The organism is Chitinophaga rhizosphaerae (assembly GCF_003958645.1).
GTDB lineage: Bacteria > Bacteroidota > Bacteroidia > Chitinophagales > Chitinophagaceae > Chitinophaga > Chitinophaga rhizosphaerae.
Map to the genome: position 1 here is coordinate 1 of NZ_RXLO01000004.1, position 115,343 is coordinate 115,343.

98 protein-coding genes, 1 tRNA gene and 1 pseudogene (1 of these 100 running past the window's edge) are annotated in these 115,343 nt (G+C 54.5%); 50 read left to right on the forward strand and 50 right to left on the reverse strand.

The window, feature by feature from the left end; translation table 11 throughout:
- Nucleotides 1-151: 151 nt before the first annotated feature.
- Together EJ361_RS10530 and EJ361_RS10535 are read right to left on the reverse strand one after the other, a co-directional pair.
- Nucleotides 152-550 carry a hypothetical protein gene (locus tag EJ361_RS10530; protein ID WP_126245586.1) on the reverse strand — a complete coding sequence of 133 codons (399 nt, stop codon included), beginning with the start codon at nt 548-550 and terminating at the stop codon, nt 152-154.
- A gap of 7 nt (nt 551-557) precedes the next feature.
- Complete coding sequence (locus EJ361_RS10535; protein WP_126245587.1) at nt 558-1,928, reverse strand: M20/M25/M40 family metallo-hydrolase; 1,371 nt, start codon at nt 1,926-1,928, stop codon at nt 558-560.
- Nucleotides 1,929-2,010: 82 nt separating this feature from the next.
- On the opposite strand from EJ361_RS10535, the gene bshA reads away from it, so the two are divergent.
- A complete protein-coding gene (bshA, locus tag EJ361_RS10540; protein WP_126245588.1) occupies nt 2,011-3,150 on the forward strand; it encodes an N-acetyl-alpha-D-glucosaminyl L-malate synthase BshA in 1,140 nt (379 codons plus the stop codon).
- Nucleotides 3,151-3,220: 70 nt separating this feature from the next.
- Here the strand turns inward: bshA and EJ361_RS10545 are convergent, their stop codons facing one another.
- From EJ361_RS10545 to porU, 7 genes are all read right to left on the reverse strand, one after another.
- Complete coding sequence (locus EJ361_RS10545; protein WP_126245589.1) at nt 3,221-4,651, reverse strand: murein hydrolase activator EnvC family protein; 1,431 nt, start codon at nt 4,649-4,651, stop codon at nt 3,221-3,223.
- Nucleotides 4,652-4,714: 63 nt separating this feature from the next.
- Nucleotides 4,715-5,548, reverse strand: a complete 834-nt coding sequence (locus EJ361_RS10550) for a DUF4292 domain-containing protein (RefSeq protein WP_164714170.1) — start codon at nt 5,546-5,548, stop codon at nt 4,715-4,717.
- 33 nt (nt 5,549-5,581) lie between these two features.
- On the reverse strand, nt 5,582-7,324 hold the full coding sequence (locus tag EJ361_RS10555; protein ID WP_126245591.1) for a tetratricopeptide repeat protein: 1,743 nt from the start codon (nt 7,322-7,324) through the stop codon (nt 5,582-5,584).
- Between the two features lie 2 nt (nt 7,325-7,326).
- Nucleotides 7,327-7,770, reverse strand: coding sequence for a dUTP diphosphatase (gene dut / locus EJ361_RS10560; RefSeq protein ID WP_126245592.1), 444 nt, complete (start codon nt 7,768-7,770; stop codon nt 7,327-7,329).
- Between the two features lie 31 nt (nt 7,771-7,801).
- On the reverse strand, nt 7,802-8,284 hold the full coding sequence (gene ispF, locus EJ361_RS10565; RefSeq protein WP_126245593.1) for a 2-C-methyl-D-erythritol 2,4-cyclodiphosphate synthase: 483 nt from the start codon (nt 8,282-8,284) through the stop codon (nt 7,802-7,804).
- 93 nt (nt 8,285-8,377) lie between these two features.
- Nucleotides 8,378-9,541, reverse strand: a complete 1,164-nt coding sequence (gene porV, locus EJ361_RS10570) for a type IX secretion system outer membrane channel protein PorV (protein ID WP_126245594.1) — start codon at nt 9,539-9,541, stop codon at nt 8,378-8,380.
- Nucleotides 9,542-9,658: 117 nt separating this feature from the next.
- The gene (gene porU / locus EJ361_RS10575; RefSeq protein ID WP_126245595.1) at nt 9,659-13,033 is read right to left on the reverse strand and encodes a type IX secretion system sortase PorU; all 3,375 of its coding nucleotides are present in this window, start codon (nt 13,031-13,033) and stop codon (nt 9,659-9,661) included.
- A 170-nt stretch (nt 13,034-13,203) separates the two neighbouring features.
- On the opposite strand from porU, the gene EJ361_RS10580 reads away from it, so the two are divergent.
- Nucleotides 13,204-14,757 (forward strand): SUMF1/EgtB/PvdO family nonheme iron enzyme, encoded by a 1,554-nt coding sequence (locus EJ361_RS10580; protein ID WP_126245596.1) that lies wholly within the window; start codon nt 13,204-13,206, stop codon nt 14,755-14,757.
- A 246-nt stretch (nt 14,758-15,003) separates the two neighbouring features.
- Here EJ361_RS10580 and bcp read toward each other — a convergent pair whose 3' ends face one another.
- Both bcp and EJ361_RS10590 read right to left on the reverse strand, forming a co-directional pair.
- On the reverse strand, nt 15,004-16,314 hold the full coding sequence (gene bcp / locus EJ361_RS10585; protein WP_126245597.1) for a thioredoxin-dependent thiol peroxidase: 1,311 nt from the start codon (nt 16,312-16,314) through the stop codon (nt 15,004-15,006).
- Nucleotides 16,315-16,321: 7 nt separating this feature from the next.
- Complete coding sequence (locus tag EJ361_RS10590) at nt 16,322-18,019, reverse strand: peptidoglycan DD-metalloendopeptidase family protein (RefSeq protein ID WP_164714171.1); 1,698 nt, start codon at nt 18,017-18,019, stop codon at nt 16,322-16,324.
- 127 nt (nt 18,020-18,146) lie between these two features.
- Here EJ361_RS10590 and EJ361_RS10595 point away from each other — a divergent pair, with 127 nt between their 5' ends.
- Complete coding sequence (locus tag EJ361_RS10595) at nt 18,147-18,554, forward strand: DUF4332 domain-containing protein (protein WP_126245599.1); 408 nt, start codon at nt 18,147-18,149, stop codon at nt 18,552-18,554.
- 51 nt (nt 18,555-18,605) lie between these two features.
- Here EJ361_RS10595 and EJ361_RS10600 read toward each other — a convergent pair whose 3' ends face one another.
- Both EJ361_RS10600 and EJ361_RS25590 read right to left on the reverse strand, forming a co-directional pair.
- Nucleotides 18,606-19,973: a hypothetical protein gene (locus EJ361_RS10600; protein ID WP_126245600.1), complete on the reverse strand. Its 1,368-nt coding sequence runs from the start codon at nt 19,971-19,973 to the stop codon at nt 18,606-18,608.
- A gap of 83 nt (nt 19,974-20,056) precedes the next feature.
- Nucleotides 20,057-20,206: a hypothetical protein gene (locus EJ361_RS25590; protein ID WP_164714172.1), complete on the reverse strand. Its 150-nt coding sequence runs from the start codon at nt 20,204-20,206 to the stop codon at nt 20,057-20,059.
- Between the two features lie 245 nt (nt 20,207-20,451).
- Between EJ361_RS25590 and gldA the strand changes: the two genes are divergently transcribed.
- The 7 genes from gldA to EJ361_RS10630 all read left to right on the forward strand — a co-directional run bounded on the left by gldA (nt 20,452) and on the right by EJ361_RS10630 (nt 26,640).
- Complete coding sequence (gene gldA, locus EJ361_RS10605; RefSeq protein WP_126245601.1) at nt 20,452-21,354, forward strand: gliding motility-associated ABC transporter ATP-binding subunit GldA; 903 nt, start codon at nt 20,452-20,454, stop codon at nt 21,352-21,354.
- A 52-nt stretch (nt 21,355-21,406) separates the two neighbouring features.
- Entirely contained in the window at nt 21,407-22,699 is a 1,293-nt protein-coding gene (gene eno, locus EJ361_RS10610; protein WP_126245602.1) for a phosphopyruvate hydratase, read from the forward strand.
- Nucleotides 22,700-22,790: 91 nt separating this feature from the next.
- Nucleotides 22,791-23,117: an FtsB family cell division protein gene (locus EJ361_RS10615; RefSeq protein WP_126245603.1), complete on the forward strand. Its 327-nt coding sequence runs from the start codon at nt 22,791-22,793 to the stop codon at nt 23,115-23,117.
- A 239-nt stretch (nt 23,118-23,356) separates the two neighbouring features.
- Complete coding sequence (locus EJ361_RS25595) at nt 23,357-23,500, forward strand: hypothetical protein (protein ID WP_164714173.1); 144 nt, start codon at nt 23,357-23,359, stop codon at nt 23,498-23,500.
- Between the two features lie 19 nt (nt 23,501-23,519).
- A complete protein-coding gene (gene nth, locus EJ361_RS10620; protein WP_126245604.1) occupies nt 23,520-24,164 on the forward strand; it encodes an endonuclease III in 645 nt (214 codons plus the stop codon).
- Nucleotides 24,165-24,235: 71 nt separating this feature from the next.
- On the forward strand, nt 24,236-25,423 hold the full coding sequence (locus tag EJ361_RS10625) for a nucleoside permease (protein WP_126245605.1): 1,188 nt from the start codon (nt 24,236-24,238) through the stop codon (nt 25,421-25,423).
- 26 nt (nt 25,424-25,449) lie between these two features.
- Nucleotides 25,450-26,640: a Gfo/Idh/MocA family protein gene (locus EJ361_RS10630; RefSeq protein ID WP_126245606.1), complete on the forward strand. Its 1,191-nt coding sequence runs from the start codon at nt 25,450-25,452 to the stop codon at nt 26,638-26,640.
- Nucleotides 26,641-26,756: 116 nt separating this feature from the next.
- On the opposite strand, the gene EJ361_RS10635 is transcribed toward EJ361_RS10630, so the two are convergent.
- Together EJ361_RS10635 and EJ361_RS10640 are read right to left on the reverse strand one after the other, a co-directional pair.
- Nucleotides 26,757-27,356, reverse strand: a complete 600-nt coding sequence (locus EJ361_RS10635) for a DUF6134 family protein (protein ID WP_126245607.1) — start codon at nt 27,354-27,356, stop codon at nt 26,757-26,759.
- 89 nt (nt 27,357-27,445) lie between these two features.
- Nucleotides 27,446-29,293, reverse strand: coding sequence for a 2-oxoacid:acceptor oxidoreductase subunit alpha (locus EJ361_RS10640; protein WP_126245608.1), 1,848 nt, complete (start codon nt 29,291-29,293; stop codon nt 27,446-27,448).
- Between the two features lie 538 nt (nt 29,294-29,831).
- Between EJ361_RS10640 and EJ361_RS10645 the strand changes: the two genes are divergently transcribed.
- From EJ361_RS10645 to EJ361_RS10685, 10 genes are all read left to right on the forward strand, one after another.
- Nucleotides 29,832-30,149 (forward strand): carboxypeptidase-like regulatory domain-containing protein, encoded by a 318-nt coding sequence (locus EJ361_RS10645; protein WP_126245609.1) that lies wholly within the window; start codon nt 29,832-29,834, stop codon nt 30,147-30,149.
- A gap of 155 nt (nt 30,150-30,304) precedes the next feature.
- On the forward strand, nt 30,305-31,063 hold the full coding sequence (locus tag EJ361_RS10650; protein ID WP_126245610.1) for a head GIN domain-containing protein: 759 nt from the start codon (nt 30,305-30,307) through the stop codon (nt 31,061-31,063).
- A 99-nt stretch (nt 31,064-31,162) separates the two neighbouring features.
- Complete coding sequence (locus EJ361_RS10655; protein ID WP_164714174.1) at nt 31,163-31,699, forward strand: RNA polymerase sigma factor; 537 nt, start codon at nt 31,163-31,165, stop codon at nt 31,697-31,699.
- A 63-nt stretch (nt 31,700-31,762) separates the two neighbouring features.
- The gene (locus tag EJ361_RS10660) at nt 31,763-32,743 is read left to right on the forward strand and encodes a FecR family protein (RefSeq protein ID WP_126245612.1); all 981 of its coding nucleotides are present in this window, start codon (nt 31,763-31,765) and stop codon (nt 32,741-32,743) included.
- Between the two features lie 238 nt (nt 32,744-32,981).
- Complete coding sequence (locus tag EJ361_RS10665) at nt 32,982-33,257, forward strand: PqqD family protein (RefSeq protein WP_126245613.1); 276 nt, start codon at nt 32,982-32,984, stop codon at nt 33,255-33,257.
- A 38-nt stretch (nt 33,258-33,295) separates the two neighbouring features.
- Nucleotides 33,296-33,727, forward strand: coding sequence for a lasso peptide biosynthesis B2 protein (locus EJ361_RS10670; protein ID WP_164714175.1), 432 nt, complete (start codon nt 33,296-33,298; stop codon nt 33,725-33,727).
- Nucleotides 33,724-35,583 carry an asparagine synthetase B family protein gene (locus EJ361_RS10675; RefSeq protein WP_126245615.1) on the forward strand — a complete coding sequence of 620 codons (1,860 nt, stop codon included), beginning with the start codon at nt 33,724-33,726 and terminating at the stop codon, nt 35,581-35,583. The genes EJ361_RS10670 and EJ361_RS10675 overlap by 4 nt, the downstream gene beginning before the upstream one ends.
- Nucleotides 35,570-35,719, forward strand: a complete 150-nt coding sequence (locus EJ361_RS25600) for a hypothetical protein (RefSeq protein WP_164714176.1) — start codon at nt 35,570-35,572, stop codon at nt 35,717-35,719. The genes EJ361_RS10675 and EJ361_RS25600 overlap by 14 nt, the downstream gene beginning before the upstream one ends.
- Before the next feature lie 14 nt (nt 35,720-35,733).
- Nucleotides 35,734-36,675 carry a hypothetical protein gene (locus EJ361_RS10680; protein ID WP_126245616.1) on the forward strand — a complete coding sequence of 314 codons (942 nt, stop codon included), beginning with the start codon at nt 35,734-35,736 and terminating at the stop codon, nt 36,673-36,675.
- Nucleotides 36,672-38,750 (forward strand): prenyltransferase/squalene oxidase repeat-containing protein, encoded by a 2,079-nt coding sequence (locus EJ361_RS10685; RefSeq protein WP_126245617.1) that lies wholly within the window; start codon nt 36,672-36,674, stop codon nt 38,748-38,750. Before EJ361_RS10680 ends, EJ361_RS10685 begins: the two co-directional genes overlap by 4 nt.
- On the opposite strand, the gene EJ361_RS10690 is transcribed toward EJ361_RS10685, so the two are convergent.
- The 9 genes from EJ361_RS10690 to EJ361_RS10740 all read right to left on the reverse strand — a co-directional run bounded on the left by EJ361_RS10690 (nt 38,670) and on the right by EJ361_RS10740 (nt 51,197).
- A complete protein-coding gene (locus EJ361_RS10690; RefSeq protein ID WP_126245618.1) occupies nt 38,670-39,947 on the reverse strand; it encodes a nucleotidyltransferase family protein in 1,278 nt (425 codons plus the stop codon). The genes EJ361_RS10685 and EJ361_RS10690 overlap by 81 nt on opposite strands.
- Complete coding sequence (locus EJ361_RS10695) at nt 39,905-40,117, reverse strand: hypothetical protein (protein WP_126245619.1); 213 nt, start codon at nt 40,115-40,117, stop codon at nt 39,905-39,907. The genes EJ361_RS10690 and EJ361_RS10695 overlap by 43 nt, the downstream gene beginning before the upstream one ends.
- Nucleotides 40,118-40,439: 322 nt before the next feature.
- Nucleotides 40,440-41,711: a 2'-5' RNA ligase family protein gene (locus EJ361_RS25875; protein WP_240646601.1), complete on the reverse strand. Its 1,272-nt coding sequence runs from the start codon at nt 41,709-41,711 to the stop codon at nt 40,440-40,442.
- A 722-nt stretch (nt 41,712-42,433) separates the two neighbouring features.
- Nucleotides 42,434-43,219 carry a TIGR00266 family protein gene (locus EJ361_RS10715; protein ID WP_164714177.1) on the reverse strand — a complete coding sequence of 262 codons (786 nt, stop codon included), beginning with the start codon at nt 43,217-43,219 and terminating at the stop codon, nt 42,434-42,436.
- Nucleotides 43,220-43,261: 42 nt separating this feature from the next.
- Nucleotides 43,262-44,359, reverse strand: a complete 1,098-nt coding sequence (locus EJ361_RS10720) for an SGNH/GDSL hydrolase family protein (RefSeq protein ID WP_126245620.1) — start codon at nt 44,357-44,359, stop codon at nt 43,262-43,264.
- A gap of 127 nt (nt 44,360-44,486) precedes the next feature.
- Entirely contained in the window at nt 44,487-48,035 is a 3,549-nt protein-coding gene (locus tag EJ361_RS10725) for an efflux RND transporter permease subunit (RefSeq protein WP_126245621.1), read from the reverse strand.
- 25 nt (nt 48,036-48,060) lie between these two features.
- Nucleotides 48,061-49,170 carry an efflux RND transporter periplasmic adaptor subunit gene (locus EJ361_RS10730; RefSeq protein ID WP_126245622.1) on the reverse strand — a complete coding sequence of 370 codons (1,110 nt, stop codon included), beginning with the start codon at nt 49,168-49,170 and terminating at the stop codon, nt 48,061-48,063.
- Between the two features lie 33 nt (nt 49,171-49,203).
- Nucleotides 49,204-50,568, reverse strand: a complete 1,365-nt coding sequence (locus tag EJ361_RS10735) for a TolC family protein (protein WP_126245623.1) — start codon at nt 50,566-50,568, stop codon at nt 49,204-49,206.
- A 14-nt stretch (nt 50,569-50,582) separates the two neighbouring features.
- Complete coding sequence (locus EJ361_RS10740) at nt 50,583-51,197, reverse strand: TetR/AcrR family transcriptional regulator (RefSeq protein WP_164714178.1); 615 nt, start codon at nt 51,195-51,197, stop codon at nt 50,583-50,585.
- A 188-nt stretch (nt 51,198-51,385) separates the two neighbouring features.
- Between EJ361_RS10740 and EJ361_RS10745 the strand changes: the two genes are divergently transcribed.
- The 11 genes from EJ361_RS10745 to EJ361_RS10795 all read left to right on the forward strand — a co-directional run bounded on the left by EJ361_RS10745 (nt 51,386) and on the right by EJ361_RS10795 (nt 62,595).
- Nucleotides 51,386-52,045 carry a DUF502 domain-containing protein gene (locus EJ361_RS10745; RefSeq protein WP_126245625.1) on the forward strand — a complete coding sequence of 220 codons (660 nt, stop codon included), beginning with the start codon at nt 51,386-51,388 and terminating at the stop codon, nt 52,043-52,045.
- 91 nt (nt 52,046-52,136) lie between these two features.
- Nucleotides 52,137-53,117: a zinc dependent phospholipase C family protein gene (locus EJ361_RS10750; protein WP_126245626.1), complete on the forward strand. Its 981-nt coding sequence runs from the start codon at nt 52,137-52,139 to the stop codon at nt 53,115-53,117.
- Nucleotides 53,118-53,342: 225 nt separating this feature from the next.
- Nucleotides 53,343-54,449, forward strand: coding sequence for a 3-phosphoserine/phosphohydroxythreonine transaminase (gene serC / locus EJ361_RS10755; RefSeq protein ID WP_240646602.1), 1,107 nt, complete (start codon nt 53,343-53,345; stop codon nt 54,447-54,449).
- A 126-nt stretch (nt 54,450-54,575) separates the two neighbouring features.
- Nucleotides 54,576-55,811: a DUF1015 domain-containing protein gene (locus EJ361_RS10760; protein ID WP_126245627.1), complete on the forward strand. Its 1,236-nt coding sequence runs from the start codon at nt 54,576-54,578 to the stop codon at nt 55,809-55,811.
- 84 nt (nt 55,812-55,895) lie between these two features.
- Nucleotides 55,896-56,969, forward strand: coding sequence for a tetratricopeptide repeat protein (locus EJ361_RS10765; RefSeq protein WP_126245628.1), 1,074 nt, complete (start codon nt 55,896-55,898; stop codon nt 56,967-56,969).
- 57 nt (nt 56,970-57,026) lie between these two features.
- Complete coding sequence (gene paaN / locus EJ361_RS10770; RefSeq protein WP_126245629.1) at nt 57,027-58,688, forward strand: phenylacetic acid degradation protein PaaN; 1,662 nt, start codon at nt 57,027-57,029, stop codon at nt 58,686-58,688.
- 18 nt (nt 58,689-58,706) lie between these two features.
- Nucleotides 58,707-59,369, forward strand: a complete 663-nt coding sequence (locus EJ361_RS10775) for a YceI family protein (protein WP_164714179.1) — start codon at nt 58,707-58,709, stop codon at nt 59,367-59,369.
- Nucleotides 59,370-59,447: 78 nt separating this feature from the next.
- Entirely contained in the window at nt 59,448-59,735 is a 288-nt protein-coding gene (locus tag EJ361_RS10780; protein WP_126245631.1) for a 2TM domain-containing protein, read from the forward strand.
- Nucleotides 59,736-59,749: 14 nt separating this feature from the next.
- Nucleotides 59,750-61,531 (forward strand): AMP-dependent synthetase/ligase, encoded by a 1,782-nt coding sequence (locus tag EJ361_RS10785; RefSeq protein ID WP_126245632.1) that lies wholly within the window; start codon nt 59,750-59,752, stop codon nt 61,529-61,531.
- A gap of 63 nt (nt 61,532-61,594) precedes the next feature.
- Nucleotides 61,595-61,666, forward strand: a tRNA-Arg gene (locus EJ361_RS10790).
- Nucleotides 61,667-61,989: 323 nt separating this feature from the next.
- Nucleotides 61,990-62,595, forward strand: a complete 606-nt coding sequence (locus EJ361_RS10795) for a hypothetical protein (protein WP_240646603.1) — start codon at nt 61,990-61,992, stop codon at nt 62,593-62,595.
- Nucleotides 62,596-62,673: 78 nt separating this feature from the next.
- Here EJ361_RS10795 and EJ361_RS10800 read toward each other — a convergent pair whose 3' ends face one another.
- Complete coding sequence (locus EJ361_RS10800; RefSeq protein WP_126245634.1) at nt 62,674-63,876, reverse strand: TlpA family protein disulfide reductase; 1,203 nt, start codon at nt 63,874-63,876, stop codon at nt 62,674-62,676.
- A gap of 443 nt (nt 63,877-64,319) precedes the next feature.
- On the opposite strand from EJ361_RS10800, the pseudogene EJ361_RS26145 reads away from it, so the two are divergent.
- Together EJ361_RS26145 and EJ361_RS10805 are read left to right on the forward strand one after the other, a co-directional pair.
- Nucleotides 64,320-64,541, forward strand: a pseudogene (locus tag EJ361_RS26145) (leucine-rich repeat domain-containing protein); the annotation flags it as partial.
- 219 nt (nt 64,542-64,760) lie between these two features.
- Nucleotides 64,761-67,607: a COR domain-containing protein gene (locus EJ361_RS10805; protein WP_240646604.1), complete on the forward strand. Its 2,847-nt coding sequence runs from the start codon at nt 64,761-64,763 to the stop codon at nt 67,605-67,607.
- Nucleotides 67,608-67,622: 15 nt separating this feature from the next.
- Here the strand turns inward: EJ361_RS10805 and EJ361_RS10810 are convergent, their stop codons facing one another.
- The gene (locus EJ361_RS10810) at nt 67,623-68,045 is read right to left on the reverse strand and encodes a VOC family protein (RefSeq protein ID WP_205686991.1); all 423 of its coding nucleotides are present in this window, start codon (nt 68,043-68,045) and stop codon (nt 67,623-67,625) included.
- Nucleotides 68,046-68,063: 18 nt separating this feature from the next.
- Entirely contained in the window at nt 68,064-69,269 is a 1,206-nt protein-coding gene (locus EJ361_RS10815) for a multiheme c-type cytochrome (protein ID WP_164714181.1), read from the reverse strand.
- Between the two features lie 375 nt (nt 69,270-69,644).
- Here EJ361_RS10815 and EJ361_RS10820 point away from each other — a divergent pair, with 375 nt between their 5' ends.
- The 3 genes from EJ361_RS10820 to EJ361_RS10830 are packed head-to-tail and all read left to right on the forward strand — an operon-like array spanning nt 69,645 to nt 71,048.
- The gene (locus tag EJ361_RS10820) at nt 69,645-69,923 is read left to right on the forward strand and encodes a hypothetical protein (RefSeq protein ID WP_126245638.1); all 279 of its coding nucleotides are present in this window, start codon (nt 69,645-69,647) and stop codon (nt 69,921-69,923) included.
- Between the two features lie 6 nt (nt 69,924-69,929).
- Nucleotides 69,930-70,508 (forward strand): Crp/Fnr family transcriptional regulator, encoded by a 579-nt coding sequence (locus EJ361_RS10825; protein WP_126245639.1) that lies wholly within the window; start codon nt 69,930-69,932, stop codon nt 70,506-70,508.
- Between the two features lie 54 nt (nt 70,509-70,562).
- Nucleotides 70,563-71,048 carry a DoxX family protein gene (locus EJ361_RS10830; protein ID WP_126245640.1) on the forward strand — a complete coding sequence of 162 codons (486 nt, stop codon included), beginning with the start codon at nt 70,563-70,565 and terminating at the stop codon, nt 71,046-71,048.
- On the opposite strand, the gene EJ361_RS10835 is transcribed toward EJ361_RS10830, so the two are convergent.
- The 5 genes from EJ361_RS10835 to EJ361_RS10855 all read right to left on the reverse strand — a co-directional run bounded on the left by EJ361_RS10835 (nt 71,036) and on the right by EJ361_RS10855 (nt 78,976).
- Nucleotides 71,036-71,530: a thioredoxin family protein gene (locus EJ361_RS10835; RefSeq protein WP_126245641.1), complete on the reverse strand. Its 495-nt coding sequence runs from the start codon at nt 71,528-71,530 to the stop codon at nt 71,036-71,038. The two genes, EJ361_RS10830 and EJ361_RS10835, sit on opposite strands and share 13 nt — an antisense overlap.
- Before the next feature lie 66 nt (nt 71,531-71,596).
- Nucleotides 71,597-72,442, reverse strand: coding sequence for an SRPBCC domain-containing protein (locus EJ361_RS25605; RefSeq protein ID WP_164714182.1), 846 nt, complete (start codon nt 72,440-72,442; stop codon nt 71,597-71,599).
- A 284-nt stretch (nt 72,443-72,726) separates the two neighbouring features.
- On the reverse strand, nt 72,727-74,295 hold the full coding sequence (locus EJ361_RS10845) for a calcineurin-like phosphoesterase C-terminal domain-containing protein (RefSeq protein ID WP_126245642.1): 1,569 nt from the start codon (nt 74,293-74,295) through the stop codon (nt 72,727-72,729).
- A gap of 10 nt (nt 74,296-74,305) precedes the next feature.
- A complete protein-coding gene (locus EJ361_RS10850; protein WP_126245643.1) occupies nt 74,306-75,766 on the reverse strand; it encodes a SusD/RagB family nutrient-binding outer membrane lipoprotein in 1,461 nt (486 codons plus the stop codon).
- Between the two features lie 21 nt (nt 75,767-75,787).
- Nucleotides 75,788-78,976: a SusC/RagA family TonB-linked outer membrane protein gene (locus tag EJ361_RS10855; protein WP_126245644.1), complete on the reverse strand. Its 3,189-nt coding sequence runs from the start codon at nt 78,974-78,976 to the stop codon at nt 75,788-75,790.
- 316 nt (nt 78,977-79,292) lie between these two features.
- Between EJ361_RS10855 and EJ361_RS10860 the strand changes: the two genes are divergently transcribed.
- Together EJ361_RS10860 and EJ361_RS10865 are read left to right on the forward strand one after the other, a co-directional pair.
- Entirely contained in the window at nt 79,293-79,877 is a 585-nt protein-coding gene (locus tag EJ361_RS10860) for a hypothetical protein (RefSeq protein WP_126245645.1), read from the forward strand.
- 94 nt (nt 79,878-79,971) lie between these two features.
- The gene (locus tag EJ361_RS10865; RefSeq protein WP_126245646.1) at nt 79,972-81,693 is read left to right on the forward strand and encodes an ATP-binding protein; all 1,722 of its coding nucleotides are present in this window, start codon (nt 79,972-79,974) and stop codon (nt 81,691-81,693) included.
- Nucleotides 81,694-81,710: 17 nt separating this feature from the next.
- On the opposite strand, the gene EJ361_RS10870 is transcribed toward EJ361_RS10865, so the two are convergent.
- The 8 genes from EJ361_RS10870 to EJ361_RS10900 all read right to left on the reverse strand — a co-directional run bounded on the left by EJ361_RS10870 (nt 81,711) and on the right by EJ361_RS10900 (nt 87,594).
- Nucleotides 81,711-82,682: a terpene synthase family protein gene (locus EJ361_RS10870; RefSeq protein WP_126245647.1), complete on the reverse strand. Its 972-nt coding sequence runs from the start codon at nt 82,680-82,682 to the stop codon at nt 81,711-81,713.
- Nucleotides 82,683-83,259: 577 nt separating this feature from the next.
- Nucleotides 83,260-83,808, reverse strand: a complete 549-nt coding sequence (locus EJ361_RS10875; protein WP_126245648.1) for a dihydrofolate reductase family protein — start codon at nt 83,806-83,808, stop codon at nt 83,260-83,262.
- A gap of 9 nt (nt 83,809-83,817) precedes the next feature.
- The gene (locus EJ361_RS10880; RefSeq protein WP_126245649.1) at nt 83,818-84,327 is read right to left on the reverse strand and encodes a DinB family protein; all 510 of its coding nucleotides are present in this window, start codon (nt 84,325-84,327) and stop codon (nt 83,818-83,820) included.
- On the reverse strand, nt 84,324-85,622 hold the full coding sequence (locus EJ361_RS10885) for an MFS transporter (RefSeq protein WP_126245650.1): 1,299 nt from the start codon (nt 85,620-85,622) through the stop codon (nt 84,324-84,326). The genes EJ361_RS10880 and EJ361_RS10885 overlap by 4 nt, the downstream gene beginning before the upstream one ends.
- 100 nt (nt 85,623-85,722) lie before the next feature.
- Nucleotides 85,723-85,923, reverse strand: coding sequence for a KTSC domain-containing protein (locus tag EJ361_RS10890; protein WP_126245651.1), 201 nt, complete (start codon nt 85,921-85,923; stop codon nt 85,723-85,725).
- A 12-nt stretch (nt 85,924-85,935) separates the two neighbouring features.
- Nucleotides 85,936-86,106, reverse strand: coding sequence for a hypothetical protein (locus tag EJ361_RS25610; protein ID WP_164714183.1), 171 nt, complete (start codon nt 86,104-86,106; stop codon nt 85,936-85,938).
- Between the two features lie 400 nt (nt 86,107-86,506).
- Nucleotides 86,507-87,322, reverse strand: coding sequence for an ion transporter (locus EJ361_RS10895; RefSeq protein WP_126245652.1), 816 nt, complete (start codon nt 87,320-87,322; stop codon nt 86,507-86,509).
- A gap of 2 nt (nt 87,323-87,324) precedes the next feature.
- Entirely contained in the window at nt 87,325-87,594 is a 270-nt protein-coding gene (locus EJ361_RS10900) for a hypothetical protein (protein ID WP_126245653.1), read from the reverse strand.
- Nucleotides 87,595-88,016: 422 nt separating this feature from the next.
- Here EJ361_RS10900 and EJ361_RS10905 point away from each other — a divergent pair, with 422 nt between their 5' ends.
- Complete coding sequence (locus EJ361_RS10905; protein WP_240646605.1) at nt 88,017-88,688, forward strand: FadR/GntR family transcriptional regulator; 672 nt, start codon at nt 88,017-88,019, stop codon at nt 88,686-88,688.
- 42 nt (nt 88,689-88,730) lie between these two features.
- Complete coding sequence (locus tag EJ361_RS10910) at nt 88,731-89,960, forward strand: MFS transporter (RefSeq protein ID WP_126245654.1); 1,230 nt, start codon at nt 88,731-88,733, stop codon at nt 89,958-89,960.
- Between the two features lie 149 nt (nt 89,961-90,109).
- Here the strand turns inward: EJ361_RS10910 and EJ361_RS10915 are convergent, their stop codons facing one another.
- Nucleotides 90,110-90,832, reverse strand: coding sequence for a DUF2490 domain-containing protein (locus EJ361_RS10915; RefSeq protein ID WP_126245655.1), 723 nt, complete (start codon nt 90,830-90,832; stop codon nt 90,110-90,112).
- Nucleotides 90,833-90,927: 95 nt separating this feature from the next.
- On the opposite strand from EJ361_RS10915, the gene EJ361_RS10920 reads away from it, so the two are divergent.
- Both EJ361_RS10920 and EJ361_RS10925 read left to right on the forward strand, forming a co-directional pair.
- Nucleotides 90,928-91,887, forward strand: coding sequence for a YheT family hydrolase (locus EJ361_RS10920; RefSeq protein ID WP_126245656.1), 960 nt, complete (start codon nt 90,928-90,930; stop codon nt 91,885-91,887).
- 36 nt (nt 91,888-91,923) lie between these two features.
- Nucleotides 91,924-92,823: a helix-turn-helix domain-containing protein gene (locus EJ361_RS10925; protein ID WP_126245657.1), complete on the forward strand. Its 900-nt coding sequence runs from the start codon at nt 91,924-91,926 to the stop codon at nt 92,821-92,823.
- On the opposite strand, the gene EJ361_RS10930 is transcribed toward EJ361_RS10925, so the two are convergent.
- The 4 genes from EJ361_RS10930 to EJ361_RS10945 are packed head-to-tail and all read right to left on the reverse strand — an operon-like array spanning nt 92,824 to nt 99,357.
- On the reverse strand, nt 92,824-94,233 hold the full coding sequence (locus EJ361_RS10930) for a c-type cytochrome domain-containing protein (protein ID WP_164714184.1): 1,410 nt from the start codon (nt 94,231-94,233) through the stop codon (nt 92,824-92,826).
- The gene (locus EJ361_RS10935) at nt 94,230-95,159 is read right to left on the reverse strand and encodes a sugar phosphate isomerase/epimerase family protein (RefSeq protein ID WP_126245659.1); all 930 of its coding nucleotides are present in this window, start codon (nt 95,157-95,159) and stop codon (nt 94,230-94,232) included. Before EJ361_RS10935 ends, EJ361_RS10930 begins: the two co-directional genes overlap by 4 nt.
- Nucleotides 95,160-95,164: 5 nt before the next feature.
- Entirely contained in the window at nt 95,165-96,652 is a 1,488-nt protein-coding gene (locus EJ361_RS10940) for a DUF1501 domain-containing protein (RefSeq protein ID WP_240646606.1), read from the reverse strand.
- Between the two features lie 5 nt (nt 96,653-96,657).
- The gene (locus EJ361_RS10945) at nt 96,658-99,357 is read right to left on the reverse strand and encodes a DUF1553 domain-containing protein (protein ID WP_126245661.1); all 2,700 of its coding nucleotides are present in this window, start codon (nt 99,355-99,357) and stop codon (nt 96,658-96,660) included.
- Between the two features lie 587 nt (nt 99,358-99,944).
- Between EJ361_RS10945 and EJ361_RS10950 the strand changes: the two genes are divergently transcribed.
- Complete coding sequence (locus EJ361_RS10950) at nt 99,945-100,301, forward strand: hypothetical protein (RefSeq protein ID WP_126245662.1); 357 nt, start codon at nt 99,945-99,947, stop codon at nt 100,299-100,301.
- 312 nt (nt 100,302-100,613) lie between these two features.
- Here EJ361_RS10950 and EJ361_RS10955 read toward each other — a convergent pair whose 3' ends face one another.
- The 4 genes from EJ361_RS10955 to EJ361_RS10970 all read right to left on the reverse strand — a co-directional run bounded on the left by EJ361_RS10955 (nt 100,614) and on the right by EJ361_RS10970 (nt 107,334).
- Entirely contained in the window at nt 100,614-102,146 is a 1,533-nt protein-coding gene (locus EJ361_RS10955; protein ID WP_126245663.1) for a RagB/SusD family nutrient uptake outer membrane protein, read from the reverse strand.
- An 18-nt stretch (nt 102,147-102,164) separates the two neighbouring features.
- Nucleotides 102,165-105,677, reverse strand: a complete 3,513-nt coding sequence (locus tag EJ361_RS10960) for a SusC/RagA family TonB-linked outer membrane protein (RefSeq protein WP_205686992.1) — start codon at nt 105,675-105,677, stop codon at nt 102,165-102,167.
- 120 nt (nt 105,678-105,797) lie between these two features.
- The gene (locus EJ361_RS10965; protein WP_126245664.1) at nt 105,798-106,685 is read right to left on the reverse strand and encodes a FecR family protein; all 888 of its coding nucleotides are present in this window, start codon (nt 106,683-106,685) and stop codon (nt 105,798-105,800) included.
- Nucleotides 106,686-106,746: 61 nt separating this feature from the next.
- The gene (locus EJ361_RS10970) at nt 106,747-107,334 is read right to left on the reverse strand and encodes an RNA polymerase sigma factor (protein ID WP_126245665.1); all 588 of its coding nucleotides are present in this window, start codon (nt 107,332-107,334) and stop codon (nt 106,747-106,749) included.
- Nucleotides 107,335-107,422: 88 nt separating this feature from the next.
- On the opposite strand from EJ361_RS10970, the gene EJ361_RS10975 reads away from it, so the two are divergent.
- On the forward strand, nt 107,423-107,731 hold the full coding sequence (locus EJ361_RS10975; protein ID WP_126245666.1) for a hypothetical protein: 309 nt from the start codon (nt 107,423-107,425) through the stop codon (nt 107,729-107,731).
- A gap of 60 nt (nt 107,732-107,791) precedes the next feature.
- Here the strand turns inward: EJ361_RS10975 and EJ361_RS10980 are convergent, their stop codons facing one another.
- Nucleotides 107,792-108,997 carry a PepSY-associated TM helix domain-containing protein gene (locus EJ361_RS10980; RefSeq protein WP_126245667.1) on the reverse strand — a complete coding sequence of 402 codons (1,206 nt, stop codon included), beginning with the start codon at nt 108,995-108,997 and terminating at the stop codon, nt 107,792-107,794.
- Nucleotides 108,998-109,413: 416 nt separating this feature from the next.
- On the opposite strand from EJ361_RS10980, the gene EJ361_RS10985 reads away from it, so the two are divergent.
- The 6 genes from EJ361_RS10985 to EJ361_RS11010 form a co-directional block, all read left to right on the forward strand.
- Nucleotides 109,414-110,220, forward strand: a complete 807-nt coding sequence (locus EJ361_RS10985) for a sensor histidine kinase (protein WP_126245668.1) — start codon at nt 109,414-109,416, stop codon at nt 110,218-110,220.
- 69 nt (nt 110,221-110,289) lie between these two features.
- Nucleotides 110,290-110,922 carry a response regulator gene (locus EJ361_RS10990; RefSeq protein WP_126245669.1) on the forward strand — a complete coding sequence of 211 codons (633 nt, stop codon included), beginning with the start codon at nt 110,290-110,292 and terminating at the stop codon, nt 110,920-110,922.
- 87 nt (nt 110,923-111,009) lie between these two features.
- A complete protein-coding gene (locus EJ361_RS10995; protein WP_126245670.1) occupies nt 111,010-111,207 on the forward strand; it encodes a hypothetical protein in 198 nt (65 codons plus the stop codon).
- Nucleotides 111,208-111,332: 125 nt separating this feature from the next.
- Complete coding sequence (locus EJ361_RS11000; RefSeq protein WP_126245671.1) at nt 111,333-111,836, forward strand: lipocalin family protein; 504 nt, start codon at nt 111,333-111,335, stop codon at nt 111,834-111,836.
- 100 nt (nt 111,837-111,936) lie between these two features.
- On the forward strand, nt 111,937-112,587 hold the full coding sequence (locus EJ361_RS11005) for a tetratricopeptide repeat protein (RefSeq protein ID WP_126245672.1): 651 nt from the start codon (nt 111,937-111,939) through the stop codon (nt 112,585-112,587).
- A 776-nt stretch (nt 112,588-113,363) separates the two neighbouring features.
- On the forward strand, nt 113,364-115,343 hold the 5' portion of the coding sequence (locus EJ361_RS11010) for a SusC/RagA family TonB-linked outer membrane protein (RefSeq protein ID WP_164714185.1). It continues 1,176 nt past the right edge of the window; 1,980 of the gene's 3,156 nt are visible here — the first part of the coding sequence; the start codon lies at nt 113,364-113,366; its stop codon lies off the right edge, out of view.

Below are 115,343 nucleotides of genomic sequence, written 5' to 3' on the forward strand. Positions count from 1 at the left end.
TGCTGAAGTAATGGACTCCTTCCCCTTTTCTATCGAAACAACTGTTAACTCTTTTTGACGAATACTGTATTTAATGCGTTTGTCCATAAAAATGCCCCCCTAAAGTGTCCAACTTTTGGGGGGCATTACAATTTTCGCCCGGCTTCCACAATTAAAAAGACGTCTTTCGCTCCCCCGTTTTTGGGTCCGTTACAGATATCACACTATCCACAATGAAATTACTATACCCGCGCCAGGGCAACGCCCCCAGGTGCTCCCGGTAATGCAACTCCAGCAACTTCCCGCTACTGCCCATCAGCAACTGCGCCACCTTCTCGTCCGTCACGGAAAACTGGAACTCGTTCGACTGCACGCCGCCCAACGTCTGCGGCTTAAAACCGGACTGGATCAGCCGCCCCTCATAAGTTTTCCAGACATACCCTTTCTCCACGAAGAAGTTCAGCTCCCCCGCCTTGGTACCCCGGCCAAACACAAAGTAATACCGGTAATAAAAGAATCCTCCCAGCACCACCAGGATGATCAACATAATAATGAGTACGAATTTTTTCATATCAGGATTATAAACCGTATTTATCAACCAAATAGATCAACGCCCCCATGCCCACGGCGCCCATTTCCAACTCCCGCTTGTTCACCGCCTCAAATGTATCCGACGCAGCATGATGAATATCAAAATAACGTTGCGAATCGGGAGAAAGTTCAGCCATCGGGATGCCGAACGCCCGGCCCAACGGCGTAATATCCACCCCCGAGCCCACTTCATCGAAATCATACAACCCATAAGGCTGCAGCAACTGCGTCCAGCTCTTTACCCTGGCGCGCTGGGCGTCCGTCATTTCCATGATGAAACCCCTGGGCGTAAATCCCCCGGCATCACTCTCGAGCGCAAACACATGCTTTTCATTGTTCTGCTTCGCCAACTCGGCATACTTCACTCCCCCACGCGTCCCGTTTTCCTCGTTAGCGAACAACACCACCCGGATCGAATGCTTCGGCCGGATCCCCAGCGCCTTGTATGCCCTCAGTATCTCGATCGACTGCACCACGCCGGCACCGTCGTCGTGCGCACCCTCGCAGTTGTCCCACGAATCAAGGTGACCGCCAACCGTTATATATTGATCGGGGAACTCGCTGCCGCGCAATTCTCCGATCACGTTATGACCGATCGTATCCGGCAACATTTCGCAGGTAGTACGAAGGAAAACCTGCATCGTCGGGTCGTTCACGATCCGCTGGCTTAGCCGGTCCGCATCTTTCAACCCGATGGCCACCGCGGCGATCTTCGGGAAAGAATCGTTGTACCGCGTACTGCCGGTATGCGGGTGATTGTCCATACTATGGCTCATGGACCGCACGATCACCGCCACCGCACCGTATTTCGACGCACGGCTGGGCCCCTGGCCACGGAATTTCACGGCATCGCCATAACTATGGAATGTTTTGACGAACGTCGGGTTGAAGGGATAATTATAGAAGACGATCTTCCCTTTCACTTCATTTTTCCGTGCCTCCAGCTCGTCGAAAGATTTTATCTCGATCACGGGCGCCGTTACCCCTTTCCTGCCAGTTCCTACGGAATTCCCCAGTGCCAGGACGTTCAGCGGCGGCACGAAATCGCGCCGGCGGCTCACGATGCGGGCCTGTTCCTTTTCGCCCCGCACCCAATGCGGCACCATGCATTCCTGGGTGAACACCGTGTCGGCTCCGGCGGTTTTCAACGCTTCGGCACCCCATTTTTCGGCCTTCACCATTTGCGGCGACCCGGCCAGGCGGCCGCCGATCTGTTTGGTCAGCACCCGCAGGTTTTCATACGCGGTACTGCGGGTCAACACCTCGTTTGCCAGGCGGCGGATAGCGAGGGAGTCTGACGCCTGCGCACTGGCGGTTTGCACCGAAATGCAGGCCAGCACAGCTAAAATTGGCTTCATCATGTTTAGATCCGGATTTACGGGTTTAAAGCTAACTAATTTTAAAATACTTACCTTAGCAACTCATTAAATCCATTCCCGGATGCGCATTGGAATTGTATGCTACCCTACCTATGGCGGTAGCGGCGTATTGGCGACGGAACTGGGCAAGGCCCTGGCCGACAAGGGGCACCTGGTGCACTTCATCACCTACCAGCAACCCGTCAGACTGAATGCTTTCCACGCCAATATTTATTATCACGAAGTTCAGGTCCCCACATATCCGCTGTTCGATTTCCCGCCCTATGAAAGCGCGCTCAGCAGTACGATGGTAGACGTGATCCTCAATCAGAAACTCGACCTGCTCCACGTTCACTACGCCATCCCCCATGCTTCCACGGCATATATGGCGCAGCAGATCGTCGCCAAGCAAGGCCGGCATATCCCCTTCATCACCACGCTGCACGGCACGGATATTACACTGGTGGGGAAAGACAAAACCTACGCGCCCGTAGTCACCTTTTCCATCAACGAGTCTGACGCCATCACGGCCGTGTCCAACAACCTGCGGGACGAAACCTACAAATCGTTCCCCATCGAAAAGGACATCTCGGTGATTTACAATTTCGTGGATACCGCGCGCTTCAAACGCCGCGAGCTTCCCCATTTCCGCCAGGCCATCGCGCCGAACGGCGAAAAAATCCTCCTCCACGTCTCCAACTTCCGCAAAGTGAAACGCGTTCCGGATGTGGTGAAGGTCTTCCGGCAGGTGCGCGACGTCATGCCCGCCAAGCTCCTCCTCGTGGGCGACGGGCCAGACCGCCCCATGATCGAATGCATGTGCCGCGAAATGGGCCTGTGCGACGATATCCGGTTCGTTGGGAAACAGGAGCAGCTGGAAGATGTCATGTCGATCTCCGACCTTTTCCTCCTCCCGTCCGAATACGAATCCTTTGGCCTCGCCGCCCTGGAAGCCATGGCCAGCCAGGTGCCCGTACTGTCGTCCAACGCCGGCGGCCTCCCCGAGATCAATATCGACGGCGTCACCGGATACTCCAGCCCCGTGGGCGATGTAGACCAGATGGCGGCCCATGCGATCGCTATCCTGCAAGACGAGAAGCTGCTCGCTTCCCTGCGCGCGGGCGCACTCGAACAGGCGCTGCGCTTCCATATCGACAATATCATCCCGCAATATGAAGCGTTGTACGACAACGTGCTCCAGCAATCCGTGGTTCGCAATTAAATGCGGCAAGACATAAAAAAAAGAGCGACGGCATTCCGTCGCTCTTTTTCGTTTCCCGAAACCGGGCCTGTTATTTTCTGAACCAGGTATTGGCGTTCTGCAATTTATCTACTTTATAAATCTGCACTTCCACCACACCGGCGCTTTCTTCTTCATTGGTACGGGCGGTACCGATCACCTGGCCGGTGGTTACCGACTGCCCTGATTTCACGCTGAAACCGGAGAGGCCCACGTAGTTGGTGAAGTACTGACCGTGTTTGATGGTGATGGCGTAGCCGCCGCCGGGGATGGCGAACACGGAGCGCACCTGCCCGCTGAACACCGCTTTCACGTTGCCGCCTTTGCGGGTGGCGAAGATCATGCCGTCGTTTTCTTCAGTGATCTTGATGTCCGGGTTTTTCTGGATGCCGAAGTAACCGATGATGGAACCGGTTTCCACGGGCCAGGGGAGTTTTCCTCTATTGTTCTCGAAGTTTTCTGAAAGGGCGGCAGCTTCGGGCGTGGCTTCCAGTACGTTGTACACGCGTGTCGGCTTTTCAGGCGCCGGAGCCGGGGGCTCGGGCCTGGTTTCCGGAGGCGGAGGCGGTGTTTCCGGTTTATTGTTGGCCGCCGTGTTGTTATTATTGTTCGCCGCATTCTGCGCCGCCGCGGCTTTCGCAGCTTCGCGCGCTGCGGCCAGTGCACGCTGGCGCTCTTCTTCCTTCCGTTTCTTTTCCGCTTCGATCGCTTTCCTGCGGGCCAGTTCTTCCGCCTCGGCTTTCCTGCGCGCTGCTTCGATCTCCTTGCGGATCACCGCGCGGATGAGGTCCTGCACTTTCTTCTGGTCGCGCTGTTTCTGGGCAATATCTCGCGCCAGCTCTTTTTCGCGCCCTTTCAGCTTGCTGATCACCGCGTCTTTTTCCTTCCGGTCTTTCTCGAGGGTCTCACGCTCTGCCTGCTCCGTGGTAAGCGCTGTGGAACGTTTCGCGCGCTGGTCCTGGAGGTTTTTCACTTTCACCCGCAGCTGTTCCTGCGTTTCGATGATATTATCGGCTTGCCGGCGACGGAAATCGCGGTATTGCTGGAGGTATTTATACCGCTTAACGGCATCATTGAAACTTTTGGCGGAGAAAATGAAGTTCAGGAAAGCATAGGAGCTCCTGTTCTTGTACGCCGCCACCACGAGCTGCGCGTATTGTTCCTTGAGGGTATCGAGGTCGCGCTGCAGTGTTTTCACATCGCGAAGCGCCGTGTTGATATCGCCGTTGATGAAGGTGATCTCTTCGTTGATATTGCGGATCATCCGGGTACGCACGTCTATCTTGTTGCGCAGGGCGCGCAGCTGCCCGAGGTTTTCGCGGCTGGATTTCTTCGTTTCCTTCAACATAATTTGCGCGTCCTCCATTTCTTTCTGGAGCTCACGCTTCCTCCGCTCCAGTTCCTCCCGGCTCTGGGTCTGCGCATGCAGCATACCCGGGGCCAGTGCCAGCACCAGGATAAGTAACGGGATGAACTTTTTCAATTGCACCATATTTATAGTTCCGAAATGATGTTTATAACGTTAAATATACAACGAAATTGTGTTCTATTGACGGGTGAAAGACGACGGAATGGGGAACGGGAAGCTCACCGGCTTGTTGAATTCCATCTTCCGGAAGTCGAGCGCCACTTTCATGACCTGCTTTTCCTCCACGTAAATTTTCCGCTGGAAAGCCAGTTTCCGCCCTTCCACCGCTCTGAAATCACCGTAAGTCAGCTCCACCACCCTGGGCGCAGGCCGGGAGCCGTCGGCATCGGAGAGCTTCACCTGCTGGATCAGGTAATCGTCGGCAAACACGTTGAACTGGCTCACGAGGTCTTTCATGTTCGACATGAACGAAACGATCGACTGGGTGCGTACTACCTGCCCTACGGAATCGCCGAGGAACACGGGGTTCCCTACCAGCAGGTCCTGCAGTTCGGTGAGGCCCATTTCCAGTTTCATCAGTTCTTTCCCTTCCGCCGTGCTGCGCAGCGTCACCGTACCTTCCAGCCGGTTGGTCACTTTAATGCTGTCCCGCGTGATGAGGATCCGGGCGCCTTCCACGTTCAGCGGGCCGCCGATGCGTACCCAGATGGCACTGTCGTACTGCATCCGGATGTTCACCCCGAGATTATTGCCTTTCTTCCCCCGGTCGTCTTCGAAATCCATTTTCAAATCGGCGGTGAACGTTTCGTAAGGCACACGGTTGGCCGTCACCCTATCGCGGATTTCGCGGGCTTCGGCGAGGGCTTTTTCCGTGTCCACCGAATCGGGGCGGGCAGCGGGAGCGGTAGTGTCTGACGGAAAGGTGGCGCGTGTGATGCGCGTGGAACGGCAGGAAAATAATGCCAGACTGATCAGCGATGCAACAATTGGAAGTTCTATTTTACGATTCATGATACTGTTCGTCGATTTTTTTGCGCCCGCCATTCAACGGTCGATGTTTTTGATGTAACGCTTCTCCGCGATCTTGCGGGCGAGGCCGTGGGAATTGGCCCCTTTGGCCTTTGCCAGTTGCCAGAATTGCATGGCTTTTTCCTTTTCGTTCAGGTTGAAAAGAATGTCTCCGTAATGCTCCAACACGTCGGGATCCTGTTGCGCGTCGGCAAATTCGAGCGCCTTTTCGATCCACAGCTTGGCATCGCGGTAGCGGCCGAGGCGGAAAAGTATCCATGCATAGGTGTCCATGTAGGTAGGACTGTCGGGCTTCAGCTCGATGGCCGTTCTGGCGAGGGTTTCAGCCTTTTCGAGTTTTTCGCCGCGCATAGACAGGTAATAGCTGTAGTTATTCATGACGATATGGTCTTTCGGCCGCATGCCCAGCACGATCTCGTAACAGCTGTCGCTCCGGGAATGGAGGCCGCTGGCGTGATAGGTGTCTCCCAGCAGGGCGTACACATCCGCCACGAAGCGTTTTTCGCCGCCGATCCCGAGGGCGCCGTTGAGCGCGAAGGCCGCGGCATCATATCGTTGTTTGAAATAATTGGCCAGCCCGTTGAAATAATATCCCATGAATTCCCGCGGGAACTGCTGCATAACGTGGCTGCTCACACGGAGGAGGGAATCGGGCTGTTCGGTCCTGGAATACAGGTACATGAGCTGGTACCACACGCTGAACCGCGTGGAATCCAGGTCCAGCGCGAGTTTATAATTCATCAGCGCGCTGTCCGGCACATTGGCCTGCGAGTACATATCGGCCCTCAGCGCATAGGCTTTCGCTTCACCGGGGTGCGACTCCACGATGAGATTGGCCAGCATGATGCCTTCCGCCTTTTTGGTGGTATCCGTTTCCAGCATCTGCAAATAAGGATATACGAAAGATACCTTTTCGTCGATATTGAAATCCGGGTTATGGAACGCTTTGAGGAGGAATGCGCGGTAGCGCGCCTCGTTGCCGTTCTTCCTTTCCATATTGGCGATGGCGATGAGGGCGCGGGGATGCTGCGGGTCGATCATGAGGATGGTATCGTACACGCCTTTGGCCTGTGCAGAACGGTCAACCGCTTCATAAATTTCCGCCAGGAGGCCCCAGTATCGGAGCTCTTCGGGTTCCTGGGCAATGAGGCGCCGCACTTCCGCGGCCGCATGATCGGGCAAATCGAGCCGCATGAAAATCCGCTGTTTCTGGAAAACGATCTCATCGTTGAGGCCCACGCGCGCTTCGAGGGTATCGAAAATGCGGATGGCGTCGGCGAACTTGCGCGCTTTCGAGAGGGACAGCCCTTTATTGAAAAGGAGATCATCGTCTTGCGGGCTCGCTTTCATAAGCCGGTCGTACACCAAGGCCGCGCTGTCGAACATTTCGTTGACGGAAAATGCTTCGGCCAGCGCCATCTGGTACCATTTGTTGGAGGAGTCCATACCGGCGGCGCGGCGTGCGAAGCCGAGCGCATATTGCGGGTTGCGCGCTTCCATGAACAGGCGGCTCAGCTCGTAATAAATGGCCGCATTATCGCGGTTGAGGCGCAAATAGTCGGAATACTGCGTGATGGCCGTCTTGTAATCGCCGAGCATTTTGGAACGCTGCGCGGCAAAGAAAAGACTGTCCGCCCGCTGCGCCAGGATTTCCTGTTGCAACGGGGCGGGTATCAGGGCGGCGCTTTTGCGCTGGCTGCCGCAGGAAGCGGCGATCACCCCCGATAATGCCAGGATCAGTATGCCGGTGATGCGCATGCTCAGGATTTGCCGGTATGACCGAATCCGCCTTCACCGCGAACGGTATCGCTCAGTTCCACGACTTCGGCAAGCGCAGCCTGCACGAAAGGAGCGATCACCATCTGCGCGATACGGTCGCCGTGCTGGATGGTTTGCGGTTCGGTGGATAAGTTGATGATGATGATCTTGATCTCTCCCCGGTAGTCTGCATCAATCGTGCCGGGCGTATTGAGGAGGGTAAGCCCCTGTTTGATGGCGAGGCCGCTGCGGGGGCGCACCTGTGCTTCGAAACCCGAAGGCAGTTCCATGAAAAGGCCCGTAGGGATGAGGGTACGCTCCATGGGCTGCAGCGTAACGGCAGTTTCCAGGTTGGCACGAAGGTCCATCCCGGCCGCGTCCGCCGTTGCGTATGTGGGAAGCGGATTGCCGGAACGGTTGATGATTTTTACTTGAATATCAGCCATTGAACAAAGGTAACAGTTATCGTTAAAAAGGTTATTGCTTTTCGAGGAGCACGTTGGCATAAGCCACCACACCTTCCTCACGTCCCACGAAGCCGAGCGTTTCTGTTGTGGTTGCCTTGATGGAAACGTCTTCCGCCGTCAGCCCCAGCCGCTGCGCGATCACTTCCTGCATCTGCGGAACGTACGGTTTGATCTTGGGCGCCTGCAGGCAAAGGGTCGCATCCACGTTCACCACGCTGTAGCCTTTGGCTTTGATCAGCTCGCTGCAACGGGTAAGCAATATTTTGCTGTCGATGTCTTTATAGGTATTGTCGGTATCGGGGAAATGCGTCCCGATGTCGCCCAGGGCCGCGGCGCCGAGCATGGCGTCGCAAATGGCATGCAGGAGCACGTCCGCGTCGCTGTGGCCGAGCGCCCCTTTGCTGTGGGGTACCAAAACCCCGCCCAGCCAGAAGTCGCGGCCGGTTACCAGCTGATGAAAATCCACTCCCAATCCAATCCTTAGCTTAGTCATGATCCAGTTTTTTGCTATTCCGTAAAATAATAAATCCTCCAAAAGACCGGAGGATTTATTGCATCTTAAAAAGTATTATGGCAAATATACTATCTATTCCTCATTTGCGCCCAGGTCGAACGTCAGCGAGAAGCGGAGCGTGTTGGACAGCGGGTTGCGCTGGATACCCGTTCCCGAAGGCACGAGGTACGAAAAGTTCAGCCCGAAGATATTGTATTTAACGCCAACACCGGCCGTAAAAAATTTGCGGTTCCCCTTAGACGCGTGCTCGTTGTAATAACCCGCACGAACGGCGAACAGCTCGTTATACCAGTATTCCGCACCTACGGAATACATCAGCTCCTGCATTTCTTCCTTAAACCCGCCCGGTGCATCGCCGAATGAACTGAACATCCCTTCCAGCATGCTTTTGTTAGGAAGGTAGGCGGAATCGCCCTGGTATTGGACAGACGGCACCATCAGTTTATTGATGTCTGCCGTAAAGGTCACTTTGTTGTATTCGTCGATACCGATGGTATACGCGGCGCCCAGTCCCAGGTTGGTCGGCAGAAAGTCTTTCTGCGCGGATTGGGTGTAGGAGATACGGTTACCGATGTTCGAGATGGCGAGACCGGCGCTGAAATTGTTGGTGCCGCCGTTGTTGTTCTCGAAATCCTTGGTGTAGTAAGCGGAAAGGTCGGCAGCCACGGCGCGCCCGGGGCGGATCGTCTGATCGTTGATCGTACCGCTGGCAAGGCTGGAGTGGATGTAGCGGAGCGTAACGCCCATCGACCAGTTTTCGCTCAGTTTACGGGCATAACCCGCGTCGAAAGCGAACTCCCGCGGCCGGAAATTCCCGTCGAACTGGCCGTTGTTATTCCTGAACTCGATATCGCCCAGGGAGAAATAGCGGAGCGATCCGCCGATGGCCTGGTTCTCGTCGAGCTGGGTATAACCCGCCAGCTGGGCGAGAAATACATCGTTCACGAGCTCTTTCAGCCAGGGCGTATAGGTAACCGCTACTGCGGATTTCTTTTTGGCAAACGGAAGCTTGGAAAGGTTCCAGTAAACGGAATTGGCGTCCGGGGAAATGGCAACACCTGCGTCACCCATAGCGCCGCTGCGGGCGTCCGGCGAAATACGCAGGAAAGGCACAGCCGTGCTGATCACATTTGTCCTCCCATCTACAGGATTGGAAGGGTCAAGTTGCGCATTTGCATTGTTTGATAGGCATAGGAAAGAAATGCAAATAACAGCTGTCGATATCCTTGAAAACATGCAATACTATTTAGTTAGCTTAAATGTAAAAATAAGTTCTAATTTATTAAAAGCAATAAACGGGGATGTAACGTATAATATTATGCGCTTAAATATATTCATTTTATAATATACAAATTAATATAATATCATCTTCCCGCCCAAAATACGTTGGCCGCGCTCCCTATTGCTCAAGCTGATTTGATAGAAGTAAATCCCAGGGGTCAGTCTTGCTCCCGATCCGGCGGCACCAGTATTCCATGGTACATCCCCAAAACGGCCGTTCGCTGTATTTATTGTGCTCTTGATCTGCTTTACGGCCTGTCCCGAAGATGCAAAGATAGTGATAACCACGTCAACATCCACATCCTGCCACGGACATTCGATCATGAACCGCACCAAACCCTGTGCCGGGTTCGGGTACGTCCAAACCGCAGGGCCGCTGTCCTCTCCCCCCGCCACCACGAACCTGATCGTCCGGGCCGAGGAGTTATTCCAGGCGTCCCAGGCGCGGATGGTCAGGGTATGCGGCCCGGGGGAAAGGCCTGCCAGGGGGAATTGTACCGTTCCCTCCTGCCAGGTGCCCGGACTGGCGGCATAAAATTCATTCAGGACGAAAAATTGCGCATGGTCGTCGAGCACGGCGGTAATGTCGTGCCCCGTGCCGTTGCCTGTTGCGTTGATCCCGGAAATATCCTTCAAATGCAGCAGCAGCGTGGGCGAAGCCGATGTGCGACCGCCGTCCGTAAACCGAAAATGATCCATCCAGGCCCCGATCCGGGGGCCTTCCCGGTCGGGTTGTCCGCCTTCGGCGGTCCCGCGCAGCCGCATGCCCCGCCAGGCCCCGCCCGCGTCTTCGGATTTCCCTTCCGCGTAAAAGCGCATTACGGCCACCGCACCGGATTGCGACATGTCTTTCGGTACCACGAACCCCGCAGCAAAGCGCCCTGCAATTACAGTATCGCTCCCATGGAACAACAAGCGGTCGTCTTCTGCGAACGCCGCCTGCTGGCTACCGGGGTCGTTGGCGCGGGTGAACCGCTGCCCCGGCGCGTCGTGGACGGAAATATGCACCCGGCCATGAAAACCGGTCCGCACATTCCCGCTCCCATCCCTCACACTGCCCGAAAGCCGGTAAAAACCCAGCGCCTTGAGGGAATCCGCGGCATCGGCGGCTTTCCCGTTTACCGAATCCAGGAATATCCGCTGCTGCGGAAAAGCGATGGCCATGGCCGGATCGCCCAGGAGCTGGAACTTCCGGTTATTGACCGCATCGGCCGATTGCGCATAAGTGGCGTTTTTGGCGCGCATCGCCCCTTCGCCCAGGAGCGGCATTTTCCCGGAAGCGCCCGGGCGGAAAGCCTCGCGGAAGTAATTGGCGTTCATCACTTTATTGGAAGCGGCGAGCACGGCGCGGGTGGTGGTCAGCAAAGCGATCGCCCCGCCATTTTTTCGCAGCAGCAACTGCTCGCCCAGCGGCCGGACCTCCGGCTGATCGAACGGCGCAAAGTCGCAGGTAGCGGTAATCAGCAGGGGCAACCGTTCGGTGTTGTCCCATTGCGCGGCAGACGTTTCGCTGAGAATAGCCTCCTCCGCCAGCCGCGCCGCGCTGCCATGGCCGCTGTAATTCCATACCAGGTTGCCGGCGTTCATCCGGTGGCGGACGGCCTCGTTCACAGCAGGATAACGGCTGCCCGATGCGCCCGCCACCTGGGGATATGCGTCGAGGTAAATCTTGTTGATATGGAAGTCCGGGGATGCTCCTGCCACCATGTTCGCCACGGATTCCGCGTCGTCGAAATGAAGATTGGCATCTTCATCGTCTGCCACGAAAGTCAGCTCCTGGCGCCACTCCCCGAAAGAAGCGGGCGATTCGTAACGCATGATCTTATCCACCACCGAAGCCGCCTCTTCCACCGTCGACACCGGAAGTCGGCCAACGGCTACATCGAGCAGAGCACCATGTTCCGAAATATCATCGTTATCATCGAGGAAGGCGTAGAAATCGTCGCTGGGATGGGTATTGAGGCCGTGCAGCGACGCGGGGCTTTGCCAAACCGGCACGCTTTCCGCAGTAGATTTTTTATAGTTATAACCGGCGCGCCCCATGAGCAGCACGAACCGCAGGGTTTTGCGGTCGTAATGCATTTTGAGGAAATCCCGCAGCGCCGAGGGGTCCGCCGATCCGCCGCCGAACTCGTTCCAGATCAGGTCGGTAGTTACGCAGCTGACGCTCAGGCCGGAATGATCGCGTCGCCAGGCGGCGAGTTTTTCGGCCTGTGGCAGGAGTTGTCCCGACGTGATGATGAGCATTTGCGCGGGCGCCTGGCCGTGAAGGTCCTGGTTCGCGACCGGCCCGATGTACGCAGGTTCTGGCAGGCCATCCGGCCGGAAGGCGGCATATTCGCGCAATACGCCCGCATCGCGCGAGAAGCGTAAGGTATTATTGGATGATTCCGTTGATAGCTGGACAGGCCGTTGCGGATCGGTGACGTCCCAGACCCGGGTGCCGGGGTCTGTTCCGGAGATCTCGAACCCGGCGGTTTTGCCCGTGCCGAAGCTGCGGGTGTCGCGGAAAAGCAGGGAGCCTTGCGCCGGAAGCGCAAGCGGGGCGCGGCCTTCGATCGTAAAAAAATCCAGCCAACCCTGTGCGCTTGCGTTTCCGGAAAAGGTAACGGTCACGTTGGCGGGATGAGTGGCAGGGAAGGAACCGTTCACCGTAGCCGCGTAGGTATCGAAGATATTGCCGGGTACGGGTGGCGGGAAGAGCGTTCCCAGCGCCTGGCCGCCCGCTGCGACCCCGAACTTCGCGCCGGATGTGGATCGCGCGGCGAAGCGAATCCGCAACACCGCGTCCGTCAGGTTCGCAGGTACATTCGTGGGGTATGTGCGCACCAGGGCGTCTTCCGGCAGGGAGGAAAATCGGGCGCCCATCCATTGTTTCCCGCCGGAAAGTATATTGTGTTTGTCTTGCTCGAAAACGCTGAGGTAATCGTACTCCTTGTTATATTCTGTCACCGGCGGCTTTCCCGCGTCTGCAGGGATCCGGAGCCCGCCGGCACCGAGGGTAATGAAATAACAGACCGAATCCGCATACAAGTTGGAGCGGTGTTCCCATTCCCCGGCGGAAAATTGCCGGCGGAGGGGGCCGGGCGCATAAAATAAAATGTAATCGTTGCCGTTTAGAATACCGTCGCCCCCGTCAACGATGGTCAGGGCGATTTCGGGGAGATCGTCGGGCCGTGGGATGGCATTATCTTCCGGTAGCATATCGCCGCCGTGGCTGAAGATGCGGACGGTGGAGGAGGGTTTCCCTTCGGCCGGGAGCCCCCAGCGCTGCAGGGCCTGCAGGGGAATGCGGTAGACGCCGGGCTGTGAAACGGAGACTTTCCGCCATTGACCATCTGCCAGCACCGACCGGGATGCATACTGCCGTTGCGCCGCCGAATCGAGGGCGGGCAGCAGGCAAATGGCCAGGGCCAGGAAGCGGGTTCTCCGGGGGGCGATGCGCATAAGGTCGGAAAGCTTGTATCACACAAACCTAATATATATCAGGGAGTTTCACAACGCCCGTTACACGCACCTGTTTACAGATTATTTATTTTTGCTATAAAATAAAAAGAATTACATTTGCGTTTACCTATTTGAATACCTAAATTGTATCGATCAAAAGCTGTTATCGCATGCACAGATTAACCTCCTTATCCTTGATTGTGGGCACCAGCGTGGTAATGTCCATGTCTGCCTGCAGCAAGAACGGCGGCGGCGGACTGTTCGGGAAGAAGAAGGACGCTTCTTCCGCTACGGGCTGGAATTATAACGACCCCAAGATGGGTGGTTTCTCCGTTGCCAAGAGCAAAGACCAGTTCACTGGTCCGGGACTTGTGTTCGTTCAGGGCGGTACTTTCGCCATGGGCGCCACGGAGCAGGATGTGATGGGCGACTGGAACAATATCCCCCGCCGTATTACGGTTTCGTCGTTTTATATCGACGAGAATGAAGTATCCAACGTGAACTACCGCGAGTACCTGTTCTGGCTGAGCCGTGTGTACGGAGAATCTTTCCCCGACGTTTACCGCGGCGCTTTGCCGGACTCTCTCGTTTGGCGTAGCGAACTGGCTTACAACGAGCCGCTCGTGGAATACTACTTCCGTCACCCCGCCTATAATGATTACCCGGTGGTGGGCGTTTCCTGGAAACAGGCGACCGATTACGCCAAATGGCGATCCAACCGTGTGAACGAAAAACTCCTCATGGACGCCGGCCTTCTTTCCAAGGCAGACATCATGAACCAGGCAGACGATAACACGTTCGATTCCAAAGCCTACATGGCCGGCCTGTACGAAGGTACGCCGGGCAAAATGACCAAATCCGCGAAGAAACAATTCGCCAACGCCGACGGTTCTCCCCGTGGCGCGCAGTTCGAAGACGGTATCATGCTGCCGAACTACCGCCTGCCCACGGAAGCAGAATGGGAATACGCCGCATTGGGATATATCGGTCAGAACCCCAACCCTTCCAAGAAAGAAGGCAAACGCGGGGAAGAGCTGATCCTCAACAAACAGATCTACTCCTGGGGCACCAACAACGCCGGCCTGCGCGATATCCGCCGCGGTAACTGGCAAGGTCAGTTCCTGGCGAACTTCAAACGCGGCTCGGGCGACAACATGGGTATGGCCGGCGGCCTGAACGACCGGGCTTCCATCCCCGCTCCCGTTCGTTCGTTCTTCCCCAACAACTTCGGCGTGTATAACATGTCGGGTAACGTGAGCGAGTGGGTGAACGACGTGTACAGGCCGTTGACCACCATCGATGGTGATGACTTCAACTACTTCCGTGGTAACAAATTCCAGACGGTATATCAAAACGAGAACAAGGAGTTCGAAAAAGACAGCCTGGGCGTGCTGAAAATGCGCGACGTAACGGATGAAGAATCCGCCAGCCGTCTGAACTACCAGAAAGGCGACGTGATCAACTACCTGGATGGTGACTCCCTTTCGCTCGTGGAATACGGTTACGGCATCACAACCCTGATCAATGACAAATCCCGCGTGATCAAAGGTGGTAGCTGGAACGACCGTGCCTACTGGCTTTCTCCCGGCACCCGCCGCTACATGCAGGAAGAAATGGCCACCAACACCGTAGGCTTCCGTTGCGCAATGGACCGTGTGGGCAGCCCCGAAGGCAACAAGTTTAAAACGGGTCAGGTATTCCGCGCCCAGCGCCAGAAACGCTAATCCGCTCTTTTAGCATACAGGAAAGGCTGACCGCATGGTCAGCCTTTTACTTTTGTGGCGGATGCATTACTGGCGGCCGGATTCCCCGGAACCCTATCCTGCAGTACTGACGCTGACCATGAATATCATTCAGGAAAGCCGATAGAAGCGACCTTCGGTTTTCATCCGGCATAAACAAACAAGGCTGACCATTACGGTCAGCCTTGTTATTTCGCGGGATTGGCGCGGATATTCTTACGCTTTGGCTTAGCGTTTTTTCGCTTTAGCCTTGGGAGCGGGCTTTGCTTTTACCTTGGCCTTTGCTTTCGGAGCCGGTTTCGGTTTTGCTTTCACGGCGGCTTTTTTGGCTACCGGCTTCGCTTTGGAGGCGGCTTTCTTCGCTACCGGTTTCGCTTTTGCTTTCGCCTTGGCTTTGGGAGCGGGTTTGGCTTTCGCTACAGCTTTCTTCGCTACGGGTTTCGCTTTAACGGCGGCTTTCTTCGCTACGGGCTTTGCCTTCACTTTCGCCTTGGCTTTGGGAGCAGGTTTGGTTTTGGCTACAGCTTTTTTCGCTATGGGTTTCGCTTTAACGGCAGCTTTCTTCGCCACCGGTTTTGCTTTTACTTTCGCCTTGGCTTTGGGAGCGGGTTTGGCTTTCGCAACGGCTTTCTTGGCTACGGGTTTAGCTTTAACGGCTGTTTTCGCTTTCGCTTTGGGAGCGGGTTTTGCTTTGGCGGCGGCTTTTTTCGCTACGGGTTTTGCTTTCGCAGCAGCTTTTTTGGCGGCAGGCTTGGCAGCAGCCTTTTTAGCAGCGGGTTTGGCAGGTGCAGCTTTAGCGGCGGCTTTTTTGGCGGCGGGCTTCGCTTTGGTAGCGGCTTTCGCTTTCGGAGCCGGTTTTGCCTTGGCAGCGGGCTTTTTAGCAGGCGCTGCAGGTGCCGCTTTCTTTTCAGCGGGAGCGGCCTTCTTTTTTGCAGGCGCTTTTTTAGCTGGCGCGGCCGGAGCAGGCGCAGCAGCGGGAGCGGCAGCAACTTCAACGGCAGCTTCCGTGGTTGCGGCGGTTACGGGCTCGGCGGCTTTTTCTTCTTCCGGTTTCACATCCACCCAACCGTCCGTATTACCTTCCCAAAGTGCGATGATCTCGCGGGCGTGGTCTCCGTTGTCAGGCTTCGCGATGATGTGGGCGATGTTGCCTTCCTCATCGATGAGGAATGTGGTACGATGGGTACCGTCGTAAGTACGGCCCATGAATGTCTTTTCTCCCCAAACGCCGTAGGCATTCAGGATGTCGTGGCCGGTATCCACGAGAATGGGGAAGGGCAGGTCGTACTTGTCGCTAAATTTCTTGTGGCTTGCCGCGTCATCCTCACTAACCCCGATCACGGCATACCCCCTGTTCAACAGCTGGGAATGGTGATCGCGCAGATTGCAGGCCTGGGTTGTACAGCCTGGCGTCATGTCGTGCGGATAAAAATAGAGGATGACTTTCTTTCCTCTGAAATCGGCCAGCGATATGGTGTTACCATGCTGGTCCACGGCGGAAAAGTCGGGGGCGCTTACCCCAGGTTGCAGATGCGTCATGGTGTTACTAGCGTTTAAACGTCAAAGTATATGTGGATGAGTTATTGGCAATGTCCGTCACGGTGAGCGTAAGGGTATGCGTACCCGGAGGGCAATGCTTATCAAAATTATAAGAAACTACGTTACTTTTTCGCGAAAAGCGCAACCATTTTCCGTCGAGCTCCGCGCGGTAGGATTTCACCCCGCTGCCGTCGCTCATACTGAACGCTATGCGCGTGGCGCTGCCGAGGTTGGCGTTCTGCTTGATGCCGCCCAGCAGCGTGATTTTCGGAGGAATGGTATCGATCACCAGCTGGAAATCCCCCAGGTCGCGCGAGCTTCCGCGATACCATCCGTCTCCCTCCGCCGTGGCCGGCGTCACGCTTTCCCCGAACCCTTTCCGCTCCAAAACCATCTTATCCTTCAAATGCGCCGGCACTGCGCGCGTGGGTTTTATCCGCAGACTGAACCCTGCGTGCAGCGGCACGAGCGCGGAATGCAAACGATAAATGTTCGAATATCCACTACCCGCCGCGATCTCCGAATACCGGAAACAAACCTCGTCGTACAGCGAGCCTTCATCCAAACTGAATTCCACCTGGTTGTTCTCGAAAATATTCATCGATTCGGGGAACATCCGGTTGGCGCAGACCGCTTCGGCCGTCTTGCCGCCGCTTTGCTGCAGCGAAATCTTCACATCGGAAGTGTTGCCGTAAGCATCCGTTACGCGGACGGTCACCGGGTGCGCCTGTCCGTCAGACAGGTCGATCACCCCGTCTTCTCCCGCCTTGTCATGGTAAATATCGAGCTGGTTGCCGGGGAGCGCGAACAGTAGTTGCACGTATGGTCCGCCACCCTTCTTCATTTTATAATCGATGTGCGCGTTGAGGTAGCGCGTTTCGTCGTACCCGATGTTATCCAGCTGGAAACCCAGGTCCAGCGCGCCATCGCGGAGCAGCATGGCTTCGTAGATGCCGTTGGGGTTGGGGGAATTGGACTGCCGGTCGAGCGCGCTCACGCCCAGGCTCACCTTGCTGGTGGGCACCTTTACGAGCGGCCGGCTGGCGGCGTATTTCCCGTCTTTTCCCTTATGGACCGGCACTACCATGGGCGTTTGCTCAAAGATGCTGCGGTTGCGGTCGTACACCACGATGCGGGAGATTTCCGGGTCGCGGGTGTCGGGGATATTGAATCCGAAGAGCATGCCGTTGAGGGGCTTTTCGGTGTGGGAATCGCGGATCTCGAAATGGAGGTGCGGGCCTGCGGAGCCACCTGTATTCCCGCTCCAGGCAACGAATTCGCCTTTCTTAACGGGGAAAAGGTCTGGCGGGATGGTAAGGTCCGCCGCCCAGCTTTCGAGCTCATATTGTTTGCGCTCCACGTATTCGTCGAGCTGCGGAAAGAATTTATTGAGGTGGGCGTATACTGTGGTGTAACCGTTGGGATGCGTGATGTAGAGCACGTTCCCGAAGCCGGTGTGCGACACGGCTACGCGGCTTACATAACCATCGGCGGCGGCGTGAACGGGGAGGTTCTCGCGCTGTTGGGTCTTGAGGTCGAGCCCGGAATGGAAGTGATTGGGACGCAGTTCGCCGAAGTTGCCGGCGAGCTCCATAGGTACGTTCAACGGATTCCTGAAATAACCTTTCGGGTAATGTTTCTCCGGCATCGACTGCGCCTGCACGAATTGCGGGAGCATGAGCAAGAGGGCGATCGATCTTTTCATCCTGCAAATGTAAGGGTTAAAGGAGAGCCTGAATACGGCAATCCATGATTGACAGCGAATTAACATTTTTTTTGCCAACAACTGTGCCCTTTTCCTTAATTTCCATTTACCAAAACCAATCTGTTTTATGAGCTATCCGATACAAGAGATCCAGGGCATAGGGCCCAACTTCGCAGGAAAACTGAAAGGCATCGGTATTGACACCGTGGAGAAGCTGCTGGAAGACGGGCAGGCCAGAAGCGGCCGTTCCCGCATCGCGGAATCCACAGGCATTCCGGAAACTTTGATCCTCACATGGGTGAACCATGCAGACCTGATGCGGCTGAATGGCGTGGGCGACCAGTTCGCAGAGCTTCTCGAAGCCGCTGGTGTAGATACGGTGAAGGAATTGCGGAACCGCAACGCAGAGAACCTCCACGCCAAGGTGACCGAACTGAACCAGCTGAAGAACCTCAGCGGCCGGGCGCCCTCGCTGTCGGAAATACAGTCGATGATCGACCAGGCGCGCGACCTGGAGCCGGCCGTCACTTACTAATGCAGTGACCAACAAAAACAGCAAGGGCGGAGATCATTCCCCGCCCTTGTTTTATTTACCGGCTTTCTCTTCCTGCTCCGATTTCCACTTTTCCAGCGCTTCCAGTTTTTTATTCTGTTCGATGAGGTAGAGCGTCAGTTCCTCTACTTTGGCGAGGAGTTTTTTATTCATTTCGCCCAGGTCTACCCCTTCTTTTTCCACTTCTTTTTCTGACGGGATGTCTTTCAGGTGGCCTTTCTCGCGGATGTGGCGTTCCACTTCCCGAAGGGTTGGCAACTGGTAATCCGGCAGGAAGACGTAGTCGGCCCATCCGGTGTTCAGCACTTTCACTTTTTTGGAAGTGATGGTGCCGTTTACGGAAAGTTCGGATTGGGGAACGAGGGTGCCGATGCCGACGAGGCCGCCATTGGTAACGTTGATAGCGCCCATTGCGGGCGCTGCCGAGCCGATACCACCAATCCGCAGGATACTTCCTCCCTCTTGTATCCAGAAACGGGAATTCGACGCGGATTGAAGGGTAATAGTAGATTTTCCGTTGATGGCGTCATACACGCTCAGTTTCCCGGCATATGTTCCAGCTGTTCCTACCCCGATCCCCACACCCGTTTCATTAATCAGCAAGCTGGTAAACGTGGATCCATTGCCTCCGGCCATGTAAGCAGGAATGTAGGATGCGCTGGTACGGTTGTATCCGATATAACAGGCTACCGTTCCGGAAACGCCGATTTCTGCTGCGGGGCCAACGCCAAAACCGGTGTACCAACCCTTGAAACGGCCGTGTCCTTCCCACTGACTGCTTCCCAGCCCGTCTATCCGGCCCACTTCCTTGTTGCCACCGTAGAAATTCAAACTGCTGTAATGCGTATTATCGGGCATTCCGAACCAGGATTCCGTGTAGCTGCCGTTTTTCTCGAGGCCGATGGCATAATCAGTTGTGGTCGAGGTTACGGACGGATGCAAGACCATTTTGGTACCGAGGGAACGCGTGGTGAAAGCCGGCGCGCCGTAGCCCGCAGCTGTATAGAAGATGTAATTGGCGGTAGTATTCATCAAGTTAATTCCCTGATGAAAATTTACTGTGCCTGAAGATCGGGATACAGAAAGGGAAAGTCCTTTATACACACCGGCATCATTGTAATTCCAAAGCATAAAATCGCTCCCGGTGTTACCCGTTCCCGACTCCGCATTGTCTAACCCGATCGCCCAGCGGCGCTTGGTGGCGTTCGCATCATAACTGCCATTGTGTAGCAATATCTGGCCGTTGTTATGGACATTCGTCAGGCTGAGACGTTTCATCGTCCCCATGCCATTGATCCAGAATTTACCGGCTTTCTCCGAAAGTTCCTGGTTTTCTATATAACTCTGCGACTTTGCGGCGAAAGGGCTTACCGTCAAAAGGAATAAAAGAAATTTCTTCATAGATATAAGTTGAGTTAACTATCCTGCGAAACTAATTCATTTCCAAAGAAAAAGGGCAGTTAGTAGCGGCCCTTTTTCCGGCATTACACTCCTTTCCGGATCTCATCGATCAGTTCCACGAACCGCCGGTCCGTACGGATCTCCGGATTCCATGCGAGCCCTATTTCACAGCGGTCGTATTCCCTGCGGATGGTAGCGCCCGGCTGCAAAGGTTCATTGGGTTCAAATTCCACGAAAAGACCCAATGCCTTCCTGAGAAAGTTCGATATTGACAGGTGACGGGTTTAAGAAAGTCGGCTGAATAGCAACCTACACGAATTAGAGAAATTTCATATATTTAATCGAGAATGAATGCCGCAGAAACTATATTCTACACCGGTTTGGGGGCAGGTGGATTTGAAAATTTATAAGCCGGGGGCGGCGGGATTAGTGGTTAACTATTTTTTTTACGCTAATTTAGTCACCGCAAAAACGACGCATGTCAATCAACGTAACGGCGCTGCTGAAGCAGTATGGGGAGCAAAAAGCGGTGGACGGTATATCGTTCAGCCTGCAGAAAGGCGAGATCGTGGGGTTCCTCGGGCCTAACGGGGCCGGTAAATCCACCACCATGAAGATCATCACCGGTTACCTGCCGCCTACCGGCGGTTCGGCATCGGTGTGCGGGTTCGACGTGGCCAAAGCTCCCCTGGAAGTCCGCCGCCGCGTAGGTTACCTCCCCGAAGCCAACCCCCTGTATCCGGACATGTACATCCGCGAGTTCCTGGAATTCGCCGCGGGTATGCACGGGCTGGGCAAGGGCGCCTCCGCGCGGATCGACGAAATGATCCTTCGCACGGGCCTCACACCGGAGCGCCACAAGAAGATCGGCATGTTATCAAAAGGTTATAAACAGCGCGTGGGCCTGGCCCAGGCCCTGCTGCACGACCCGGAGGTCCTCATCCTGGACGAGCCCACTTCCGGCCTCGACCCCAACCAGCTGGCAGACATCCGCCGGCTCATCCGGGAACTGGGGGAGAACAAGACGGTCATGCTTTCCACCCACATCATGCAGGAAGTGGAAGCCCTGTGCAGCCGCGCCATCATCATTAATAAAGGTCATATCATCGCAGACGGGGCCATCAGCTCCCTCCGCCAGGGCGCCTCCGGATTCATCCAGGTGGCCTTCGCCGAGGAAACCGCCCCCGCAGATCTGGAAGCCCTCCCGGGCGTCCAAAAGGTAACCCCGGCAGAAGGGAACGCATGGCGGCTATACACCGCAGACCCCGAAACCGTGCGGAAAAACCTGCTGCAATTCGCTTTGATAAATAACCGGAACATCCTTTCTTTGCAGAGCAATTCGCTGTCGCTCGAAGACGTGTTCAGGGAACTGACAAACTAGTGGTAAAGAAAAGGTCACTTTTTCCAGCATTTAAACAATAAAAATTTTACCCATGAGTATCATTTCAGAGATCCATGCCAGACAGATTTTAGACAGCCGCGGTAACCCCACGGTGGAAGTAGACGTAACCACGGAAGACGGTCACCTCGGCCGCGCCGCCGTGCCCTCCGGCGCATCTACCGGGAAACACGAAGCCGTTGAACTGCGGGATGGCGACAAGGGAGCGTACATGGGCAAAGGTGTTCTCAAAGCGGTAAAAAACGTCAATGAAGTGATCGCTGACGAACTGATCGGCTGGGATATCTCCGACCAGGCCGGCATCGACAAACTCCTCATCGAGCTCGACGGCACCGAAAATAAAGCCAAACTGGGCGCCAACGCCACCCTGGCCGTTTCCATGGCCGTGGCAAAAGCCGCAGCAGAAGCTTACGGCCTCCCCCTCTTCCGCTACCTCGGCGGCGTAAACGGCACCACCCTGCCGCTGCCCCTCATGAATATCATCAACGGCGGCGTTCACGCCGATAACAAGATCGACTTCCAGGAGTTCATGATCATCCCCGTTGGTGCAGACACCTTCTCCGACGGCCTCCGTTGGGGCGTGGAAGTGTTCCACCACCTCAAATCCGTACTGAAAAAGAAAGGATACAGCACTAACGTTGGCGACGAAGGCGGTTTCGCCCCCGAAATCCAGTCGAACGAAGAAGCCATCGAAACCGTGCTCCAGGCCATCGAAGCCGCTGGCTACAAACCCGGCTCCCAGATCGCCATCGCGCTCGACGCCGCTTCCAGCGAAATGTACAACGAGGCAGACAACACCTACAAATTCTACAAATCCTCCCAGAAAATCATCTCCTCCGACGAAATGGTAGCCTTCTGGGCAGAATGGTGCAAAAAATACCCCATCGTTTCCATCGAAGACGGCATGGCCGAAGACGACTGGAACGGCTGGAAAAAACAGACCCAGGCCATCGGTGCCAACGTACAGCTGGTGGGCGACGATCTGTTCGTGACCAACGTAAAACGCCTGAAACAGGGTATCGACCAGGATATCGCCAACTCCATCCTGATCAAAGTGAACCAGATCGGTACCATCACCGAAACCATCAACGCCGTATCCATGGCGCAGAAAGCTGGTTACACCTCCATCATGAGCCACCGTTCCGGCGAAACGGAAGACACCACCATCGCCGACCTGGCTGTGGCCCTGAACTGCGGTCAGATCAAAACCGGTTCCGCTTCCCGCACAGACCGTATGGCCAAATACAACCAGCTCCTGCGCATCGAGGAACTGCTGGACAGCAGCGCCATTTATCCGAAAAATTCCATTAAATTTGGTAAGAAATAATTTTTCTTCCCACTGCGTTTAATTAGTGGTCAAATACAAATCTTTCCGGGCACTGCACGTCAGTGCCCGGATTTTATAAAACAGTGTGATTATGGAAGAGACGAAGCAGCAATCAAAATTCAGGATCCCCGCATGGGCCCGCAACAAATACATCATCAGCTGTATCCTGTTCGGCGCATGGCTCCTCTTCCTCGACCGTAACAACATCCTTTACCAGTTCCAGCTCTACCGCGAAGTCAACCAGCTGGAAAATCAGAAAGACTTCTATCTCAAAGAGATCGAACAGGACCGTCAAAATCACCAGGACCTCTTTTCCAGCCCCGTAAAACTCGAAAAGTTCGCACGGGAGCAATACATGATGAAAAAAGACGATGAAGACGTGTTCATCATTCCCACCCCTCCCAACCCCAAGCGTTAACCGCCTGACTATCACACCCCTTCGTTTGTTAAAAACTTGCTAAATTCAAAAAAAAGGCATAGTTTAACAATACCGTCTAGCCATTCTCCGTTATAAATCTGTCGTCTGAAAGTTTCGTGACCTGATGATTGTTTAATCCATTTAACAACTAGCAAACCATCAAACGCATGAGTAATTCTACCCTGCCTTTTTCCGCCCGCCAAGGCGAATTAACCGATCCTTCTCAAAAAACCCTGCACATGCAAGAGCAAGAAATGAAGCGTGAGGAACAACAACTGCATCTGCAAACCATCCAGGCATTGGACAGTATTCAATACAGTCCCCGCCCCGCCACGATGGTGGCCATCTTCGATTACGCCCACGAAGCTGCCAAAGAGCGTTAGTTTTTAGTATTTTGCGTGCATGACGAAGAAAGAACGATTTCAGTACGTAATCGATTATTTTGAACATCACGCGCCCGACGCTGAAACTGAGCTGCTGTACGACAACCCGTACCAACTCCTCGTTGCCGTTATCCTGTCTGCCCAATGTACGGACAAGCGGGTCAACATGACCACACCCGCCATCTTCCAGCAGTACCCGGACATTCCGCATCTCGCACAGGCTACGTTCGACGATCTTTTCCCCCTCATCCGGAGCATCAGCTATCCCAATAACAAGACCAAACACCTCATCGGCATGGCCAATATGGTGATGGACGATTTCAACGGCGAAATCCCGTCTACCGTGCCCGAGCTCGTAAAACTCCCCGGGGTAGGCCGCAAAACCGCCAACGTGATCACCAGCGTCATCTACCAGCAGCCCAACATGGCCGTAGACACCCACGTGTTCCGCGTGTCCGCCCGCCTCGGCCTCACCACCAACGCCAAAACCCCGCTCCAGACCGAACAACAGCTCCTCAAATACATCCCCGAAGATATAGTGCACATCGCCCACCACTGGCTCATCCTCCACGGCCGGTACATCTGCATCGCCCGAAACCCCAAATGCGGGGAGTGCGGTTTGCGGAAAGTGTGCAAATATTATCAACAACTGATGAAATCCTAAAAAATAGGAATACCAGGAGTTCTGTTTTTCACTATATTGGAGAAATTAAAAAAATTTAAAAATTCCACACGGTGAAATCCAGCAAGTCCCTTCAACTATCATTCATGATGTTCCTCCAGTATTTTATCTGGGGAGCATGGTACGTTTCCATGAACAGTTACATGGCTACCCAACTTCATTCTTCCGGCCAGCAGATCAGTTACGCCTATATGGCGCTGGCCATCGCCACCATGATCTCTCCCGTTTTCGTGGGGATGGTGGCCGATAAATATTTTTCCGCTCAAAAGATCATGGGCGTGTTGCACCTCGTGGGCGCCGGCACGCTGCTCCTGGCCACCACCACCACGAACAACACCGTTTTCATTGGCATCGTGCTGTTTTACTCCTTATTATATATGCCGACCATTGCACTGAGCAACTCGGTGGCGTTCACGCAGATGCAGGACCCTACGAAGCAGTTCCCCTTCATCCGTATGTTCGGCACCGTAGGCTGGATCCTTTCCGGTATCCTCATCAGCAACCTGGAAGTGGAGAAAACGCATTTCATATTCATCATCGCCGCCGCCGCATCCACGCTACTGGGGCTTTACAGCTTCACGCTGCCCAATACGCCGCCACCCGCGAAAGATACGGCCATGACGGCCTCGCGGGCACTGGGGGCCGATGCGCTCGTGTTGTTGAAAGACCGGTCGTACACCGTGTTCTTCATCGCCGCGGTGCTTATCTGCATCCCGCTGAGCTTCTATTACGGCTTCGCCAATCTCTTCCTCAATGAAGCCGGCATGGAAAATGCGGCCGGGAAAATGATTTACGGACAGATTTCCGAAGGAGTGTTCATCCTCGCCATTCCCCTGCTGCTGAACCGCATCGGCGTGAAGAAAATGCTGATCCTGGGCATGGGCGCATGGATCATCCGGTATATCTTCTTCGCATATGGCGACAGTGGCGCCAACCTCTGGATGCTCTACACCGGCATCATCCTGCATGGCATTTGTTACGATTTCTTCTTCGTGACCGGGTATCTTTATACCGAAAAGAAAGCAGGGGAGAAAATCAAGTCCGCCGCACAGGGGCTCTTCACTTTCGCCACTTACGGCCTCGGCATGGTGATCGGGACGCTCTTTTCGGGCATGGTGGCCGATTACTACGCCGATAACGGCGTGCGCAACTGGTCCAGCATCTGGATGGTGCCCGTATACATCGCAGCCATGGTACTGCTGTATTTCATTTTGGCGTTCCGCGACAGAAAAACAAACTGATATAAACGTATAAATCCAAGAAAACTATGGCGAAAATTGCAATGCTGGGGTCCGGGTTCATCGGACGGTTCTATGCAGATTCTTTACAGGGACAACGGAGCCGCGACAAGATCGTGAGCATCTATTCCCGCAGGGAAGAAAGCGCGAAGAAGTTCGCGGAAGACTATAATTGCGATCACTGGACCACCAACATGGAAGAGGCGATCAACCATCCGGATGTGGACATGGTCTGCATCTCGCTTCCCAACAATCTCCACGAAGCCGCTGTACTGGCCTGCTGCAAGGCCAAGAAGGCCGTGATGTGCACCAAGCCCCTGGGCCGCAATGCCGAGGAAGCACAACGTATGATGGAAGCCGTGGAGAAAGCCGGCATCTTCAACGGTTACCTGGAAGACCTCGTGTATACGCCCAAATTCCTCAAAGCCCTCCAGTCCGTTAAAGCCGGCGCACTCGGAAAAATCCTCTGGGCCAAATCCCGCGAGACGCACCCTGGCCCCCACTCCGACTGGTTCTGGGATAAGGAACAGGCAGGCGGCGGTTGTATGCTCGACCTCGGTTGCCACTGCGTGGAAATCGCACGGAGCTTCATCGGCAAAGACATCAAGCCCGTGGAAGTGATGTGCTGGGCAGACACCCAGGTGAAACCCATCGACGCCGAAGACCATGCCATCGGCCTGGTGAAATACGAAAATGGCGCCATCGGCCAGTTCGAAGTGAGCTGGACCTTCCGCGGCGGCCTCGACCTCCGCGACGAGGTCATGGGCTCCGAGGGAACCATCTGGCTCAACAGCTTCCTCCGCACCGGGTTCGACATGTTCACCACCGGCAAGGGCGCCGATTACGTGGCCGAAAAAGCCGAAAGCAACTCCGGATGGCTCTTCCCCGTGGGCGATGAGCTGAACGAGCTTGGCTACAACCACATGTTTGCCGATATGTTCAACGCCGTGGAAGCCGGAAAAGCCCCGCAGGAAACGTTTTACGACGGGTACGTGGTAAACGCCATCCTCGATGCAGCCTACCGCTCCGCCGCTTCCAAGCAATGGGAACCGGTGAAACTGCCCGTTTGGCGCGGACAGGAAGGCGTACAGAAAGAAAAAGCGCTGACCAGCTACAACGATCAATTCTACCTCATCAAGGAAGAAATGACGCACTTCGGCAGCCAGAAACTCATCCTGAAAGACAAAAAAACCGGCGAGATCATCGAAAAGGTGCTCTGATCCTGCCGTCTGAAGATAGAAAAAGCCGTCCCGGAAAAATGCCGGGGCGGCTTTTTAGTATCGGAATCCCGCTTACGCGGCAGTATGTACGGATTGGCACGAAACGTCCGCAGCTACTACGACAGGCGCAGTACGAACCGCGCTTTCCCCAGCGCATGGTTCACTTCCACTTCGGTGCATTTCCCTTTATCGTAATGATAGACGTTGCGCTTGCCTTCGGGCAGCTGCAGTTCGTAGTTATGGTTGCCGAGGTGGCGGAGGATGAGCTCCTTGCCCAGGGTTTCACTGAAAACGGTATGCACGGCTGCCGGCTCGGAGAAGTAAAGGTCGCCCACGCAATAGAGAATTCCATCGGACGCGAGGTGCCGCGTTTCGCCCTTATGCACGATCACATAGTTTTTCCCGTTCCTTTTGACGGAGGTCAGCCGTTCGCCGCCTTTCCGCACTGCGAGCGATTCATGTAGCACATGCTGGCGGTATGCTGTGGTGATATCCACCTCCATCCGCGCCATGAGCTTGGATTGTACCCGGCTTTGCATGGTGATCGTACGCCCGTCGGGCGTTTGCTGCAGCTTCACGGTTACGGTTCCGATGGGATTGTTGCCGAGGTAGATGTCGTACACATAGGAATGGGGGTTCTGGAACGCGGTGGTCAGGAAAAAGACCGGCGCCAGCAAGATCGATGCAATTCGGTTAAATGGGCGGCTCAGGTTCATGGCGGAAAGGGTTAAGTAAAACAATATACGAAAAAGGCGGTTACCGCATTTCGCAGCAACCGCCCTTTTTTATTGTGTGTTCGATCGTTTTACAGTAATTCCCGGATTTTTTCCACCAGTTCGCCTTTGGTGATGGGAACGCCCATGATCTTGTTGTAACCTTTGGCGGGGATGAGGAATTGTTCGCGGATGATCTTGATGAGCTGACCGTTGTTGATCTCCGGGATCAGCACATGGTCGTAGCTGTGCAGGATTTCTTCCAGGTTGCGGGGGAAAGGGCGCAGGTAGCGGATGTGGGCATGCGCCACTTCGTGCCCTTCGGCCAGCAGTTCGATCACCGCGCTCTTGATGGCGCCGAAGGTAGAACCCCAGCCCAGTACGAGCACTTTACCTTTTTCAGGCCCTACTTCGATATCCTGTAACGGAATATGATCAGCGATCTTGTCCACTTTCTCCTGGCGGATCTTCACCATCAGCTGGTGGTTTTCCGGATCGTAGCTCACGTTGCCCGTAATATTCTGTTTCTCCAGGCCGCCGATGCGGTGCTCGAGGCCGGGGGTGCCTGGCACGGCCCAGGGGCGGACCAGGTCCTCGTTACGCTGATAGGGCAGGAAGGTTTCTTCGTCTTCCGCAAGGCCTTTCTTGAAATTCACTTCGATTTTCGGCAGATCGGCCTGTTTCGGGAAGCGCCAGGGCTCAGCGCCGTTGGCGATGTAACCGTCGCTGAGGAGGATCACCGGGGTCATGTGCTGGACAGACAGTTTAAACGCTTCGAACGCCATATTGAAGCAGTCCGAAGGCGTTGCGGCGGCTACCACAGGCATGGGGCATTCGCCGTTACGGCCGTAGTACGCCTGCAGGAGGTCCGACTGTTCTGTTTTGGTGGGCAAACCGGTAGACGGCCCGCCGCGCTGGATGTCGATGATCAGCAGCGGGATTTCCAGCATCACGGCCAGGCCCATGGCTTCGCCCTTGAGCGCCACGCCGGGGCCGGAAGTGGTGGTGATGCCCATGTGCCCGCCGTAAGACGCGCCGATGGCCGAGGCGATGCCGGCGATCTCGTCTTCCGCCTGGAAGGTACGGATGCCGAAGTTTTTATACTTGCTCAGCTCGTGCAGGATGTCTGACGCGGGCGTGATCGGGTAGGTTCCGAGGAAAATGGGGAGGCCGGACTGCTGTCCTGCCGCTACGAGGCCGTAAGACAGTGCCGTATTCCCGGTGATGCTGCGGTAGGTGCCGGGCTCCATCCGGGCTTTTTCCACCTTGAACCGCGAGGCGAAGGCTTCCACGGTTTCGGCGAAGTTGTAACCGGCCTGGAGCACTTTCAGGTTACTGTCGAGGATATCGGGCTTCTTGCCGAACTTGTCGGTCAGGAAGTTGACCGTGCTTTCCATATCGCGGTCGTAAAGCCAATAGAGGAACCCGAGCACGAACATGTTTTTGGCGCGGTCTTTTTCCTTCATGCCGAGGGGGCTTTCCTTGAGGGCTTCCCGCGTCATCTTGGTTACGTCCATGGTATGGAGCTGGTAGTTGGCGAGGGAGCCGTCTTCGATGGGATTTACGCCGTCGGGGTAATTGGCCAGGCGGAGGTTTTTGGCATCGAAGCCGTCGGTATTGGCGATGATGATGCCGCCTTTCTTCAGGCCTTTCAGGTTGGCTTTGAGCGCCGCGGCGTTCATGGCTACGAGTACATCGCAGGCATCGCCGGGGGTGAAGATGCGGTTAGACGAGAAATGCAGCTGGAAGCCGCTCACGCCGGGAAGCGTGCCCTGGGGCGCGCGGATCTCCGCGGGGAAATCGGGGAAAGTGCTCAGATCGTTGCCGATTAGCGCCGTGTTATTCGAGAATTGCGTACCCGTCAACTGCATGCCGTCGCCACTGTCGCCCGCAAATTTTATCACTACATCCTCTATCTGTTGAATCGTTCTATCGGACATTTGATGTTTGCTTTATGATGATATATATAATGGACAAATATGTTAGCCTGCGGCCGGACCAGGGGTCGGTTTCACAGGCTGCTACAAAAATCCCGTAAAATTACTGAATCAGCCGCATTTCCGGCGACCTTTTCCCGCCTCAAAAGTATACAAAACCAGTAGACTTTTCTCATAACTAAATGGAATGCCCCATTACAGAAGCGCTTACTGTTGTTTTTCCGGCAAGGTATTTGATATTTTTTGCCCCGTGAGAAATTGGCGGGTAACAGCAGTTTCGTGTCGTTTGAAACCCTTCACAGGAAGGGATATTGCCTAACTAACGTCAACGGCACTACGTAAATAAGTAGTATTCAGGATCGCCGCAAACCCAGTGTGTTAAAGGATTTATAAAGATTTGTTAAAGCAGTGAATTTTGATCAGGTGGCATGGTAATTGTAAAAAAACCAATAGTGATCAATATTTCAGCACTAATAAGTTTGTTTATTGAAAACGTTTACTTGAACCATTCTTTATTATTAAACCTTAAAAATTGTATGCTATGAAAAAAGCAAAAATGAGTTTGTTAGCAGTTGCGGCCGTTGCTTTCGGCGCTTTCGCCTTCAAAGGAATCGCAGGCGGTACCATTTCCGGTAAAGTAGTTCCCGCAGACGGTGCAACCGAAGCCTGGGCTGTTTCCGGTACTGATACCCTGAAAGCAGCCATTGCCGACGGCGCCTTCTCTTTCGCAGAAGCCAAAGCCGGCACTTACACCGTAGTTGTTGACGCCAAGGAACCCTTTAAAGACGCTACCATCACCGACGTGAAAGTAGAGGACGGTAAAGCTACCGACCTTGGCGAAATCAAACTGGCACAATAAGTAAATAGTTGGTTTTCATAGGGGTTAATCAAGCCGGTCCGCCTTGCAGAGGCGGCCGGCTTATTTTTTTCCCGCCCTTTTGGGGGTAGCACCTCCTTTCGCCGTCATTATTACATCCGCCTCCATTGCGGAATACCCCTTTAAAAAAGACAGTAATGAAAATGACGGCTAAAAAAGAATCAGTTATCGCCCTTGGCGGCCTCGGCGCCGGGCTCCTCCTTTGCCTTCTGGCCATCTTCGGGCTCATCCTCACCGGCTGCAGCCACGAAAACGTCTTCGGCTCCGGCCGCATGATCACCGAAGAACGGGCGGTCAGCCCCTTCAATGAAGTCACCATCGACGGGTCTATGGACATCGTCATCGAGCAGGGGCCCAATGTTCCCCTGGTGGTGGAAGCGGAAGACAACGTCATGCGCTACGTGGAAACCTACGTTAGCGGCACCACGCTCCGCATCAAAATGCGCAACGGCCTCAATCTCAGGAAACACAAACAGATCCGGGTACAGATCCAGAGCGAAGATTACCGCCGGGTCGTATTCTCCGGATCGGGCAGCATCACCGCGCCGGATACCATTCATACCACCCAGTTCACCGCCGAGCTGAACGGCAGTGGCGACGGCCAACTGAAAGTGGACGCCAACGAAGTGCGCTTCTACCTCAATGGCTCCGGCAACATCCGGGCCACCGGCAAAGCCCGCGAATATTTCGCAGACATCAGCGGCAGCGGCAACATCCAGGCGCAGGACGTAAAATCCGTCAATGCAGACGTGCGCATCAGCGGCTCCGGCAACCAGTCCATTTCCGTGACAGACAACCTGAAAGCCAGAATAGCCGGGAGCGGGAACATCCGTTACTGGGGCAACCCCGCCGTGAACGTCAACATCACCGGGTCCGGAAAAGTCATCAAACAATAGCACCACCGAAAGGACACAATGAATACAAGCGCTGTACTGTCATCCACCATTCGTCCAGACCGGCGATTTACGAAAGCTCAAACCGGTTATTTTTGCAATATGTCAGAAAACGACCGGTTATTGCAACTACTTCGGGAAGATGAGCACCAGTTCATGAAAGCCCTCTTCCAGGCCTACTTTGCGCTCGTGTGCAAGTCGATCTACCGGCTTGTGCCCGACATGGCCACCGCGGAAGACCTGGCGCAGGAGGTTTTCATCAAGGTCTGGAACCGGCGCGGGCAGCTGGAGGAAGTCTACTTCAAGGCTTACCTGCATCGCGCGGCGGTAAACATGGCGCTGGACCATATAGACAAGCACAAGCGCCGGGGCGGCCCTCCCCAGGAAATCGGGCCGGCGGCGGAAGAACAGCAGGCCACCGCACCGGTGGTCCACCTCGCAGAAACGCAGACCCGCATCCGGCAGGCGGTAGACGCGTTGCCGGAAAAATGCCGGGAGGTTTTTGTCTTGAGCCGGTATGAGGAAATGAGTTACAAGGAAATCGCGAGCACCATGCAGATTTCCGTCAAAACAGTTGAAAACCAAATGATCACGGCGCTCAAAAAATTGCGCCATTCGCTCAGGGAATATTTGGAATGACGATGCTTCCCTACACCGACCACACCATTGTCATGAAGTATTTCCAATCAGAAAAAAACTAGCATGTTGAGCAACGAACATATGGATACACTGATCGCCCGGGATATCGAGGGTACGATCTCCGGGGCCGAAAAGCAGGAGCTGGCCGGCTGGCTGCGGGAAGACCCCTCCAACCAGGCCTACTACGACGCGCTGAAAGATACCTGGCACCTGGCGGCCGACGCCTGGAACGAAATGCCCGAGCCCGATACCGCCGCCAACTGGGAACGATTTTCCCAAAAGATCGAAACCCAGGCGCCCGCGCCCCTGAAAGTAGCCCACCGCGGCCGCAGCAAATGGCTCGCCGCCGCCGGCGTGGCCGCCATCATCGCCACGGGGATCACGATCTTCTTCAACCGTTCCGATAAAAACGTGACCCTCGCGGCCACCACCGAAAAACAACTTTTCACCCTGCCCGATGGCAGTAAGGTATATCTCAACCGCCATTCCACCCTGCAATACAACGAACGATTCGCGCAAAACAACCGCGACATCACGCTCCAGGGCGAAGCTTTCTTCGACGTGGCGCCCAATGAAGCGCACCCGTTCATCGTGCACGCCGGCGCCTCGCAGACGGAAGTGCTCGGCACTTCGTTCGGCATCAAAGCATACGGAGAAGAGCCGGTACGGCTCAATGTGGTTACCGGGAAAGTCGCTTTCTCCAACGCCACCCGCAAATCAGGCGCCCTCGTGCTCACTGCGGGCCATGCCGCTACTGTTCAGGCAGATAAAGATCCCAGGGCGGAAACCGCCACCGATCCCAATTTCACTTCCTGGAAAGACGACCGCCTCGTGTTCCAGCACGTTCCGCTGCGCGCCACCTTCGAAGCCATGGAAGACTATTTCGGGATCACGATCAAGGTAGACGACCCCTCGCTGGCCAACCTCGATTATATGGGAACGTTTGACCAGCCGGATGTAGACAGTATGTTCAAAGTGATCGCCGCATCTACCAACGTGAAAATCGTGGAAGAAAGCAAAGGCGTCTATTCCGTTCGTAAATAACCTTGCCATAAGGCTAATAAGCACCACTTAAAACAACGACATCCGGGCCCGCGGGCCCGGATTTTTTATGCCCCGAAACTACCGTTCTACCAACCTTCGCCGATAAAAACAGGAGGTTTAAACAAAATTCCGCGGGGCTTGTTGAATTATTATCTCGATTATCTGAATTATTTTAATTTTGATATCTAATTACTTTTTATTGAAGCACTATTTAATACTATTTTAACCCCATAAATGAATGAGTCAATTCGAGAAAAACATCAATATATCAAAAAACACGATTTCCCGGGAAATGGGAGACGCTTTCGTTATCCTGAACGTTCATAGTGAACGGTTCTATGAGTTGAATGATGTCGGGAAGCGATTTTGGGAGTTGATATCGTCTCACCACCAATTCGACGAAGCTTTGAGCATCCTGCAAAATGAATACGACGTCTACCCGGACCAGTTGCGGGAAGATTTGTGGCGGCTCGTTGAACAACTTGAGAATGCGGAATTAATCTATTGTAGCTAATGGGTCCCCAACCAGATGTAAGCATCGTCTACAGGTCGATGAGAGCGCAAGAACGCCTGTTGCTTCAAGCCCACGCCATCACCATATTAACGGAGACCAGTCTCCGCTTCACCGGATTGCGGACTACGCAAAAGCTATTAACCCGTTTTATGAAAAACGTGCCTCCGCCAGCTCCGGAAGCAACGATCGTGCTGCTCGATACTTATTCATCCATCTTCAACCGGATGAAAACGGCAGCTTCCCGGAAGGGGCGATGCCTCTCACAATCGCTGGCGATGCGCTTCATGCTGGGCAGGAAAGGTATTTCTACTGACTTGAGGATCGGCATCTGCCAGGAGCACGGGAAAATGGAAGCGCACGCCTGGCTGGAAAAGGATGGCAAACCGGTTAACGATCATCCATCCATGATCGAAGGATATATGACATTACCGCTAGAAAAAGTGAACGTTAATACCAGACTGTTTGCATGAGCGGATTCATTGGCATATTGTCTCCGGCGATCCAAGCCACCGATCTCTCGCTGCTCGACCGGGCCGCCGCCGTTATCGCATCCTGCTGTACCGGAAACCAGGATACCTGGAACGGGCCGCGGGCCGCGTTTCGGTCAGGGAGCTTCCATACCGGGAGTAGCCCGGCATCAGCCCACCTTCCGGTCATCATCGATAACGACCTCCGTATCCTGGGAGACATCCGGCTGGATAATCGCCTCCGCCTGGTCAAAGAATTGAGCCATTCCTCCGGAACGATCAGCAGCTCCACGCCCGACGCCCTCCTTGTTCTGCAAGCTTACAAACTTTATGGAGAAGATTGTCTGCAGCATATCTCGGGAGATTTCGCGTTTGCCATTTACGACGGCCTTCGCGATGAGCTGTTTTGCGCCCGAGATCACTTCGGGGTCATTCCTTTTTACTTTGCACATACCGGCAACAGGTTCTTTTTCACCAATTTCTACCGCGCGTTGCAGGTAGACCGGGAACTGATGGCGGAACTGGACGATGTTGTGCTGGATGATTTCCTCCTGAACGGAATCAACCGGCACTTCGACAAAACGGTTTATATCAAAGTAAAGAAACTTCCTCCCGCCCACAGGTTGAAGTTCCGTAACGGCACACTTCAAATCAGCCGCTATTGGGAACCGCCGACCGAAGTGGCGCCCATCCGGTATAAAAAAGACATTACTTACGCCGATCACTTTTACCAACTGTTCGAAAATGCCGTTGCCGACCGCATATCCGGTAACCGGCTGGCGTGTTCACTCAGCGGCGGGATGGATAGTTCCGCCATTGCTGCAACCGCCAAGAGTGTCCAGGACGCTCGGTTTGGCAACGATCACGAGTTGGTGGCATACAACATCGGATATCGGCACCTGGTCAATGAAAATGAAGGTTATTTCGCGGATTTAACAGCCAGGCATCTCCAGGTATCTATCCGGCATTACATAGCGGAAGATTACATCCATCATATTACGGAGCCGGCCGCTGGCTGGATGCCGGAACCCGTTGCCATTCCGGAGGCAACGGCGGAGTCACATATCCTGGCAGACGCAGCGTCGTTTTCCGGCATATTCCTGACCGGATTCGGCGGCGATCCGCTGTTTGCCTATGAGCCGCTGTCGAGGCAAAGGCTTTCCCGGCAGGGCCACCGTATGCAGGCAGTGGCAGATGACTGGATGTATTGCAAAACAGCAGGTAATCTGTTGCCCCTCGCATTGAAAGCATGGCAAAGGGTTCGGGGAAAACGACCATCCACCGGCATGGCGATGCCTGACTGGTACGATACTGCCAGCTTTGCGGGAAGCGCGCGCCCGGCCGCCATCAACCCGGACGGCACATCCTTCGGCTCTAACTTTTCCATGGCCAGAAATCCATACTGGGCATGGCTTTTCGAGTGCTCACATCCGGGCTTTACAGGAAAGCCGCTCCAGGTACGACATCCGTTCTTTTCACTGGATTTGTTGCAGTTCGCATTGGCACTTCCTGCGCATTTGTTGCATAGAAAAGCATTGCTGCGCATGGCCATGATCCCCCGGTTACCGGAAGCCATCGTCACAAGGCCGAAAACGCCGTTGTACGGAAATCCGTACGCCAAATTCCTGGGATCCCGCGAAGTGCGCGAAGTGCTCGAAAAAAGAATTAGCGAAGCCGGCGATTTCCTGCGCGGGAAAATCGATGTAAGGCTGTTACTCGCCTCACTGATCGGTCCGTGCCAACACCCAGCAGCTTACGCAAGTGTGATACATATTCTCCAAATAATCTCTTGGAAAAAAAATACCGTTGAAGCTGACCTATTTCATTCACCAAATAAAAACAGTTATGGACTACAATGAAACACCCCCACAAGAAAGAAAGTCTTATCAAACCCCGGAATTGAAGGAACTCGGGAAAATCGGAGAAATCACGAATTCGAATCCCGCCGGTGTCGGTGCGATTGACGGAGGAGCCCAACCCGGCTATGTTTCTTAAATGGCGCCTGTATCTTGAGCACTACCGTTACATTCCGGCGCCTCGATTTTGAGGAGTTCGTCGAACTGAAGGCGAAGATCGCATTCCATGCCATCAGGCTTTCGCCTTCCATTTCCGCATTCGGCGAAAACATTTACACAGGAAGCATTTCCGGCAATGGAAAATGCTTCCTGTTCGAATATCATGAAGCGCAAATCCCGGCTGCGAGCTTCATCATATTACAGGCAGGCAGGCTGGTATTTTACCATCATGCATCCACGGTATCCCCCGTTTCCATCCAATCTCTCATCCGCGGAAACATTACCAAATTCTGCCTCCAGGAACAGGGCCGCTTTTGCCTGCATGCGGCGGCGATGTGCGTAGGCGACGGCACCGTGTTGTTCGTGGGCAGGAAAGGTGCGGGAAAGTCTACCCTGGCCGCATTTTTCCACACCAGGGGCCATGCGGTATGGTGCGACGATTATGCAGTACTGCAACAACAGGATGGAACATTTTACGCCGAGAGGGGTGAAACGGCATTAAAGATCAACCCAGACACCGCCGACAGCCTGAATATTACAGCAGCGCAGCGCCGGCCTGTTTTCGAGCTGCCGGAAAACTGGCCTCGTTCCATACCTTCCGACGGCCTTACCCGCAAAACATATTTTTCCCTGCAACCTGCAGCCAGCCATGCTTTGCCAAGACCGGTCACTGCGATATTTTTCATAGGGCCAAGAAGCCCCGATCCCCCCAATCCGGTAATCCCCATCGGGAAAACTGCCGCCCTCGCCGTTTTAATGGATGAAATGCTCCTGCCCGGGCTCAATTCCCGGAATTACATGGAGCTGTATTTCAAGTCGGCCGCAGACCTTGTAGACAACGTTCCCTGCTACGGCCTGGAAGCGCCAGACGATGTTTCCCGTATTCACGAAGCCTATCATTCCATGCTGGAAAAAATAAGCCGGTCAACTCCATGAACCATCCAGAAGCATATTCCCTGCTCCAATCCACGGGCGCATTTTTCGATACTTTACCGTCTTGCCTCGTTTCACCAGCGCGTTTACCGCTACTGAAAGCCGCCGCAGACGCCTTCCCGCCCATCATCCGGTTCGCGCTCGAATGCCGGTTGCACGACTGCGACCAGGTCGATCTTCAACTTTGCATCAAGAAGGATCAAGACGACCTCCCTGCCATCTGCAACTGGTTCCGGTACCGGCTCGCCGGACGACCGGAACTGCCGGCGCTGCTGTGTTTCCTGGAAACCTGGGCAGATCCTTCTTCTAGCTGTCATCTCAATATCGCTGAAGTATTCCTGGAGCTGGATGTGTTACCCGGCGGTATCCGGACCCCGCTACTCTTCTTCGAACTCCAACAGGATATGGACAGCTATCGAACGAAGGCACTCTGCGATTCGGTCATAAAAGGAACGCTGGGCAGCCAGCAGCCTTTCATTCCCCTCCTTAACAAAATCGTGGACGCCTGTCCCGGCCAGGCGCATGTGGGGTACCTGGGGATTCAGTTTTCGAGGGACGTGGAGGCTTTGCGAGTGAACATCAAAAAACTCCGCCTGCAAGAAGTAATACCTTTCCTACAAAAAATCGGGTACAGGTGGTGTGATCCACAGCTCGAACAACTCGTCACATTTCTGTTCGGAAATGCAGACCGCGTTACAGTCTGCATGGATGTAGGGGCAGACCTTTTCCCCAGGCTCGGATTTGAATGCTTCTGGAATGAACCGCCCGATAAAACGATGTGCTGGCAATACTTCGTAGATAATCTGCCCGCACCCGGCCTGGCGATCGCCGAAAAAACCGCGGCTGTTCTGAATTGGGACCAGGAAATATTCCCCGGGCAAGTCCAGGATTGGCCAGAACAGCTATGGATCGCGTCTTTACAGCAACCCGAAACCAGTTTCACTTATATCCGGCAATGGATCTCGCATTTGAAGGTTAGCTACCAGCCGGGGAAAGACCTGGAACTGAAGGCATACCTTGGCTATGAAAGCTCCTGGAAAATAATCCATCCCTGTCCACCACCCGAAATCGTCTCCCTGAAAACAGGAAAAGTGGATCTGCCCGACGTCCGGAATGCCATTGATAAAGGGATCAGTTACCTGCTATCATCACAGCAGCAATCCGGATGGTGGAAAGATTTTCTCCTGGAGCCCGGCGCTGCCGACGAGTGGGTGACTGCTTATGTAGGTTGCCATCTCGCCAGGCTGGAACGGCAAGAAACCCTCGCCCCGCTACGCCATGCGTGGAAAATTCTACAAACCCGTTACAGGGAAGGAGCAGGATGGGGCTTCAACGCCGCCGCGCCGGCCGATGCCGATAGTACTGTCTGGGCCTGGCATTTTGCGCAGGCCGCCGGTTTTTCTGCGCAATTCCCTGCACCCGGCCTTTCCCTGATGGATGATTACACGAACGAAAACGGCGGCGTCGTCACCTATTCCCTAAACGGCCCCATCGGCCGGAATAGCCGGGAGCAAGGCGCTTCGCCCTTTAATGGCTGGCAGATACCGCACTGCTGCGTAACCGCTGCCTATGCCCTCTCCGGAAATCCTGCTGCCACAGGTTTTTTGCTATCGCAACAAAACAATGCCGGTTATTGGTACGGATACTGGTGGAAAGGCCCCGAATACGCCACGGCACTCGCCACGGAAGCATTGTTCCTGCAAAATGCGGAAACAAATGAAGCCGCCATTGGGAAAGCCGTCCATTGGGCGATGGAAAACTCGGCAACAGCTCTGGCGGCGGGCAATCCCAACTGTTTCAAAATTGCGCTGTATCTCAAAATATTGTTGTGCGCACGGCATAACCCGCATCAAATACGGGCCGCCGAATTGGTGAACCATCTCCTGGAAACCCAGCGGTCACAGGGATCCTGGCCTCCCTCTGCCGAATTGAGAAGTCCCGATACAAATGATGTTACGCATGAAACCAATGAAAAAGTGCGGGTCGTCAAAGATGACTCAGGGATTTTTTCTACCGCTACCATCCTGGATGCGCTTCACAAATTTGTGGTGGCTACTACTACTTCCAGAACTCCCTGAAATGAATCTGTAGATTTTTTTGACTACGAGAAACGGGATCGTCCAGGCAGGGCCATTCGACAGTGCTATATCCTGCAAGTTCGGTACAAACAGCTGAAGCCCCCCGCGGAGGTTTGTTCTGATCCTCGCCCGCAACGCCACTTTAGCGTTTGCATGCGCGATCTTGTTCATTAAAACAGACCGATTCCTGTTTCCCGTTTTCGCGAACAGCCGGTAATGGGTGGCCGGAACTCCCGCAACCGGAACGCTCAGCCCGATGATCTCCTGCATCGCATTAATTCCCGACCACAAGTGTGGTGCAAAACCATGGGCGGCATACTGGGCCTGAATTTCTGCCCAATCCATTTCCCCGGGAGCTGCCTGGGCAATGCAAGCCAAATCCACCAGGTATTTAAATTTCAACAATGATTCCCGTACGAGGTGGTGCACGGATACACACAAGAAGTCATAGGTCGGCGGCAGCTCAGCCAACAAAGTTCCATCATCAGCCACATAGCGTTGCAGATGCGAAGCAAAATATGCATGCCCTTGAAATTTACCCCAAAAATCTTCTACCAGTTTCCATTTTAGTTCAACGTTGCAACTGATGCCCCACCGGTTTTCAGGAGACCGGAACGCCAGTTCGCGCATAAACCGCAGCACGAATCCCAACTGGTGTTCCTTTATCTCATAATACAGCCGGTAACCGTTGTCCAGCAGGAGTTTCATCAGCAACCGGAAGTCCTTTTTATCGATGAGCAGGTCAACATCCGCACCTTCCCGGAAATCTGAAGATCTGTAATACTTCTGCGCCAGCGTTCTTCCTTTATGGGGAATCGCCCTTATCCCTGCCTGTTCGCAGAGCTGTAGCACCTCTTGCAACACTTCGGTTTGTCGGTCGCTGAACATCGTCCAGCCAAGGAAATCCTTCTTCAACGTGTCGTAAATGAGCGGGTCGATGGGGATGTTTGTATGGTTGATGGTGTTAAAAATGAAGTTCCTGATTTGGTTGACCGCAATGAGCTGATACCATGCCTGCCAGTCGATGGGGTTAGTAGCAGCGAAGTGGCGGACGGTTTGATCGTCCTGCGTGCCAAAATACATCCGTGTTATCAGGATGATCAGCACCTGTTCGTTTGTGAATCTGTTTTTCAGTTCGCTTATCGCTAACATTTTCAGCGGTTTATCTGGCTGAGGTTGCGGGAAAATTGCAGCCATCGGATGTCCCAATCTACCTGGAATGCTTTTTTAAAATCGGCTGTAGTGGCGGGGAGGTTTTGTTGATTGGAGTGTTGAACGAGGTCTTCCAATGTTGTGATGTTCGCCGGGCGACCGGCTGGCCGGTTGCGGAGGTCTTGAATCAGTTGTAATGCGTTTTGAACAGACATGGGATACGTTTTATGGAAAAGATGGCTGTACGAGTAATTTACAATTTCCGGGGGAGATAAGTTTACATTCCGGGGATGATTTTAGGGGATGACGGGGGTATTATGGAAGAAGTGTTTGATAATTACTGTTCGTTACGCTTTCGATAACCATAGTAAACGGGCACAATCTTGCAGGGGCGAATGCTAACTCCATTTCGTTACGCGCATGAAATCTAAGAGAATTCGGGGGTAACCGGGCAGGGGATTTCCGATAAACAGAAAGCCGCATACATCCTGGGATGCACGCGGCTTAAGCCTGTTATTGACGGGGGTCGCTGAAAGATCAGGCGCCGCCGAGTTTGCATTTCTGGAGCACTTCCCAGGATTTGCCGTTGTGGCGGAGGAAGTACAGGTTGTTTACTTTGAAGGAAGCCGTGTATTCCTTGTTTTCGTACTCGGGCCAGGCTTTTTCGAAAGTAGCGTCGTCGAGGTCTTTGAAGGCCACGGTAACGTGGGGAGTGAAACCGGTGCGGGCGAGCATGGTACTGAAGCCGAATTCCTTCCGGAGGAAGTTGATCAGCTGGCGGTGCATGGCGCTCATGGTTTCGGATTTCTCCACGTTGATGAAGAGGACGCGGTTTTGTTTGTTGGGGAATGTGCCGAAGCCGTTGAGGCCTACTTCGAAGGGCGCCTGTGTTTTGGCGAACTCGGTGAGTTCTTCGCAGAAGGCCCTTTCGAGGCTCGGGTCGGCCGTGAAGGGCACCTGCAGGGTAATGTGCGGGAGCACTTTCAGTGCGTACATCGGGCCGTATTGTTCGGCGAATTCCTGTTTTATCTTGATGATCTCCTTACCAACTTCTGCAGTGGGGAGGAGTGCGATGAAGTAAATTTTATTGTCCGGTTTGGGGGGACGCTGACCACCTCTGAAGCCGCCCTGGGGCCTGCCTCCGCCGCCTTGCGGGCGACCGCCGCCATATCCGCCGCCGCCACCGCGGTTGAAACCACCGCCACCGCCGCCGCGATCGTATCCGCCGCCGCCACCGCGGTTGAAGCCACCGCCTCCGCCGCCGCGATCATATCCGCCGCCGCCGCCACGGTTGAAGCCGCCGCCGCGGTCGTATCCACCACCACGGTCGTAGCCACCGCCGCCGCCGCCACGGTCGTATCCGCCGCCACGGTTGCCGCCATAGCCGCCACCGCCACGGTCGTATCCGCCGCCGCTTCCGCCGCGGTCATAGCCGCCGCCACGGTTGCCGCCGCCGTATCCGCCGCCCCCTTCGGGACGGTCACGGTTAAAATCGCGGTCTCCACGGTTGAAATCACGGTCGCGGTATCCGCCACCGCCTTCGTTGCGCGGGGTGTAACCACCACCTTCGCGGTTATAGGCACCTTCGCGGTTGAAATTAGCGCCGTCGTTGCTGCGGGGGGTGTAACCACCTTCGCTACGCGGGCGATAGCCGCCTTCAGAACGTGTGTTGTTAAAAGGACGTTCCTCGTCTTTGCCAAATTCGGGTTTCTTGGAATAACCGCCCTCCTGGTCTTGGTTGGGTTCTTGCGGATCTCTGCTGTAGCCAGGAGAATACTTTCGGGGGCGTTCGTTTCTCTCAAAATTCATCTTACTTGATTAAAGCGTGTTTGAAGCAAATTTTTCAATGATTTCATGAAAATGAAATTCACCTACTTGTTAAAACTAAAAATGATTAAAATTTTATTATTCATCCGCCGGCGCGTAACCTGCATAACGTCAGGATGTTTGATAATGTTCAATTTATACCGGCTTCCGTTTAAACCTAAAAATCAATTTTTTCAACTTTTTTTAATGGAATCGCAAAGATAATTTAGTGCCGCATAGCGAAACAACTTTTCGCGGAAATTTTCTAATTAATCCTCACATCCAACTCGACAGGAATTCTAAAAGGTAGTTCTGGCAAATGGTTAACTGGACATCTCATCCAAACCGCGCTTATAGGGCTACCGATATAAGACCTGGTAAATTCATTTTTGCCTTGAGATACACCTGCATCAAATTCATGAGTAAGTTTTTCAATTCTTATTCATAGCACCAGGATAAATTGTCTTCACTGCGCCAGTGAGTATTCACTGAATTGGCACCCACACAGTGCCAAACGCTGTTCCCATGTAATATACAAAAAATCCGGCGTATCCGGTCAAGCCTCCGGGCAATATTAGCACAATACTACCAATCCAATCGTTAATTTTTTGCAAAAATGGTATAAACGGAAGGATTTCTGCATCGAAATGCACATTCCTGTTGGAGCGCCCGCCAGCCCCGGGTTTCCCGTCAACCAGCAGGCGCTTATTTCAATCCGTTGATTATCAATCTCCATCAAGCAGGTTCCCCAGTCCGCCCAGGATGCTGCCCTCTTCCTTCCGGGCGCCTGTTCCGTACGCCAGTACCCGGCTAGCCAGGCGACTGATCGGCAAGCTTTGCAGCCACACCTTGCCCGGCCCCCGCAGCACCGCGAAGAAGAGCCCCTCTCCGCCGAAAACCATGTTCTTCACCCCGCGCACGAACTCGATGTCGAAGTCCACCTGCTGGGTATAAGCCACCACGCAGCCCGTATCCACCTTCAGCACCTCACCCGGCGCCAGCTCCTTCTCGATCACGTAACCGCCGGCGTGAACGAATGCCAGGCCGTCGCCCTCAAGCTTCTGCATGATGAACCCTTCTCCCCCGAAAATCCCCGTCCCCAGTTTGCGCTGAAACTCGATCCCCACGTTCACCCCGCGCGCCGCGCAAAGGAATGCGTCTTTCTGGCAAATTACCTTGCCGCCCAGCAGGCGCAGGTCCATCGGGATGATCTTTCCCGGGTAAGGCGAAGCGAAGCTCACACGCTTCTTGCCGTTCCCTACGTTCGTAAAACAGGTAATGAACAGGCTTTCCCCCGTGATCAGGCGTTTGCCGGCAGACATCAGCTTGCCGAAAATCCCCTGTTTGGCCCCGGAGCCGTCTCCGAAAAGGGTTTCCATCTTAATCTCCTGGTCCATCATCATGAAACTGCCGGATTCGGCCACTGCGCTCTCGTTGGGGTCCAATTCGATCTCTACGATCTGCATTTCTTCCCCGTGTATCCTGTAATCGATGTCGTGATTGTTCAGCATAGGTTGTTGGCGTTTTTTGTCTTGCTCAAAATTACATGCTTTCTAGCGGATCGCTTTGCTTTTTTTCATCAATCGCTGCAGCTGCGGCCACATCGCCTCCAGCTGGCGGACGTACCCCAGATCCGTCAGGTGCACCCCGTCGATCGTGCCTTCATGGTCTTTCCCGATGAGGTTACCGGCCGGCAGATAATACAGTTGTTTGTACCCTTCCGATTTCAATTTCGTATATGCGTTCCTGATAGCGTCGTTTTTCTCTTTCGAATTCTGTCCGATCTTCCGGTCGAAAAACCCGTTCTCCCGGATCACCGTTTCCACGAGCAGGACCGGCACTTCCGGCCGTTTGTTGAGCAGGTGCTTGATAAAGGGATAGGCTCTTTCCCTGATTTCTTCCGGCGAAGGATTGGGGATGCAATCCAGCACGAACACGGATGCCGGCATTCTGGCCAGCAGTTCCGCCACGGGGAATTCCATCTTGCCGTTGCCGCTGAAGCCCAGGTTCACGACGTCCCAACCCGTTTTCCGCTGGAGGATGGAAGAATACACCATGCCCGCCCTGCTGGCCGATGCGCCCTGCAGAATGCTGGAACCGTAGATCACGATCCGGTGCGAGGTATCGATTTTCGGGCTGGCAGACCGTTGCAGCGTGGCTTCCGGCGCCACGCCGATCTCCAGGGAAGTCAGTTCGTTGTAGGTGGGCAGATACAGCATGAACTGCCGCATGGCGCCGTCCATATTGTTTACGAGCGTGTATTCGTTGGCGGTGGTTTTATCGCCCGGCCGGCCGATCCCCGCCCATTGCCATTTACCGTTGTTCCAGGCGTAAAGGTCGAGGCCGCTGTGGCAGATGGGCGTGATATTGGTGTGGAAGAGCCCGCTGCGAAGGCCCCATTTGGCTTTGATGTAAGGACTGTTCGTTTCGAAGATCACGGCGATGCCGGAGCTGTGCTTCGACAGGTTTTTCACCGCCGGCGTCAGGGCCCGGTCGAGCACGGTATCCAGGCGCTGGTACACGGGTTCGGTGGGGAGGCCTTTGCCTACGATCTGGAATTGGCGCGCGTCGGTATAACGGGCATTGTCCTGGCCATAGGCCCAGGTAAGGCTGCTGCCTGCCAGCAACAGGGTAAATATCCAGTTTTTCATAATGCGAAAAATAAGAAGAAGGCGGCAGCCATGAAAGACCGGTCATAAAAAAACCGTCCCGAAGAATCGGGACGGTACTAGTTAACCTACAACTGTTACACTGTTTGCTTTGATTAAAAACAGTTTCTTAATTCAATTTCACCTTTTCGGCGGGGTGCGCATGACCATTCTCGTGCGCAGCGTCTTCCGGGTGATTGAAGAAATGATATGGGCGCGGCGACATATAGTTCGGATCGTGCAGTTTCCGTACGGTATCCTTTTTCAGGAACAGTTTGAGGATGAGCACGAGGAACGGAACGTATTTGAGGCCGCGGGGCATTTTGTAAAGGTCGAGCACGTCGATGCAGCGCTTGTTCATGGCATACATCACGGGTACGAGGATCAGGGTGAGGAAGGTGGCGAAGATCAGGCCGAACACCATCGTCCAGGCGAGCGGGCCCCAGAAGGCTACGTTGTCGCCGCCGAAGTAAAGGTGCGGGTTAAATTCGTCGAACATCTTCCAGAAGTCGATATTGAGCCCTACCGCCAGCGGGATGAGGCCGAGCACGGCGGCGATGGCGGTGAGGATAACCGGAGTCATACGGGTACGGCCGCCTTCCACTACCGCTTCGTTGAAGGGCACTCCCTGCATCACGAGGAGGTCGGTGAATTCCACGAGCACGATCCCGTTCCTGGCCACGATCCCCGCGAGGGCCATGATACCAACGCCGGTCATCACGATGGAGATATCCATGCCGAAGATGGCGAAACCGAGGAATACGCCGATGATGGAGAAGAGGATTTCCAGGAAGATCACGAAGGCGCGGCCCACGGAGTTAAACTGGGTCACCATGATGAGGAAGATGAGGCCAACGGCGCCAACCATGGCCAGCAGGAGGAAGTTCATGGTTTCCGCCTGGTCTTCCTGCTCACCGGTCATTTTCACGGTGATCCCGTCCGGGGGGCTGAATTCCTGCACGGCGCCGGTAATTTCAGCCACAACCTCATTGGCGTTGAAACCGGTGAGGATATTGGAATAGAGCGTCACTACCCGTTTCTCGTCTTTATGTTTGATACCTGCGTAGGTATTGCTGTATTGGATATCGGCCACCGCGCTCAGGGGAACCTGCCTGATCGCGCCGTTCATGTTCATGTCGCGGTAGGTGAGGTTCAGGTTCATGAGGGTGTTGATATTGTTACGCTGATTTTCCTGAAGGCGGATGGTGATATCGTATTCATCGTCTGCATCACGGAACTTAGTAGGGGCATAGCCGGACAATGCGATCCGAAGGGCGGTACCAATCTGGTCGGTAGTGATACCTTCGCGGTTGGCGCGTTCCCGGTCTATGTTTACGATTATCTCGGGCTTGTTGCTCTGGAAATCGCTTTTCAGTTCTTCCACGCCGCCGATCTGCAGGCTGTCCAGATAACGTTTCAGTTTCTCGGAAGTCATGGCCAGTTGTTCGAATTCGTCACCGGAAATTTCGATGTTGATGGGTTTCCCTGTGGGAGGGCCGCCTTGTTCCTGTTCTACAGTGATATCGGCGCCGGGAATACCTTTCACGGCGTTGCGGATCTTGTCGAGATACTCGAGAGTAGATTGTCCGTTACGTTTGGAAAATTCCACGAAAGCCACTGTCACCTTGCCTTTATGCGGATAGGTCCCCTGGTCCATCTGCGAGGGATCTGTCGCGCCTTTGGCTACGTTGGAAATGATGGATTTCACCAACGGGTTATTTTTGCCGACTACTTTAACGATGCGTTGTTCCACGATGTTGGTGATAGAATCCGTTGTCATTTCATCCGTCCCGTTCGGCAATTCGAGATAGGCGAATATAAAGTTCGGGTCAGCGGTCGGGAAGAAGATGACTTTCGGGCTGCGTATTCCTGTCAGGACGATGCTGAATACCAACAGGCCAAAGGTGGCGAGCAGGATTTTCACGGGTCTCCAGCCCACAACGCACCATTCCAGGATGCGGCGGTACCGGTTTTGTACGCGTGGCCAGATATTGTTCTGGAACTTCCTTGCCACTACGCCGAGCCAGAAACGCTCGATGGTGATCAGGAGCCAGATGAAAACAACCAGGTTCCCCGCGCCCATGCTTCCTACATAACCGATCAGGGCGGCTACGGCAAAAACAAGGGTGAGTATCGTGTATTTGCGGTCCCATTTCGGTTTGGGATGCTCATCGCCTTCATGACGGTCCATGAAATCCACCGCGAACACGGGGTTGATGATATATGCCACGAACAGGGACGCCATCAGTGTAACGATCAGCGTCGCAGGCAGGAAGAACATGAACTTACCGATAATTCCCGGCCAGAAAAGCAGCGGAAAGAACGGCGCCAGTACGGTCATCGTCCCGGAAAAAACCGGCAGGAACACTTCCCCCGCCGCGATTTTTGCGGCTTTGACGATGCCAAGATCCCGCCTTTCATGGAAAATACGGTGAACGTTCTCGATCACCACGATGGCGTCATCTACCACGATCCCAAGGGCCAGCAGGAAGGAAAACAGCACCATCATGTTGAGGGTGAATCCCATTACCGGCATAAACAGGAACGCGATGAACATGGATAAAGGCACGGATGCCGCCACGAACAAGGCGTTCACGGCGCCCATGAAGAACATCAGTACCACTGTCACGAGAATGAAGCCGATGATGATCGTATTGATAAGGTCGTGCAGGGTAATACGGGTAGACTCGCTCTGGTCTGCGGTGATGGTTACTTCGAGGTCTTTCGGCAGCAGGTCTTTCTTCGCGTCTTCTACGATCTGGAAGATTTTGTCGGACGCGTCGATGAGGTTTTCCCCGCTCCGCTTGATAACGTTAAGGGTCACTACACTTTTACCGTCGAGTCGTGCATAGCTGTCCTGTTCCTTATGCGAGTCTACTACCTCTGCGATGTCGCGGAGATACACGGTAGCGCCTGAAGTGCCGCGCACCACGATGTCGCGGATGAGATTGGGATCTTTGTATTCGCCTTTAACGGCCAGCGTACGCTTCATACCGTCTATGCGGACGAGCCCGCCCGATACGGTCTTGTTTTCGCCCTGTACGGCCATCATCACATCGCCGAAGCTGATCCGCGCCGCATCCATTTTGAATTTATCCAGATTGATCTGGATTTCGCGTTCCAGCGCACCCACGATGTCTACGCGCGTGATCTCGGTAAGCCCTTCGATCCTGTCCTGCATTTCGTCCGCATATTTTTTCAGCGTCTGCAGGTCGAAGTCGCCGGACATGTTTACGTTCATGATGGGTACTTCGGAGATCTCCATCTTAGTGATCATAGGATCTTCGGTGAGGTCGTTGGGCAGGTCTTTCTTCGCTGCGTCCACTTTTTCCCGTACCTGGATGCCGGCTTCCAGCAGATCTTCGTCCGGGTTGAATTCGACGATGATGGCGGAGAAGTCCTGGATGGAAGTGCTCGTGATCTTGCGTACGCCCGAGATGGATTTCAGTTTCTTCTCGATGGGCTTGGTCACGAGGGTTTCCATATCTTCCGGGGAAGTACCGTCGTTGATCGTGGAAATATAATATTGGGGGAACACGACCTCTGGGAATTGCTCCTTGGGCAGGCTCCTGTATGTGAGGATGCCGGCGATGGTGAGGATGAGGGTGACCACGTAAATGCTCACCTTGTTATCGATCGCCCAACTGGTCGGCCGGAATTCTTTTTCTAAGTCCTTCATCGGTTAATTTTTTAAAGTTGGCCGGTTACAGCTTGATAAAGTCGTTGTCGTTCAGGCCCTGGAAGCCGGTGGTGATGATCTTGTCGCCGGGTTTGATCCCTGATTTGATTTCCGCTTTATCGTTATAGGTGCGGCCCAGTTCTATATAGGAACGCGAGGCCTGCAATTTATCACCGGCCCCCTTCACCGTCAGCACATAAGGTTTGCCGAGGGAATACTGGATGACGTTCACGGGTACCACCAGCGCATCTTTCGCTCGGTAGTCCACAATGCGGAGCTGGGCGATCATGTTGGGATGCAGTTCCTTATTACCCTGGATGGGGATTTCCACACGGATCGTACGGCTCAGTTCATCGATTACCCGGGAGGCAAAACCGATTTTGGTACGGAAAGTCTGCTGGATATCGGGGAATGTCACTTCCACTTCATCCCCTGTGGAAACTTTGCCGGCGAAGGCTTCGGCCACATTGGCCACCACCCGCAGGTTCGATGCGTTTACCACGCGGAATGCGGGATTACCGGGCGCCGCCGCATCGCCGATCTTCGCGATCACCTGGTCTACCGTACCATTGATGGGAGAAATGATCCGGGTGAGATTGATCTGGTCTTTCATGGTGGCCATGCTCTTCTCCAGTGCTTCTTTTTGCGATTTGGCGGTCAGGTACTGCACTTCGGAGCCGATCTTCTGGCGCCAGAGGTTCGCCTGCTTGTTGTAAAGGGTCGTAGCCAGGTCTAACTGGGTTTGAAGTTCGGCGAGGCTCGCACGCATCACCTGATCGTCTACCTGCGCCAGCGCCTGGCCTTTGCTTACGCTCTGGCCTTCGCGAACGAAGATCGCTTTGATAATGCCGGGCGACTGTGCCGACACCGCTACGTTTTCACGGGCGTCTACATCTCCCTGGATATCGATGAAGTGTTCGAAAGTAGCGGTTTCCACCTGGGTGATGGTGACCGTTTTTGTTTTCACGGCGGTGGAATCTCCGCCTTTGAGTTCTTTCTCCAGGGTTTTGATCTCCGCGTCCAGTTTGGCTTTCTCCGTTTTGAGGCGCGCGAGTTTATCGGCTTTCTTTTCTTCTCCGCCGCCGCAGGCAACCATTAGGGCGATCAGCGGAAGAGCGAAATATCTTTTATTCATGGGAAGTTGATTTATAGCTGAAAAGGTTGAAGGTTACAGTTTTCCGAACGCTTTAAGGTAATCCACGCGGGCAACGATGACGTTGAAGAGCGCGGTGAAATAGTTGTTCTGTGCCATGAGCAGGGCCGATTCGGCGTTCAGCAGTTCCACACTGGAGCCTACGCCTTCCCTGTATTTGATCATCGTGGTTTCGAAGACTTCCTTGGCCAGTTGCATATTTTCTTCCTCGTTATCGAGGGTGGAAATATTGTTGCGGAGGCTGGTGGAGGAATTGGCCTGTTCCAGGTCTATCGATCCGCGGAGCTGCTCAAGGTCTATCTCGTTCTTTTTAACGGCGATCATTGCCTGGTCTACCTTGCGTAGCCGCTGGAATCCGGTAAAGATGGGCACTTTCAGGTTCAGGCCGTAAGACACGTATCCATACCAGCTTTGGGACGAGAAGTAATCGAACTTGCCGCTGGCGCGGGAAGCGCCACCCTGTCCGAATAGGTATAGTGAAGGCCATGCGGATAACCGGTAACGCTTCAGGTTATATTCGTTGGCTTGGCGCTGGGTTTCGAGGAGCTGGTATTCAATACGGTTTTGGTAGCTGAAGTCCGTTTGTTCCTGGATATCTGCCTTCAGGGCGTTGTTGCCGAGGGTGTCGGTGAGTACCAGTTGTTGTTTCACGGGCATGCCGATCTGGAATTTCAGGGCGGCGATGCCTACTTCCCGGATTTCGCGGAGGCGGGTCTGTTGCGATTCGAGGTTGTTGACCTGTACTACGAGTCTGTCCACATCCAATTTTTCCACCAGGCCTTCCTTATATATCTCGCGGGTTTCGGCGAGGATGTTGCGGAGGCGAACCTGGTTGGAGTCGAGGATTACGAGGGCCTTATCCGCCGCCACTACGTTGAAATAAGCCTTGTAAACGGCCGCCTTCACTTCCACTTCGGAATACTGAACACCTTTACGGGCGAGCTGTTCCAGGGTTTTGCGCGCCTGCAGGGCAACGAGCACACTGGGGTCGAAGAGGGTTTGGTTCACGTCTACCTGGCCCAACACGTTATAGGCCAGTCCGAACGCGATGGGCACCGTGGTGCCTTTGGGCGCGTTGGGGTCGAAGTTGCTGATGTCGACCAATTGTTTCTGAATGACCGGGTTGTGCTGGAACAGCCCCGTGCCGCTTACCTGTGGCAGGGCGAGGCCGCTCACTTCGCGGTTAACGGCGAGCTGATTGAGCTCGTCCATTTTTGCATTACGGATAGCGTACTGATGGGTGAGCGCATAAGATATGGCGTCCTGCACCGAGAACCGCAGCGTTTCCGACGTTACGGCCGGCTGCTGTTGCGCCTGGGCGCAGGTGAAAGCATGCAACATCGTGCCCGCCAGGGCAACGAGTTTCCATTTAAAGTGCATAGATCATTGATTTATTACAGGTTATCTTTCTTTCGGTATTGATCGATCAACTGATAGCCTTTAAGGGAGGCCACGCCATACAGGAAATGCTCCAGCAGCACGCGCTGCACCTTCGTCATATCGTACCCGTTCATCGGGAACAGTTCGGGCTGGAAGCAGAAGAGCGACGATGCCGCGCGGAAAGCGCTGAGAATGTCCAGGTCCAGGTCGGGCCGGTACAATCCCTCTTCGATCCCTCTTTCCAGGTTCTCCCGGATCGTCCGCACCATGAACACGTTCTTATGCTGCTCAAATAACTGGAACGCTTTGGAATGGAACTTCTGGAGGTCCATCATCACAACCGGGTTCATGTTCCGGAATTTCTCTTCCAGCATCTTGATGACCCCGAACAACTCTCCGACCGCATCCGCGCTATTGTTCCGGCTCGCGATGCACTGCTCCTCGATCAGGGCGAGGTGGCGGCTCATGACATTGAGCACCAGGTCGCTCTTGTCTGCGAAGTGGGCATACAGCGTTTTTTTCGAGATGCCCATGCGGTTGGCGATATCGTCCATCGTGATGGAACGGGTGCCATATTGCCGGAACATATTGAACGCCGTATCCAGGATCCGTTCTTGAACTTCTTCCATTGGTTTTCGATAATAAGGGGCGAAATTGATTACACGGACAAAACTATGGAAACTATTTAAACCGCCAAAGTTTCCATCAAACAATTTCTCCATAATATGACGAACGGGGTTCATCAAAGGATTTAGCGGTTTTATGTCGGGCGGGAAGCGGGTTTTATGCTGTAACTTCGCACTTTCAAACCACGCACATGTCTCCAAAGTTGAAATTCCGGGTATTGCTGTCGCGTTTACTGCGCTATTTTTTCCAGGGGCTGCTCATCCTGGCGCCCATTGGCATCACGGCGTTTACGCTGTACTGGGGTTTTATCACGATCGACAACCTGTTGCCGCGCGACCTGATCCCGGAAGACCATCCGATGAATTTCCTGAAGTACAAGGGGGTAGGGTTTGCTATCGTATTGATTATCATCATTTTTGTCGGATATCTGAGCTCCTCGTTCATCATCGGGCGGCTGATCGACATGTTCGACCATATCCTGGAGCGGACACCTTTTATTAAATATATCTATTCATCCGTGAAGGATGTTTTCGACGCGTTTGTGGGGGAAAAGAAGAAGTTCGATCATCCGGTGCTGGTGAATGTGTATGGGGAGGATGTGTGGGAGATGGGATTTATCACCCAGGAAGATGTGCGTGCGCTGGGGCTGGAGGGATATATGGCGGTGTATGTGCCGCATGCCTATGCGATTACCGGCAAGGTGTTCATGGTGCGGAAGGAGAAGGTGCGGCCGTTGACGAATGTTTCGGCGGGCGAGGCGATGAAATTCGCGGTTTCGGGGGGTGTTACGCATATTGCGGAACTGCCGTCCGCCCCGGTGACCAACTCCGAAAAGCCCGAATCCCGCTAATTCGGAGAAATTCTCTTCCCAAACTGATATCCGTATCGTTAATTCAGGTTCTTTATAGCACGGAGCGGTCTACATTGCCGGAAAATATCCGATGATGTACGCCAGGGTTTTATGTTCGGTCCTCCTTGCGGGGATGAGTTGCCTGCTGCCGGAGGGTGCGCGTGGCTGGGGGTTCTTCGGGCATGAGCGGATCAACCGGCTGGCGGTGTTTTCGTTGCCGCCGCAACTGCTCGTCTTTTTCAAGCCCCACCTTTCCTATCTCGTGAAACACGCCACCACGCCCGACAAGCGGCGGTACCTCGTGGCGGACGAGGGCCCCAGGCATTACATCGACATCGACCGGTACGGCCAGCCCCCTTTCCCTGAACTGCCCCGCGGCTGGCGGGAGGCGGTAGCGCGGTACGGGGCGGATTCGCTGGCACGGCACGGCGTGCTGCCCTGGCACCTGGAGCGGATGCAATACCGGCTTACCGAGGCATTCCGGCAGGGGAACGGGTTACAGGCGCTGCGTACGGCCGCGGAACTGGGCCATTATATCGGGGACGCCTATGTGCCGCTGCACGCCAACTCCAACCACAACGGGCAAAAGTCCGGCCAGCACGGCATCCACGGGTTATGGGAATCCCGCATTCCCGAGCTGTTCGCCGATGCGCGATTCGATTACTGGACGGGCAAGGCGGCGTTCATCCCTGACTGCAGGGCCTTTTTCTGGAAAGCGGTGCTGGAAAGCGCGGAGGCTTCGTGGCAGGTGCTGGCGATAGAAAAACAGCTGGCGCAGGAGTTCCCGGCAGACAGGCGGTACGCCTGGGAGCTGCGGAACGGCAAGCTGGTGCGGCAGTACAGTACGGCCTATGCATCGGCGTACCAGGAGCGCCTGGGAGATATGGTGGAGCGCAGGATGCGGGGGGCCATCGCAGCGGTGGCAGCATGCTGGTATACCGCCTGGGCAGATGCGGGACAGCCGCCACTGGCGCACCTGGCGGCGCTCACGTTCCCGGAGCTCGAAGTGATGGAAGACCGGCGGATGGATAGTATAGCCGCTGCCGGGAGTATCCTCGGCCGGGAACATTGACAGACAGCGGGTTACAGACATATTGCCGAACGAAAGTATCGCCCCGGCCGGAAGGCCCAATCAGTGCGGAAAGGGGAAAATATTTAACAGCCCTTAACACGTTTTCTGAAAAGAAAGATTATCTTTGGTTCTCCATCTGGATATTTTTAACCTACTCCTACACTGACCAATCTACCGGTTGATTTACCGTGATTTTTTACCTTTTCCTTCGAAAAACCATTTAAAGTGGAACAAGAAAACGTATACAATTTAGACCGCAACATGAAGGTGCACAACTTTAATGCAGGTCCTTCTGTATTGCCCAACGAGGTGCTGTACAAAGCCAGCAAGGCGCTGATCGATTTTGAGGGATCAGGTATGTCCATCCTGGAGATCGGGCACAGAACGGAACCTTTTTTGGCAGTAATGGAAGAGGCCCGCAACCTTACCCGCGAGCTCATGGGGCTCGACGACGATTTCGAAGTGCTCTTCCTCCAGGGCGGGGCCACCATGCAGTTTATGCAGGTGCCCATGAACCTGTTGGACAGCGGCGAAACCGCCTCCTATATCGATACCGGCGTATGGTCCAACAAGGCCATCAAGGAAGCGAAACTGTTCGGTTATGTTGACGTGGCCGCCAGCTCGAAAGAGGCGAACTACAATCATATTCCCAGGCAATACAACGTAGCTCCCCAGTCCAAATACCTCCATATCACCACCAACAACACCATTTACGGGACGCAATGGCATTCCATTCCCGAAACGGAAGTTCCCATCGTGGCCGATATGAGCTCCGACATTCTCAGCCGCCAGATGGATTTCAACCGCTTTGCCCTGATCTACGCCGGCGTTCAGAAGAACATGGGCGCAGCCGGCGCCACCATGGTTGCCATCCGCAAAAGCATGCTGGGCAAGGTGAGCCGCCAGATCCCCTCCATCCTCAACTACAGGAATCATATCGAAAACGGCTCGATGCTCAATACACCACCCGTTTTCGCCGTATACATCTCCATGCTCACCCTCCGCTGGCTCAAAGGCCAGGGCGGCGTAGCAGCCATCGAGCAGATCAACAACAAGAAAGCCGCCCTCCTCTACGACGAAATCGATCATAACCCGCTGTTCCGCGGCAACGTCGCCAAAGAAGACCGCAGCAAAATGAACGTGACCTTCACGATCGACAAACCCGAACTGGAAGAGGAATTCCTCAAATTCTGCAAGAAAGAAGACATAGTAGGCATCAAAGGGCACCGCCTGTCCGGTGGTTTCCGCGCCTCCCTGTACAACGCCCTCCCGCTCGAAAGCGTGGAAGTAATGGTAGAAGCCATGAAATTCTTCTCCATGAAGAAAGCATAACCTTCCCCATACCGAAGTATTGAAAATATTTAAATACGAAGGCCGCCGCGAATTACCGCGGCGGTCTTTTTTATTCCCGCCCTCCTTTTCTTACTTTTACCGCCTCTAACAGTAAACACACAATCCATGGCAATTATCAAACCGTTCCGTGCGCTGCGCCCGCAACCCGCGCTGGCCAAAGAAGTAGCCGCCAGGCCCTACGATGTGCTCAATTCCAAAGAAGCCGCCGAAGAAGCCGCCGGTAACCCGCATTCTTTCTATCACGTCAGCAAATCGGAAATCGATCTGCCAGAGGGAACGGACATCCATTCCGCCCCCGTGTATGCCAAAGCCGCGGAAAACCTGCAGAAAATGCAAGCCGAGGGCACCCTCTTCACCGAAAACACCCCGGCCTACTACATCTACAAACTCGTCATGGACGGTCGCGCCCAGACAGGGCTCGTTTGCGCCTCCTCCATCGACGACTATAATAAAGGCATCATCAAGAAACACGAGTTCACCCGCCCGGAAAAGGAGCAGGACCGCATCAACCACATCACCGCCACCAGGGCCCAAAGCGGCAATGTGTTCCTCGCCTATAACGACGTACCCGAGCTGAACGCCCTCATTTCCCACTGGCAGGAACATAATACGCCGGAGTACGACTTCCTGGCTGAAGACGGCATCTCCCACACCATCTGGGTGGTGACCGAGCCCGCCGCCGTGGAAGAAATCACCCAACGCTTCGCCACGCAGGTGCCCGCCACCTATATCGCAGACGGCCACCACCGCGCCGCTTCCGCCGCCCTCGTACAGAAAGCCAGCGGCGTAGCCGTAACGGCCGACGAGCCCGTCAACTTTTTCCTTACCACCATCTTCCCCGCCAGCCAACTCGCCATTCTCGACTATAACCGCGTCGTGAAAGACCTGAACGGCCACAGCAAGGAAGATTTCATTTCGCGGCTGGAATACGATTTTATCGTGGAGCCCATCGGCCACCACGTGCAAAAACCCTCGATGCTGCATGAATTCTCCATGTACCTCGACCACACCTGGTACCGCCTCGTGGCCCGCGAAGGCACCTACACCACCGACCCCATCGGCGTGCTGGACGTGACCATCCTGCAGGATAATGTGCTCGACAAACATCTTGGTATCACAGATCCCCGGACAGACAAGCGTATCGACTTCGTAGGCGGCATCCGCGGCCTCGGGGAACTGGTGAAACGGGTAGACAGCGGGGAGATGGCCGTGGCCTTTGCCCTATACCCCGTTACGATCCAGCAATTGTTCGACATTGCCGACAGCGGGAACGTAATGCCCCCCAAATCCACCTGGTTCGAGCCCAAGCTGCGCGACGGGCTGCTGACCCATACGATCTGATATTTTTAGCAAAATCCGCCGTTGGCCCCGCTTTGAGCCGGGGTCAACGGTTTTTTCTTACATTTACAGAAAACGAAGAGAACAATGGAATGGCAAAAGGCTGCTAAAAAATGGACACTTGTGCTGACGGGCGTACTTTCCTTCCAATGGGCGCTTGCTCAGGATAATGCCGAGTTGCAACAGACCGCACGGAACTTCCTGCGGACGGGGGATTACGCGAACGCCATCCTGGTGCTCAACCAGGCGATCACCACGTCTCCGGACGACATCCAGCTGAAGAAAGACCTGGCTTTTGCCTATTACCTCCGGGGCGACTACCAGCGCGCCTACACCGTTGTTTCTCCCCTCGTTGACAAAAAAGACGCAGACATCCACCTTTTCCAGATCGCCGGTAATATTTACCAGGGCAGACAAGACTGGAAAGGGGCTGAAAAGGTGTACCAGCGCGGGCTGCGCAAATTCCCCAAAAGCGGCGAGCTCCATTGCGATTATGGCGACCTCCTGCAAAACATGAAGAATTTCGACGCCGCCCTCCGCTATTGGGTAAAAGGCATCGAGGTAGACCCCAATTTCCCGGGGAATTACTACCATGCCGCCCGTAGTTATATGTGGACGAAGGAACCCATTTGGGCCATCCTTTACGGCGAAACCTTCATCAACCTCGAAAGCTACACCACCCGCACCGCCGAAATCCGCGATGTGGTACTGGAATGTTATAAAAAATTGTTCGACGATCCGGCCATCTTCAACAGCGTGCCCGGAGAATCAGCCAAAGGCAAAAAAGGTGACGCCATCAACGACTTCATGGTCGCGTTTAAAGGCGTCATGGCCAAAAACGTGAGCGTGATCGCTACCGGCATCGAACCACAGTCGCTCATTATGCTGCGCACGCGCTTTTTGCTCGACTGGTATAAATTCTATGGCGTGAAATACCCGTACGCGCTGTTCGATTTCCAGCGGAAGCTGCTGCGCGACGGCATGTTCGAGTCTTATAACTACTGGCTGTTCGGCCCCGCCGCCAACCAGTCGGAGTACAAATCCTGGACGGCACTGCACAAGCCGGATTACGACAACTTCACGGCCTGGCAACGCAACCACCCGCTGAAACTCCGGGACGACGAGTTTTACAACACCGGCAAGATCGCGACCATCAAGTAGCGGGAGCCGGTGCCGTCAGCAACCTTTGTGTACAACTCATATCTAAACCATAGCGCTATGCTGATCGCAAAACACCAAAACATCATCGACAATGCGGTAAAGGCCAACCACGAAAGAACCTTTTATTCGCAGTATCCTGAACACCCCAAGGCGTACGGCGAAGCCGCTCCCACACAGGGAGAAACCGCCTACAAGAGCTTGCTGAACCAGCCCTTTTCCCGTTTGAAACAGAAGGTGGTGGAAAACTGGTATGGGGAGGAAGTATCCCCCTACACCCTGGAGCCCCTCGGCATTTCGTACCCCATCATTTCCACGGAAGAACTCGTTAAAGCCGGCAAAAGAGCCGGCGGGCGCTGGGCCCAGTTGTCCGTCGCCGACCGCGCCGGCATCCTCACCGAAACCCTGGAAAAAATCCAGCACCATTTCTTCGAGATCGCGCACGCCACCATGCACACCACCGGCCAAAGCTTCATGATGAGCTTCCAGGCCAGCGGCCCGCATGCGAACGACCGTGCCCTCGAAGCCATTGCCATGGGTTACCAGCAACTCCAGCATTTCCCCGGTGAGCAAACCTGGGAAAAACCCATGGGCAAGATCAGCGTGAAGCTCCAGAAAACCTTCCGCCCCGTGCCCAAAGGCCTGGGCCTGGTGATAGGATGCTCCACCTTCCCCGTCTGGAACTCGCTCCCGGGCATTTATGCGGACCTCATCACCGGCAACCCCGTGATCGTGAAGCCCCACGCCAAAGCCGTGCTGCCCATCGCCATCGTGGTTGCCGCCATCCAGCAGGTACTGGAAGAAAACGGGCAAGACCCGTACACCTGCCAGCTGGCCGCCGATTCCACCGGCCATCCCATCACGAAAGCCCTCTGCGAACATCCCGACGTTCACCTCATCGATTATACCGGCGGCAGTGCTTTCGGGAATTATGTGGAATCGCTCGTTTCGCAGGGGAAAACCGTTTTCACCGAAAAAGCCGGCGTCAACTCCGTCATCATCGACAGCGTGCAGGACATCGACGCCGTGATGCAGAACCTCGCTTTCTCCGTAAGCCTTTACAGTGGCCAGATGTGCACCGCCCCGCAGAATTTCTTCATCCCCGAAACGGGCGTCAAAACGCCGAACGGCACGCTTTCGTTCGACGAAGTGGCAAAGAAATTCACAGATGCCATCACCGCGCTGGTGAATAATCCGAAGATGGGTGCCGGGACATTGGGCGCCGTTCAGAACGAAACCACCTTGCAGCGCGCGCGCGAAGCCGCCAAACTGGGCGGGAAAGTGCTGCTGGAAGGAGCGCCCGTCAACAGTGAAGAATTCGCCGGAGCGCGGACATGGAGCCCTGTGGTAATGGAAGTTTCGGCAGCCGATTCCGCCATTTTCCAGCAGGAACTTTTCGGGCCGGTGGTGCTGCTCGTCAAAACCAGAAATACCGACGACTCCATCCGCCTGGCACGCCAGATGGCTTCCAGCCATGGCGCGATCACCTGCGGCGCTTATGCGACTGACGAGGCGGTGATAGACAAGATCGCCGACGCCATGAACAGCGTTTTCACCCCCGTTTCCTTCAACTTTACAGGATTCATCTGGGTGAACCAGCACGCCGCGTTCTCCGATTTCCACGTCACCGGCGGCAATCCCGCAGGCAACGCCAGCTTCACGACGCCCGAGTTTATCGACAAACGATTCGTGTGGGTGGGGAACAGAACTTATGTATCCTAAAACAGCAAACATATGCGGATGACATCACGGATAATCTCCTTCCTGCTCCTCGGCGCCGCGGCCTGCCAGCAGGCACCGAAGGCCGACAAAGCCGCCGTTTCGGAGCCGCAGGCCGTTTCCATGCCTACAGACGGCCACACCCTGAGGCTGGACACTGCAGCCTGCACCCTCCTCTGGATCGGCACCAAGCCCACCGGAGAACATAAAGGCTCGTTCCAGTTCCAGGACGGGGAAATATTCGTGAAAGACAGCACCGTCACCGGCGGCAACTTCACCATCAACATCGCCAGTCTCCGGAACCTGGACCTCAACTCCCAACCGGATATGAAACAGCAGTTGGAAGACGAGCTGAAAGGCGCCAATTTCTTCGATGCCGCGCAATTCCCGACAGCAAAGTTCGAAGTAACCGAAGTGTCGCCTTACCATCCCGCCGCCAAAGACAATTCCGTGCTGCTGAAAGATGCCACCCATATGATCCATGGCAACCTGACGATGAAAAACGCCACCAAAAACATCGCTTTCCCCGCCAGGATCGTTTTCGACAAAGGGAAAGTGAGGGCTGCGGCCAATTTCAACATCGACCGTACGCAATGGGGGATGACTTACCGGGCGGATAAATCGTTGCAGGATAAGTTGATCAACTCCGTCGTTAACATTCAGTTCGAACTGATTACCCGTTGATAATGAGGCCCGGTTTACGCCGGGCCTTTCTTTTACGGGGATTTTTCGGTAAATTGAATTTACACCAAGCTTTTGATCATGGACAATCAACAAAAACAGGATAAGCGCCTCTGGCGTATCGCGAAAGCCCGCGCCGCCTTCCGCGTGCATGGCACCGTGTACCTTTTCATCATCGGTTTTCTTTGGCTGATCTGGTTCCTTACCACGCCCGATACGAATGGAACGCCCTGGCCCGCCTGGCCCATGGCCGGTTGGGGGCTGCTCCTGGCTTTTAACTATTATTTCGCGTTTGAAGTTGATCCCTTCCGCGATACCCTGCGCGAATACGAAAAATTGCAGCAGGAAAAAGAACTCCGCGGTCTTTGACCCAAAAAACCATCATGCACCACCCCAACCGCCTGTTTGATGTGCTCGCACATCAGCTGGAACATTTCCCCAAACCGGATATGCTCGCCGCCAAGGTAGAAGGCGCCTGGAAAACCTACGCCACGGCCGATGTAGCTGCACTCACCGCCCGCTTTGCCGCAGGGTTCCTGCAACTGGGCGTTGGCGGAAAGCCCCCCGGCCCGGAAGACCAGCATAAAATCGCGATCATCAGCGCCAACCGGCCCGAATGGATCCTCACCGACCTGGCCTGCCAGCAGGCCGGCGCCGTGCTCGTTCCCATTTACCCCACCATCAGCGCCACCGAGCTCGTTTTCATCCTCAACGATTCCGGCGCAAAGCTGTTGTTCGTGGACAATGCCGAGATGTACGACAAAGTGAAAATCCTCCGCGACCAAATCCCCCAGCTTACCGATATCTTCTCGTTCGACCGCATCCCCGGCGTCCGCCACTGGATGGACGTTCCCGCCGCCGCCACCCCGGAATCGGAAGCGCGCCTCCCGGAAGTCCGAAATGCCGTTTCGCCCGGCACCCTGGCCACCATCATTTATACTTCCGGCACCACGGGAACGCCCAAGGGCGTGATGCTCACCCATGGCAACATCATGAGCAACGTGGAGAGCTGTTTGCCCATATTGCCGGTAGACGAGCATTCGCGGGCGCTCAGTTTCCTGCCGCTCAACCACATCTTCGAGCGGATGGTGACGTACGTGTATTTCACGGCCGGCGTATCCGTTTATTACGCCGAAAGCCTGGATTCCATTGCAGACAACCTCCGCGAGGTGCAGCCGGGTATTTTCACCACGGTGCCGCGGGTGCTGGAGAAGCTTTTCGAGAAGATCATGGCGAAAGGGCATGCGCTCACCGGCTTCCAGCGGACGGTCTTTTTCTGGGCGCTCCGGGTGGGGCAGCAGTTCGAGATCAATAAACGGCAGACGCCGTGGTACCGGCTGGTGCTGGCGTTGGCCAACCGGCTGGTGTTCCGGAAGTGGCGGGAGGCGCTCGGCGGGAACATCCGCTGTATCGTGACCGGCGCGGCCGCCTGCCAGGTCCGGCTGCTGAAACTCTTTACCGCCGCGGGGCTCCCGGTGCTGGAAGGGTATGGGCTCACGGAAACCTCGCCCGTGATCAGCGTAAACGGGAAAGACCCGAAAGACAGGATGTTCGGCACCGTTGGGCCCGTGATTTCCAATGTGGAAGTGAAGTTGGCCGACGACGGGGAGATCCTCGTGAAGGGCCCCAACGTTACGACCGGCTATTACAAAAGGCCCGATCTCACAGCGGAAGCCTTCCACGACGGGTGGTTCCATACCGGCGACATCGGGGTGATGGTATCTCGGAAATACCTGAAAATAACCGACCGCAAGAAGGAGCTGTTCAAGACTTCGGGCGGTAAATTCGTGGCCCCGCAGCCCATCGAGAACAAGTTCAGGGAATCGCCCTTCATCGAGCAGATCATGGTGGTGGGGGCGGACAGGAAATTTACCGGCGCATTGATCGTCCCGAATTTCGAGAACCTCCGCGCCTGGACGAAAGACCAGGGCCTGGCGTTCCCGTCGAACGAGGCGGCGCTGAACGACCCGAACGTGAAGACGCTGTACCGGGATGCGGTGAACCGGTACAACCAGTATTTCAACCACATCGAACAGATCAAGAAATTCGAGCTGATGCCCCGCGAATGGACGATCGACGGCGGAGAGATGACTCCCACCCTGAAACTGAAGCGCCGCGTCATCCAGGAAAAGTACCGCGATACCATAGAACGCCTCTACGCCTGATTTTTTTAAGGAAATTTGCCAAAATCGTTTATTTTTGCCCTCCCGCTGCCCCGAGGCAGCCCTGGCCCGGTAGTTCAATGGATAGAATAGAAGTTTCCTAAACTTTAGATACAAGTTCGATTCTTGTCCGGGCTACAACCCAAAAAAGTCAGCAAATTGCTGGCTTTTTTTTACCCCTCCAGCGCCCCCTTCATATCAACATCTTTCATAATTGGAAAACTATTCCGCGGTCGTGTAAATATGGTCTACCTTTGATTTGCCGTTATCCTCCTGAAACCCCAACAGACATCCAACTATTCTTTTAATTGTTAAAACCAAGATCAATGAGACAGTCAAGATTTTCCCATTTGTTCGTTTTTGCAATTGTAATAGTTTTCATCACCGCCTGCGGAGGAGGTAGCCAAAAGAAAGCGGAAACGGACTCTATCGCCAATCCGGACAGTGTTATCGCTAACAGCATGCCTGCGACAAACACCATTATCACCACACCACAAAACATGATGATCGCCATCCACAAGGTGGCCAACTTTGAAAAATGGATAACCTCCTACGAAGGGCACGACTCCATACGCCTGGCCAACCAGATTCACAGTTATGTAATCGGTCGCGGATTAACGGATCCCAATCTCGTTATGGTAGCCGTGAAAGTAGACGACATGGCAAAAGCAAAAGCATTTTCCAAAGACCCCGGCCTGAAAAAAGCCATGAAACAAGGCGGCGTTACCGGCACCCCCGTATTCAGCTTCGTGACGATGACATTTCAGGATACCGCGAAGATGGATGGAGACATCCGCTCCAGGGCTATGTTTAATGTCAAAGATTGGGACGCCTGGCAAAAGGCATTCGAAGAAGGTACACAGGACAGATTGAATAATGGCATCATCGTCAGGGCATACGGCCATGATGCGGACGATAATCATAAAGTAGTGGTAGTTACCGCCGTAACAGACACCGGGAAAGCCAACGCTTACTGGAAATCGGACATGCTCAAAAGCAGAATGGCCGCCGGAGGCGTAATAGGCCAGCCAGATCGGTTCATGTTCCGCATCGTTCGCCGGTATTAACGCACAAAACCCGCAAACGCGATACGGCGATCATGTTTGCGGGTTTTATTCTTTGGATAACAGTCCTTTTCAACTTCCTTACTTCCCTTTCAGCAATAACCCGGACAGTTCGTCGAACCCGTCTCCGCTGGTGCTGTAGAAGATATCCCCGTTCTTTTTCACCAGCATGTAAGTGGGGAATGTCGTAATCGACAGGTCTTTCGTAAGGGTTGATTCCCTTTCTGCCGTACTATTGAACACCTGCGGCCAGGAGAGCCTGTTTTCCGCAAAAATCTCTTTCGCCTTGGCAAAGTTTTTCGGCTCGTCGAAACAAACGCTCACAAAGGGAACCTCACTTTTCACTTTATCGTGCAATGCCCGCAATTTCGGCATTCCCGCGATGCAGGGCGCACACCACGTTCCCCAGAAATCCAGCAGCACATATTCTTTCGCCTGCTCGAAATATGGCGCCAGCGTACGCATATGCCGCTCCGGCAGCTTCGCAATGCGTTTTTCTGCCGTCAACCTGCGCAGGTAAGCCTTATCCCATTGACTGCCAATACTGTCTATCCTGAACAGTTTTCCGCCGATGACAAGCGTATCCTTCATCCGGTAGCCCGACTTGTAAATCAGTCCGTCACTGGTCCTGTCATCCTGCAGCACGCCATTCTCCTTCACCTTGACAACCACTTTATCATCGGGATGCATATATCCCGGTTTATTAAAAAAGAGAACGGCATCTCCAAACTCCGCTACCCCGCTCCGCCCCAGCGACACGCTCAGCGGCAACTCGTTCAAACAGGGATTGTTATAATCGACGCCGATGAAAAATGGGAAAAAGTACATTTCCATGGACTGTAAAGTAACGGCATTACCGATACAATAAGGCAGCTTGAACACGAGCCGGGGAATGGCATCTTCCGGCCAATTCTTTTTATTCCATTTCCTGACGGAATCATACGGATAGCTCAGCACTTCCTCCTTCTCCAGGAAAGGATTGTAGCGCTTCAGGATGCACACTTTCACTTGCGCTCCATCCCGTTTTGCCAACACCTGTAAACCCGGGATATCCTTGCAGGCCGGCTCCTTGCTTTTCCCATAGTTCACTTCCCAGAGAACGCTGTCTGTCCGCCCATTCGCGCACCAAATCTCCTTTTCTTTGATAATGGAGATCGAACGGCCTTTGGTATTATTGTAGAATTCCGGTGTGTTTATGTCGATCGTTATGTTCCGGTCCTGCGCCATGGCAGCGAATGAGCAGGTCAACAGGATAATGATCAAGGAGTAACTGTGTAATTTCATGGTGATAATGCTTTAGGGTCCCGAATTAGTAATTTAACTAAAAATCGGCGAATACCATAATGCCGTAAGTTGTGCACGCGCCCTTCCCAACGTCAATATCACCTCGCTTCCAACACCACCATCGAACCCCTCACCCATCAACTTTCCGTTCAAACAAAGCCATTCCGGCACCGGTACCTATCCTTATGGGAACGAAGAGAAGCAAGCATACATTGACTTTAACAACGGACCCAAACCGATCTAACGGAAAATCCCGCCTTCCGAACCCCTCAAAACCCTGCAATTCATTAATTACAAGGTTTTTTTATATATTGTACTTTCCCCGGTTAGCCAACGAAATATCTGAAAATCCCCGGAATGTTATGACGAAAAAGCCCGCATCGATCATCAAGCTGGAAAAGCAATTGGAAGCGGATATTATCCATATCCCTTTCGCAGCGCCAATGCAAAATAATTCGATTGCAATACAAACATATTCAACCGATAATAACGGCAATGTAATTTTACTACGGCTTAATGATTGCCTGATAAAACCTGAATGGATATCGCCGTTCAAACATTTGACTCAGCTTACGTTGCATAACTGCGGCCTAACTGAAATCTCATTTATCGAACAATTCACGAAACTTGATGAACTTGACATCTCCAACAATCAGGTAACGGATATTTCGCCGCTGCATAACCTGGATGGGCTACTATCGGTCGATATAAGTTCAAATGAAATATTTGATCTGAGCCCGCTGTATAAGCAGATTTCCCAACCCGGCTTTCAAAGCTTGAATTGCGCCAACAACCCGCTGATGTATCCATCACCCGAAGCCGCAGACAAAGGGATTTTGGCTATACGCGAATGGTTTGACCTCCATTTGGAAAAAGCGAGGGAATTGATCAGAGAATCCAAGGAACATCAATTGACATTCCTGGCGCTCAACAACCTCGGCATTACCGACCTTTCACTTTTGCCGGAGTTGTTCACATGCACACATATCCTGTACCTCAACATCAGCAACCAGCTCGACCCCGAATACGGATCGGCACTACCCAATAACATTTTCCACATCCCACCGGAAATCAGCCAGCTAACCAAACTGAACAGCTTGTTCATAAATGGGCGCTGGATAAAAGACGGCCAGCCCCGCTCGTCCCGGATCCGGTCATTCTCCCCATTCGAAAAACTGAAAAACCTGAAATTATTAGACGTCAGTCATCATCAGATTACAGGCAAAATCAATCTGACCTCTCTAAAAAAACTGGAGGTATTTTCGGCTGCCAAAAATCTTGTATCTGATGTCAGTTCTCATTATATCCTCAGATATCTTAACGGAATCAATTTGAGCAGTAACCTGCTCAAGAACGCAGGCTTCCTGAAGAAAATGCCAAATGCGGAAAGGATAGACCTGCGTAATAATCAAATCACCAACCTCTATGAAGTGCGCGACATGGTACTGGAGAAAGGAATTACAGATGAGGAGCAACTGAATGAGGGAATATTTATCGGCAATAATCCGCTGGACGTACCCAATATGGAAGTGGTGTCACAAGGCATGGAAGCGGTTAAGCGATTCTTCAAACAATATGAAGCTGAACGTTCCGTCCGGATTCCGCCTTATAAAAACGAAGATTTCAAAATCGTTCTCGCAGGTAACAGCGATGCCGGGAAATCGTCGCTTATCGAAAGGCTCATCAACGACAAATGGAAAGATCAACTTCCCACCACCCATTGGATGGAAATCAAACGCTGGCAACCTGAAAGAAATAACAGGAAATATAATATCCGGATTTTCGATTTCGGCGGACAGGAATATTATCACGACACGCACTACCTTTTTTTCAGCAACAATACAGGTTACGTGCTTTTATGGAATAAGCAGACGAACAACTTCGATGAATGCGAAATCCAACAGGTCCAGAAAAACAAATCGGAAAAACTAATATCCCTCCAGGGGTTTCCGCTCGAATACTGGATGGAATCTATCACATATCATGTCAACAAAAAATATTCGGAAGAAGAAGCGATTGCAATAAAGCAATACCCAACCCATGAACCAGGCCCCCCAACTCCGGATGGCCACCCAACCATTCGATTAAAATCAGCGCCAGGATTGATGGACATCTACATGCAGAATGTTCCCATGCCCAATATCCTCGTTACCCAAAGCAAAATTGCAGCTACTCACCAGGTAGATTTTCTCGATCAGGCAACACTCAAAGCCCGGCATCCCGCCATCTTCAACTTCACCGATATTTCCGCAAAAACCGGCCGGGGCATGGAACATTTCAAAGCGCTGCTATTCGAAATGATCGACACTATGGCTATCGCCGAAAGGGAATGCCTCGGCACCTGGGGCGCCATCAAGGAGGAAATCGAAAACGGCGTGAAAGACAAAGACAGGGAAATGTCGCTGGCGGATTTCAGGAAATTCTGCAACCACATCATCTCCCTCATGCCCGAAGTGAAAAACGCCGGCCTCAAAAGCACCGACGCACTCTGGTTCAGCCTCGCAGACACCCAAAGCTATGCCCGCTACCTCAATGATATCGGGCTGATCCTTTACTTCCCCGATAATGATTTCCTGAAAGATAAAGTTTTCGTGAATCAGGATTACGTCCTGAAGAAAATTTACAACATCCTCGAAGGGCTCCACGGCCTCAACGGGAAATTCGACGAAACGCATGTCATCAACGCGCTGGACAAGCAGGAATTCGACAAAGAATGCGAAACCATCATCGAACTGATGAAGCATTTCAAGATCGTATTCCCGCACCCATCGCAGCCCGGCACTTACATCGCGCCGCTGTACCTGCCCGCGCGCCCCTCCAAAAGCATCAGCATTTTCCTCGACGATGGCCACCGGCCTTCGTACCGGTTCCTGTTCCAGGGGTTCATCCACAAGCATATCATCCTCGAATTCTTCCACCTGTACGGCCAGCAGGCGCTCAAAGACGAGCACGGGCCGCTATATTATTACTGGAAAAACGGGATCGTGATCAGGGACGAGCCGTCGCAGGGCATCGTGATGGTACGCTTCATCAACGCCACCGCCACATCGAAAGCGTACATCGACGTGTTTTCACTGAGCAAGAGCGCCGACAAATCTTTCCTCAAAAAAATCACCGGTGAGCTGGAACGCCTTTCCGCCGACATGAACGTGAAAAAAGCGGTAACGGCGGACGGGGTGAATTTTGTGCCGGTAGATGTGCTGCATGCCGCAGAAACCGCCAACCAGTGGATTTTCCAGCACAACGGCATTTACTTCGACCTGAAGCTTTTCCGCGCCCATCTCAAAAACGAGCTTAAAATGAAAAAGATATTTATTTCCTATTCGAAAACAGACGCCCATTACCTCCAGCAGCTGGAAAACCATCTTAGCGCCCTCAAGCGCAACGGCAGCATCAGCACCTGGAACTGCCGCCAGCTCGTTCCCGGCGATAAATGGGACGGCAAGATCAAAAGCGAACTGGAAGAGGCAGATATCATCATCTTCCTCGTCAGCGCCGATTTCATGGCCACCGATTATATCTGGGACATCGAGATCAAACGCGCCATCGAGCGGGAAAACGAAAACCCCGGCGTGAAGGTAGTCCCCATCATCATCCGCAGCTGCGCCTGGGAAGATACACCGCTGTCTGTCTACAACACCGCGCCCAAAAAGGCGATGGTCCTCGACCTGGCGAAAAATATCGACGAAGCGTTTACCGACGTGGTGCGTGATTTGAAGAAGATATTGTAATGCAGCTGATCGGAACTACTCTTCCGGCATGAATCCCGGATTATACACCACTTCCCACAGATGCCCGTCGGGATCGGAGAAGTAGCCGGCATAGCCGCCCCAAAAGGTGTCGTGCGCAGGCTTAATGATCCTGGCGCCGGCGGCTTCCGCCTGCTGCAAAACGGCGTCTACTTCCGTTTTCGTAGTAACGTTATGCCCGATGGTAAACTCCATGGACGAGGGGGCCCGCTCTTCCAAACCCGTATCATGCACGAGGCTTTTCCTGGGCCAGACGGCCAGTTTTACCCCGCTTTGCAAATCGAAAAACGCCACGGCGCCGTATTCGAACTCCTGTCCGATAATGCCTTCGGAAGCAAGGCCCATGCCTTCAAGGTAGAATCGGTACGCGCGGTCGAGATCAGCCACGCAAATGGTCAATACGGATATTCTTGGCTTCATGTTTATCGTTTTTGGAATTTACTTCATTCTTCTCACCACATCCGCATACACATCGATCAGGTGCGTGCGCACGGAATCGGGCGTAGGACTTTGCTCCCCGTTGGTCAGCAGCGTAATGGCGCCAGACGGCAGGGCGGGCATGTGGCAATCGATACAGTTCTGCTCCAGGGCTTCCTCCGGTTTGCCGGTATGTTTGCAGAATTGGGAAGATCCGGGTTGATGGCAGGTCATGCAGCGTTGCGAGAACGTCTGCATGCTGGTGCGTTCCGTGACGTGGGGGTTATGGCAGGTGGAACAGTTCATCGTCTTGCTTTGCAGGAAACACTGGCTGGCAGCCAGCAACTGCAGCTGGTTGCCGTGCACGTCGAGCTGGTCGGGCTTTTTGCGGAAGGGGACGGTGGGGATGACGAAATCCGACAGTGCGTCGCCGGGCTTGAAGGCGAAGGCGGGTTTGTACATCGGTTTGAGGCCGGAATGGCAAAGCGCGCACATATCGAGCCGCTGCACACGGCTCAGGGTATCGATGCGGGTGATGAAGTGCGCGACTTTCTCCGCCGGATTGTTGGTATGAAAGGCCACATGTTCCGCGGCCGGACCATGGCATCGCTGACAATCGATCCCGCCGATCATTTCCCGCCGGGCGAACTGCTCCGTGACCGTGATCCCTTTCGTTTCTTCCCGCACCTTTACCATCGAGCTATGACAGCCGAAGCAGGTACTGGGGATCACGCGGTCGAACTTGGGATGGTCTGCCGGAAACCCCGGGCTGTTGGCCCAATTATCCGCCGGCACGAACCAGGAAATTGGCAACTGGAAATACTGTCCGCCTTTCCAGTACAGGAACGTCTGCGCCTTTCTGCCGGAACCGAACACCACATCGAACGGGAAGCGGTCCAGTTCCCTGCCGTCCGACTTCACCACCTGGAACAATTCTTCCCCCTGCTGTTCCATCACCACATCGGCACGGCCTGCGAAATGAAAAATATTATCCGGAGCGGTAAAGCGGCCTTTCACCGTGCCTGCCGACGCCACGGCCGACGAATGTGCGTGGGCGGTAACGGCGTAGTCATCATAAATCGTTTTGTGACATTGCGCGCAGGAGGCGGCTTCAGCGAAGCTGCTGCCACGGGGATCGGCCGGGCCGGCCTTCCGGTCGGAACATCTGGATAAAAAGCCCACGAGCACAGTTGCCGCGCCCACGAGCAAATAAGGTCGTTTTTTCATAACGGCAGAAACTGAATAAATATAATTGTTTTCCGCCGTAAATAGCGACAGGAGGCGAACCTGCATCCGGTCCCCTCCTGTCTTTTCTGAGCCACTTATACCCTATACATATGCTAATCACAATGATGCCCTCCGATCCAGGTGCCGATAGCATCAGCCGCGGCTTTGGCTGCCGCCGCTCCTGCCGTATTGTCGATGTTATAGCTTTTTATGAAAAAACGAATCCGCCCGGTTTCGCAGCGGAAGTGGTCAAAAATATCGGAGAAGTCCAATTGGATTGGAACCGACGGGGTCGTATAAGGATGCAATACAATTTAAATTAATCTTCCGGACCCAACTGTTATCGTAAAGTTATGACGGCGAAAAAGTACCCCCATGGCATTATTCCATATCCACCGGCAATTCTTTACCTTGTGGGTCGGCATGAACACACATTTCAATTATTCACCTTCCGGCGATACGCTGATCGTTACGATCGGGAACCCTATGACCAGGCGGTCTAAAGTATTGTATTACGTATATGCCCTGCTGTTTTTCCTGGTCGGCGATGCCGCCTACGTCATCAAACGCATCCGCGAATTCACCGGAAAAACGCTTACTTCCGACAGAGATATCTACGATCAACTCATCCGGGAATCTTCCACCAATTCTTGATAACCGATGCAACAAATCCGGCAATATTTCGAAAAGTTCACACCCCTCTCTGACGAAGACTGGCATTACTTTTCGTCGCGGTTGACGCGGGAATCCTTCCCGAAGAAATCCCTCCTCCTCCGCGCCGGACAAACAGAACATCACCTCTCCTTCATCGCGGAGGGGCTCGTCCGGTTCTTTATCCCGAAAGATGAGGAGAACGATCTTACCTTCAGTTTTTCCTTTTCGAACGATTTCGTTTCCGCTTACGATTCCTTCCTCACCCGCCAGCCGTCCATCTACAACGTGGAAGCGCTGACAGACACCGTACTGCTCCGCATTTCCTACGCCGATCTGCAGGATATTTATCAAAATACCGCCGCAGGCAACATCATCGGCCGGCACGCCAGCGAAGACCTTTATCTCACACTGCTCCGGCGCGAAATATCGCTGCTCAGCGAATCGGCGGAAGAGCGTTACCGCAAGTTGCTGGCCGATCAACCCCGGCTCGTCCGTGAAATCCCTCTCAAATACATCGCTTCGTGGATCGGGATTACGCCCCAGGCGCTCAGCAGGATCCGGAAACGGGTGGCGGGGATTTCTTAACCCGGGTTCATTGACTTATCCGCCGGATGGGGTGAAATTTGCATAAAAAAAGATATGGTACCCGAAATAACACTGCTGGCCGTTTCCCTCATCGCGCTCATCGTCCTGAAACTGAAATTCCGGGAAAACCGCTTCGCCCAGGCGATGCGGACCGGGATGGCAGCCATGCTGTTCGTAACGGGCGGCGCGCATTTCGGCTTCGCGAAAGGCATGGCGATGATGTTGCCGGAAGCAATACCCTTCCGCCTGGGAATCGTTTATTTCACCGGCGTGCTGGAGATAGCGGCGGGCATCGGACTGCTGATCCCCGCCATGGCACGGCGCACGGGCTGGTGGCTGATCGCGTTCTTCGTATGCATCACGCCGGCCAATATTTACGCGGCATTACATCATGTGAACCTGCAAAAAGCGAGCTTCGACGGGGCAGGACCGGAATATCTCTGGTTCCGGCTTCCCCTTCAGCTGGTCTTTATCGGCTGGGTGTATTTTTCGGCCATCCGGCCGGGTGCGGTGCCGCGGGCCCACGGTCAGTTCGCGTAAAGAGCGGGATCGAAGGCCGCGGGGCACCACTGGCGGATCATTTCGAGGATCTTTTTCTCGTCGTACGAGTCGGCGGATTCCAGCAGCCCGGTGTTCTGGGTGTGGAGGCGGTTGCCTTTGGCGTCGAGGATCATGAGCACTGGGAACCCGAAGCGTTGCGGGTAGCCCAGCTCTTTGAGGATATCGAGGTTTTTGTTTTCCTTGCTGTAATTGAGGTGATACACCACGAAGTTCCTGTTCTGCTCTTCTTTCAACCTGGGATGTTCTTCCACGAATGCGTACAGCCGCCGGCACCAGATGCACCAGTTGCCGCCGATTTGCAGCAAAACGTGTTTCTTTTCGACGGAAGCCTTTTGCAGTGCGGCTTTCAGATCGGCCCGGGCGTTTGCAGCCGGATTGTAAATGCTATCGAGGCTTTTGTGTTGTGCCTGAGCCGATCCCATGGCGATCATGGCGGCCATCATGAGGAGGAGTCTTTTCATGGTTTGGTCTGTTATCGCTAAAGTAAGCTATTTTACCTTTTCCAACCTCCCCCTGTTGCCAGTAGATTATTTCACGAATCGGAAATCGAAGGCCCCCTTGCGCAGGTGCACCCCATATTCCAGCCAGGCCTTCATGCAGGCGAGGAAATTGGCCCATCCTTCGGTATTGCCGGTCAGCCATTCCTTCCCCGGATCGTACCCTTCAACGGAAGCCTCCTCTATTTTCACGACGGTCGCCTTGCCATCAGCGAAAGGCTCCAGGCGCAGGGTACACACCAGCTCATGGCCGTTTACGTCCCAGCCGAAAGAAACGAGCGACGGCTCCACTATTTCCTTTACCCGCACGGGAACGTCCATATCGAACTCCGGAAAGCGCCAGGTGAGGGATGCGCCAGCCTCCATCCTGCCGGTGGATTTTGAAATGAAATAGTTGGACATGATCGCAGGGTCCACGATCGCTTCGAACACTTCCTTCGGCGTTTTCCCGATCTGCATCGCCGCTTTGGCCGCCGGCCCGGGACCGCCCGACCCGGCGAAATTGCCGATGCCGAAAGCCGTTCCCAGCGGATCGCGGAGCATGGCGTAATGGATGCGCCCTTCCTTCGTTTTCGCGATTTTCACCACACTTCCGCCGCCTTTTTCACAGGCTTCGATGCTTTTCTCCGGATCGTCGACGTGCATATACAGCATCCAGACCTGCGGGATCCCGGTGTTTCCCCCGCGGGCATGGCAAACGCCGCCCACGGGTTCCCCGTTCGCGTCTTTGAGCAAGTAATCTTCGTAAGCCGAATCACCGTCTTTCATGGGCACGCCATCCGATCCCCAGCCGATCACCGCCTGGTAAAAATCACGCAGCTCCGTCGCATTGGCCACCGTGAGGTCGGCAAAAATCATAGCACCTTGTGTATACATGGTATCTGTGGTTTAATCCATTGAAAATTACGATAATTACGCCGATCCGCCGGGGGCTTTTCCAGAAAGCAGCCGGCGGCCACGTCCGCGAAGCCGGGAAGTGAAACCCCGATCAACGCTACGCCTTCCCCGACAAATACGCCGCCACGCTTCCGCGCACCCTGCTCCGCCAGGCCATCGAAAAACCCAGTCCGGCCGAGCGCAAACACTACATGGCCCCGGCCTGCATGAAAAAACCGCACGCAAAAATGCGTACGGTTCCGTTTGATCTATTGTTTTCCAGTTTAGTCGAGGATGGTATAAGCACCTTTCTGCTCGTAGGTTTTACCGTAACGGTCCGTGGCCCGTACCTTCACTTCATGCCGGCCTGCCGCCAATTTGAACGGCGCCTTCACCCACCAGAGGTGCGTACTTTGGGCCGCATGCGAAGGCCGTTTTCCGCCAAGCAGTTTTTCGGTATGGTCGAACTTGTGGAGAACGTCCAGGTACGCGGGGTCTGCAGCTTCCATGTATTCCATCGGTTTCCATGCGCCGCCATCGATGGAATATTCCACCTTGTCGCCTTTCGCGCCCATGAAGAAATTGGCATATATGCCGGACGAACTGTTGCGGTCTTTTTCGATCACTTTCGGGATCGACAATTGAATTTGATAATCGTCTGCCTTTCCAGCTACTTTATAATCGATGGAATATTGATTCCCGTTGATGTTCAGGAAAGCGTAGCCTTTCGGGGTTCCGTCGCGCATGGTAGACGCGGGCACGCCCTGCTCGTTCAGTTCACCGGAGTACCAGTCGCCCGAAGTGGTACCTGCGTTATATTCGTGGTGCGGTTTTTCCTGGAGCCATCCGTCTTCCTTCCCGTAAAAATTCTGGCGTTGCAGGTGCGTATGCGCAGAAAGCGACAGCGTGTTCGGAAAATCTTTCAGCAGTTGGAACAGGCGGTTACGGTCTTCCGTGCGGAAGGAAATATCGTTCTCATTGAGCAGCGGGATGTGGAAGGAAAGCACGATCAGCTTGTTTTTCGGAACGGTTTTCAGGTCGTTTTCGATGAACTGCAGCTGGTCTTCGCGCAGGCCGCCCCAGTAGCCTTTTCCGTCGCGCGGGTCGGGATAGATGATATCGTCGAGCACGATGAAGTGGGCGTTGCCGTAGTTGAAGGCGTAGTTGGCGGGGCCGAAGTTGGCTTCGAACGTTTCGTCGGATACGGTGTCTTCCTTCGCGTCGTAGTTCATGTCGTGGTTGCCGATAACGTTGTACCAGGGCAGGCCTACTTTTTTCACCGCCTGGATGTACGGGCCGTGAAGGCTGAGGTTATCACCAACGAGATCGCCGAGGCTCAGGCCGAAGGCCACGTTTTTCACGCCTGTCACTTCCGATACCACGCCGTTACTGAAATGTTCGATTTCTTCGAGGGTGTAGGGCTGCGGATCGCCGAACACCAGTACGCGGAAGTTATCGTTTTCCGCCTGGCGGCGCAGCGCGAAGTTCAGTTGGCCGGGCAGATCGCCGGTGGGAGCGGAACCTTTGTATTTGAAATCCGCAGGCGAGCCGGCGGGTTTGTGGATGTAGTAGCTTTTCGCGAGGTTGTTAGTATCCAGCGCAAATTGGTAGCCTGCAGGCTTGATAACGAAGATCACCTGGCTGGCGCGCTCCGGCAGCTCGTAAGCGCCCCGTGCATCGGTGGTCACCACTTCGATACCGTTGCTGACGTTCACGCCGGCGAGGCCCTTTTCTTTCCTGTCGATCTTCCCATTTCCATTCACATCTTCAAAAACCCGGCCTTTCACCTGGGCGTTGGCCAGGGCGCTGATCAATGTCAGTGCGGCGCATGCTGTTAAAAACTTCCTTTTCATGTAGATTGATTTATTGTTGCCACCAAACTTTTACGTTGAGTTTATCGCCGCCGATACGGTCTGCGGCTTTCTTGTAATTCTCCGTGTTGTAGATTTTCACGGTAGTGGGATAGAACATCCGGGCGGGCATGACGCCGTTGTTGAACATGAACTTCGTTTTCGGCAGTACGGGGAATCCGGTACGGCGATGTTCGAACCACTGCTGGTAATCCGTAAAGAAGAGCGCGTAATATTTTTGTAGCATGATGCGCTCGAGGGTGCCGTCGTATTTCGCGGCGGCCGCGTCGAAATAATTCGCCGGCATCACACCTCCCCACATTTCGATGGCAGCTTTCACCCCGCTCTGGTAATGCGTTTCGGCGGATGAAGCGATCTTCCCTCGCTGCGCCAGTTCGGCTTTGATGAATTCCACTTCCGCAAAGCTCATAATCGGTACGATCATCGGGGCAATGACCAGCCGCTGCAACAGGCCGGACGGCGTGAAGTCTACGCTGGTAGGGGATTCCATGTAATTGATCGGCAAACCTTTATATCCGAGGTTGGCATTATCTTTCCCACGGGCCACGCTGGCGAAGAGTTTCAGACGGGGGTCGTTCACTTCGTTCAGGTTCTTGATAAAGAAATCGAACCAGGAGCGGAAGGTGCTGAAATCCTGCGGGCGGTTCCAGGGAGAAATATTCGGCACGGTTCCGGTGATCTGGAGCACCGCGGCGTCTGTGTTGGCGGTGAAGATCGGGTGCTTGCCGGGATTGTTCACGATTTCGGCCATTTTCACGTAATTCTCGGGCATGCGGCCGGCGGATCGCAGCAGCAGGCGCAGGCGCAGGGAGTTTGTGAACTTTCTCCATTTGGTGAAGTCATTGGCATACAGGAGGTCCGCCGCATAGGTAGCGGTAGAACCTTTCCCGTAAATGGTATCGGCCCTTTCGAGGTCGGCCAGCATGGTTTTGTAGATATCTTCCTGCCGGTCGAATGTGGGGAAGAACTTCCCGTCTTCGCCGCTCAGCGCGTCGCTCATGGGCACGTCGCCAAAGCAGTCGGTGAGCACGGAATACATCCAGGCCTTCAGCGTTAGGGCGATGGCGAGATAGTTGTTGTTCCCAAGCTTGGAGGCGCTTTTTTCGATCTCACGGGCGTTGGCCAACCATTTATAGCCAGTGGTCCAGATGCCGTTGCCCACGTCTTCCCTGAAATCGTACAAATAGATCTGATCTTCCACGTTCTCGTTCGGGTAACCGCCCGCTACCTGCATCAGTTCGAAGGTGAGAGAGCGGCTGCGGCTCATGCCGTAGGTAGCGGCGCCGTAGATCGTGGGGTTCAGTAACGTGCCGGGCGTAATGCTTTCCAGGCGGTTCGGGTCGGAGTTGGTCTCCAGGAAGTCTTTGGTACAGCCGCCCATCGCCAAAGTTGCGGCCGCAGCGGAAATGAGGCTGATGGAACGGATATTTTTACCTATGCGGGAGAATGTCATTGTCTGCAGATTTTCGGGTGATTACAGTTTTACTTTCAGGTTGAAGCCGAAGGTGGCGGGGTTCGGCATCTGGCCTACTTCCACACCGGTCAGGATCCCGGTACCACCGGCCTGGGTGGCCACTTCAGGATCGTAGATCGGGAAATCCGACCACACTTTCAGGTTACGGCCATACACCGCTATGCTGGCGCCTTTCAGGAAGGTGTTGCCGATCAGTTTGGACGGCAGCGAATATTCCAGCGATACTTCGCGGAACTTCAGGAACGATGCGTTGAACGAGTTGGCTTCGGTATTGTTGAGGCGGTAATACTGAGCGTAATATTCCGCCGGTTTTACTTTAGTGGTATTGGGAACGAAAGAACCGTCTGCTTTCTTTTCCACGCCTTCGCCTATGATCCAGCCTTCTTCACGCCCTTTCAGCGTATGTTTCAGCTTGCCCTGTTCGGTCATTTTGTGATGGGAGTGCGAATAGAGGATGCCACCATACTGGCCGTCGAACGTTGCGCTGAGCCTGAAATTCCTGTAAGATACGTTGTTGATGAGGCCCGCTCTCCAGTCGGGGTTCGTGTCGCCGATGTAATCCGTCGTCTGCGTTACAACAGGCAGACCGTTGCTGTAGATGATCTGTCCGTCGGGAGCGCGCTCGAATTTCAATCCATACAGTGCGGAAGCGATCTCTCCTTCCACCGCGGTGAGCGTGGCGCTGGAAGAGCCCATGATCGAGAGTTTCCCACCCAATCTCGGGTCGAGGCTCATCACTTTGCTGCGGGTGGTAGCCCAGGTTGCGGTCACGTTCCAGGTTACGTTTTTCGTTTTCACGGGCGTGCCGGTCACCACCAGTTCAAGCCCGCGGTTGCGGATCTCGCCGGAGTTGAGGATGGCAGAACTGAAGCCGGAAGAGTGTTCCAGGGGAACGGACAGGATCTGGTTCTTTGTATTGGTCTGGTACACGGCCGCGTCGATGCGGAGCCTGTTCCTGAAGAAACCCAAATCCAGGCCGGTTTCGATGCTCGTCGCGATTTCAGGTTTGAAATGGAGGTTGTACAACTGCGTGGGCGCTTCGGCGGAACTGGGGAAGTCGCTACGGTTGAAATATTTGTTCGTTCTGTAAGGATCGGTGTCGTTCCCCACCTGCGCCAGCGACAAACGGTATTTCGCGAAGCTGACCGCTTTCGGCATGCGGACCATATCACTCAGGATCATGCTCAGGTTGGCGGAAGGATAGAAGAACGACCAGTTCTCCTGCGGCAGGGTGCTCGACCAATCGTTACGGCCGGTCAGGTCGAGGAAAATTTTGTCGCGGTAAGACAGGTTGATGAGACCGTACAGGCTGTTCACTTTCTTGTCTGCATCGTAAGTAGCGACCAGCGGGTTACCGATGCCGTTCGTCATTTTATACACACCGGGCACCACCAGACCGATAAGGGTATTGTCGTTGCGCTTGTACTGGCTGGTCATGGTATTGCCGCCGGCAGATGCGCTGAGGGAGAATTTGCCGCCGGCGAACGCGTCGCGGTAGGTGAGGAGGAAGTCGCTGTTGATTTCCTGGCTGTACACCGCCTGCGTCTGGTAGAAGCCCTGGCCGTAGCGGTTGATGTCCCAGGGGCGGCGCTGATCGCGTGCCTGCTGGTTCATGTTGGTACCGGAACGCACCATGAGACTGAGTTTCGGCAGGATCTGCGCGTCTACTTTCAGGTTGCCGGTGAGCTGGTTGCTGCGGAGGCCGTTCCTGATCTCGTCGGTCATGGCAAAGGGGTTGTCGATGAACGAGCTGTAGGGGCGGATCATATCGATACCTTCGAAGCCGGGGCGCCAGAGCGGGCGGTACCAGTTCAGGTCTACGTTCGGGTTCTGGAAGATCATGAAGTAGGCGATGGAGTGGTTGTTATAACCCAGGCCGGGGAGGTTGTCGCTCGTTTTATTGGTGTAATTCACCACGGAGCTCACCTTGATCTTGCTGGAAATCTTATACCCTGCGTTCACGGAAGCCGTGGTGCGTTCGAATCCCATGGAGGGCATGATCCACTTGTTGTCGGTTCGCGTGAGGGATGCGCGCACCGTGCCTGCATCGCCGGAATTGTCGAGGGTGATGCCGTTGGTGGTGGTGCGGCCCGTTTGCCAGTAATCCTTGCGGTTATCCCTGTAGGCAACCCAGGGCGTTCTTTCCGCTCCCTGTCCGAATTTCGCAGGATCGTACTGGTAGTACATCTGGCCGTTGAATTTCGGGCCGAAAGCGCTGGAGCTGCCGCCGGTATTGCGCCCATCTTCCGATGCGCCATAAGAATAGAACAGTTCGCCGGCGGCGTTGTAGTTGGTTTTACCGTCGCCCTGGCCGTATTCATATTGCCAGTCGGGCCAGCGGGTGATTACGTCCCAGCTGGTGTTGGAATTGAGCGAGATGCCCAGTCCCTTGCGGGTTTTACCGGATTTGGTGGTGATGAGCACGGCGCCGTTGGCTGCGCGGCTGCCGTAAAGTGCGGTGGCGCCGGGGCCTTTGAGGACGGAGATGCTTTCGATATCGTCTGGGTTGATGTCTGCGATGCCGTTGCCGAAATCCACGGGTACGTCGATAGACGCGTCGCCGCCCATATACATGTTGGAAGCGCCGGACGTGGTGAGGTTCCCGTTCACGGGGATGCCGTCTACCACCACGAGTGCGGCGTTGCCGTTGGTGGTGAGGGAGCTTTCGCCGCGGAGGCGGATTTCCTGAGAGTTGAGCGGGCCACCCAGTCCGGCGATGTTCAGGCCGGCCACTTTGCCCCTCAACGCGTCCGACCAGTTATTGGGGCGCGCGTCTGTGAGGGATTCGGCCCCGATCGTCTGTTGCGCGTAGCCCAACGCTTTTTCGGCGCGCTTGATGCCGAGGGCAGTGGTCACCACGTGTTCGTTCAGGGTGCTGGCGGCCGGTTTCATGACGAACTTCAGGCCCTGGTTGGCTTCTCCCACTACAAAAGTCAGTTTCTCGTAACCGATCATGGAGAGCTGGAGCAGCGTCCCTTTTTCAGTGATCTTGATGGAGAAGGAACCGTTCTCGTCGGTCATCCCAACGAGTTTGCCGTTGGCGAGGATGGTGACGCCCGGCATGAGGGTGCCGTTGTCTGCCGTGCGCACCGTGCCTTTCACCGGCATTTCCTGCGCTTTCGACGGGTTCGGGATAAATAATACCGCACACAGGAGGCATGCGAGTAACTGAAGTAATTTTGGCTTCATATAGTGGTCGATTAGGTGTCTAATGTTTAGGTTCGAAGGCGCAAAGGAACTGTGTTCGCGTTACATAAACACGAAATCGACTTTATGATAATGTTAACAAATTGAAATGCGTCGAAATAAAGTGAAAGGGCTGTCAAACACTTTTTAAATAAAAGCGGGTTTAAAAATGTAAAAAAAACCCTTTGTAGTAAAAATTCTAGTTTATGTTGCCAATTTTATTTAAGGGAGCAACGGGCCCCGGCAATTCGTAACTTGCATTCCACAGCAAAAGCATTCACATATCAATAACAAATCCTGCCGGTAAAACCCGTTTGCCATGAGAAAAGCCGCCATTATCGGCGCACAGCGCATCCTTTTTGGTCGGTCGCCCCGGGAATGCGACCGCCTTTCCAGCCAGCAGTTGCGCACACCCTGCCTGCAAGCCCATGTGAAGAAATTCGGGCCGGGAGGCGAGCAGCCGGGAGACGGAGCCCCGGGCGCGTTGCTGAACCGGTCTACAGCATGGAGCCTCACGCGGGAATGCTTGCAAGACAGCCGGCCGGCCTATAACCTTCGGCGGACGTGCAGCATGCGCCTCGGCGCAGCCGTGCTACCGGGGCTCCGCATCGCGGCCGGGCAAATCGAAGCCGGCAACGCCGGCGGCAGCGATTCCAACAGCGATCGGCCGTTGCCATTGCAGCAAGAAGCTCGGCGTCCTGAAACCTGCGTTTGCCACATCTCCCGCCGGCGCGCCAACGGCCGGCAACAGCACGATCTATACCGGCGGCGCCGCTGCGTTGCTGCGCTGCACATGGCGCCCGCCCGGGCGATGGGGCGGAGGCATGGGCCTGGCCGCGATCCCGGGAAAATAAGGCACTACGGAAAGTTTATGACAACCCATCTACTATTTACAATCAATTAACAAATTCAGCGAATTTATTCGGTATCTTGGTACGAGAAACCCGAACTAAGTCAATTGGAAAATCCACGCTAGTAGAATTCTTAAAAACCCAAACATGCGATACCCCGCACAAACGACTTTACAACTGTTCAACTGGCTTCATCCGGTAATAAACGCCGGGGCGAAGGGCCTTCCAGAGGAGAGAGCGCGTAAAATTAGGACGATTAATACCATCTGTTTTGTTACTGCCGTACTTGCAGTAATAGTCGGAACCCTGTTCTATATTTATTCTGGGCAGGCGAGTATTATGTTCCCGGCGTGGGTGGAGGCAGGATTGTTTATGGGTGTTATCGGTTTAAACCATCTCCGCAGATATGAAATGGCCAACGTGAGCGTACTCGTCAGCCATTGCCTTTGTGCTTTGTATTTTGCCTCAATACTTGGCCCGACGATTAACATTTCACTGATAGTCGTTTTCCTTTTCGGGATCAGTTTCCTCATTTATAGAAAAAGTTGGCAGCGATATACGGGTCTGGCCGCTGCTGCACTTACCCTGATTGCCATTGAATTCATTTATTACCGCCATCTGGTAACCCCACTCGAATTGAGTGAACAATTTCAATACATGCTTCGCTGGGTAGCCTTACCCTGTTTCATGTTATTCGATGTGCTTGTGCTTGGCCACTATATCCGGGAGAACAAGGAATTGCTGCAACAAGTTTCCATGTTGATGTTCAAGACATCGCATGAAATGAGGAATCATCTTGCCAGTAATACCATCCTGATCGATCTGTTGAACAACGAAGTGAAAGGGCACCCGGAATACGAAAAGCTGCGGCCTTACATGGACCAGCTGAACGCGATCAATCATGGTATGACCAACATCGTCAGCAACGTCTTGAGCATGGGCGAACTTGAAAACGGTGTACGGACGGAATTGAGTCCTGAACCCATTGCCCTCATGCCCTTCATGCGCAACATCGTAAAAATACAGGAAATCAATGCGGAATCCCGCGGCCTGCAAATCCAGCTGCAGGTCTGCAAATCCCTACCTGCATCAATTCTCGCTGATCCTCGCCAGCTAAGCATTGCCGTCACCAACCTGATCACCAACGCCATAAAATACAGCAAAGAAAACACGACGATCTTTGTCAAACTCACCTCTTCTGATACCAATCCCGCACAAATGTGCATTTCCGTGACGAACGCCTGCCAAGACATTCCGGCGGAAAAGATGAAATCGCTGTTCAACAAATTCGTCACCGCCAAGGCCGACAATAAAATCCAAGGATCCGGCCTGGGATTGTATATCGTACGCAGCATAGTTGACCAGATGGAAGGAACCTTTTCCGCTCAAAGCGAAAACGGGCAAACCACCTTTACCATACTTATCCCGCTGAAAGAAACTACCATCACCAAATCCAGCAGGCTCGAAATTCAATCAAACAAACAGTTCCCCGGCAAAAGGATCTTCTTCGCGGAGGATGATATTATGCAAAACAAATTGATGTCGACCCTCCTGCAATCTTTCGGATGCGAAGTAACGAGTAACCTGAACGGCAACCAGTTACTAGAAAAACTGGAAGACGCCACTTTCCTTCCAGACCTCATCATGCTCGACGACAACATGCCCGGGCTGAACGGCTTGGAAACGCTGAGCTATCTGCGGTCGAACGAAAAATTCAGCGCTATCCCGGCGATCATCATCACCGGAAAGAATGACCCTGACGACCATTGGTTGAAAGAAGGTGCGGCAGAGGTAGTGAAAAAGCCATATGAAAAACAGGATTTGCAACAAGCATTAAGCCGGCACCTGTTGGCACAGGTACCGGCCTAATATTCTCAGATTCCCGATCAAACGGCTTCTTTCAGCTTTGCTAAATCTTCTGATGGGTGACCACCTTTTTTATATCGTTCCGTCAGCTGGAGAGTCCAGTGCAAATAACCTGAAATCATCAGCTGGAGGTTCTCCACATATTGCCAAAGCGCCTCATTGAACATTCCGGCTTCTGGTAATTGTTGCTTCAATTGCAAAAATTCATCCACATCCGCGTCATGGATCGCGAGTGCCCGAACATATGCTTCACTGAGCGAACATCCGCTTTCATGCTCGATCATCAATACGAGGTTCAGCACGTCTTTGTCTTTTTCAAGATGCGCGGAAAAATAATCGTTGGACCAGGCAAGAATGCGGCAGGTCAGTTGCTCAATCCGATCAATGACAGGGTGTTTCACTACGATTTCAGGCAAAACGGTACCTGTTATTGCTTCTGCAAGATGGATCATAGGGTAAACGTTGACAGCCTTCATACGGATGTCTACAAATGTTTTAAATTCAGGGAATATTTTCGGGACACGGTACCCAACTTCCTGTTTCAAGCCGTCAAAATACATATCGATGCTATCGCAGAAACGGTCGAGCCAAAGTGGAGATCCTATTGCCAGCAGCTCTTCCCGCATTTGCGGAAGCGACGCAAAAATGTCTTCACCACTGATGAAATTCCCGTAACGAAGCGCCTCCATGGCTATTTTACGAATTCGTTCAATTTCAGAAGGTTCCGAGCGTTCATGAATATCATCCACCGTAAACGCCCAAATGAAAAACCGGCAAACAGCCGTCAGTTGCGCCATGGACGCGTGAGGAAAAATACAACCCCCGCAGTGCCCCATACCCGTTTTTCCGTACTTGAACTTCATCTTGTCTGGCAGCCAGTTATAATCCGTCTCGATCCAGGTGCGGAGCAAGGCCTCCATGGCTTCGGCATTAGGGTTCAAGCGATGAGTGAAGGAATACTGCAGTGCATTGGCATTAAGGATCTCTTTCATAGTAAAATGCTTTTTGGATAAAGAAATATAAATGTGTAAACGCTTGGATTGCTATGCATAAAGGGGACGCAGCGGTCACAGGCCTTTCGCCTGTCCGTCTCATGCTATCCCCTCATTATTTCGCTGTCTGAATAGTGAAGAAAAGTTGTCACGGTGGAATGTGCATCCTTTTCTGTGCCCTATGGTTACTATCACCCGACTTGCATTCCCAGCGGGTAATTATTACAAAAGTTACACGAATTACCCGGAAATTTTATGTATCAATCAGTTAATGTGTTCCCCCGCAAAAAGGCCTCAGTAAGCCGATTGTCTTGTTTTGTTAAAAACGGGCACTTTCCGCCAGTATCTGTTTAAACATCATTTTGACATTGTCTTTTTACGACAAATCGATATTAAAATATTGATAATTAATGATTCACAAGCCAGCAACATGCAAAGCCAGCCATCTGCCCATCGCCCCGAAATCCTTCCCAACCCGTTTATCGGATCATTTCCGCAATACACCCCGGTGCCCATAAAAAAACCGGCGGTTCCCACAAGAAACCACCGGTCATATGATACTTTTTCCCTTAAAACGCTACTTCACCCAATACGTATTCAACACGTTCCCCTCACTGAACTCCCTGGACGATACCAACTCCAGCCCCACCCGTTTGAAACCCGGCGGAAAAGCAGGGATCCCCCCGCCCAGGAGCACCGGCACCGTAAAAATCCGGTATTCGTCGATCAACCTCAGCTCCGTGAGTTGCGACACAATCGTTCCACTCCCCAAAATCACGATATCCTGCCCTTCCTCCTCCTTCAGCCGCTGTACGAAGGGCCCCATCGGTTCTTTCACGAGGTGCGTGTTTTGCCAGTTAACCGATTGCAGCGAGTTCGAGAACACGTATTTCTCCAGCACGTTCATCTGCCGCGTCACTTCCGGGTTATTATCGGTAGCCGTGGGCCAGTAACCGGCCATCAGGTCGTACGTGATGCGCCCGAAAAGAATGGCGCCGCAGTTATTCATCATTTGAACGCCGTATGCTTCGTATTCACCGTCTACATTATGCCAGTCGATCTCGCGGTTGGGCCCGGCGATATAGCCGTCTACCGATACGAGATTGGAAACGAAAAGTTTACGCATGTTGTGTTTTTATGAGTAACGCATGGGCGGATAGTTGAGCAACCGCCGCCACAGGCCCAGTTGGCCGATGCAATAGGATTCGCGGTCGATGCAATATAGCAACATATCCAGCAAATTGATCTGCTCCATTTCCGGCATCGGCCAGGGATTAGGCCCATGGAGCTTTTCAGCAGATGCTTTACTGAAGGCATCCCGCAGTATCGGCGTGATGCGCGCCCAATCCGCACGCAGCGTATCCAGCGATGGATATTCCGCATCCGCCTGGATGCCTTTATGATCGTCGAACAACAAATGTGCCTGCTGCTGCTCTTTCAACCCCAATGCATTCGCCATTTCGAACCGCTCCTGCACCAGGCTACCCGCGAGCCAGATGGGGTGATTGGCCGGCGTATCCAGCCGCTTGCGGGCATCCGCTTCCGAAATGCCTTCGAGCACATTGTTGAACATGGGCGTATGCCCATCGTAAAGGAGGAGCCATGCGGCTACTTTTCCTGCCTGTGCAACTTCTTGTGTATTCATGGTTTCAGATTTGATGCGATGTTCAGCAGATGGGAATACGACCGCGTCCGCTTCGCGAAAAGCGTAACGGCAAGCCCCACCAGCCCGGTCATGGTAAACAGCAGCGCGATGCCCCTGTCCAGCCCCGTACCGAACCACGGCCCGAGGATCCGGGCGCCTTCGCCGGTGGTCATGAACGGGATGAAGAAGAAATGTGCGATGGGCCCGATCATGATGGCCGTCAGCGGAGACGCCGCCTGCTCGATGCTTTGCGCAAACCCGAACACGCGCCCCTGCCGCTCCAGCGGGATCACTTTCTGGATGATGGTCTGCTCCGCCGCTTCCACCACGGGAATGAGGCTGAGATAAACGAACATCCCCACCGCCAGCAATACGATGGAAGCCTGCAGCGCGAAAAATATGCAGATCGTCCACATGATGATATTGCAGGTAAACAGCGTGCGGACGGGCTGTTTCCCCAATCCCTTCCTGGAAACCCCGATACCGCCCACGATGAACCCCAGGCTCAGCACGCCCCAGAGCACACCCCAGACTTCAACGGATACGAGCGACAACCCGTACGGGTCCATCAAAGCCATGAAAACCCCGCCCAGGAAGTTGTTGAACGTATTGAAGAAGATCAGCCCGAACAGCCCGGGGATTTGTTGCACGATACGAATGGTCCCTTTCACATCGAGCCGCGGCTTTTCGTTGTGGACCTCGTGATGGAGGGTTTCTTCCATCCTCACGAACGTAAGGTGCAAAATGCAAAGCAGGGTGCCGGCCACCGCCAGCGCCATCGTCCAGAAAATCCCCACCAACCCGATCGCCAGGCCGCTGAAAACCGATGCCACCAGGAACGCGGTACCGTTGGCCGTTCCCACCATCCCGTTCGCCCGGTCGCGCATATTTTCCGGCACCAGGATCGTTACCACCGTAGGAAGCGTGATGTACCGGAGATTACCGGCCAGCGCGCCCAGGAGCGACAGTACGATGAACACCCACAGCAAAGGACTCCCTGCATGTTTAAACGCTTCCGCCGGAGACAGTGCATACACCATCCCCGCCAATCCGAAAAAAACCAGCGATGCGATGCTCGACAGCATCATGACGTTTTTTTTCCGGTAATGATCCACCAGCGATCCAAGGTAAAATCCCGAAACCACTACGGTGCCGATGTAAATACCGGCCATCCAGGAAGTGGTGAGCACGGAACGGGTTTCGAGATACACCCAAAACGTGACGGCGAACCATACGAACGTATTGGTGATCCCGGCAACGATGGAATTGACGAGTATGGCGTAGAACGATTTCATGCGAAGTGGTTAAATGGTATTCCGGTAATGCAATGGTACGGCCATTCCGGGAATTGCATGATGGCAGGAAGCGCCATTTTTCAGGGGATTTCGGGCCAGTTTAGTTGTAAAGCTGGCGATAGGTAAACTGGTCGCGGATAAAACGGTTGAAGAACTCTCCTTTGGAGCCGGATTGCAACATGCGGGCGTACACGTCTGGCGGTACGGGCCGGTAAGCATACACTTTCCCCGATACGAAAGTGATGACCAGTACCTCCGTTTCCGGGTTGTAACGCATATGCCTGATGACGGTAGACGGCATGGGACGGGATTTTTATTCGTCGTGCCCGCCACCCGCAACGGTTTTGTCGGGGTCGTAGGGCGGTACGTTCCGGTTGATAAGTTTATCCTGTCCCTTGTCGCGCGTTTTCCGGTTCCGCTGTATGAATACATACAACAGGATGGCGGCTACGAATACGATGAATGCAAGCAATCCTGACGACATGATATTTTTTTCCTTTGTAAGCGGAAGAATGATGCCAGACTGCGTTCTCCGGGCGGGTGCCGTGTGGCGGGAAAGGGATTTTCCCCGCGCTGTGGATTTTATTCCACGGCCGCGGTCTGCGCCATGGCGTTCGCCGGCGGCGATGCGCACTTTCCTGCAGGGCTGCTATTATCTTTTATGCCTGCAAATGAAAATGGTTTGGATGGCGGGTGGACGAAATAATGTAAATTAGGTTACCGGCATGGTTGTTGGCCGGCGGCAACTAAATCTTCGCTTTATGAATAAATTCTGGAGAGCCCTCATTGCAGGATACGGCGCCAAGAAACTGGGCGGCGGGTGCCTCAGCACGATCCTCATCTTCATTATTATTTACTGGGCCCTGGGGCACTGCAACTAGCGTTCAGAGCTTCGTACCGCAGATCTTGCAGAATTCCGCATCGGTGTCGTGCCCTTCATGGCCGCAACCGGGGCATACATGGGTGGAATGCCCTTTTTCGCGGTAGGCGTGCGCCATTTCGGTGGTGACGATGCCGGTGGGAACGGCGATGATGCCATAGCCGAGGAGCATGATAAAACTGGCGATGAATTTCCCGAGCGGCGTAACGGGTGCCACGTCTCCATATCCAACGGTGGTGATGGTCACGATCGACCAGTAGACCGATTGGGGGATGCTGGTGAACCCGGCGTTATGGTCTTCCACAAGATAAATGACAGAGCCGAGTATAATGACGCAGGTAAGTACGAAGAGGATGAAGATGCTGATCTTCCGCAGGCTGCGGCCGATGGCTACGGTGAGGAAGCGCATTTCGGAAATGAAATGAACGAGGCGGAAGATCCGGAAGATGCGCAGCAGGCGAAGGGCGCGCAATACGAGCAGCGACTGCGCCCCGGCGAAGAGGAAGCTGAGGTAGGAAGGGATGAGCGCCAGGAGATCGATGACGCCGAGCAGGCTGAACACGAAGCGTACAGGCTTGCGGATACAGACCAGGCGAAGGATGTATTCGATGGTGAAAAGAATGGTGAACGCCCATTCCAGCACAAAAAAAAGGCCGCCATAGCGGCTATGGAGGCTATCCACACTATCGAGCATGACAACGAGGATACTCGTCAGGATACAGGCCAGCAGAACAATGTCGAACGCTTTGCCGGCCGGCGTGTCCGATTCGTAAATGACCTTATGCAGGCGTTGTTGCCAGGCAGGAGGGACCGCTTGCATGCCTAATCTTCTTCGTCTTCCTCATCTTCCAGCCACTCGAGGTAAGCATAATACCAGTCTTCCAGCTCATCCAGCAGTTGCTGTTTCTTTTCCGGCTCGCCATGGAAATATTCCTCCACGTTATCGATTTCTTCCACGATATCGATATACGCTACTTCTTCGTCTTCTTCCACGCGTTTCGCAAAAAACCTGGGCTTCTCGGTATGAAAAATATACTCGTTGTCCGGGTCCGTTACGGGATCATCTGCAATCATGAACTTCGGTAGTGCCATTGGATAATCATTTTAGTTACAAACCAGTGACTACAAAAATAGGATTTTAACCCGTATGAAAAACACCTAAATCCGGTATGCAGTTTGCGGGGCGAAAGAAAATCTTGTGCCTTGATACGCGGGTTCCGCCGCAGGCAAGATCCCATGCGGATAACAGGGCCCGATCTGCCGGGTGATCTTTTCACCGCAACACTGGATTATCAATGCAACCGCATGCCGGCTATCGCCGATCAAGCCGGCCACGCCTACCAAATCGCTGCTTGGTAACTGCAGGGAAAGCATGGGATTCGAATGTGTCGACGGAATCCATGTCGCACTCCTGCTCGCTATTTACCTATGGACGCTCACCCCAACCTGCGGCGCCTGAAAAAATACGCTTCCAATTTCCGGAAGGTTTTTTACCTTTGCGAACATCAGATGATATGACGAAACAGGTTACCATACTCAAACGGAATAGTCTGGCAGACGATGTCGCCGCCGGGTTGCAGGACATGATCACCGGCGGCACCTACGCCGTGGGCGACCGCCTGCCTTCAGAACCGGAGCTCATGCTGCTGTTCGGTGTGGGCCGCAGCTCGGTCCGCGAAGCGGTACGGCTCCTGGTGAACGCGGGCATGCTGCGGGTGCAGCAGGGCCAGGGTACGTTCGTGACTTCCAGCCAGCCGCTGACCGGCCCCCTCGGCCGGAAGCTCCACACGGCAGATTACCAGGAGCTCAACGAAGTACGCCTCCTCCTCGAAGTGAAGATCGCCGAGAAAGCGGCGCTCCACCGCACCCGCGAAGACCTCGCCCGGATGAAGACTTTCCTCCGCGCCCGCGAAAAATTCGCCAAAGCCGGTAATGTGGACGCCACCATGCAGGCCGACGTACATTTTCATACGAGCATCGCCGTGGCGTCGAAGAACAGCATCATGCTCGAACTGTACCAGACCATCGCCACGCACATGCTGCAGTCTTTCAAAGACCGCCATAAAGACACGGGCGATTTCGAGCTGACCCAGTACATGCACAAAGCCCTGCTCGACGCGATCGCCGATCAGGATGCAGAACAGGCGCTGGTTTGGGCCACGCGCATCAGCACACACAGCCGTTGAAACCATTCTTTACACTATAAACATCAGATGATCTGACAATCAATGGAAACTACGCTTGAAACGGAAGACCGGCAGGCACAGGCCCGGCAACTGGCGGAGAAGACCACATTCTCCGTCCTCATCGCCCTGAGCTTCACACATCTGCTGAACGACACCATTCAATCCCTCATCCCCGCGATCTATCCGCTGGTGAAGGATTCCCTCCATCTCAGTTTTTCACAGGTAGGCCTGATTACGCTTACCTTCCAGTTGTCTGCCTCCATCCTGCAGCCGCTCGTTGGTTTATATACCGACAAGCGCCCGCAGCCCTATTCCCTCGCTATCGGCATGGGCTTCACGCTGATCGGGCTGTTATGCCTGGCCATGGCGCATTCCTTCCCCATCGTGCTCGTATCGGTGGCGCTGGTGGGCGTGGGGTCCGCCGTTTTCCACCCCGAAGCGTCGAGGCTGGCATACATGGCATCCGGCGGGCGCCACGGCATGGCGCAATCGCTGTTCCAGGTGGGCGGCAACACGGGCAGTTCCCTCGGCCCCCTGCTCGCCGCGGCCATCATCGTGCCATTCGGGCAACCGAGCGTGGCGTGGTTCTCCCTCATCGCCCTGCTGGCCATTTTCGTCATGCTCCGCATCAGCAAATGGTACCTCGGCAATACCGACCGCATCCAACCGAAAAAGAAATCCGGTCACCACGCGGCGGTCCAACTGTCGAAAGGGAAAGTGGCGTTCGCGCTGTTCATCCTGCTGCTGCTCATTTTCTCGAAATACTTCTACATGGCGAGCCTCACCAGCTATTACACGTTCTACCTCATCGGGAAGTTCAACGTATCGGTACAGCATTCGCAGATCTACCTGTTCGTGTTCCTCTTCGCCATCGCCGCAGGCACGTTCATCGGCGGCCCCATCGGCGACCGCATCGGCCGCAAATACGTGATCTGGATATCCATCCTCGGCGTGGCGCCCTTCGCGCTGCTGATGCCGCACGCCAATCTCTTCTGGACCGTGATCCTCAGTGTGTTCATCGGCGTGATCCTCTCTTCCGCCTTCTCCGCCATCCTCGTATATGCGCAGGAGCTGGTGCCGGGAAAAGTGGGCATGATCGCCGGACTGTTCTTCGGGTTCGCGTTCGGCATGGCCGGCGTAGGTTCCGCGCTCCTCGGCGAACTGGCAGACCGTACCAGCATATATTATGTTTACGAAGTTTGCGCCTATCTGCCGCTCATAGGCCTGCTCACGGGCTTCCTGCCCAATATCGAAGGCAGCCGCAAAAAATAACGCATCCATCGTCCGTTAACCAAAAAAGGATGACCGATGTGGTCATCCTTTTTCTTTGCACGGATTTGTAAAGTCAGTACGGTTGTGCTACGGTTCCAGTACGGAATCTCTCTAAAGCTATACTACAGCCCTACTGTACGGGCATCCCGTCACAACCTTACATACGTGGCCACCTGGATGACGTTGTTATTGACAAAACTGGTGTTCTGACCGTTAAAACGCATCGTGTAGTGATGCAGGTACCCCGCTTCCAGGTCGAATTTCGGGCTGAAGCGATACCCGATGGCGCCGTATGCCCGGTTCTGGTCGAACGCGTGGCTGTTGGCGTACTTCGTGTTGGCGAAGTTGATGAAGATCTCGTTCTGCAGGGCACCGAACATCCCCTTTCTGAAACCGGCCTGTCCGCTGAAAGGCAGCAGTCCGCGCACAAAATACCGCACCCGGTGGGAAACGTTGGTTTCCACCTTTTCGGGTTGCCCGGTAAACGCCCGTACCGTAGGGATGAAGCGTTGCTCCGCCCTGAAACGGTGTTGCAACGGCATAAATCCGCCCACGGTGTGGTTGACGATGAACTGCTCCCAGATGCGGTGCTCGGCGAAAAGATCGCCCAGCGTCCGGTTTTCGATGAGGGCATAGCCGGCGGTGAGGATCATGTTCCTGCGTACATGATAGTTGATGCCCGGCCGCAGGATGAACGTTTGCAACATTTCCCATTCGTCGGAACTGCGGAGCTGCCCGTCGAAATGGATGCTGAACTTCGTGTCCGGGACGCGGAAGGTCGAGAAATTGGCGAACCAGCCGCTGAATTGGCTTTGTGCCACGACGGAGGCGCTTTGGATGAGGAGCGCACATAATAAAAGTGATCTGATCATATATTCAAAAATAGCACATGATCGCCCGGCCACCAACCCTGCAACGGCCGTTTGTCCAGTAAATCCTACCTTTACCGTATTAAATTTTCAAGCATATGCCGGTTCTGCCCTCTACAGATTACACCGCCCCTTTCCTGCTGAGCAACCGGCATGTGCTCACCGTGTTCCCTACGCTTTTCCGCCGCATCCCGCCCGCCGATTATGTACGGGAGCGCATCACCACGCCCGACAACGATTTCCTCGACCTCGATTTCAGCCGGAAGGGCAGCCGCAGCGCGGTACTCATTCTCCATGGCCTGGAGGGCGATTCCCGTCGGCAATACGTGACGGGAATGGTGCATATCTTCAACGAAAGCGGGTTCGATACAGTGTCGATGAACTTCCGCGGGTGCAGCGGCGAATCCAATAAAGCCCTCCGCTTTTATCATAGCGGCGAAACCGGCGATCTCCAGACCGTGATCGACCACATCGCCCCGCAGTACGACCACATCCATCTCATCGGCTTTTCTTTGGGCGGGAACGTGACGTTGAAGTACCTCGGCGAGCGCGGCTCCTCCGTCCACCCGCAAATCCGCTCCGCCGTGGCCATTTCCGTTCCGGTAGATTTGCTGGACAGCTCCAACGAGCTGGAAAAACGCCAGAACAGCATTTACCGCATGCGGTTCATCCGCTCCCTCGGCGAAAAACTCGCCGAAAAAGCGAAAGCGTACCCAAACGATATTTCCCTGGAAGGCTTCTCCGCCATCCGCAATTTCCGCGAGTTCGACGACCGCTATACCGCGCCGTTACATGGTTTCAAAAACGCGGAGCATTACTGGCGCCTGTCCAGCTCCATTTTTTACCTCTCCGGCATCACCATTCCCACACTCCTCATCAACGCCCTCGACGATCCTTTCCTCGGGCAGGGCTCCTATCCGTTCAGCGCCGCATCCACCAACCGGAATTTCCACCTCGAAACCCCTGAATCGGGCGGCCACGTGGGGTTCGTGACGTTTTCCGATAAATATTACTGGTCGGAGAAACGGGCCTGGCAATTCATCGACCAGCATCGTTAACACACGCAGAACCGAAGTATTCAGTAGATTTATGGTATGGAAAGATTGCAGTCGCTCGAAGAATTCTACCGCGCCAAGCAAATTCCCGTTCCGGAAGGGATGAACCGGGAACTGGGGCATTTCAACGTATTCAACTCATCCGATTACCTCAGCCCGGAAACGCCATTGCCCTACAGCCGGAAGGATTTTTATAAAGTGGCGTTCGTCAGCGGCCGTAGCCGGTACTTTTTCGCCGACAAGATCATGGAAGTGGAGGAGTTCGGCCTGTTTTTCGCCAACCCGCAGGTGCCCTACCAATGTGATCATCTCAGCGATGGCCAGGCGGGCTTTTTCTGCATTTTCAACGACGCTTTTTTCCACGGTCACTCCGCCATGAAACTGACCGATTTCCCGCTTTTCCGACCCGGCGGCAACCCGCTCATCTGTTTGCCCGACGCGCAGGTGCAGCTCGTCATCGACCTGTTCCGCAAAATGATCGAAGAGCTGCATTCCGACTACGCTTTCAAGCACGATCTCCTGCGCAATTATACCATGGAGCTCATCCACATGGGCATGAAACTGCAGCCTGCGCAGGTGGCTGCTTCGCAGACCAACGCCTCGTCGCGGATATCGTCCCTGTTCGCCGATTTGCTGGAGCGCCAGTTCCCCATCGAATCTCCCCGGCAGCAGGTGAACCTGCGCACGGCGTTCGATTTCGCCACGCAACTGAGCATTCACGTGAACCATCTCAACAAGGCGTTGAAAGACGCCACGGGTAAATCCACCTCCGACCACATCGCCGACCGGCTGCTACAGGAAGCGAAGGCGCTCCTGCGGCACACCGATTGGAATGTGTCTGAGATCGGCTACAGTCTTGGTTTCCAGGAGCCGGCCCATTTCAATAATTTCTTCAAGAAAAAAACGCAGGTTACGCCCCGCTCTTTCCGCACCGCCTGATCAGGCGGGGTTCTTTCTCCAGATCGTGGTATCCGTCGCCAATACGGGCATGCGGTAGCCCCCGGTATCTACATCGAGGTCTGGCAAGGCTTTGCGCAGCTTTTCGATGCCTGCGGCCGAAACGCCCGTTCCGAACAGGAACAGCTCGCGGAGGTTCGCCTGTTTCTGCAGGAACTCCAGGCCTTTGTCGGTAACCTTCGTATTGTTGAGATTGAGGTATTTGAGTTGTTTGGCGGTGGCGAGATATTGCAGCCCCTGGTCCGTAACGCCCGTATTCTCCAGCTGGAGCCGCGTGAGCACGGGCAGCCCGGCGATGATCTGCAGGGCGCTGTCGCCCGTGGCCGTGCCACCCAGGTTCAGCCAAACGAGTTGTTTGCCGATGGGTTCCAGCAATTTCGCATCGGCGTTGCCGAACTTTTCCGCGTTGATGGCCGTTACCATCACATATCCGTTATCCGCCGCTACGGGCATCACCTTCAGGCCTGTTTGCACGAGGGCCTGCACGGCCTGCTCGCCAGGTTTGCCGGTTTGCGTGAGCGGCATGTAGGGATGGAGGCCGTCGCCGGAGGGTTTCATGCCTTCGAAAACGAGCTGGATGCGCGGGGTTTTATGCAGCTCTTTCACGGTAATGGAATCGGGAGCGCCCTGTAATATCCACCAGTAAAGGATTTCAAGGTCCTGCGGCGTGAGTTGCGGTTTGCCTTTGGGTGGCATCCGGTGATCGTCGGACTCGGGCAGGACGAGGCGTTTGTAAAGCTCACTCATTTCGGGGATACTGTCTTTCAGCACCGGCCCGTTTTCGCCGCCCTTACGGATATTCGCCATACCATCGAGCCGCAGGCCGCCTTTCAGTTTCTGCTCGTTATGGCAGGAATAGCATTTGGTTTCGAGGATAGGCTGAACGAGCTGTTCGTATACCTTGGCGTCGTCGATATTCTTGAAAGCCGCGGCAGTGGGGGCTTTCTTGCCTCCGAAAGGCCATGCGGCCGTGAGGTAATCTTCGCCATGGGTGAGGTTGCCGCCGTAATGCCCGGCTACAGACAGCGCCACGATCATGGCGGCGGAAACCGGCAGCCAGGACTTGCGGAACAGGTTGTATTTACGGAACACGCACAGCAGGATGGAAATCACCGCCACGGCGATGCCCATCCACATATGGAGGTTGAGCGCGGCTTCGTCGTACCCGCCGGACAGCGACAGCAGATAACCCGCCACGCAAGCCGCCACGGCGGATATGGCGCCAAATACCATCGTCGGCAATACCGCTGCGCCGAGCACGGCCAGCTGCCGGAAACGGCTCAGCCATTCGAGGAGGAAGGCCACGATCAGAATCCCGATCGGCAGATGGACAAGTAAGGGATGGAACCGGCCGATAAACAGTCCCCATCCGGCCTGCAGGAAAATCGTCATGCGCCGTAACGTGCTTTTAAAAGATCTTTCATATGTACATTGATGGCCCATTGGTCGGCCAGGGGTTGGCGGGTATAGGGAAGCGTGGGCATGTAATCCGCCGGACCGAATTCCGTGAGCACGGTCATCACTTCGCCTTTGGCGCGTTTCATTTTCGCCACTTCATCCCACCACGCGAAATGCGCTTTTACTGCGTGTTCCCATTCCGGCGCGCGGGGATCATTGACCTGCGGGCCTTCCGGATGGCCGATGCGCGCGTGGATGTGCCCGACGCGCTGCAGGGCGAGGGCCACGGTTTCGGCCTGGTCTCCCAGGAACGATTCGTGCACGTTGCACCAGTGAGAAATATCGAGGGTGAGGCGGAGATCGGGTTTGGTTTCGATGAAACGGCGGCAGATGTGCGCGGCGAACATCATGCGGGCGCGGTGCGTTTCGTGGTAGATCGGGACGCCGGAGGATTTGGATACTTTCGTCGTGATGTCGATCAGTTTCCCGTTCTGTTCTTCCGAATAATAATCCCTGCCGGAATGGCAATTCACGTACAGCGGTTTCTTGCGATTGTTACCGGTAGCCGCCAGCAGCGTGGCTTCGAACGATTTGGCGTGGGCGTTGAACTCGTTGCTTCCGCCAGATGCCAGGAACCCCACTTCCATTCCGTACTTTTCCACCGCATCAAAAATTTCGTTTTGCGCTTCCGCCGATCCGGGCCACCATACTTCGATCCCGTCGTACCCGGCTTCTTTGGCTTTTTTACAAAGTGCGTCGCGGTTGCCGGGGAACCCCCAGTCCGTAGCCAGCACTACCAGTTTGAAACCCGCTTTGGCGGCGGGCATGGCCGCCACGGCCGGGAGCTGCGACAATAAAGCGCCGCCGCCCAGGGCTGCGGTGCGTTGGAGAAAATTCCTCCGGTTGATATTTTGCTTCATTTGAATTAACCTAAAATTTCGTTGATGGGGTTACCGAATACGTCGGTGAGGCGGAACGGCCTGCCCTGGAACTGGTATGTCATTTTTTCGTGGTCGAAACCGAGCTGTTGCAAAATGGTGGCGTGGATGTCGTGAACGGACACCTGTCCTTTCACGGCGCTGAACCCGATCTCGTCGGTTTCTCCCCAGCTGCCGCCGCGCTTGATGCCGGCGCCGGCCATCCACATCGTGAACGCTTCCACGTGATGATCGCGGCCCATGTAGGGCATTTCCTTTCCTTCGCGGTTTTCCTGCATGGGGGTGCGGCCGAATTCGCCTCCCCATACCACAAGGGTTTCATCGAGGAGGCCGCGTTGCTTCAGATCGAGCAGGAGCGCGCTGATGGGCTTGTCTATCTCCCGGCATTTATTGCGCATGCCGAAATTCACGGCCGTGCTTTCGTCGGTACCGTGGGCGTCCCATCCCCAATCGAACAACTGTACGAAACGGACGCCTTTTTCCACGAGCTTCCGGGCCAGCAGGCAATTGTTCGCGAACGATTCCTTGCCCGGCTCGGTGCCGTACAGTTCATGAATATATGCGGGTTCGGAATTGATATCCATCACACCGGGAACGGAGATCTGCATTTTGTACGCCAGTTCGTATTGCGAAATGCGCGACAGGATCTCCGGGTCCTGGAAGGTTTCATATTCCAAACGGTTCACTTCGTTGATGGCCTGGATGCCCTGGTACCGCAGGTCGCGGTTTATTCCTTCAGGGTCGGACAGGTACAGTACCGGCTCGCCTTTGGAACGGCATTGCACGCCCTGGTACACGGAAGGCAGAAACCCGCTTCCCCATACGCTTTTACCCGCATCCGGCGTTTTGCCGCCCGACGTCAGTACCACGAATCCCGGCAGGTTGCTGTTTTCCGATCCCAGCCCCCAGGTTACCCAGGCGCCGGTGCTCGGCCTGCCGAGGCGCGCGCTGCCGGTGTGCATGAACAGCTGGGCGGGCCCGTGGTTGAACTGGTCCGTCTGCACCGCTTTCAAAAAGCTCATATCGTCTACCCGCTCCGCGAGGTGCGGCATGAAGTCAGACACCCATGCGCGGCTTTCGCCATGTTGCTTGAACACCGCCTGCGGCCCCAGCATGCGCGGTACGCCGCGGATGAACGCGAACTTCTTGCCTTCGAGGATGGATTGCGGGCATAATTGATTATGCAGTTTTTCGAGCTCCGGTTTGTAATCGAACATCTCCAGCTGCGAGGGCGCGCCGGCCATGTGCAGGTATATGACGCTTTTGGCGCGTGCCGGGAAATGCGGTGCGCGGGGCTCCAGCGGATTGAGGCTTTGCGTGGGGGCGGAAGACGAGCCCGAGAACAGGTTGCAGCCGCCCAGCATCGAAGCGAGGGCGGTACCGCCGAGGCCGGTCACGCAGTCTTGCAGGAAGTGCCTGCGGGAAAAAAACCGGGCGGCCCGGTCGTTGGCTTCATGTATGATTTTTTCTGCCATGATCATCAGGATTTGGTCAGGAACTCGTCCAGGTTCAATAATGCGTTGGCCACGATGGTGAGGGCGGCCAGGTGTGCTTTTTCTTTCTCGGGGAATTGGCGCATGTTCAGGGAATCCGCGGCGACGGGGTCCTTTTTGTATTGATCCAGCGCCTGGCGGTAGAGCTTTTCCAGCACGGCCGTTTTAGCGTCGGTGATGTCTTTGTGCATCGCCAGTTGATATCCCCGTTTGATGCAGGCTTTGGCATCGCTGCCGCCATCTTTCCCCATCCGTTCCGCCAGCGTGCGCGCAGCCTCCATGAACACGGGATCGTTGAGCGTCGTTAACGCCTGCAATGGTGTATTGGTACGGATGCGGCGCTGGAGGCAAACCTCGCGGCTGCTGCCGTCGAATGTAATGGCGGAAGGATATGGACTGGTACGCCGCAGGAACGTGTAGACGCCGCGGCGGTGCTGGTTCCCGTTTTCGGAAGTCTTCCAGCTGTCTCCGCTGTACACCGTCATCCACACGCCTTCGGGCTGCAAGGGCATTACGGCGGGGCCGTTCATGGTTAGGTTGAGCAGTCCGCTCACGGCCAGCGCCTGGTCGCGCACCTGCTCTGCCGATAGGCGGAAGCGGGGGCCACGGGCGAGGAGGCGGTTGGCAGGATCTTTCTCCTGTAACTCCGGGCTGCTTTTCGAATCGCGGCGATAGGCGGAGGAAAGTACGATTTCGCGGAGCATGGATTTCACGCTCCATTTATGTTTATGAACGAATTGATAAGCGAGGTAATCGAGGAGCTCTGGGTGTGATGGGGCAAAACCCTGCGTGCCGAAATCTTCCAGCGTTTCCACGAGCCCGATGCCGAAAAGCTGCTCCCACAGCCGGTTCACCATCACGCGGCTCGTGAGCGGGTTCTTCGGATCGGTGATCCACTGGGCCAGGCCCAGCCGGTTGCGCGGCGCGCCTTCGGGGAAGGGGTTGAGCGATCCCGGCGTGGCGGGCTGCACCTGCGGGCCGTGCACGAGCCAGTTGCCCCTTTCGAAAACATAAGTAGGACGGAACAGATCGGGCGTATTCTCCACCATGATCGGCAAACCGTCGAGAGATGCGTTCACGAGCTGCATGAACTTCGCTTCCATTTCCTTATATCCGGGCTGGCCTTTACCGGGCAGATCGTGCCGGAAAGCCATCCATTCCACGCCGGCCACGGAATGCATGGGGTCTATCGCCGGGTTGCGGAAGATAAAGAAGAGATCGTGGCGGCCAGCGAGCGGCTTCAACGGCACCGGCAACACGCTGCTCCCTTTCGGAAGTTCGATATTGGCTACCACAGGGCCTTTCAGACTGTCGGCCCGGATCTCCAGGCGACCTCCGCCCGACCAGTACCGCAGCAGCAGCGTGGTGGCTTCGTTGAGCGGCACGTTTTTCATCCGGCAGCTGCCGCCGTTGCGGATGCTGATGTATTTGGTATCGGCGAGCTCGCCGTTGATGAATTGATCGGCGTCGTGGGCATGTACTTTCGGTTCGAGCGCGCGGAGGAAATCTTCCGTGTCTTTTACCTGCGAAGCGTTCCCGTATTGCGTCACCCATTTGGAAACCGCGTCTACTTCCTTGCGTTGCAAGCTATCGTAGAACCGGAGCCGGGGATATTCGCCCGGGGTGTCTTCGTCGCGGGTATTATTGAGGAAGGCCATTAATTTATAATAGTCTTCGAAATGGAACGGATCGTAGGGGTGGGCATGACATTGCACGCAGGCGATGGTGGTGCCCTGCCATACTTCCATGGTGGTGTTGACGCGGTCGATGATGGCCGCGGTGCGGAACTCTTCGTCCTGCGTGCCCCCTTCATCGTTATTCATGGTGTTGCGATGGAAGGCGGTGGCGATGTATTGGTCCTGCGTGGGGTTCGGAAGGAGGTCTCCGGCGAGCTGGTCAATAGTGAATTCATTGAACGGCATGTCTTTGTTGAACGCCTGGATCACCCAGTCGCGGTACCGCCAGAAATCGCGGCGGGAGTCTTTTTCGTAGCCTTTGGTGTCGGCGTACCGGGCGAGGTCGAGCCACATGGACGCCCATTTTTCTCCGAACTGCGGTGAGGCGAGGAGGGAGTCAACCATTTTAGCGTAGGTTTCTTCGCTGAAACTTTTGCTGAAAGCGGCGGTGCGGGCTTCCGAGGGCGGGATGCCGATGATATCGAGGGAGAGCCTGCGCAGGAGGGTTTGCGGGTCTGCCTGCGGAGCGGGATCGAGGTTTTCGTCGTCGAGTTTATCGTTGATGAACTGGTCGATGGTGGCGCCGGCGGCGGGCGGTTTGGGGGAAACGTAGGCCCAATGCTCGCCCCATTCGGCACCCTGTTCTACCCAGCGGGTGAGGATGTCGATTTCATCCTTTGAGAGCGGTGCGGCTTTGAGGGGCATTCGCTCTTTAGGGTCTTTGGCGTGGAGGCGGCGGATGAATTCCGAGGCGCTGGCGTCTCCGGGAACGATGGCGGGTTTGCCGCTTTTGGTGACGCCGAGGGCTTCTTCGCGGAAGAGCACACTGAATCCGCCGCTTTGCTTCACGCCGCCATGGCAGCTGATGCAATGCTTGTTAAGGATGGGCTTTACTTCTGTGCTGTAATCCACTTTTTTCCCGGACCCGCATCCTCCGAGCCACATGGCGGTAAAGGGGACGAGGGCCAGGCTGGCGGGAATCCAGCGGCTGGAACGAATGGTCATTTTCATGATAATGGCCGTGGAGATATTTTATTGATGAATTACTGTAACGAGACGCTGCAATTTATAACGTTGAATTGCTCCCTGCACCAGGAATCTTGCTAATATCATACAAATCCATGCTAAAATCCTTTAGATTAAGCGTATTTTATACCCCTAATCTACAAAAAGGGAAATTGGGAAGCAAGCGGGTTTGACAAACGGCAAAAAAAGAAGGGTGAAAGAATTCACCCTCCGGTATATGCATACATTAGACATGAGACTTATTTGAGGCCGATACGGACAACGGGGCCGTTCATCTGTTCTAATTGTCCTCGGCCGGGTATTTCGGTTTCCTGTAACCCGCAGCCGGGGCGCGCAATGCGCGTCTTTGGCACTTGGGGACATGGACGTTGAAAGGCCGGCAAATCGGCTTGCTAAGGTGAGGCCGGACAACACTGAAAAATCGGCGTGCCGGCTACGGACCACAGCAGTTGTATTTAAATAGAGTGAAAATCGGGGTGTGAGGGGTGAAGCATAGAAAAAAAATATTTCGCTTTGAAATTTCACCCTTTAGACAGTTTTCCCTGTCTATCTTCTCGTAACTCATATATCTTATGGAAACAATCGCAAGCAGACTGAAAAATTTCATTCAGCACAAGCAGCTGAGCACCTCCGCGTTTACCCGGATCCTGGAATACAAAAGCTGTGAGAAGATCGCGCGGCTGTTTCGAACCGAAGGTGCCAAACCGAGTGTGGACATCGTAGCGGATATCGCTAACCGTTTCGCAGACCTGAACATCCGGTGGTTGCTGACAGGCGAAGGCAATATGCTGGAACCCCTCACCACCAACACGTTCGCCATCACCGCCGATAACATCCTGCGAACGGAAGCACTCGAATCCCTCCTCCTCCAAAGCCGGATGGAAGAGCCAGACATTACACATCGCCTGAGCCTCGCTCATAACATATAACCAACCATGTCCTCCCTGTGACACCCCTATTAAAGGGCTGCCCTCAAAAGCAGCCCTTTCATTTAAAACGGTGTCATTTTAAAACTTCGCGCCGCCCTCATCCAATCGGTTGAAATCCGGAATGCCCCCCACGGCTGCCCCCGATGTGCCAAAACCCATCACCGCATTACTGAATCAAGTAATATCCCCCAACAACCCTTCCCGCTACATCTTACCCATCCATTCCTGTCACACCTATATATTAAGAAGGGCTACCTCGACAGGCAGCCCTTTTCCATTGTTTACATCTAAAAAATATCATTGAATCGAATGTTAATACCCCTTGTTCTGTTCCAGGTGCCCTATCCGCACGTCTTCATCCGGCACCGGCAGCAACTCGTGTTTATTGGGCTTATATCCCAAAGGCCCCAATTCCGCTTCCGCCCTGCCCCAGCGCACCAGGTCCAGGTACCGTAACCCCTCGAAGGCCAGCTCCAGCTGCCGCTCCCGGACAATCGCGTCAAAGAGCGCATCGCCCGCCGCCGTTACGTCTGCCAGCTTGGCACGCTTCCGCACCTTGTTCAACTCCGCGCGCGCACGCCCCTCGTTCCCCGCCCGGTAATACGCCTCTGCCGCCATCAGCAACACATCCGCATACCGGATCAGCCTGGTATTGGTACCGTAGTTCAAATCCGGCGTACCGTCGTCCGGGTTGGTAGTAACGGTTGAAAAGGAACCGTATTTCCGCTGGATGTACCCTTCGAAATCCCACACCGTCGGGTCGGCGAATTTGCCGCCGCCCGCTGTCAGCTCGGCTACCGAAAACATCGTCTGCTTCCTCCGCACTACATCTCCTGCGGCCACAAATGCGTCGAACAACTTCTTCTTGCCCACGTTGAATCCCCATCCGCCGTCGAGCGAATCGCCGGTCATGCGGGTATAATGTTCCTCGCGGGGGCCCATGAGCTTGATGTGGATATTGCTTTCGATCTCCCGGAAACGGTCCCACGGAAAGTTATCCCAGGTATACCGCTTCTGGTCGGTAAACGGCACTTCGAAAACACTTTCGATGCCGAACTCGCCCTTTTGCGAGAAAGCCATCGCCACGGAAGCCTCCAGGTCATATTCGCCGGAATTGATCACGTTGTTGAACTGCTCCGCCGCCAACGCCCATTTCTTCTGATACAGATACACTTTCCCCAACAGCGACTGCGCCGTCCCCTTCGAAACGCGGAACCTTTCGGCCGCCGGCAATCCGCTTCTGACGGAAAGCACCGGGATCGCTTCCTGCAGATCCTTTTCGATTTGGGCATACACTTCCGCCCGGGCAATTCGCTTCGTTTGCGTGTATTCGGATGGCTCGAGGTCTTTCAGCACCAGCGGCACATCGCCCCACAACGCCGTTAACTCCGAATAATAATACGCGCGCAACACCTTGCTTTCGGCGATGTAACGCTTCTGCAGATCCGAAGTGCCGGCCACGCGGTTGATCACCTGGTTGGCCCGGTAAATGCCGAAGTAATTCATCCGCCATACCCATAAAATGCTCTCGCCCTGCGCGTCGTGCGTGAAGTTGTCCAATGCCTGGTAATGCGGCTGGTCGCCCGGACCGTTCCCGCCGGCGTTACTTTCGTCCGACGGCAGCGTTTTCAGCAGCAGCGGACTACCCCATCCCCAGTTATATTCCGCCTGCAGCATATCGTACGCCGCAAACGTGGCGGTGCGGGCATCGGCGTCGGTTTTATAATATCCTTCCAGCGGCATCCGGCCGGGAATGTCCTGTTCGAGGAACCCTTTCCCGCAACCCGCTCCCAACAATAGCGCCGCGCCGAGGATGATCGTATTTCGTTTCTGATTTGGTTTCATGACTGGAATGTTTGCAGGTTAAAAGGAGAATGAAAGGCCGAACATGGCTACCCGCGGAATGGGATACACCCCGCGATCGATACCCAGGCTGTTGTTGTCGTTACTGCCCGCCTCAGGGTCGAGCCCCTTGTATTTCGTGAAAGTGAAATAGTTGTCGAGCGAGCAATAAATCCTGGCGTTGCTGATGTGGGCGCGCTTCAGGAGCGACTGCGGGAATGTATACCCCAGCTGCAACTGACGGATGCGCATGTACGAGCCGTCCATCACCATATAATCGCTATTGTAGGCAAAGGTGCTGGCGGTGTTGGCGCCAAACCACCGGGCGTTCGTGTTCTGGGCCGTCCAGCGGTCTTCCCAGAGGAAAAGCGGGCGGTTGCCGGTGGGCCGGTCGGTACGGTTGAAACCCATCAACACGTCGTTCCCGGATTGCCCCTGCACGAGCACCAGGAAATCGATGCCTTTATAATTGAGGCTCACCCGGCCGCCGTACACGAAATCGGGATGCGGACTGCCGATGAAATCATAATCGCCCACGGAAATGGATTTGTCGCCGTTCACGTCTACCGGCCGCGGATCGCCGGGGCGGATCACTTCGTCGGTCGCATATTGCGCTTTCCAGGCGTCGATCTCGCGCTGGGTCTGGAAGATGCCGTCGGTTTTGTACCCCCGGAAGTACCAGATGGGCATGCCTTTTTCGAACCAGGAGGCCGTCCAGCCCGTGCCCACGGTGGTCCCGGGGATGCGGTCGGTAAATTCGTTGAGGCGCAGCACTTCATTGTCGATCGTGGTCAGATTGGCGGCGATCTCGAACTTGAGGGCGTTCTTATTGTCGTTGCGATAAGCCACTTCGAATTCCCATCCCCGGTTCCTGACATCGCCGCCATTCACGATGTGGAGCACGTTGCCGAGAAAATTGGGGACTTTGCCGGGCGTGAGCAGCCCTTTCGTCACTTTGCGGTAATAGTCGACCACAACGCTGAGCCGGCTGTCCAGCAGACCGAAGTCGGCGCCGAAATCCAACTGCTCGCTGGCCTCCCATTTGAGGTACGGGTTCTCCAGGCCCGCGGGCTCTGCGCCTACATGAAATACACCGTCCGCATCCGGGTAAGCGATACCCTGGGTGGTGATGAGCGCGTTCCAGTCGCCGATGCCGATGTTGGCGATGCTGCCGTTCTGGCCCCAGCTGGCGCGGAGTTTCATGTAATTGAGCACATTGCTTTTCGGGAAGAAATCTTCGTTGGAAGCCACCCATCCTGCGGAAACCGACGGGAACGTGCCCCAGGTATTGGCCGGCGGCAACAGCGAGGAGCCGTCGCGGCGGATGGTGGCGTTAAAGAGATATTTGCCTTTGTAATCGTATTGCAGGCGGCCGTAGTACGACACCAGCGATGTGCTCGTCTGGATACCGGCGATACGGTCTTGCCCGTCAGGAATATAATCGGGATAACTGAACAGCGGATCTTCGCGGAACATGCCGGAAGCCGTACCGTTTAACCGGTCGTAATTGCGGCGGAGGGCGCTCATACCGGCCATGATCGTAAGGTCGTGCTTACCGAAAGCGCGGTTGTAAGTGGCGAAGTTTTCCCATTGCCAGTTGTACCAGTTCTGATTGTTATCGACGGTACCGGGCGTGGTATTGAGGCGGTTGGCGTTCCACCAGAAAGTGGGCGTCCAGGCGTGCTGGCGTTGGAAAGCCGCGTCCAGCCCAAATCTTGAAGTGATCTTCAGTCCTTTCACGGGCGATAATTCCCCGTAAATATTGCCCACTACTTTATGCTGCGTGGTGGTGTTATGGGTAACATCGATGAGCGCCACCGGGTTGCCGGCTTCGCCGAACACGTAGTCAGACACGCCGTAGTACCGGCCTCGGGGGTCTTTGACGAGCGTATACCCTTCGTCCAGCGCCTGTTGCGCACGCGGGGAAATCTGTCCGTCGTACGCCACGGGAAACAGCGGGTCGAGCAAAATGGAGTTGTTGATAACAGAACCGAATTCGGAATCTTCCGTCACCCCGTTCCTTTTATGATAGGCGTAAGACAACCGGTTGCCGATGGTCAGCCAGGGTTTGATCTGATGATCGGAGTTGAGGCGAACGGTATAGCGGTCGAATCGGGCTTTGGCGCCGCCGATGGGGCCATCCTGGCGATACATGGTGCCACCGAGGAGGTACGACGATTTTTCGCTGCCTCCGCTGAAGTTGAGCGTGTACCGCTGCATGGGCGCGTTCTGGCTGATCTCGTCGAACCAGTCCGTCCCTTTCTTCCCTTTCCAGTCGGCCGGGTTGGGAATATCGCCGGGCGTTTCCGCGTCGGTGAGGTACTGGCTGTATTGCTCTGCGTTCATCATGGGCATGTTGTTCCTGAGCGATTGCCGGCCGTATTGCATACTGAAATCGATGCGGGGCGGCATATCTTTCCTGCCGGTTTTGGTGGTGATGATGACCACGCCGTTGGCGCCTTCGGCACCGTAAATCGCGGCCGAAGCGGCGTCTTTCAGCACTTCGATGGAAGCGATCTCGGAGGGGTCGAGGTATTCCATGCCGCCGGCACGCATCCCGTCGATGATGTACAGCGGTTCGGAGGAACCGTTGGAACCCGTACCGCGGATGCGGACGCGCATCCCGCTACCGGGAGAACCAGACACCGGCAGCACGGTAACGCCCGAAGTGCGCCCCTGCAAAGCCTGTTCCACCCGTGTAGCCGACACCGTTGCGATGTCTGCCGCTTTGATGGAAGAGATAGCGCCGGTCACAAGGCTTTTGCGTTGCGAGCCGTAACCTACTACCACGATCTCGTTGAGGGCGCGATTGCTCACGTCGAGCGTAATGTCGAAGTTGCGGTTGTTGCCGACGGTGATTTCCCTGCTTTCGTAACCGAGGAGGGTGACGTGGAGCACGTTGCCGGGCGTAACATCCAGGGCAAAGCGCCCATCGCCGTCGGTAGTGGCGCCGCGGGTTTCGCCTTTCACCTGGATGGATACGCCGGGCAGCGGCGATCCGTTTTCCCCGTCGCTGATCTTGCCCTGGATGCGCACCTTGCGCACGGTATCTGTCACGGTTCCCGCGAAACCCGCCGCACTGGCGCCACTCACCCGCATGATCGGATGGGAGGCCGGTTCAGAATTGGCAGGTTGCGGGTGGATGGGCGTTTCCATCTTCGGGCGGGGGGATTTTTCGCCCAGGGGCACGATGGCCCAGGTATTGGGCTGGACAGACTGCGCCTGCAAACCATGTGGATGCAACAATGCCTGGAGCATTTCTTCCACATCGTCGAAATCGGAAGGTTTGAAATTTACTTTGACCTTGGGCAGTTTGCGGGATTCGTACAGCAGGTCTACTTTATATGTTTTGTGGATCTCCTTCAGCAGCTGTTCGAGCGTTTTTTGCTGCCTGGAAGCATTGCCTCCCGGCCGCACATGATGCGGAGCGCCGCTGTTCGCAGCCAGGTCCTGCCCGCCGGCAAACGCCAGGGAGGAACCGGCCGCGAAGGCAGCTGCCAGCAAAGTGGTCCGCAACAAATTGTTCGCTTGCATATCGTTGGAATTTTAAAATGGGTGAAACAATTTTGGTTGACAGTAATTTCCCATCCGGCCTGCGCATGGCAAACCGTTACTTCTGCAGAAGCTGTTACGTTTACTGATATCTTAAAAAAACTAGTCTTTGGTTGAAATACTGATCTTATGATTCGCGTGCTCGATTGATAGATTCATGGTGAGCGCCAGGGCATTGGACAATTGTTCGATATTCCGGGCATACAGGTCGCCGCTGATAGTGCGCTTCGCCGCTGCTGGACTGAGCGTTACTTCATAACCATATTTGGTGCGGATGATGGCGGCGATCTCCTGCATGGATGTGTTTTCGAAATGATAGCGGTGATTGCGCCAGTCTGCGATCTGGTCGGTATTCACGGCTTCGCGGAGGCGGGATTTTTCGTGGTCGACCTGCACTTCGTCTCCCGGTTTCATCATAATCACTTTGGGGCCTTCGCTGATATCGGACTTGGCGGTGAGCTGCACCTTCCCTTCCTTGAGCGACACGGTGGTGCGGGCTTCCAGCATATTTACGTTGAACTTGGTGCCGAGCACTTCCACGTCGATTTCGGGGGTATGAACGATAAACCGGGCATCGGCGGCGCCGGGATGTTTGGTGATCTCGAAATACGCCTCCCCGTCGAGCCACACGCTGCGGCTTTCGGCGCTTTTCCATTCGGCGGGTATACGGAGGGTGGAGTTGGCGTTGAGGAAAACGGTGGAACTGTCGGGCAGCATCACCTGTTTCATTTCGCCGTATCGGGTGTGATATTCGCGCATGTTGTCGAACATCAGGTTACAATAGAGCATATATCCGCCCCAGGCGATGACCGGCATGAGCACTGCGGCTGCCAGGAGGCGAAGCGTGCGGCGGGGCTTGCGTTGCCCTCTTTTTCCCAGTTCGGGAGCGATCCGTTCCCAACTGCGGCCGACCTGCGATGCGGGCACCTCCCGCCGGCGGAACCGGAACGGGACTTTATCAGGGTCTTGCGGTAAGGAAGGCTCTTCCATAACGTGTTTTATAGAAAGACACGAAAATGCGCCGGTTATACTCCTTTTTCCGGGAAAATTTTTAAAATACCTGCCAAAGCAGCCACCACAGCGGCAATTGCCCCATCCATTTCCGGAGTTGGGCAATGGCTTTGTGGACGAGGTTCACGACCGACTGGTAATTTACTTTCATGATGGCCGCGATTTCGTCGTACGAAAGGGATTCATAAAAGCGCAGGTAGAGGGCTTCCTTCTGGCGGCGGGGAAGCTGGTTGAGGTATTGTGCGATGGCGTTGCGGCGGGCGGCGGCCGATTCTTCGGATATAATAATGTCTTCGGGAGAGAATTCGATGTCGGGGCCGGGAGCGGTCAGGACTTGCAGGGTTTTGAGGCTGCGCAGCTGGTTAAGGCAATGGCGGCGCAGGGAAGCGAAGAAAAACGCGCGGAGGTTGCGGGTGGGGCCGATGGCGGATTTTTTGGTCCAGATGCGGATGAAAACCTCCTGCACGGCGTCTTCGGCCAGGTCCCCGTCGCCGAGGATGGCCAGTCCATACCGGAACAGCAGGGGATAGAGCCGGGCATGTACCTGCGCATATGCCGCGGCGTCGCCGAGCAGAACGGCGTCCCAGTGCGAGTTCAGTTCTTCATCGTGGTCATAGGTATCCGACATGCGCAAAATTGGATACTTTCGGTTAATAAAATGGTAATTTCCCTAAAATAGCATTTCCGTCTGAAACGCACCTTAAATTAACATACAGATGTTCCTCGTGCAAATTTATCCCGCAATCCTGTTATCTGTTCCCGAAGTGCTTCTCTTCTTTTGGCCGTTCGCGTTTTTTCTGCTTACCGTGCTCATCATCTACCTGTTCCGGAAACGGCAGAAAGGCAATGGCAGCGGCGATTACACGTCATCTTCCCCCTGGAGTTTTTCCGATTCCGGTGCGAGCGATAACAGTTCCGATTCTTTCGGTGGTTACGGTGGAGGCGATGGCGGAGGTGGCGGCGCCAGCGGCGATTGGGGGGATAGCGGTGGCGACGGCGGAGGAGATGGCGGCGGCGGCGATTGATGCAGGATGCAAAAGAAAAGCAGCGCCGCGGCGCTGCTTTCCCATAAGATATCGTTCGCCTTAGGCGGCGGCCGCTTCCTGCGGCGACCGGGCTTTCGATTTCCCTGTTTTCTTTTGTTTGCGCAAACGGTTGATCCACATGATGATGCCGGTGATGGGGAAGGTAACGCCCAGCAGGCAAACGATGAGCCCGATGATTTTCGACGGTGTGCCCCAGATGGAAGCGATGTGCACCGGCTTGAAGGTGCTGCGTACCCGCTGTCCCAGGTTTTTATCCCCGAACGCCTGTAACAGCAAAACCTCGCCCGAATATTGATCGATGAACAGGTTATCCGATGCGGATTCGTGTGCAGAGCGCGGCGTGATCATGCTCACGCTGTACGCGGCCGCGGAGTCTTTCGGTTTGGCGATGTTGTAAAAATGCGCGTCCGGCACGGTGGTTTTGGCTTTTTGATAGACCACATCGAATGCCACGGGCTTCGCTTCCGCAATGTAGTGCGACGCGGGCGGGGGCGTGCCTTTGGGCGAGGAGTTCGTCACTTTATAGATACCGTTGTTGAACCATTCGAACGACCAGGCCAGGCCCGTAAATGCAAAAATGAACAGGAAGATGGCCGCGTAGAAGCCCAGTACAATATGCAGATCGTGGTTCAGGCGCTTCCAGCCCGCGTCCCACTTCACTTTCAGGCGCTGCTTGAGAATATTCCGCGTTTTGGGCCACCATAAAATGATCCCCGTCAAAATAATGAACAGGAAAACCAGGGTGCAAATCCCCACGATCATCTTGCCCACGGCGCCACCCAGCATCCAGCGGTGCAGCGCGAACATGGTATAGAAAAACGTATCCTGGTATACATATACTTCGATCACTTCGCCGGTGTACGGGTTCATGAAAGCTTTCTTTCCACCGCCGCCGCCCGGGCGGCGGGCTGCAGGTTTGGCGTCTTTTTTCTTTTCGCCCGCGCCTTCTTTCTTTTCGCCTTTCTTTTCAGCGGGCGAAAAAGTCAGTTCCACGCTCCGCGACGGGTCGTTGTAAATCCTGAAAGCACTCACTTTTGCACCGGGCACCTTTTCGTTCAGGTTGCTGACCAGCTGGGCCAGCGGCAGTCTTTCGCCCTGCGGGTGAACGTAATACCGCTCTTTTGAAAAAGTATGATTGAGCTCTTCTTCGAAAACGAGCACGGCCCCGGTAAAACAGGTGACCATGATGACGAGGCCCGCGGCCAGGCTGAGGTAAAGGTGGATATTCCGGAAAAAAATCTTCATAAAATGCGCTTCTTTATCAGTGCCGGCATGCCGGATTGCCGCAAAGGACGGGAATCGTACCGGGAAAGGTTTTTCAAATCGGGAATTTTTCGGGAATTAAAAAAGGCACAAGCAGAAGCTTGCGCCCGTTATATTAGCAGCATATTCCTATAAGGCGTTTTTATAATGTAAATGCAGTTGCATAACAATCCTTTCCGCATATTGCGGTCGGAAAGGGGCATCCGCGATGTAACTGAAAGATTCTCAGGTTCCGGAGTCAGTACATGGGGTTGTGCATTGCATCGTTTCTCGTAATGGCAAAGGTAAACAGCTCAACAATATCCTCCACCACATAAACATGTGAAACGGCGGTTTCGGCAGACGGAACGTACAAATGATGGTATAAAGCGGTTATTTTTGCCTGATTTTCCCCAACTATGCGAACGCCCCATTACATTCGCCTCCTGCCGGCCTTGGTCCCGGCCGTTATGCTCCAGATACCGGCGCATGCGCAGCCGCCTGCGCCCGTTGCTGCCACCGTGCCAGGCGGGTGGTTTTACGCTGCCCTCGCACTGGCGCTCGCGGCCGTGGTTTATGCCATCCACCGCCTGCGCGTCAATCACATCCTGGCGACCGAAAAAGTGAGGAGCCGCATCGCCAGAGACCTGCACGACGATATGGGCAGTACCCTCACCTCCATCAACATCATGAGTGCCATGGCCCAGAAGAGCGCCGGCCGCGGCGAACTGGAAAAAACGCAGGACTTCCTCGCCAAGATCGGCGACAGCACCACCCGCATGATGGAAAGCATGGACGACATCGTCTGGAGCATCAATCCGCACAACGACGGCACGCCGCGCGTCATCGCCCGGATGCGGGAATTCACCACCGGCGTGCTGGAAGCCCGGGGGATCGGGTTCGCCTTCAACATCGACGAAAAGATTTACAGCCGGAAGCTCCGGCTGGAAAACCGGCACGACTTCTTCATGATCTATAAGGAATCCATCACCAACATCGCCAAATACGCGCAATGCACCTTTGCCGACGTGCGCATCCAGCTCCGGAAAGGCCAGCTGGTACTGCGGGTGCAGGATAACGGCGTAGGGTTCGACGTGAAGGAAGCCGGAGACGGAGACGGGCTCATGAACATGCAGCGCCGCGCGTACCGCATGAACGGGCAGTTCAGCATCCAGAGCCAGATAGGCAAGGGCACCGTGGTAACGCTCATGTTCCCTACCACATAAGCATGTGATTGGCGCTTAACCCGCCGATCATTACCTTTACTTCAGTTATCAACTACCCAAACCCTGGATATGATCCGAATCGTGTTATACGAGGATAACACCAAATTGCGAGAGAACCTGACATTACTGATCGACGGAGCACAAAATTTTGTAGTATGCGGCGCATTCCGGAATTGCGACAACATCCTGCAGCAGATGGATGATCTGCTCCCCGACGTACTGTTAATGGATATCGACATGCCCGGCGTCAACGGCATCGAAGGCCTGCGCATCGTCCGCACCCGTTTCCCTCAAATGCCCATCCTCATGCTCACCGTGTTCGACGACAACCAGCACGTATTCGAAGCCATCAAAGCCGGTGCAGACGGGTATCTCCTGAAAAAGACCCCGCCAGACAAGCTCCTCGAATACATCCAGGACGTGTACGACGGCGGCGCGCCCATGACTTCGAGCATCGCGCGGCAGGTACTGCACCTGTTTGCCCGCCAGCCTTCCGACCGCAACGAGATGTACAATCTTTCAGCGCGTGAAAAGGAAGTGCTCCAGCTGCTCGTTAATGGGTACAGCTACAAAATGATCGCGTCGGAGATCTTCATTTCGATCGATACCGTGCGTTCCCATATCAAGAAAATCTATGAAAAACTGCATGTTAACTCCAAGTCGGAAGCCGTAGCCAAGGCTTTCCGCGATAAACTCGTGTAATCTCCATATCGCCCCCCGATTATCATGATGCCCGAATCACATCCTTATGTGGTTGCGGGATGGGGGACCGTTTTTCAATTTTGTATCGTGAAAGCTGAAGAACGGAAATCAACCAGTGCCATCGACGGGGGATGGACAGCTAATGCCCGGCGCGTGCTCACGTACGGTGCGCCGGGGAACCTGGCGAAAAGGAATTCATTTGCGGCGATAAAAGCCGCGCGGTCCCAAAACCCCGATGGCCATACAATCAACAGCACTACAATTACGTACGCTTATAACGGGTGAGCGCCTGAACGAATTCCCCCTCAAACATTCATTGTTCCCCAAAGGGCACATGCATCGTGTGCCCTTTTACCTTTCAACACTTTTGGCCGGAAATTTGTTAGCATAGCAACAAAAACATCTCAACAATGACAAAGCAATTGACCCGCCTTTTCACGGTTTTAGGAGCGGCCACGCTGCTGTTCAGCGCCTGTGCGTCGCAAAAAGGCACAACGGTAACCGCTGGCGGCATGCGCAAGGCGGCCACCGGCAGCTGGTCCCTCAACAGCATCACCTATGAAGGCCTCCCTTCCGATGCGAAAATTTCCTCCGTATTTTCCAATATTCCGCCCGATTGCCTGAAGGGCAGCAGGTGGGTATTGCCCTCCAACAGCAAGGGCTCATATACCGTAAACAGTACCGCTACCGGCTGCGCGCCGGGCACGCAGAACATCGTTTGGAGTACCATCAACCAGGGCGGTTCCATTATGTTGCAGTTCAAGGAAGTGATGACCGGGGAGAAAGCGAAAAACGTGCTCGACGGGTATCGTGTGGAACTTGCACAGGCAGACGGGAGCAGCATGGTATGGCGGGCGCCGGTAACACATGACGGAAAAACTGCTTATATAGTTTATTCATTCAGCAGGCAGTAATTGCCAGACTGCGATCAGAATAACAAGGAAAAGCGGGGCAAAATTTGCTCCGCTTTTTCGTTTTTAGTTATTGTATCTTTGCCCTTCGTTTCAAAATAATATGAAAGCATTTAACTTATTTATCAAATACCGCTTGCCGCTTGGACTGGTACTTCTCGTTGGCGGTATCGCCCTCGGCCTTGGCGTGGGCTGGTGGGAAGCTACGATCGTGCTCGTGCTGGCCCTGGTTTGCATTGTGACCCATTTTCTCTTTGGCCCCATGCGGCTTGTACAGGAAGCCGTGGAAATGGGAGACGTAGACGGCGCCATGCGATATATGAACATGGTGAAATTCCCGAAACTGCTCATCAAACCCATCCGTTCCGTATACTACTTCATGCAGAGCAACCTGGCCATGCAAAACCAGGACCTCGACAAAGCCGAAGCTGCCGTAAAGGCCAGTATCAAAACGGGCAGCCCGATGAAGGAATACGAAGGGATGCAGTTCTTCCAGCTGGGCACCATCGCTTATCAGAAAAACGACATCAAATCGGCCGATGCCAACCTGAAGAAAGCCGTTCGCCTCGGTCTCCCCGATAAAGAGAACACCGCCGGCGCCCTGCTGATGCTCTGCTCCATCGCCATGAGCCGCCGCGATTTCAAAACCGCGAAAGACTTCTTCCGCCGTGCGAAAGCGCAAAAGCCTACGACCGAACAGATCGTGAGCCAGATCAAGGAAATGGACAAATACATCAGCCGCATGCCCGGTTGATCAGTATATTATATTTTTATGGAAAAAGCCAGACTGAACGGTCTGGCTTTTTTTATACCAGCACTTCGGTGAACGTAACTCCCGCAAACCGCCTTATATAAATACCCAAACCAGCCGCTCCCCCCAACACTCGATAAGTTTATGAATGACGCCAGACTTAAACGCCCTGGCTTTTTTCAACACATGTCAGCTTCCCGTAAAAAAATAACACAAACGACCTTGACAAACCCAAAAGTTTTGTTAAATTTAAATCGTATTAAAAGTGAATTCCCCATTGCTAAATCGAATTTGTTAGGGGAAAAGTATAACCAGAAACGAAACGGGAAAATATCTAAATCGCTAATCAAAAAAAGTCCATTCCGGCATCGCAGTCAAAAAAATCGAGAGACAGCCGTGCCGCAGCAACATCACCGCATTCTAAAAGAGCACAATTCATTCAACCAAAATTCATAACCAGCTAAATTCTGTCAAAACACTGCAAACTGCGGCACTTTGGAGCTGATGTAAGCCTATTCATCGGGACAGCAGCATTCGCCTTATAACCATCTGGCCACCAGTCAGCGGAAATTACACGCACTTTAGTCGCTACGGAATTAACATCCGCAGCACCTGATTCGCGCCGTCCGGCTATCAGAACCTGCTAATACAGGACATGACATTTCATTCGCGTACGAACGCGCACCATGCCGGCCAGGCGAGGCAGGGGAAGGTATGCCCCAAACATTCCGCAATTGCCGTCCAAGACAGATCGAGGCACTATTCTCAAAATCACTTTTATGTTCAAGCGTATCTTCTTACTGAAGTTCCTGCTGTTGCTGCTATGCGTGAGTGCATACGCCCAGGAGCGCCGCATCACCGGCAAGGTCCGGGAAAAAGACGGCAGTCCGCTGCCCGGCGCCACCATCATTGAAAAGAGCCACCGCACCAACGGTACGGTTGCTTCGGCCGACGGCTCTTTCGCCCTCACGCTCAAGGGTACCGGCAACGTGATCATCGTCAGCCTCATCGGTTTCGATCCCCAGGAAGTGAACGTGGCCGGAAAAGATGCCGTAGACATCGTTTTGCAGGTGGGTTCCAAAACCCTTGGCGATTACGTGGTGATCGGCTACCAGGAAGTATCCCGCCGCAAAAACACCGCATCCATCGCCACCGTGAAAGGCGAAACGATCGAGAACCTCCCTGCCGTGAGCGTAGACATGATGCTGCAGGGCCGCGTGAGCGGTGTGAACGTGCAGAACTTCACCGGTGAGCCCGGCGTTCGCAACACCCTCGTGGTTCGTGGTAACACCTCGGTACTCCGCGGATACGACGAAGCCCGCGCCCTTTCCCGCCCGCTGTACGTGATCGACGGCATCCCCACCTCCGCCTCGGAACTGGGTGAAATGGAATCCAACGGCACAGGCACCAACGCCATCGCAGGCCTCAACCCGAACGATATCGAATCCATCGACATCCTCAAAGACGCCTCCGCCGCCGCCATCTACGGCTCCCGCGGTTCCAACGGCATCATCATCATCAAAACGAAAACCCCCAAACTCGGCAAGCCCCAGTTCAACTTCAGCACCTACCACGGCTTCACCCGCAGGCCCCAACTCGCCGAAGTGGTGGGCGGAGCGGAAGAACGCCGCCTCAAAATGAAACTCCTCAACCTCTATAATGAATATACAGACAACGAAAACCTGCCGATGATGCTGACAGACAGCCTTAGCCCGGCTTTCAATAACGCCACCGACTGGCAGGGCATGTTTTACCAGAACGGCCAGATCGACAACTACGACGTGAGCATGTCCGGCGCCAGCGAGATATTCAACTACCGCGTCAGCCTCGGGCATTATAAGGAAGACGGCATCATCAAAAAAACCGGGTTCAAGCGCTATACCGTGATGGCCCGCCTCGGCGCCAAATTCACACCCTGGCTGGAAAACCAGACCCGTATCCGTATTAACCGGACCGACCGGCCCCGCTCGTCTAACGAACGCACGGGCAGCTTCTTCGCCTTCGATACCTATTCCATGCCTTCCTCGTTTTTCGGGCTCACAGAAGCGTCGAAAGACTACCTGCTGGGGAACGACCGCGGGCAGAACAAGAACATCAACAACCAGCTGGAACTTAGCACCGTGTTCAACGTCAGCCTCATGAAAAACCTGCGGTTCAACACCACGCTGACCTATTCCAACGAAAGCCAGGCGCGCAACTTTTACCAGCCCGGCCTGGTGCGCAACAATACATTCGGTTTCGGGGCGTCCTTCTCCAGCAAAACAGAAGGCATCATCATGTACAACACCCTCGAATATTCGAAAAAATTCGGCAAACATGACCTGAACGGGATCATCGGCCAAAACGCGGAATACACCCAGTACCAGAACACTTTCGCCAGCGCGGACCTCATCCCGAACGATTACATCTGGGTGGTGAACGTAGCGAACAAGAACTACTCCACCACAAGCTCCCTGACCACTGAAGAGGGCATGCAAAGCCTGTTCAGCCGTATCAACTACTCCTTCAACGACCGCTACCTGCTGTCGGCCGTGTTCAATTTCGACGCATCGTCCAAGTTCGGTAAAGACAGTCGCTGGGGCTTCTTCCCCTCGGTATCTGCCGGCTGGATCGTGAGCGACGAGCCTTTCATGAAAGACCTCAACTGGCTGAGCTTCCTGAAAGTGCGCGGCAGTTATGGCGTAACGGGCACCCAACCGCAGCGGAACTACCTCGGTTACAACACCTATGTCGTGAACCAGGCCAGTTTCCAGGGCAGT

Bases quoted from the DNA above. Each gene is read 5' to 3' on its own strand.
- EJ361_RS10675 (WP_126245615.1), top strand. From the start codon at position 33,724: ATGAGCGGATTCATTGGCATATTGTCTCCGGCGATCCAAGCCACCGAT.
- EJ361_RS25605 (WP_164714182.1), bottom strand. From the start codon at position 72,442: ATGTATACACAAGGTGCTATGATTTTTGCCGACCTCACGGTGGCCAAT.
- EJ361_RS10600 (WP_126245600.1), bottom strand. From the start codon at position 19,973: ATGAAGAAATTTCTTTTATTCCTTTTGACGGTAAGCCCTTTCGCCGCA.
- EJ361_RS10795 (WP_240646603.1), top strand. From the start codon at position 61,990: ATGCCTGCGACAAACACCATTATCACCACACCACAAAACATGATGATC.
- dut (WP_126245592.1), bottom strand. From the start codon at position 7,770: ATGGCTGATATTCAAGTAAAAATCATCAACCGTTCCGGCAATCCGCTT.
- EJ361_RS10775 (WP_164714179.1), top strand. From the start codon at position 58,707: ATGACATCACGGATAATCTCCTTCCTGCTCCTCGGCGCCGCGGCCTGC.
- EJ361_RS10915 (WP_126245655.1), bottom strand. From the start codon at position 90,832: ATGATCAGATCACTTTTATTATGTGCGCTCCTCATCCAAAGCGCCTCC.
- EJ361_RS10660 (WP_126245612.1), top strand. From the start codon at position 31,763: ATGTTGAGCAACGAACATATGGATACACTGATCGCCCGGGATATCGAG.
- paaN (WP_126245629.1), top strand. From the start codon at position 57,027: ATGCTGATCGCAAAACACCAAAACATCATCGACAATGCGGTAAAGGCC.
- EJ361_RS10810 (WP_205686991.1), bottom strand. From the start codon at position 68,045: ATGAAGCCAAGAATATCCGTATTGACCATTTGCGTGGCTGATCTCGAC.
- bcp (WP_126245597.1), bottom strand. From the start codon at position 16,314: ATGACGCATCTGCAACCTGGGGTAAGCGCCCCCGACTTTTCCGCCGTG.
- EJ361_RS10785 (WP_126245632.1), top strand. From the start codon at position 59,750: ATGCACCACCCCAACCGCCTGTTTGATGTGCTCGCACATCAGCTGGAA.
- EJ361_RS10970 (WP_126245665.1), bottom strand. From the start codon at position 107,334: ATGTCGGATACCTATGACCACGATGAAGAACTGAACTCGCACTGGGAC.
- EJ361_RS10845 (WP_126245642.1), bottom strand. From the start codon at position 74,295: ATGAAAAGGAAGTTTTTAACAGCATGCGCCGCACTGACATTGATCAGC.
- EJ361_RS10590 (WP_164714171.1), bottom strand. From the start codon at position 18,019: ATGAAAAGATCGATCGCCCTCTTGCTCATGCTCCCGCAATTCGTGCAG.
- EJ361_RS10880 (WP_126245649.1), bottom strand. From the start codon at position 84,327: ATGAATACACAAGAAGTTGCACAGGCAGGAAAAGTAGCCGCATGGCTC.
- EJ361_RS10690 (WP_126245618.1), bottom strand. From the start codon at position 39,947: ATGGCTGCAATTTTCCCGCAACCTCAGCCAGATAAACCGCTGAAAATG.
- EJ361_RS10645 (WP_126245609.1), top strand. From the start codon at position 29,832: ATGAAAAAAGCAAAAATGAGTTTGTTAGCAGTTGCGGCCGTTGCTTTC.
- ispF (WP_126245593.1), bottom strand. From the start codon at position 8,284: ATGACTAAGCTAAGGATTGGATTGGGAGTGGATTTTCATCAGCTGGTA.
- EJ361_RS10980 (WP_126245667.1), bottom strand. From the start codon at position 108,997: ATGAAGATTTTTTTCCGGAATATCCACCTTTACCTCAGCCTGGCCGCG.
- EJ361_RS10635 (WP_126245607.1), bottom strand. From the start codon at position 27,356: ATGAACCTGAGCCGCCCATTTAACCGAATTGCATCGATCTTGCTGGCG.
- EJ361_RS10905 (WP_240646605.1), top strand. From the start codon at position 88,017: ATGACGAAACAGGTTACCATACTCAAACGGAATAGTCTGGCAGACGAT.
- EJ361_RS10715 (WP_164714177.1), bottom strand. From the start codon at position 43,219: ATGCTGAACAATCACGACATCGATTACAGGATACACGGGGAAGAAATG.
- EJ361_RS10885 (WP_126245650.1), bottom strand. From the start codon at position 85,622: ATGAAATCGTTCTACGCCATACTCGTCAATTCCATCGTTGCCGGGATC.
- EJ361_RS10695 (WP_126245619.1), bottom strand. From the start codon at position 40,117: ATGTCTGTTCAAAACGCATTACAACTGATTCAAGACCTCCGCAACCGG.
- EJ361_RS10865 (WP_126245646.1), top strand. From the start codon at position 79,972: ATGCGATACCCCGCACAAACGACTTTACAACTGTTCAACTGGCTTCAT.
- EJ361_RS11000 (WP_126245671.1), top strand. From the start codon at position 111,333: ATGACAAAGCAATTGACCCGCCTTTTCACGGTTTTAGGAGCGGCCACG.
- EJ361_RS10955 (WP_126245663.1), bottom strand. From the start codon at position 102,146: ATGAAACCAAATCAGAAACGAAATACGATCATCCTCGGCGCGGCGCTA.
- EJ361_RS25600 (WP_164714176.1), top strand. From the start codon at position 35,570: ATGGACTACAATGAAACACCCCCACAAGAAAGAAAGTCTTATCAAACC.
- EJ361_RS10800 (WP_126245634.1), bottom strand. From the start codon at position 63,876: ATGAAATTACACAGTTACTCCTTGATCATTATCCTGTTGACCTGCTCA.
- EJ361_RS10935 (WP_126245659.1), bottom strand. From the start codon at position 95,159: ATGAAGCAAAATATCAACCGGAGGAATTTTCTCCAACGCACCGCAGCC.
- EJ361_RS10650 (WP_126245610.1), top strand. From the start codon at position 30,305: ATGAAAATGACGGCTAAAAAAGAATCAGTTATCGCCCTTGGCGGCCTC.
- EJ361_RS10895 (WP_126245652.1), bottom strand. From the start codon at position 87,322: ATGCAAGCGGTCCCTCCTGCCTGGCAACAACGCCTGCATAAGGTCATT.
- EJ361_RS11005 (WP_126245672.1), top strand. From the start codon at position 111,937: ATGAAAGCATTTAACTTATTTATCAAATACCGCTTGCCGCTTGGACTG.
- nth (WP_126245604.1), top strand. From the start codon at position 23,520: ATGACGAAGAAAGAACGATTTCAGTACGTAATCGATTATTTTGAACAT.
- EJ361_RS10735 (WP_126245623.1), bottom strand. From the start codon at position 50,568: ATGCACTTTAAATGGAAACTCGTTGCCCTGGCGGGCACGATGTTGCAT.
- EJ361_RS10910 (WP_126245654.1), top strand. From the start codon at position 88,731: ATGGAAACTACGCTTGAAACGGAAGACCGGCAGGCACAGGCCCGGCAA.
- EJ361_RS10990 (WP_126245669.1), top strand. From the start codon at position 110,290: ATGATCCGAATCGTGTTATACGAGGATAACACCAAATTGCGAGAGAAC.
- EJ361_RS10595 (WP_126245599.1), top strand. From the start codon at position 18,147: ATGAGCTATCCGATACAAGAGATCCAGGGCATAGGGCCCAACTTCGCA.
- EJ361_RS10640 (WP_126245608.1), bottom strand. From the start codon at position 29,293: ATGTCCGATAGAACGATTCAACAGATAGAGGATGTAGTGATAAAATTT.
- EJ361_RS10815 (WP_164714181.1), bottom strand. From the start codon at position 69,269: ATGAAAAAACGACCTTATTTGCTCGTGGGCGCGGCAACTGTGCTCGTG.
- EJ361_RS10580 (WP_126245596.1), top strand. From the start codon at position 13,204: ATGCACAGATTAACCTCCTTATCCTTGATTGTGGGCACCAGCGTGGTA.
- EJ361_RS10860 (WP_126245645.1), top strand. From the start codon at position 79,293: ATGAGAAAAGCCGCCATTATCGGCGCACAGCGCATCCTTTTTGGTCGG.
- EJ361_RS25875 (WP_240646601.1), bottom strand. From the start codon at position 41,711: ATGAATTTTGAGAGAAACGAACGCCCCCGAAAGTATTCTCCTGGCTAC.
- EJ361_RS10850 (WP_126245643.1), bottom strand. From the start codon at position 75,766: ATGACATTCTCCCGCATAGGTAAAAATATCCGTTCCATCAGCCTCATT.
- porU (WP_126245595.1), bottom strand. From the start codon at position 13,033: ATGCGCATCGCCCCCCGGAGAACCCGCTTCCTGGCCCTGGCCATTTGC.
- EJ361_RS10760 (WP_126245627.1), top strand. From the start codon at position 54,576: ATGGCAATTATCAAACCGTTCCGTGCGCTGCGCCCGCAACCCGCGCTG.
- gldA (WP_126245601.1), top strand. From the start codon at position 20,452: ATGTCAATCAACGTAACGGCGCTGCTGAAGCAGTATGGGGAGCAAAAA.
- EJ361_RS10740 (WP_164714178.1), bottom strand. From the start codon at position 51,197: ATGGAAGAAGTTCAAGAACGGATCCTGGATACGGCGTTCAATATGTTC.
- eno (WP_126245602.1), top strand. From the start codon at position 21,407: ATGAGTATCATTTCAGAGATCCATGCCAGACAGATTTTAGACAGCCGC.
- EJ361_RS10555 (WP_126245591.1), bottom strand. From the start codon at position 7,324: ATGCGCATCACCGGCATACTGATCCTGGCATTATCGGGGGTGATCGCC.
- EJ361_RS10615 (WP_126245603.1), top strand. From the start codon at position 22,791: ATGGAAGAGACGAAGCAGCAATCAAAATTCAGGATCCCCGCATGGGCC.
- EJ361_RS10920 (WP_126245656.1), top strand. From the start codon at position 90,928: ATGCCGGTTCTGCCCTCTACAGATTACACCGCCCCTTTCCTGCTGAGC.
- EJ361_RS10925 (WP_126245657.1), top strand. From the start codon at position 91,924: ATGGAAAGATTGCAGTCGCTCGAAGAATTCTACCGCGCCAAGCAAATT.
- EJ361_RS10665 (WP_126245613.1), top strand. From the start codon at position 32,982: ATGAGTCAATTCGAGAAAAACATCAATATATCAAAAAACACGATTTCC.
- EJ361_RS10550 (WP_164714170.1), bottom strand. From the start codon at position 5,548: ATGAATCGTAAAATAGAACTTCCAATTGTTGCATCGCTGATCAGTCTG.
- EJ361_RS10945 (WP_126245661.1), bottom strand. From the start codon at position 99,357: ATGAAAATGACCATTCGTTCCAGCCGCTGGATTCCCGCCAGCCTGGCC.
- EJ361_RS10530 (WP_126245586.1), bottom strand. From the start codon at position 550: ATGAAAAAATTCGTACTCATTATTATGTTGATCATCCTGGTGGTGCTG.
- EJ361_RS10730 (WP_126245622.1), bottom strand. From the start codon at position 49,170: ATGAATAAAAGATATTTCGCTCTTCCGCTGATCGCCCTAATGGTTGCC.
- EJ361_RS10900 (WP_126245653.1), bottom strand. From the start codon at position 87,594: ATGGCACTACCGAAGTTCATGATTGCAGATGATCCCGTAACGGACCCG.
- EJ361_RS10745 (WP_126245625.1), top strand. From the start codon at position 51,386: ATGTCTCCAAAGTTGAAATTCCGGGTATTGCTGTCGCGTTTACTGCGC.
- EJ361_RS10835 (WP_126245641.1), bottom strand. From the start codon at position 71,530: ATGAAAAGACTCCTCCTCATGATGGCCGCCATGATCGCCATGGGATCG.
- EJ361_RS10950 (WP_126245662.1), top strand. From the start codon at position 99,945: ATGGAAACAATCGCAAGCAGACTGAAAAATTTCATTCAGCACAAGCAG.
- EJ361_RS10535 (WP_126245587.1), bottom strand. From the start codon at position 1,928: ATGAAGCCAATTTTAGCTGTGCTGGCCTGCATTTCGGTGCAAACCGCC.
- EJ361_RS10825 (WP_126245639.1), top strand. From the start codon at position 69,930: ATGCAACAAATCCGGCAATATTTCGAAAAGTTCACACCCCTCTCTGAC.
- EJ361_RS10630 (WP_126245606.1), top strand. From the start codon at position 25,450: ATGGCGAAAATTGCAATGCTGGGGTCCGGGTTCATCGGACGGTTCTAT.
- EJ361_RS10830 (WP_126245640.1), top strand. From the start codon at position 70,563: ATGGTACCCGAAATAACACTGCTGGCCGTTTCCCTCATCGCGCTCATC.
- EJ361_RS10930 (WP_164714184.1), bottom strand. From the start codon at position 94,233: ATGACGATTTTCCTGCAGGCCGGATGGGGACTGTTTATCGGCCGGTTC.
- EJ361_RS10985 (WP_126245668.1), top strand. From the start codon at position 109,414: ATGCGAACGCCCCATTACATTCGCCTCCTGCCGGCCTTGGTCCCGGCC.
- bshA (WP_126245588.1), top strand. From the start codon at position 2,011: ATGCGCATTGGAATTGTATGCTACCCTACCTATGGCGGTAGCGGCGTA.
- EJ361_RS10855 (WP_126245644.1), bottom strand. From the start codon at position 78,976: ATGAAGCCAAAATTACTTCAGTTACTCGCATGCCTCCTGTGTGCGGTA.
- EJ361_RS10685 (WP_126245617.1), top strand. From the start codon at position 36,672: ATGAACCATCCAGAAGCATATTCCCTGCTCCAATCCACGGGCGCATTT.
- EJ361_RS10890 (WP_126245651.1), bottom strand. From the start codon at position 85,923: ATGCCGTCTACCGTCATCAGGCATATGCGTTACAACCCGGAAACGGAG.
- EJ361_RS10780 (WP_126245631.1), top strand. From the start codon at position 59,448: ATGGACAATCAACAAAAACAGGATAAGCGCCTCTGGCGTATCGCGAAA.
- EJ361_RS10960 (WP_205686992.1), bottom strand. From the start codon at position 105,677: ATGCAAGCGAACAATTTGTTGCGGACCACTTTGCTGGCAGCTGCCTTC.
- EJ361_RS10655 (WP_164714174.1), top strand. From the start codon at position 31,163: ATGTCAGAAAACGACCGGTTATTGCAACTACTTCGGGAAGATGAGCAC.
- EJ361_RS10940 (WP_240646606.1), bottom strand. From the start codon at position 96,652: ATGGCAGAAAAAATCATACATGAAGCCAACGACCGGGCCGCCCGGTTT.
- EJ361_RS10765 (WP_126245628.1), top strand. From the start codon at position 55,896: ATGGAATGGCAAAAGGCTGCTAAAAAATGGACACTTGTGCTGACGGGC.
- EJ361_RS25595 (WP_164714173.1), top strand. From the start codon at position 23,357: ATGCAAGAGCAAGAAATGAAGCGTGAGGAACAACAACTGCATCTGCAA.
- EJ361_RS10725 (WP_126245621.1), bottom strand. From the start codon at position 48,035: ATGAAGGACTTAGAAAAAGAATTCCGGCCGACCAGTTGGGCGATCGAT.
- EJ361_RS10975 (WP_126245666.1), top strand. From the start codon at position 107,423: ATGTTCCTCGTGCAAATTTATCCCGCAATCCTGTTATCTGTTCCCGAA.
- EJ361_RS10670 (WP_164714175.1), top strand. From the start codon at position 33,296: ATGAGAGCGCAAGAACGCCTGTTGCTTCAAGCCCACGCCATCACCATA.
- EJ361_RS10965 (WP_126245664.1), bottom strand. From the start codon at position 106,685: ATGGAAGAGCCTTCCTTACCGCAAGACCCTGATAAAGTCCCGTTCCGG.
- EJ361_RS10820 (WP_126245638.1), top strand. From the start codon at position 69,645: ATGGCATTATTCCATATCCACCGGCAATTCTTTACCTTGTGGGTCGGC.
- EJ361_RS25610 (WP_164714183.1), bottom strand. From the start codon at position 86,106: ATGTCGTCAGGATTGCTTGCATTCATCGTATTCGTAGCCGCCATCCTG.
- porV (WP_126245594.1), bottom strand. From the start codon at position 9,541: ATGTTTTCAAGGATATCGACAGCTGTTATTTGCATTTCTTTCCTATGC.
- EJ361_RS10720 (WP_126245620.1), bottom strand. From the start codon at position 44,359: ATGAAAAACTGGATATTTACCCTGTTGCTGGCAGGCAGCAGCCTTACC.
- EJ361_RS10870 (WP_126245647.1), bottom strand. From the start codon at position 82,682: ATGAAAGAGATCCTTAATGCCAATGCACTGCAGTATTCCTTCACTCAT.
- EJ361_RS10750 (WP_126245626.1), top strand. From the start codon at position 52,137: ATGATGTACGCCAGGGTTTTATGTTCGGTCCTCCTTGCGGGGATGAGT.
- EJ361_RS10875 (WP_126245648.1), bottom strand. From the start codon at position 83,808: ATGCGTAAACTTTTCGTTTCCAATCTCGTATCGGTAGACGGCTATATC.